Below are 108923 nucleotides of genomic sequence, written 5' to 3' on the forward strand. Positions count from 1 at the left end.
CACCCCTTCGACTTCACCACCGCCCACGGGGCCCACGACAGCGGGCAGAGGGCCGCCGACGAGGCGATGGATGCGCTTCACGGCAGGCAGCGCTTCGCTCGCCGAGGACATGTCGCCGCCAAGGGGATGCAATCCGTTCGGTAACGACCTCGTCCCCGACGGCGCGACGCCTTGACCGGCGAGGCAAGGACAATCGGGGGCTCGGGAAGCAATTTCCGTATGACCGCCTTCACGATGATGCCCAAGATTACGGGGATGCGGCCAACGCGGAGGATTCAGGATCAATGAACCCCATCGCACCCGGTATCCCGGAAGCCCCAGGCGTCTTACGGGGACAGTCGGGAAATTCAGTCTAGACCAACGCGCCGCATTGCCCGGGCCAACCTATTCCGTCTTCGGAGCGGTCGGTTGGGCAGGGGCGGGATGAACCGTCATGGCCGGCGGCTGGACCGAGAGCTGTTGGTTTGCCTCGGCGAGCCTAGCCTGGGCCGCCGCCAGTTCCTGCCGCGTCGTCCCAAGGTGGTCCTCCAGGGCGGCCATCTCCTTGTTGCGGGTGGCCAACGTCTCGGTGAGGGTGGCCAACTGCGCCTGGGCGTCGGCCTGCTTCCTCTGCAACGCCTCCACCGCCGAGGTCGCACCGTCACGGTCGGCCGCCAGCTTCCGCACCGCCTGTTCGGCCTGGCTTCGCTGAGAGATCACCCGGTCCCGCTCGGACTGCGCCGTGGCGAGCTCCTTCTGCGTCGCAGCCAACCCATCCTTGGCTTGCTGCACCTGCTGGCCAGCCTGCGAGACGTCGCTCGTGAGCTTGTCGCGGTTCGCCGTAAGGCCGGCAACCGCCTGCTCCAGGTCGGCCTTCCGCTTCGTCGCCTGCTCGGTCGCGGCGCGGGCATCGGCGAGATCCTTCTGCGCGGCCGCGGAGCCATCGCGCGCCTTCTGCTGGCTCTCCTCGGCCTTGGCCAGGTCCGCGGTCTTGGCGGTCGCCTCCTGGGACAGAGCGGCGATGTCGGCCCGCAGCTTCGCCTCCTGCTGGCGCGTCTCCTCCAGCCGGCGTCCGACTTCCGCCAGTTCCTTGGTCCTGGCGGTCGCCGCCTGCTCGGCCGCCGTGGTGGCCTCCTTCATCGGCGCGAGCTTCTGCTCCGCCTGCGCGACCTGGGCCTGCAGCCCGGCGAGCTTGGTCGCCTCGGCCTCGGCGGCGGCCTTGGCCTCGCCGGTCTTGCGCTCGGCCGCCTGCCGTTCCGTCGCCAGGCCGGCGGCCTTCGCCTTCGCCTCCTCCCCGGCGCGCGAGATGTCGCGCTCCTGCTGCTGGGCCGATGCGATCCTCACCTTGAGCCCGTCGAGGGTCCCTGCCGCCGCCCTTTGCTGATCGAGGTCCGATTGCAGGGAGACCTGCTGCGTCTCCAGGTCCTGGATGCGGTGGTCCCGCGCGGTCCGCTGCCGCGCACCGGCGATGGACGCGACGACCAGCCAGACCAGGAGGACCGCCGCCACGACGGCAAGGCTGAACGGGAGGGGCCTGCGGAGTTCGGAACGGTAGTCGATGGCCATGACATTCTCGCGGGCGTGGGATGGAACGGGTCAGGTTGGGGTAGCGGCCTCGCCGGGGGTCGGTTCGGCACCGGCCGCCCCCGGCTCGGGGGCGGGGACGCCCGACGCGAAGCCGGCACGATCCGTCCCGACCAGGGAGCCGATCATGCCCAGGAGGGCGCGGCGCTCGGGGGATCCGTTCGCCGAGGCGAGGAAAGCCCCGAGCTCGATGCGGGACGGCCTCCCGCCGGATGGCACGTTCGGCTCGTGGAAGACGTACACGTCGGCCGGGTCGTCGCCGCGACATAGGTACCAGCGGTCGTCGTTGGACCCGTCGTGGATCAGCGTGCGCATGGGTGGCATCGAGGGTCCCCCGGATGTATCGCCCCGGTCGGGGACCGGCCCCGTCGGGACCCTGGCCCCCGGCGGCGGCCGGTCAGCGACGACCGTGGACGACCATCGCGAGCAGGTATCCGATGGCTCCGGCCATGGCCGCCAGCACCAGCGGGGACTCCTTAGCGTAGTCCGTCACCGTATCGGCACCCCGACGGTAGGTCCGCTTGGCATCCGGGAAGGACCGACAGCCCTGCTCGATGGCGTCCTTGGCCACTCCACCGCCCTGGTCGGCGACGTCGCGCAACGCGTCCTTGGCCCGTCCGTACAGGTTCTCGACGGTACCCTTCGCCTCGTTCGCGATGCCGTTGGCCTGGGGCTCGCGGTCGCCCGTCACGTCGCCGACGGCGCCCCGGACCTTGCCGCCGAGTTCCTTGGCGGCGCCTCTGATGCGGTTCTCGTCCATGATCTCGCTCCGAATGGGTCGAGGAGGCTCAACGGCCCACGGCCTGCTTGGCCGTGGGCTTTCACACCGAACCGGTCGCCACTTGCCGGTTGGCAGGTAGCGAGCTGGGACCCGGCTCAGACCCGACGCTGACCGACCGGCGCGACGACGGTACGATCCGCGACGAGGCCCTTGGCCCCGCCACGGCCGGCGAGGAAGGCGGCGACCGCACCGAGGATCAGCGCCAGCGCGCCGTAGAGCGCCCCCTGGGAGCCGACGCGGGCCGCGGTATCGGCCGCCTGCTTGGCCTGCTCCTTGGCCTTCGCGACCGAGTCGTTGAACTGCTTGGTGTAGTCGGCGACCTGGGTCCGGGCCTGCTCGACCGGGATGCCCTGCGCCTTGGCGACGGCCTGGGCGGCCTTCTCCTGGGCATCCTTCTGCTGGGCGGCGTCACCGGTCACGGCGGCGCGCATCGCGCTGACGGCGGCGTTCTTCAGGGCCTCGGGGTCATTGCCGGTGCCGTTGCGGACCTGGCTCTCGATGTTCGAGAACGGGTTGTCCATGCCCGGGAGCGACGGCGCCGCGGCCTGGGCCGCGGTCTTCACCGAGCCGCCGATCAGGTTGCCGGCTCCGCCGAGCGTGCTGGTCACCGCGCTCGATGCGCCGCTGACCGCACCGCCGACCGCCGACGAGAGCAGGTAGACCACGACCAGGGTCGAGACCGCCCAGGCCACCAGGCCGTGCAGTCCGCCGGTGAGCAGGGCCGGCTTGCCCGAGAGGCGCCCGGCGAGCCAGCCGCCGGCTGCGGAGGCCAGGATGCCGGAAATCACGAACCAGATCCCGGCCCCGGACGAGAGCGACCCCGCGGTGGGGGTTCCGTTGCCGGCCGGATCGACGGTCGACAGCCCGACGCCGAGCCCGACCATGTTGAGGATGACCTGGGCGACAAGGGCGATGACCGCCCCGGCGAAGATCGCGCCCCAGGCGACCTTGTGGACCGCGACGGTGCGCAGGTCGTCGATGGGATGGACGCCCGCCGCCGGGGTGCGGTCGAGGTCGGCGCGCGTCGTGTCGGGCGTCAGGGCCATGCGTCGTTCCAGTGCTGATCGGAGTGCGTCGGCGACAACGCCCCGACCGAGGCGCGTCGACTTACCTAAGGGTCCGCGTCCGACGATGTTCCACGGATTAACATCCCGGAACGCGTGCCCAGGTCTGGCACGTCGACACGACACCCATGAGACGGGGCACCGGGGCGCACCTCATCCCGCATGGACGAATGCGGGGACATCGTGCGAATCGAGCGGATGGACGGTGATGCGTCGGTGGCGTGGCGAGGATCGCCTTCCACGAGACGCGGTCCTCCAGCAACGGGATCGGACCGGTGGAGGTCGCGTCGGCATGGTCGGACGTCACCCATAGGGTCGGCAGGGCGTGGTCCGCGAAGCCAGGCCGAGATGGATGTCGGCGCTCGGCGCCGCATCTCGGTGGAGGTCGGTAGCACCGCCCGCGCCCCCCCCAGTCGCTCGATTGATGACCCGAAGTCATATCCTCATGCCGATTTCCTCGTCTAATCGCGGGGTCGGGCCGGGGCTAGGTTGACGGGACGCACCACGGCGTCACCGACCGAACCCGGGAAGACAGGCATGGAGATCAGGCGCAGCGGCTCGCAGCCCTCGGGGAAGGGGCCGTCCGAATGGTTCACCGGCGTCGTACGGGTGGACCCCTTGTTCAGCCCCGACGAGCCCGCCCGCGCCGGCGCCGCCCAGGAGCGTCCATCCGTCGCGCCAAAGAGCATGCAGGCCATCGCGCCCGGGCTCGCGGACGACACCGACCGGGTGCTCTTCGGTGACGTCTGGCTCCGCCCGCAGCTGGCTCCCAGGGACCGGAGCCTCGTTACGCTGGCGGTGTTGATAGCCACCGGCAAGACCGCGCAGATGGGCGGTCACCTTGGCCGCGGCCTCGCGAACGGCCTCAAGCCGGTCGAGATCGCGGGGATGGTCACGCACCTTGCCTTCCACGCGGGTTGGCCGAACGCGGTCTCCGCGCTAGAGGTGATCGAGCGGACCTTCACCGAGCGTGGGATCGATGTCGCCGCGCTCCGCCGCGATGCCGGTACGCCGGGTAGGACGACGGCATCGAATCGGGTCGGTCCCGAAGCCGAGGTTCCGGGAGCGGGCGCCGACCCATTGGCTCCGAGGTTCGCCGAACTGACCCACGACGTCATTTTCGGTGATCTCTGGCATCGGTCCGACCTGACGCCACGAGACCGCAGCCTGGTCACCCTCTCCGCCCTGGCCGCCGCCGGCGACCTCGGCGGGTTCGGCGAGGAGGTCCGCCGCGGATCGGGGAACGGCTTGACGAAGGTCGAGATCGGGGAGGCGCTCACGCACCTGGCCTTCTATGCCGGCTGGCCCAAGGCGAGCGCGGCCATTTCCGTCGCCACGAAGGCGCTCGACGGGCCCGCGCCCGGACCGAAGGTGCAGGTCGTGCCGCCGGGCCGATCCCCGGTCGCCGTTCCCGCGGCGAACTTCACCGGCTCGGCCTTCCTGACTTCCTCCTTCAAGGGAACCGGTGGCGCGAGCCTCGGAGGCGGGACGGTCACCTTCCAGCCGGGCGCGCGCACCAACTGGCACACGCATCCGCTCGGCCAGTTGCTGGTCGTGACCGAAGGCCGGGGTTGGGTGCAGGCCGAAGGGGAGCCGGTCCGCGCGATCACGGCCGGGGACACGGTCTGGATCGGTCCCGGGGTGAGGCACTGGCACGGGGCGACGCGGACCGGTGCCATGACGCACGTGGCGGTGGCGGAGAGCGCCGATGGCCGAAGCGTGGTCTGGCTCGAACCCGTCACCGAGGGGCAGTATGCCGGACCGTGAGACCGGTGCTCCCTTCGCCCCGCGGTCGAAGTCCCCATGGCTGCGGAAGGGGTCGTACTCCAGGCCGAGCGTTCGGGATTCCATCCCACCGACGAGGACCGATGACCGCCATCGACGATGACCGACCCGACCCGGCTCCGGTCCGGAAAGGACCCGTGACGCCACCGACTCGGCGCGGCTTCGCCACCATGGCCATTGGGGCGGGCGTGGGCTTGACGCTTCCGCGCACCCGGGCGTTCGCCGCGACGGCGTCCGGGGAACCGGGCGTCGTCGATTTCGAGTGGACCGATGCGACCCGTGGCAGGGTGGTCCCGGCCCGGCTGTATTGGCCTGGCGGCTCCCCGCGAAAGGGGGCCGTGCCCCTCACCGTCTTCTCGCACGGGCTCGGCGGATCCCGGAAAAGCTACAGCTCCCTCGGAGAACGCTGGGCGGCCCGCGGCAGCGCCAGCCTGCATCTCCAGCACGTCGGCAGCGACCAATCGGTCTGGGGCGGCAACCCTCTCCTCCTGTTCGACCGGTTGGACGACGCCGCGCAGGAAGGCGAGGCCATCGAGCGGGCGCGCGACATGCGCTTCGGGCTCGACCGGCTGCTCGCCCGTGACAACCCCTATCACGCGCACGTCGACCGCGACCGCATCGTCGCCGCCGGCCATTCCTACGGGGCCAACACCACGCTGCTCGTCCTGGGCGCCCAGGTGATCCGGAAGGGCGAGCCGCTCGGGTTCCGGGACGGGCGCTTCAAGGCCGGCATCGTCATTTCCGCCCCGCCGTTCTACGGGGAAACGGACCTGGCAGCGGTGCTCGGCGGCATCGACGCGCCGACGCTGCACGTGACGACGACGGAGGATACCATCCGGATCCCGGGCCGCTATTCGCCGGTTCAGGACCGCGTCGACGTCTACGCGGCGATGCCCGGCTCCAGGAAGGCCCTCGCGGTCTTCAGGGGTGGGTCGCACAGCGTCTTCACCGACAGGACCCTCGGAAACGGGGATCCGCTGAACCCCTTGGTGAAGCGCGCGACCGCGGACGCCGCCCTGGCCTTCCGCGACCTCGTCTTCACGGGCGACCCGGTGCCGTTCGACGAGTGGGTCTCGACCTGGAACCCGTTGCTGGCGGCGGCGCCGGTGCCGTTTCCCGTCCCCCTACGGGGAAGGGAGCGTCGTCGCGCCTGATCCGGACGATGGATCTCGGAGTTGCCGGACCGAATGCAGGCGTGTCACGGTCCTGGCACGCCGCATGGCCGCGGTGTACGGACGCGAGCGCTTCAACCCTTGCGTCCGAAAGGTAGACCGGGTTTCCGCCCCACTCGGCCGCAGGATGATGTCAAAGCACGGCATCCGCGGGAAACGCGGCGTCGACATACGCGTGTTCCCCTTTCGTGCGCCTTACAAAAATCAGCGCCAGGCAGGGCCAATCTCACCAGGGATTGGGTGCCCGAAGGGTCTCATGTCTACCCATGGTACATCCGGCGCTGAAGATTTTGGGATGACGAAGAGGGTCTGGGGTTCGTCCACGCACATGAATGGATCAAGGTCGGCATGGCCTTCAATCCGTGGAGGGGCCTGGCCGCGCATCGGCCGTTCGGCTCGATCGTGCGCGCCCGCCGACCCGCCTAGGCTGCGGCGCGTGCGCGCCGTTCCGAAGGCGTTTGGGCGGCGATAAGCGAGCCCGACGGGATGCGAGACGTCCGAGGACGCACCACCCCATGGTGCCATGGCTTGCGCCACCCTTCTGGACCGCCGAACCTATTCCTATCGTTTCGGAGAGACGAACGGGCGCAAGAGGCCAGGCTGGTGATCGAGGCCGACCTGGCCCTTCCGAAGGAAACGGTCGGCCCGACCGGCCAAGCGTCGTCGGTCGTCCCCGTCGACATCCTTTGCCGTCAGCACCACGACCGGGATCGAACCCCGCTCTGGCTTGGCGCGGAGCGTCCTGAGGAACGCGAACCCGTCCATTTCCGGCATCAACGAGTCGCTCAGGATCAGGCCAGGACGCTCGGCCGCCACTGCCGCGCGCCCGACCTTGCCGTTCTCGGCCGTCGTTACCCGCCAGCCCTCCCGGACGAGCCGTGTCGACATGCGCTCGTGCGTATCGGCATCGTGGTCGATGACAGGTAGCGGACCCTCGTGCCCCCCGGGGTCGAAGGCGTTCCATCGCGGCGTGAAGTTCCCCCCGGTCGACCGGATTCTGCAGGTAGTCGGCGGCGCCCAACGAGAAGACCAGGTTCTGCTCGTTCAGCACGGTGGCCATGATCACGGTTGTATCGCCCAGATCCGGATCGTCCCTGAGGGCGCGCAGGACCGACCAACAGTCCATCTGGGGCATGGTCACGTCGAGAAGCATCACGCGCGACCGGATGGACCACGCCATGTCGTGCCCTTCGCGTCCTTTGACGGCGGCCATGACATCGACGCGGTCCCGTTCCGGGAAGCGAGCGAGGAGCCTGCGCGTCGCCGGATCGTCGTCGACGACGAGGACGACGCCCTCCCCGGAGGCGTCGTCCGGGTATGCCAGGCCAGCGCGTCCATCCGCACTGCGGGTCGACCTTCAGACGTCGGAGACCCGATGCCGACGGTCTTTGCCACCCGCACGGCGGCATGAAGCTACGGCCCCCGAACCGATTGCCATGGTCTTCCTCGCGTCGGTGGCGCGACACCTGGCACACGTCGCCTTTCCTCGCGAGCAGCGGCCCGGGATGGCGTTTTCAGACGGCCACCGCCGGGAAGACCAGACGCACCTCGGTCCCGGGTCCCCCGGACCATGCGAGTTCTCCGCCGAGCTGTTGCGCGAGGCCCTGCGCGATCCGAAATCCCAGGCTTCGGCTCGAAGCGGGGTCGAACCCGTCTGGGATGCCCTTGCCGTTGTCGGCCACCGTCAGCGAAAGGCGTGAGGCGTCGACCTGCTCAAGGCGAACGACGATGGTGCCGCGCGCGTCGTCCTCGAAGGCGTGCTTGAGGGCATTCGTGATGATTTCAACGACAAGGAGCGATAGGGTCGTCAGGCGCGTCAGGTCCAGCGTCACGACGGGCGCTTCGACGAGACAGACGACGTTGCGCGCTCCCGTCGCGTCGAGCATGTCTGAACAGAGTTCCTGGAGGTACTGCCCGACCGGCATGGCGATGCGTGACGGGTCGTAGAGCCTGCGGTGGAGCCGTGAGATGGTCTCAAGGCGCGCCCGCGCGTCGTCGATGACGTCCAGCGCCTGCGTGGGGTCGGCGACGACCTTCTTGCGCTGGAAGGTCAGCAGGGCCGCCACGAACTGCATGTTGTTGGCGACGCGGTGCTGCAGCTCCTGGAACATGGTCCGCTGCTGCTCGTACAGACCGGCGTTGACGGCGCGCTCGCGTCGAAGCTGGTCGCCGGCGACGTGCATGAAATGGATGAGCGCGATGTCGACCACGACGATGAAGGCGTAGAACGCGAGGGCGATGCCGGTTTGGGGGTTCAGGTCGAAGCTGTTTGCCGGCGCCAGGAAGAAGTACCAGGCACAGATGCCCGACAGGACGGCACAGACGATGCCCGGCCGCAGGCCGAACAGGAAGGTCGTGACCACGACGACCGGGAAGAAGGTCAGGTAGGGGAAGCCCGGCGGCAGAACGGGGTCCAGCCAGAGCCTGACCGCCAAGGCTGCGGCGGCGGCGGCGAACGCCGTGACGTCGCCGAGCCAGGGATGTGCCCGCAACCGAAGGATGACCTCCCCGAAGGGACTTGTCCCGGGATGGTCCGGTGGGGCGGCTGGCGGGCTATGCATGGAGGCCAGGGTAGGACGGCGGGATCGAGCCGTCGACAACAAACGCCCTGCACAAAACCGGGCCGGCCTTGCCCGGGAATTGGTTGAGGTCGGACCGTTTCTCGTGCCCTGCCGGGAAAAACGCGAGTCCTGCCCAGGGGATCGATGGTTTGGACGGAACGTTATGAGCGGTCGGCTCTAACCATCGAGCTACAGGCCCCACAGAGCGAAAACGCATAGGGAAGCAGTACCCGAGCCGCCCCGTTTCGTCACCCGGGATTCCCTTTCATTCCCGTCCATTCTCGCGCCCTAGAACGAAAGCGAACATCGTTGCTCCGGCCGCGGAGATCGACTCGACGCGTAGCGCGTAGCGGTTAGCGGTTAGCGCTACATCTTACCCGCTACGCGGCATGCCGGAGGTGTCCGCGGCCGAGAGGGCCGGTACGCCCGACGAGGTCGGGACGGTGGGCGCGCTCCTCATGGGATCCGACGGCGCCTTCATCACTGGAAGCGACTTCCTGGTGGATGGCGGCGTCACCGCCGCGTACTGGTTCGGCGACCTCGCGCCCGAACGCCGCGTCGAGGATGCCCCTGCATCCAGAGGATCACCCCGAGCCGGCATGGGAACCGACATGCCCACTTCCATGGCGAGCGACTACTCCGGGCGCGATGCCGCCATCGCGATCAGCACCTACACGACGGTGCTGCGCCGCCCTCGGGTTCCGCACGAGCTTTTCGCGACCTACTGGCGGGACGTGCATGGCGCCCTGCGCGCGCGCATTCCCGGTCTCGCGTGGTACCCTAGAGGCATTTCGACCGGGAGCAGGACGCTCACCTGTGGCCGGCGGTCGAGAGCATCCGCGCGTTCCCAGACCACGAGTTGGACGGGGGCGTCGAGATCGGGTTCGGCTCCGCGGCGGACCAGGCGGCCTTCGACGAGTCGTGACCGATCCTGTTCGCGGACGAGCAGAACATGTTCGCCGCCACGGTCGCATATGCACTCCCGCATGGGTTGACGACGTTGGTGGACCGCGTGGCCGAGGCGTCCCCAAACAGGGACGGCGGCCTCGACCGGATCGAGCTCCACCTCGGCGCCTCGCACGGGAACGCGGTGAGGTTCGGCGAGCGCGTCGCGAGGTTGGCACGCGCCCTAGCGGCGGAGGCCCCGGTCCTCAAGGTGCGGCTCCACCTGCCGGAACCCTATGACAACGCCAAGCCCGCGCCGCCCGCGTCTGACGTGGACCAATCGGCAGCGGACGAACGTCGGCTGATCGCGGTCCTGGAACTGGTGTTCCATTCACCGCTCGTGCGTCGGACCTTCCACGCCTCCGATGCATTCAAGGCCGCGACCGCGGGACTGACCGAGCATGTCGCCTACGCCACGGCGTTCGCAGTCAGCGGCGTCTACTCCTACGTCCGGGACGAGCAGCTGACGCTGGCGGGCCTGCGCGGAGGCCGGCCGGCCCAGCTCATCGGGCGGATCGGCGCGGTCGACCAGGCCGGCGCGGACGTGCGGCACCTGATCCACGCGGGAAAACCGTCCGCCGGTCGAGGCCTCGTCGGCCGGGGCATCGATCTGGCAAGTGGTGAGAGATCCGCGTCGAGGGTTGTGTCGACCCGCGGAACGTCTGGGCGTCGCTGAAGTGGTCGACAAGGACGAGAGGTGCCATCGGATTACCGAGTGAGGCCAGGGGCACAAAGGGATGCGCCCCTGGCTACTCTAGGTTTGTTCAGAGCGGAACTTTGGGGTCCAAAAGCGGATCTTTGGTTCGGCTATCATTACCCACCAACCACCACGACGAGTAGCAGTAAGGCGATGATGTTGGTGATCTTGATCGCCGGGTTCACGGCGAGCTTGGCGTTGCCATAAGCAAGGTAGCTTGACCGGCCGGAGAGGCGCCGTTTGCGTCTAACCGAACGCTCAAGGCCGCGGGGTCGAGGTCCGGTTACCTACCTCCTAAACTCTGAAGCAGCCATTCCGCTTACGGCCAAGTCCAGCCCCGCTGGCATGGCCTTCTGAATGACCAAGGTGGGTGGATTTCCGCCGGTCCGCTATGGGGAACGGATGCATCAAAGCGGACCTCGCCCTCCCGCCCCTTTCCGACCCTAAACAGGCATTCGGAAGGTCAGCTTACCGGCAATTGCAGACCGCCTGGCGGCGCGGCCATGCCTGGCGACCAGATCATGCCATTGAGGACGTGACGACGATCCTCGGCGGACTGGCCCACGCGCGCCTTCTGCCGAGCGCCGTCGTTAAGGAAAATGCAACCACGGCGCGAATCTCAGGATCCAAACCGCTGGGCTGAGGGTTTACGCGAGTGCAACTCGAGAAGCTCAAACCACCCTATTGAGATAATTGCCTTAACCGCTGAGGCGCTGGGGCGCTGTATCAGGATGACGGGGCATGTTTTGGAACAGGCGTATTGTCCGTATTCTTGTCGGGCTGGCGCTTGTAGCCACCGCCATTGTCGTGATGCTGCCAGGTCTCACCGGCTATACGAGTCTCGATGGCACCGTGAACGCGCGCTTCGCCGTGCTGTCGGCGCCGATCGAGGGTGTCGTCTCCGAAACACCACCTAAGGTCGGGACCGCATTACACCAGGACGCCGAACTTTTCCAGATCAGCAACGACCGCATCGCCCGCACAGCCGAAGCGCAACTGGATGCCGATCTCGGCGCGGCGCGCGAGCGCCTCAAGGCGCTCGACGCCCAGCTGGGACAGCTCACGGCCCTCAAGAAGGAACTCGCCGCGCGACTCGGGGACTACCAGAAGGCGAGCCTACAAAGCATCCAGCAGGAAATCATCATCCGCCAGCAGCGGATCAGTACAGCCCAGGCCAACCGTGTCTCGGCCGAGGCCGACCTCAGCCGCAAGCAGACCCTTGGCGCGACGGGTGTGGTTGCCAACAGCTCGGTCGAGGCGGCCAGGGCCACCGCTATCGCCTCCGGTAACGAGGGCACGATCGCAAGGGCCGAACTCGACAGGCTCAATCAGCAGCTTGATGCCCTGAAGCGTGGGACCTTCGTCGGCGAGGGGCGCAATGACGTGCCCTACTCGCAGCAGCGCGGCGACGAAGTGACGATCCAGCTTGCCAACGTGGAGGCGCAAGACAAGATCGAGCGGGCCCGTGTCCAACTTCTGGAACGACAGCTCATGATCGAGCGCGGCCGAAACGATCGGTTGTCGAAGGCTTCGATCCGCCTGCCCTTCCGCGGCGTGATCTGGCGCAACAACGTCGTGGGAGGCTCGAATGTCGTCGTCGGTCACGAGTTGACCCGCCTGCTCGACTGTCGGGACCTCTTCGTCGACATCCTGCTCGATGAGGTCGATTACGACCAGATCAAGCCTAGTGATCCCGCAGAGGTGCGCCTGCTCGGCACCTCGGAGCTGATTGCGGGACGGGTGACCTCCGTTCGGGGATCAAACGCGGCGGTGGAGGAGGTCACCCTCGCTGCCGTGCCGCCGAAGAGCAGGGGCAAGAACGCCCGCATCCGGCTCGCCCTCGAACAGAACCCGATGCAGACCGATTACGAGAATTTCTGCCATGTGGGCCGCACGGTGCAGGTTCGGTTCGCCAGATCAGCTGCGACGCTACCTCTCGTGAATTGGGTGAAGAGCCTGTGGTTCAGTATATCCTAGAGCAGGAGCTCTGGCCGATCGCCCCGACCCTGTTCGTCGCGGCCTTCTTCTTCGTCTTCATCTTGAACTGGCCACGGCAGCGAAGTTGGTCTCGCGCGATCGCCTGCACGTTCGTACTCGCGGTCGCCATCCGGTATCTCCACTGGCGCTTCCTCCACACGGTGCTGCCGCATCCGGTCGACGGGAGCTTTGCCTTCATCTGGACCTGGGCGGTCTTCTGTGTGGAACTCGGTGCCTTCGCCGAAATCCTGCTGTTCCTCGTCGTGATGAGCCGTTGTGTCGATCGGAGCTCGGAGGCGGACGGCCTGGAAAAACGCTTCTTCGCACAGTCGAAGGAAGAATTGCCGACTGTCGACGTCTTCATCCCGACCTACAACGAGCCACTCGACGTACTGGAGCGGACCATCATCGGCGCTCTCGCGCTTGATTACCCGCGAGACAAGTTCAAGGTCTACGTCCTCGACGACAAGCGGCGCGACTGGCTGAAGACCTATTGCGAGGAGAAGGGCGCCATCCACGTAACTCGGCCGGACAATTCGCACGCCAAGGCCGGCAACATGAATAACGGCCTCAAGGTATCATCGGGCGACTTCGTTGCGATCTTCGACGCCGACTTCGTGCCTTACCGCAATTTCCTGCGTCGGACGCTTCCCTTCTTCACGGACCCGACGGTCGGCATCGTTCAGACCCCGCAGCACTTCTTCAACAAGGATCCGGTTCAGTCGAATCTTTCGCTCGAGAAGGTCTGGCCTGACGAGCAAAGACTGTTTTTCGATGAGATGGCCGCGAGCCGCGATGCCTGGGACGTGAGCTTCTGCTGCGGCTCCTGCTCGGTCGCCCGCCGCGCGGCGCTCGATGTCATCGGGGGCTTCCCCCATGATTCGATCACTGAAGATCTGCTCACAACCCTCGCCATGCTCAACAAGGGATACAAGACCCGTTACCTGAACGAGCGTCTGTCGATGGGCCTCGCGGCAGAGAACCTCAAGGGATACTTCGTCCAGCGCGGCCGCTGGTGCCGCGGCGGCATCCAGACGATCTACCTGCATAACGGTCCGCTGCGCGGCCCGGGCCTGAGCCTGTTTCAGCGGGCGATGTTCCTGCCCCTATCGTGGCTGATGCAATACACGACGCGGTTCGTCATCCTCGTGGTGCCGGCGGTGTATCTCTGGACCGGCGCCGCACCGCTTTACTTCACCGGCACGCAGGACATCGTCTACTATCAATTGCCCGTGCTCGCGGCCTACTTCCTGCTGATGGGTTGGCTGACGCCGACGCGCTATCTGCCACTCGTGTCGAGCGCGGTGGGCACCTTCGCGACCTTCCGCATGCTGCCCGTGGTGATCTCCAGCGTGATCAAGCCGTTCGGAGTGCCGTTTCGCGTGACGCCAAAGGGCAGCGGCAACGAGGAGAACGCCTTCGATGCCTACACCTTCTTCTCGATCGCCTTTTGTATCGCCGTTACGGCGCTTGGCCTCGTCATCAACATCGTGCCGGAGTGGTCTCGCATCGGCGAGGGTGAGTTTTCGATCGTCTCGGCCTATTGGGCTGCGCTCAACATTCTGGTCCTTCTGGTCGCGGCGCTGATCTGTTTCGAGAGATCACGCCCGCTTCTCGATAGTTTCGCAACCGACGAGCCGGCCCGTGTTGTCGCCGCGGATCGATCCCTGAGCGCCCGGATCGTCAGCTTGTCGCTTGATCGGGGCGTTGCGTCGTTCCCGGCCGATCCTGGCATGAGCCCGGGCGATCGGATCTGGATCGAGATGGAGCGCTTTCCCCACCTCGAAGCCAAGGTCGAAGGCGCGGCGCCAGGCAAGCGCGGCAAGCCAGCCTGCGTCAGCTTTTCCTACAGCCTTGGGGGTGCCTGCCACGACGCGATGATCGTCCGGCTCTACACAGGCCAGTACTCGCAGGACATTCACGACATCGACAAGTCGGCGATTTTCGGGGGCCTTTGGAAACGCCTTTTCGGCCGCTCCCAGACCTATGATCCGGCTTGAGCCGAAAATCCTCTCCAGAGATACCGATGGCCGCTCGGTGGCAGAGATAAATGCGAAGATGAATGTCGGCTTTCGGACGCCGCCTCAATGACCGCTCACCACCCCGAGCCGAAGTTGCCGGGCTCCTGAAGAACGTCCGCTTCGCGGGAACGCCGACAGCGCTTCCGGCGGCTGAGTTGAGTCGCTACCGGAAGGGCCGCTCGGGGTGGATTTGTGACGTTCTGCTTCGGGACGGAAAAACGTGGAAGCGGACGTTGCCCACGCAGCTACTTTTGACCCTACAGGCAAGGCGCAAAGCACCGCTAGGAGGCTGATCAATCAGGAGGGTGATCCATTCCCTGAAACCATATGGCGGTCGCGCTCTTCAAGCAGGATTAGGACGGACGCCGGCGAGAAAAAGACTGACGGCAGCGCGCCGGCGCCTCTCCTGGGCTTCCGGGTTCACCTCGATGCCGTACAGCGCCTGCTTCGAGCTGCGCCCCATCACGAGGTTCAGGAAGAGGTCGGCGGCGATCTCGGGGTCGTCGACTGCGATCTGCCCCTGGTCGGCCATAACGCCGAGGAGACCACCAACCACCCTGATGCCGCGGAGCCACCCCTCCTCATAAGCAAGCTTGGCGAGGTTGGGGAACTGCATGGCCTGGGCGGCGATGCAGCGGGTAAGCGCGGCGGCGCCCGGTGCCTGGGAGCGGTCGAGGAGGTTGCGGCTCAACGCGTCCAGCACCGTCGCAGCATCCGCAGGGGTGGCGCGCAGCGCCTGCGTCTCGGCCGCCGCCGAGAGGGGTGCGAGCCATTCCCGGATGCGATCCTGCAGGACCGCCTCGAATAGCGCGCGCTTGTCCTGATAGCGCGAATAGAGCGTCGGCTTGCTGACGCCAGCAGCCTCCGCCACCGCGTCGATGGAGGTGCCGTCGAAGCCGCGTTCGATGAACAGCTGGGTCGCCACCTCCACGATGCGGGCCTCGCGCCGGGCGGCCTCCTCACGCGTCGGTCGACCGCCGGTCCCTCGCTTGGAGCCCGCCTCGGGCTCGGCCACCGTGATCGCTGCCATCATCAATCTCCTTGTCACGTTCCATGCCGCCCTGTATCAATACGTTACCGTATCGTATTGATGTTGGCCACCACCATGGACGCTCGACCGCGCGACCTTCCCCAGCCCGAAGCGCAAGCTGCAACCGCTACCATGGCAGCCAGCCCCGCGCTGACTGCCTCGGTTCAACCGGTCACCGCACCGGCCGCCAAACGCCGGAAGGCACGCCTGATCCTCCCGGTCATCCTCCTCGCCGCCCTCGGCGGCGGCGGCAGCTATGGCTGGCACTGGTGGACCGTCGGCCGCTTCCTGGAGACCACCGAGGACGCCTACCTGCAGGCCGACAAGGTCACGGTCGCACCCCGCATCGCTGGGTATGTGGCCAAGGTGCTGGTGGGTGACAACCAGCCGGTGAAGGCCGGCGACGTGATCGCGCGCCTCGACGACCGAGAGTACCGGGTCATGCTCAAGCAGGCCGAGGCCGAGGTCGGGAAGAACCGCGCTCAGCTTCTCGGGACGGCGGCCGCCATCCTGCAGCAGCAGGCGCAGGTCGCCTCGGCCAAGGCCGAGGTCGAGAACACCGACGCGGCCCTCGACTTCGCCGGAAAGGAGTACACCCGCTACCAGAACCTGCTGCAGACCGGCTCCGGCACGGCGCAGCGCCAGCAGCAGGCCGATGCCGACCTACGCCAGAAGCGAGCGGCGCACGACAAGTCCGTCGCCTCCCTCGACGCCGCCCGCAAGCAAGTCGACAGCTTGAGGGCGCTGGAAGGCAGCGCCCGGGCGAGTCTGGAAGTCGCGCAGGCGAAGGTGGAGCAGGCACAGCTCAACCTGACCTACACCACCGTCACGGCGCCCATCGACGGGACGGTCGGCGACCGCTCGCTGCGCGTCGGCCAGTTCGTCTCAGCGGGTACGGGCCTGCTCACGGTGGTGCCCATGGGCCGCGACATCTACCTTGTGGCGAACTTCAAGGAGACGCAGACCGGACAAATGGTCGAGGGTCAGCACGTCACCTTCACCGTCGACGCGCTGGGCGACCATGAGTTCGAGGGCCGGGTCGAAAGCTTCTCACCCGGAACGGGTGCCCGGTTCGCGCTGCTGCCGCCCGAGAACGCCACCGGCAACTTCACCAAGGTCGTGCAGCGCGTCCCCGTCCGGGTCGCCCTCGACGATGCCGATCCGATGCTCGCCCGCCTGCGCCCCGGCCTCTCGGTCGAGGCCACCGTCCACCTCCATGATGCCGTCGAGCCGGTGAAGCCGCACCAGCGTCGGCCGGCGACCGCCCTGGTCAGCGAGGCTTTGCCCCGATGAGCGCCGCGGCAGCGACGAGCGCGCCTGAGGTTCAGGCGAGCGCGCGCGACTGGCTCGCGGTGTTCGGAGCGATCCTCGGCGCGTTCACCGCCATCCTCGACATCCAGATCACCAACGCCTCGCTTTCCGACATCCAGGGTGCGCTCGGCGCCTCCACCGAGGAGGGCAGCTGGATCTCGACCGCCTACCTGATGGCCGAGATCATCGTGATCCCCCTCACCGGCTGGCTCTCCTCGGTGATCGGCCTGCGCCGCTACCTTTCGGTGAACACGATGCTGTTCACAGCCTTCTCACTCGCCTGTGCGCTCTCGACCTCCCTGTCGCAGATGATCCTGTTCCGCGCCGGCCAGGGCTTCACCGGCGGCGTGCTAATCCCGACCGCCATCGTCATCGTGCGCACGCGCCTGTCGAAGAGCCAGCAGCCGATCGGCATCGCGATGTTCGGGCTGACCGCCACCTTCGCGCCTGCCATCGGCCCGACGGTCGGCGGCTGGCTCACCGACAACCTGTCCTGGCACTACATCTTCTACCTGAACCTGATCTTCGGCCCGCTCGCCGCCGCGATCCAGCTCGGCGCCTTCGACAACGTGCCGGCGCGCTGGGCCGAGCTCCTGAAGGGCGACTGGATCGGCATTGGCCTGATGGCGACCGGCCTGCCGGCCCTGACCTACGTGCTGGAGGAAGGTCAGCGGAAGGACTGGTTCGGCTCCCCCATCATCGTCGAGGTCAGCCTGCTTGCCGTCATCGGCATCACCGGCTTCATCGTCCGCGAACTGATGGCCGAGCGCCCCTTCATCAACCTGCGGGTTCTCGGCAACCGCTCGGTCGGCGGATCGTGCGTGCTGATGACGGTGCTCGGGGCGGTCTCGTTCGGCTCGATCTACATCATCCCGGTCTACTGCGCGCAGATCCAGGGCTACAACGCCCAGCAGATCGGCTACGTCGTGATGTGGTCCGGGCTGCCGCAGCTGCTGCTGTTCCCGATGATGCCGCTGATCATGCGCACCTTCGACGCTCGGCTGCTGGTGGTGACCGGAACGCTGTTCTTCATCGCGAGCTGCTGGATCAACGTCGGGCTGACCCACGACGTTGGCGCGGACCAGCTGATCCTGCCGCAGCTCCTGCGAGCCATCGGCCAGCCGCTGTTCACGATCCCGCTCTCGCAGCTCTCGACGGCGGGCCTCGCCCCGCGCGACACGGCGGACGCCTCGGCGCTGTCGAACATGATGCGCAACCTTGGTGGCTCCATCGGCATTGCTATGCTCTCGACGATGATCGACCGGCGCGAGCACATGCACTTCTCGGTGCTGGCCGAGGCGATCACCGTGAACGCCACGCGGACGCAGGAGCGCCTCGCCGCCCTTGCTGCCGGCTTGCACGGGCACATCGCCGACCAGGCCGCCGCCAAGGGCGCCGCCATCGGGATGCTAGCCACCCAAGTGCGCCGCGAGGCCTACGTGATGGCCTATGCGGATGGGTTCTACATTGTCGGCGTCAGCCTCGTTCTCAGCCTGGGCGTCGTCGCCATCTTGAGGAAGCCGCAGCGGACGGCAGGCCCCATCGAGGCCCACTGACCCTGTGGCTCAATTGAATCGTGCCGCCACCTCGCGTGACGGTGCGATGCGTGTCCGGCGTGCGCATGCCCCCCCGCGCAGGTCGGACACGCCCCCCCAGGACACGTGCATATTCGAGATCGATAACAGCGGAACAAACGTCCGCTTTCGGTAGCCGCACGGCCGCGCGTGGAAGACTGAGTTGGGTCGGAAGCCGCGCGTCCGCTTTTGCAGCGTTCCTACTCCGAAGCAGCCCTTCTGCTTTCGGCCAGGTTTGGTCATTCACGGCCGCTCAACCTGCCGGCAAGCGGACCTTCCGACCTTCAGCAAAGGGTGCGCACGAGCTCGTGGCCGGCGATCCAGCGCTCAACGCGGATGGTGGTTCGGCGATCTCGTGGGGCGAGCGCCATCGGCAGCCAGGCGGGTTCGCCCATCACCATTCGGCTTCACCTGATTCTGCGTCGGGCTGGGGCCGCCGCTTTGGTTTGGGCGGTGGCTCGCGCTCGGCCTCGATGATGGCTGTCTTTAGACGAGCGCGAGCCTCGCGTGCATGGGCCGTGAGCCGTTGCAACGAGACGTAGCGCTCCTGCACCGTCCTGCAGGCGGCGATCAACTCGCTGATGACGGGGACGAACGTCGCCGTGCGGCGCAGTTCCTGGCACGCCGCTGCGACCACAGCTGGCTGGAACCCGAGCTCGACTAGATCGAAGCACAGTGCATTGAGGTAGGTGGCTGGGTTCGCGGGCTGCCGGGGCATGGTGTCAAACAGGACCGCGACCGCCGCCGCAGTGGGCGCTTTGTCCGGAAGTTGGCTCAGAGCCGCCTCGACCACAGCCGAAATCCGATCGAGCGTCGCCTCGGATGGTATCGCGGCCAGATCTCTGCGCGCGTCGTTCATTGCAGCGCGGTCGCTTCGAAGCACCGAGGCATACGGGTTCGAGAGCGCGACCGCGCACCAATCGATTGGACCGATCTCGGTCAACAGACGCTCGACTCGCAGATGGGTCTGCACGTCGAGTAGAGGGTTCCGACCGGCCCGCGCGATAGCGCGACCGGAGCTTGGCTCATTCGCCATAGTCGAGGTTCCTCATCAGGGCTTCGATGGCGCTAAACGACTGCCGGCCGTTCGGCCGTGACGGCGCATGCCGCAGTGCGGGCTCGTCAGCCCACCTGCCGGCGTTCAACCAAGTCTTTGCGTGAGCGGTGAAGGTCGGATCTTCGCCGGCCCGCTCAGCCGCGAAGCGCTCGGCGCCGGTGATCAACTCCTCCGGTGTCGCCTTTCGGTCGCGCGTGATGCGCTCGAACACGGGCTGCGCCGCGGCCTTGCCAACCTTGCGCGGGTAGGCCTCCCAGAACCTATCGAACGCTGATGCGTCGAGCGATTCAGACCTCGTTCCTTTCCCTTGTTCTTTCTTCCCTTGTTTGGGGGACCGTTTCGTCCCTACCCCCAGGGACCGTTTCGTCACCAGAAGAGGGACCGTTTCGTCCCTAGTGCTAGGGACAATTTCGTCCCCGCTAAGGGACGGCTCGGTCCCAGTCTCGACCGCATCCTTCGCTCGGTCGAAAGCCAAGATGAACGAGCCGGAACCGGCTGCTCGATCTGCAGCGACCCAGCCCGAGGCTCGCAGCTCGCGGACGGCGCGGACCGCTGTGCGCCTTGCCATGCCGGCGCCTCGTGCCAGTGTCTCGAAGGAGGGCGTGCACCGCCCGGTGGTTGCGTTGAGGTGAAACAGAAGGCGGCCAGCGACGGCCTTCGCGGCCGGTGATAGATCCGGATCTCGGAGTACGGCTTGGACCATGCGCCATTTGTCGAGCAGCGAGACCGGGCTACTCATTCGAGATCACGCATCATGCGATCAACGGTGAACACCTCGTCGGAAATCTCTAGGGCGCGCAAGACCTCCGCATCTGTGACACCTGGCCAGATCCGCCGCGCCCAGTGCAGATAGCCGTTGGTGCCCATCCCGCTCGGAGGGGGGTCGCACAGCACTCGCGCGATAAGCGGGGCATAGTCGACAGGTATTCGTCGCGTCGGTGTTTCACCCACGGTCGAGGCCTCCCTGATCCCGGCACCGCTCACGGATGCGGTCCAATTCCCGGCGCATGTCGCGCTCTCGCTGCTCGGCCTCATCCGCACAGGCCGCTTCTGCCGGGGCCGGTGCACGTTCTGGCTGGCAGAATGGAACTGCCGCTTCAGGAGTTCGAAAAGTGTAAGCTGTCCTGCGCTCAGGGCGACCCGGCTACTACTGCGGCACAAGAGCCAGATTAGCCTTTGCCTGCTTGATCGAGTTCACGAGATCGGCGGCAGTCGCCAGGGCCACCTTCCATCCGATAGGTGCCGGATGAAAGGTGGCCCGGCGTTGCTGGCCACGAACATGATAGCGACGTGGAGCCGCCGTCCGCTTCGATCGCGGGGTGCACGTGGAAGCCGGATACGACGATCCCTATGCGATCGCCGCTCATGACCGCGCCTCGCGAGCTTTGGCTTCGCACTCTGCTACCCACGCCGTAAGGCTGGACCGGCGAGCGCAAACGCGGCCTGCAACTCGGAAAGTGGGAAGGTCGCCCTTCTCGATCATGTGGTAGGCCTGGCCGTACCGCACCTCCAGATGCGCTGCGATTGCGCTAACCCCATACAACAAGTCGTTTTCTCGCGTTTCCTTGCGCATGGATCCCGTCTCGCGTCCGTCGAAAGAATTGCGCAACCGGCAAGCCCGAACGGCTGCCAAACGCGGCCGCTGCTACTGCGAACCAGCCCGCACCAGCCAAAACCTTGCTGCCCACAAAAAAGCCCGCGGAAAGCGGACTAAGTTTCTGTGATGATTTGTGATTTTAGACCAACGCTAGCACGTTGTCGTTTGCGTCCCAGTGCCCGACCACGTTGCCGGCCATCCACGAGGTCACTGGATTGCCGTCGTGCTGAAGCCGGGCCGGGTCGTCGTGGCGCGTCACCAGGTCGTCGGTCGACCGGGTGATGTGCGAGGCTGTCTTCGACACCGAGTAGACGGTGTGCCCGCGCTCCTCGATCGCGCCGGCCAGAAAGTCGGCCTGGAAGCGGTCGACCCCGAACGCCGCAACGTTGTGGCCCTCGATCATGGCCAGGACGTCGGCCAGGATGGTCGGGTGGTGGACGTGGCTGCCGCGCGTCGTCGTGAGGTGGCCGGCCCGTTCCCAGGCCATGAACTGATCCGCGTACCGGTCGTCCTTGAACCGCGGCGAGCGCTCCGGCAGCCAATACCGGAACACCGCGTACAGCACCTCGCCGACCTCGATCAGGAAGGAGGCCGCGTTCAGATCCGAGGCGCTCGCGAGATCGACCCCGACGTACATCGGGAAGCCCTTCAGTGCGTCGAGCGTCAGCTTCGGATCCCCGCAGGCGTCCCAGCGCTCGGTCGAGAACAGGTTGCCGGCGGCCCGGCTCCAGAGGTTGAGCCGGGTCCGCTTGTACTCCTGAAGCTTCGCCTCGCTCTTGCGCGCCTCGCGCTCCTCCGTCTCGATCGAGGTCGGATTCAGCGAGACACCGTAGAGCGGGTTCAGCTTCTCGATGACGGCCGGGTCGAAGCGGCGCTCCTCGTCCTCCTTGTCGCCCGCGTACATCGCGACGAACACCCGATCCGCCCGCAGCTTGCCTTCGAGCACCTGCTGGTCCGACCGCCAGCCGTCGTAGGCCGGGCCGGTGGCGTCGCGGCCGGCGGTGGAGATGCCGAGCCACAGCGGCTGCTGCCGGGCGCCCTGCGCGCTCTTCAGCACGCCGATCACGTCCTGGTTCTGGGCGTGGACCTCCTCGGCGAGCACCACGTGCGGGTTGAGGCCGTCGAGGTTGGGCGCCTTGCCCGCGAGGAGCTTCAGCTCGGCGCCGGTGCGGCGAAACCGGATCGTCTCCGTCGTGTCCTTGGCCATAAGCCAGGTCTTGAGCTCGGGCTCCTTCTCCAGGGTCTGCCGGATCGCGAGGTACGGGATATCGGCCTGCTTCTCCGAGCCGGCCGCCACACACCCCTCGGCGCCCGGCTCGTCCTCGTAGTTCAGGCAGTACAGGACGATCCCCACCGAGAGCGCGGTCTTCGCGTTCTTGCGGGGGACCCAGAACGCCACCTCTCGAACCCACCGCCGGCCGGTGTCGCGCTCGCGGGATCCGAAGGTCGCGGCGATCCACCAGCACTGCACCGGCTCCAGCGTGATCGTGCCGGCGAACCCCTTGATGTGCGGCAGCGTCTCGATGAACGCGCAGGGGTCGTTGGCCCGGTCCGCGTCGAAGATGAAGTCGCTGCTCGGCTTCTTCGCCTCCTGCAGCATGTTGAGGAAGCGGTGGCAGCCGAGCCGTTCCCAGCGGCAGGCCACCACCGCGCCCTGCACGACGGCCTGGGCGTACCATTCCGCCATCCCGACATAGTCCGGGATCTGCTCTCCCTTGAGATCGACCTGGGCGAACCGCTCGTCAGCGACGGCTCGGGAAACCGAAGCGCGCGAACCGGTTGATGGGCGCTTCCTTCGGCGCGCTGATCGGCTTGTCGATGTCATCGAGCTTCAGCCGGGCCTGCGCCTTCTGGAGGTTCGTGTACCAGGATGCCCGCGGGGTCAGCCCCTCGGCGGAGATGCGCTGGATTTGATCGAAGCAGCTCGCGTAGAGCGAGAGCGCGATGTGCATGTCCTTCGACAGGCGGCCCACATTCCAGATCAGCCGCCCGGTGCTGTCGTATTCCGCCCGGGCTGCATCGGTCTGGAGCGGCATCGCGCACGGCGGGAAGGCGCGGTAGCCGGGATGGGCGAGGACAGCCGGATCGCCCTGGCCTACCTGTGCGAGCGATGGCTTCGGCATGGCCCTGGTCCGCTCACTCTTTTCGACCCCGTCACAGAACTAGTGGTCGAAAGCTGAAGATTGGTAGCCCCTCCTGGGGTCCCCTATGGGTGGACTGCGGAACCTGACCCGTCGCCTGCAAGCGGACGTTCTGTGCGGCGAGCGCCGTCAGGATCGGCCCAAGCTGATCGACCATGATCTGGAAGTTCACTACACGTCCGTAAGGGCGCTCCGGCGCCCCCGTATCCCAGCGGCCATTACGCTGGCACAGCTTGGTCCGCGCCCCGTGCAGGGTGTCCAATTGGGTGCGGACAGGGGCTGGGACGCGGAGCGGATCACCCGCCACTTGCCGGCCATCAGCGGAGGCAGAGTCATGAAGACACGGCTGAAGGTTTGCTGCATTGCGTCAGTCGAGGAAGCAAGGACGGCCGCGATGGCGGGTGCCTCCGCTCTGGGCCTAGTCGCCCAGATGCCCAGCGGGCCGGGCGTCATCGCCGATGCGCTCATCGCGGAGATCGCCGCCTCCGTCCCGCCGCCCGTCTCGCGCTTCCTACTCACCAGTCGCACCGAGCCCAGGTCCGTGGTGGCCCATGTGACTGCGTGCCAGGTAGACACCGTACAGCTCGTGGACGCGGTGCCGGTAGAGACCTACGCCGTGCTCAGGGCGGAGCTGCCGCACGTGCGCGTCGTGCAGGTGCTGCATGTGGAGGGCACTGACGCCGTGGCGGAGGCGCGGCGGGTAGCACCCCATGTCCACGCCCTCCTGCTAGACTCTGGGCGCCCCTCGGCCGCGGTGCGCGAGCTGGGCGGCACTGGCCGAGTGCATGATTGGGAGGTCAGCCGCGAGCTGGTGCTGGCGGTGCCGGGCACGCCGGTTTTCCTGGCCGGCGGCATCGGCCCGGCTAACGTGGGCGAGGCGATCCGGCGGGTGCGGCCCTACGGCATCGACCTGTGCAGCGCCGTGCGCACCGAGGGTCGGCTCGATCCAGTGAAGCTCGCTGCCCTAGTCGCGGCAATGGAGGCGGAGGATGCGGCGCTGGCCCGGGGGGCTTGATATCTAGCCGGTAGCCGCATCCGCCGCTTACCGTACTGCCTGGAAGCGGACCTTCCAACCTTCTGCAACGGGTGGTTTTCTGCCAGTCCCCTTCCGGGCGGCGATGCACGGAAGCGGACGTCATCTCCGTGACTGCTCGCGACCCTTCTCAGACCTTCGAAAGGTCCGCTTGCTGGACGTCTGAGCGGCCCTGAACGACAGAGCATAGCTGGTAGCGGTCCGGCTGCTGCATTCATCTGAAACGAAGAAGCAGACTGCCCCTAGCACTTTGAAGGTAACGATCTCCCGAAGGGTGATCCGCGAGGGTGGCTAGGCCCATGCGGGCTTGCCCTTGGTCAGGTGAAGCGACTAAGCCCCGCCCGGCCGACTGGAATGCGGTGCCGCAATCAGGCCGGATTATTATGCTGACCGACTGCACAGGGCCCCAAGATGGAGAGCACGAAAGCACGATAGCAGGCAAACTACTCTCGCTATACAGGACCCATGGCATGCCGATATATGCACGGCAGGTCCAGGAATCCGTGTAGAAACAACACCGGAGCACTGCCCTTTATATAATAGACGGTGCAGCACCTCAAATCGTTCCGATAAATATCTGGAGCGGAATCCCAATGATAGGATGTCATTAAATGATGGAGCGTGCAATGTTCCCGTCATTTCCCGCCGATCTAGAGGAAGAATTTCAGTCTCACTATGCCAAAGCTTATTCTAATGCGTCGAAGTCGGCCTTGGCGCTAGGTTCGTCAATCTATTTATCATTCGCGATTTGGGACTACATAACAGCCCCGGAGATCGTAGCGCTTTCTTTGGCGGTCCGCTTTTCAGTGACCGCCTTATTATTGCTATCTATGACGTTTTTCGGCGGCGATCGGCTGCCCCAAGCAGTCCTTGCCTTAGACGTATTTCTTGCTGGAGCTAGCGTTGTCTTCATAATTTCGAACATGCAAAACGGTCTTACTGTGGGCATGAGCGGCATTGTATTATGTTTGATGTTCAATTTCGGCTTCTTCAGATTGCTATTTGTGCCCTCTCTATTTGGCGGACTCAGCCTGATGCTAGCCTACAATGCGGCCGTGTTGGCATCCGACCTGCGGGCAGATTTAGCGGCAGCGAACAACTTCTTTATCATTTCGGCCATCGCGGCAGGATCTATAGTTACGTTTCGCTACGAAAGTCTGCAGCGCACGAGCTTCCTTCAAGACAAGGCGATCGAAAGCGAGCGCGCGCGATCGGAGGCATTGATCGACAACATGCTACCTCGCCATATTGCGGCGCTCCTGAAACAAGGCGATCAAGTCATCGCCGAATCCCATGGCGAGGCGCATGTATTATTTGCTGATTTGGTAGGATTCACCACATTAACAAAGCAGCTCTCGCCCCACCACTTGGTCGAGGTTCTGAACGAGATATTCTCTATTGCTGACGGCCTTACCGAAATTCACGGCGTCGAGAAGGTTAAAACTATCGGCGACGGCTACATGGCTGTCTCTGGAATTTATGGTGAAACACGGAGCGCGGCCGAATCAATGGCCAATTTTGCCTTAGATTTAGTTTCTGAGGTTGAAAGCTTTGCTCAACGGAGCGGCTACCCCATAGCAGTTAGAGTAGGAATAGCTACGGGGCAGCTTATCAGCGGCGTTATTGGACTCCGAAAGCTCTCGTTCGACCTATGGGGGGATACGGTGAACCTCGCCAGCAGAATGGAGCACAGTTCTGAACAAGGTCAGATCCAGGTCACGGAGACAACTTATTGGCGCTTGAAAGAAAACTATCATTTAGAAGAGCGCGGTAAACTCTTTCTTAAAGGGTTCGGCGAGTTGAACGCTTACGTTCTAATTCGACGACAGGTATTTATGCATCGGAGCGAGGCCAGGATGGACTTTTAGAATTCGCACAATCCCGTTTTTCTGTTCCGATAGTCGATTTTTGTTGCCCAATAATCCGACGCTTATAAAATTCATTCGCTTGGCGTCGGTTCGAAAAATTTAGATCTATTTATCTGATGATGCCCATTTTCGTCGTAGATTGGTCGAGATAGATGCGCTTATGCGGATCTGCCGGGGCACTATGTCGAGGTCGACTAATGGGACAACGAAGCTATTCGCTTACGTGCGTCGATCCCATGACGGTTCGGCGCGCCGAGCCGACGTTGCCGGACGGCAGGCGAATGACTGCTATGGGGAAGTGCCGACGGCGGCACAAACGGCTGGGTTGGGTCGTTTTCTGCCCGTCCGCTTCCGGACGGCGGATGCATTGAAGCGGAAATATCAGGGGGACCGGCCACGACCGACTGCAGAAGCCCGTACAGTCCGCGTGAAGGCTGCATGAGGAAGGGGGCTGTCATGATCCGTGATGCTCTTCGAACGCTGGTGATCGCCGTTCTCGCTGGCGTGGTGTTCGCGGCAGGCTTTCTATATCTGGTCGTGACATCCGGCGTCGGTGAGAGAGGCTGGTGCTCGCCCGGTCCATTTCAGGCCCAGTGCGAGTAGCGCCTGCCGGAAGGCAGACGCATGGCCGCTTCGGAGAAGCTGCCATGGCGATCCGGGCGGCTGGGTTGGGTCGATAGCAGTCCCTCGCTATGGGCACCAAGTATCTGATTTGGAGACCAGAACGGGCTAGCCTACCGAAATTGCCGCGGCCGCTCCGCTTGATCATCACACCAGATCGGGAGCCGATCGAGCTGCTCGGTCCGGCGAGCGAACTCCTCCATCTCCCGCTTCACGCCGTGATGCGTCAGGCACAGGCTCCACCGGTTCTCCGGGTCGAACATCGGCCCGCCGTCCGAGACTGGGTATTTGTGATCCGCCAGCTTCGCGAAGGTCAGCTGGCCGTTCTGGTCACACCACACACAGAACGGATGCCGGCGCCGGTGCTCCGCTGAGACCTTCCGCCAGACGTGATCGTAACCCCGATCCGTCGCCGAGGTGCGCTCGTAGCGCTTCGACAGGATCTTGGTCGGCCTCGGAGCGCGGGCGCGCAGGGGCTGGGGCATTCAACGACCGCTCAGCGAATTTTTTTCCGATCGCGTCTCGGAAAATGGCTTCCCATTCGGTTGCTGCTCCCTTGCTCGCGATCCTTAATCCGACCCCCCTATCCCTTTGGGGGTTGTAAGCTTGTTGACTGCTCAAGCCTGCCGCCCCAGGCTCTGAATGCAAGTCAGGAGCATGTCTGAATGGCGACGTACATCATTGGCTACGATCTAAATCGGGAAGGTGCGAACTATTCCGCCCGCAATAAGGCTCTAACAGATCGCATCAAAGAACTATTCCCGACTTATTGGCATCACCTGGATTCGACATGGCTAGTAGTATCAAGCTACACTGCCGTTCAAATCAGAGACGATCTAGGAAGATTTCTAGACAATAACGACGAGTTATTTGTTGGAACAGTCGGAGCGCCAGCTGCTTGGAAAGGTTTCTCCCAGAGAGGCAGCAGCTGGCTAAAGAGCCACCTCTGACCGTCATCGCTGAGGCATAACCGTAGCAAAGAGGGGGGGGCCGAAACCTCCCTCCGGGCCGCGCTGCTCATCCTTCGACCCGCATAAGCGGGGAGTACAAGGGGCGGTCGATCCGACACCGCGAACGGTGCAGCACGCATAGATTCAGACCTTGTCGATCGAGTCAAGTAGGTCGGCATGAGCGCCAGACCTCCGGTCCGAATTCGCTCAGCCGAACCGCAAAATTTCTGCGTGCCAAAGTGCTATCACGACCCAAGCAAGCAAAGTCCAAATCAAAGAAGCTAATATCACCCATCCTGCTATATTTAGTGCAGGACTCGCCAGAACAGCATTCGTATCTATGTCGTATTTGTATCGCAATGAGATAGTTTTGACGCGCTTTTTGCAATTGTGACTATACATAGAAATCAGAACGGCCGCAGTTGAACCAAACACGACACACAGCGCCATGAATGCGCACAATGGAAATATCAGCTCCGGCCTAATCGGTTTGTCTGATACAGCGACATATGCCATTGCCGCAACATTGATGCCGAAGAACCAACTGAACCACGCGACAAATATGGCCCATGTCTTCATATAAGTGTCGGCAATTAACTTAATTTCATCCCACTTGGTCAGGTCTGTTGCATTAGCTTTTGTTGTACTTGTTTGCATGTCTTGCGAGCCAATGATGCCATCTTATTCTCTATCGCTATATCATCATCGTTTTTATATGAAACGTGTCATCGCGATGAATTAACATGTCACACCCGCTCGAACTGCTGGCGCTCGAGCTCGACGGGCGTGGCCCGGCCGAAGATGCTGACCGCGACCTTGTAGCGATCGCGGGCCACGTCGGCCTCCTCAATCACGCCGTCGAAGCTGGCGAAGGCGCCGTCGACGACTCGCACCGCCTCGCCGATCTCGATCCGGTCGAGGTCGTCGATGGATGGAGCCGAGCCGATCAGGACTTCCGCGAAGTCGCGCATCTCCTGGTCGGGTACGGTCACCGGATCGATCACCGGGTTGCCAGCCTCGTCGACCCCGGTCTGCCGTCGCTCGACGCGCTCGACGTCCCAAGCGAACGCCCGGTCGTGGCGCAGGCACGGCATCGTGCCGTAGACCCGCCGCTCCATCAGCCAGGGATGCTCGACGGCCAAGCGCTCCAGCTGGCCCCGGTGCTCCAGGCCGACGAAGACGGTGTGGTCGAACAGCGGCATGCGAATCCGCCGAATCCGTCCCGAGGCGAGCCGCTGCTCGATCTCGTCTCGGGGCCGGAAGAACGGGATGCCGGCGTTCCGGAGCTTCTCGCACAGCTCGCCGGTGTGGCCGACGCAGGCCTGCACCATGGCCCACTGCTTGCCGGCCGGCAGCTCGTGCTCGGCGCGACGTTCGGCGATGCGCTCGGCCTCCCGCTCTCGGCGCTCCCGTTCGTGCCGCTCCCGTGGGCTCTCCGTAGGCTCGTTCGCCTTCGCGGCGTCGGCCGCGTCGCGCTCGGCCCGTTCGTCCTGCAGGATCTCGCCGCGGCGCATGAACGCCTTGTGGGCCCGTTCCCGCTCCAACTTCAACCGCAGCCGCTGCTTCCGGGTCAGCCGTTGGCTCACGCTACACCCCTCACACACCTGACGAATCCTGGCCCCGTCGCGCGGCATGCGCGTTGGCCCGCAGCTCAAGTCCCTGATCTTGTTCCGATATCGGTACGCCGAGGACGGGCTCACCCGCGGCACCCTCCCTCGCAGCGGGGGGAGGGTTCAGCCCCGACGTTGCCCGGGTCGCCATGGCCTCCGCCGCCTGGGCGGCCAGCGCCTTCGCGGCATCCCGGTGCATGCGCTCCCAGCGCAGGGCGGAGCCGGAGATGCGGCGGTGGAGGACCATCACGCCGCCTCAAGCAGCAGCCGGGGCGGGATCCGGCATCCGGGCTGTCCCGGGGGCGGTCCGAACACGGCCTCCGACCAGCTGCCGGCGTCTTGGCGCAACCGCTCGATCCACTTCCGCAGCGTCGGCTCAGGCCACTGTCCCGAGACACCGAGGTCGACGAGGTCCTCGGCGGGCGTTGGGGCTGCCGGCACTGCGGCCAGACCCTGGGCGACACGGCTCTGCCGCTGCGCCGCTACCCGCTCGGCGACCCGGTCGGCGTAGACCGTCCAGGTCCGAATCGGGATCCGGGACGAGGCAGCGATGTCCAGCAGGGCCGGCACGATCTCGGCCTCCAGGTCGAGCCCGTCGGCCTCCAGCTTGGCGATCGGGCCGATCCGGAGATCCTGGGGGCCGCCGTCGAGGGCTGAGCGCACCCGGGCCTCGACCCGGTCGAAGTTGGCCCGGGTGTTCCAGCCTTCGGCCCGGCCTGGCCCCGCCGCCTCGGCGGTCGCGACGGCAGCCGACTCGGCCTGGTTCAGCGTCGGGCGCGCGGGGTGAGCCACGGCGGCGGGGGTTTTATCTCCCTTCCCTTCCATTCCATTCCCTTCCCTTCCTACGTCGATCGTTCGACGACCGTTCGGCGAATTGGGGTCGGGCGGATCGGGGATCTTGGACTTCTGAGGCCGGTCGATCTTCTGGTGGTGCCAGCCGGTCACCTGAAGATACTCTTTGCCATCAACGACATAGAGGAGGATCAGGCCATTCGACGATAATTCGTCGAGCATTCGGCGAACGTTTTCGGCCGTGAAGTCGTCGGACGGAAAGACGCTCGCCTTGATACGCTTCTCCGAGGCGACCATGCGGCCGGCGTCGTCGCAAAAATTCCAGAGGCCGATGAACAGGAGTCGAGCGTTCGTCGAACACTCCATCACCTGTTCGGAGGTCCAGAACTCGGGTTTGATCGTGCGGATTCGGGCCATCAGAAGCCCCCTCTCGATGTCTGAGCGATGGCGGAATGGGCAACGTCGCACCAAAGCGGCAGCGTGACGGGCGGCCCGGATCGGTTCTTGCCGAGGATCAGTTCGAGCCGGTGCTGGACCTGCATCATGCGGTCAGCGAGCTCCGGCGTGGGCGACGCCTTCATCTTGCGCTCGACGTAGACGGCCTCCCGGAAGAGCAGCAGGACCGCGTCGGCGTCCTGCTCCAGCTCGCCGGAATCCCGGAGGTCGGCCGGGGTCGGCCGGCGATCCTCGCGCTCCTGCTTCTCGACCCCGCGGTTCAGCTGGGCGAGCAGGACGACGCAGATATCCTCGGCCTTGGCCAGCTGCTTCAGGGCACCCGAGATCTCGCCGATCTCCAGCACGCGCTGGCCCTGATACCGGTCCGAGACCTTGATGAATTTCAGATAGTCGACGAACACGACGCCGAGGCGCACGCCGATCTTCGCGAGCCGCCGCTTCTCGGCCTTCACCCCGAACGCGATCTGGGCGACCGTGACGCCAGGCTCGCATTCCAGGCGCAGGTGGAGCTTGTCGAAGCTCGCTGCGGCCTGCTCGATCCTCCAGGCCTCCTCGTCGTCGATCTCGACGCCGGCCATGATCTTGCCGAAGGTCAGCGGCCGGTTGTGGACGTAGGACAGATCCGACAGATACCGGGCGATCTGCTGATCGCGGGTCACCTCGCACTGGTAGACGAGCACGCCGGCCTCGCGCGCGGCGAGCCGGGACAGGGTCGTCATCGCGACCGTCTTGCCCATGCCGGGCCGGCCCGCGAGCAGCCAGAGCTGACCGCGCTGAAAGCCGCCGTTCGTGACCCGGTCGAGCTCGGACAGTCCCGTCGAGATCGCGGTGGATTCCATCATGCCGGTCCTCAGCTGGTTGATGCGGTCGAGCATCCAGCGGCTGGCCTCGGGCGCGGACTGGCCTGCAAGGTGCGCCTGCGGGACGATGGCGCGGACATCGAGCAGCGCCTGCTCGGTCTCATCGATGATCGCCTGGGCGGCCGTGCCGGGCAGCGACGTGCGGACCATCTCGGTCAGCTTCTCGGCCACTGCGAGCAGTGAGCGCTTCGAGGCGAGGTCCCGCACGATCGCCGCATAGCCCGTGGCGTCGAGGCCCATCGTGTCGCCGGCACAGGCGGCGAGGTAGGCCAGCGCCGGGCGGTCGCCGATCTGCGGCCGCTGCAGGTAGCCCTTCACCGCGATTGGGGTGGGCGGGCAGCCGGCGGCCACCAGCGACTCGATACAGGCAAACACCTCCTGGTGGTCGGCGAAGTAGAAGTGCTCCGGGCGCACGATCTGCGCGATCGCCGGCACCACCTCGGGCCGCATCATCGCCAGGCCGAGCAGCGCCTGCTCCACCTCGATGTTGTGCGGCGGCGCGGCCTGGTCTGTCGGCGGGCGAAACGCCACGACGTTGTCGGGATCTCGGCTCATGCTGCGCGCCTCCGGAGCCGGGCCGGCAGCATCTCTTCCGGCAAGATCACGGCGTTCTGCATCAGTCGCGGCGGGATCTCGGCGCCGTCGTCGTAGAAGCCGCGCCCGGGCACCGGGGCCCGCACCTCTGGCACGACGTGGCACACGAGGCCGTAGCGCTCGGCGGCGGTCAGCACGTCTTCGCGGCTGCCGCGGTAGAGGACCGCTCCTGATCGGGCGAGAACCCAGCGCATGGGCGTCACTCCGCGGCCGCGATAGTTGCGGGCCCATCATCACCGCCGAAGCGACGAACGATGTCGGCCCGATAGGCCTCCTCGCGCTCGATGAGCTCGGCGCGGTAGCCTTCGGCGATAGCCGCCGCGGCGGTTGTTCCCGTCCCGGCGAATGGATCGAGGATCAAGCCGCCAGGCGGCGCTACGAGGCGGCAGAGCCACCGCATCAGCGCGATCGGCTTTACGGTCGGATGCTTCGAACCGGCCCGGTCCGCCTTGGTCGCCTTGGCGCAGTAGAAGAACCGAGCCGCCGAGCCGGAATCGCCACGGAACGTGCTTCCAGCCTCGTCGATGTTGTCTGCGAAGGAGCCGTACGTGGTCCGGAACTTGTCCGATCCGCGACGATGCACGGGCGCCTGCGCGCCAGCCTGCTTTGGGAATGCCGCGACTACCTCGTGCGAGCCATCGTGCACGATGTTCGCGGGCCAGCGGCCGGCCGTGGACGGCTCGAATCCGTTTCTCTCGACACCGGGCGCCGCCTTACCATCGCGGTAGTGGGACCGCAGAAGGCCAGCGCCACCGACCAGTGCCTCATCGGTAGCAACACGACAGGCATCGATGTTGATCGCTCCCGTGCCGTGCTCTCGCAGGCATTCTTGGACAGTGCCCGCAAGCGGCTTGCGCGCTAGGACGATCGGCTCGTAGGCCGGCTTCAACGCCGTGCCCCAGCCCGCCCACTTGTCGGATGCGGCAGCGGCGGCCTCGCGGAACAGGTCGCTATCCGTGACCTTGCCGAGCGCCTTCTCAGCGTCATGGCTCTTGGGGAAACCGGTTCCGAAGAGCCACATGAGCTGATCGCGAACCTCGAACCCGGCATCCTCAATGGCGCAGGTGAGGCGGTGGACGTTCTTCGGTGCGCCGAAGGCAACCAAGTGAGCGCCTGGCTTCAGCACGCGCAGGACGGCGGCCCAGGTCTCGGGTCGGAAGGCGATATCGCCTCCGTCCCAGGTCTGTCCCATGAAGCCACGCGAATGCCGGCCCATGGCGCCGGCGGAAGTCCGTGACGATGGATCGACGCCAGACCACCGTTTGATGATCGAGGCGAAATGGTAGGGCGGATCCGTCACGCATGCGTCGAAGCGGTCGGGCGGCAGCGTGGCGAGCACCTCGATGCAGTCGCCCGCATGCAGGCGCACGTTCCCATCGGCAAGAATGGAGCTCATGCCTCCCTCCGCTTCAGCAGGAGGGGGTGAACCGGCGGCGTCGCGTTGGGCGCCCAGAGATTGCTGGCGTACCACCACAGCGCGCCGGCATCGGCTGCGTCGAGGCTTGGTGGATTCCAGCCGAGCGCGCGGCACACGCGGCGCGCTTCACGCTTCGCGGCATCGCCGGGTAGGTCGCCTTTACCGAGGAATTGGGCGCGCACCGTGTTGACGCCGACACGTCTGACCATGACGCCACGCGCCCGCGCGAAGCCGGTGATGCAGGCCCAGAGGCATTTGGTGACGAGCTCGGACTTCGCGTTCTTGGCGTTGGTCTTTCCGGCGAAGATCGGCGCTTCGACGATGATGCGGAAATCACCGGCCTCGACCGCAGAGCGCTCCATATAGAGCCGGTCCGCGACCCAGCTGATCGCCCGGCTCCACGTGTCTTCCCAGTCGTCGCCCTCGCGGCGCAACTCGACGTCGTAGAGGCGAGGAACCTCGCCGGGCCGGCCCTCGCCAACGCCGGCGTTGCCGGCGAGGTCGAGGGACATGATGATGCCGGTATAGGCCACGGGCGTCCGATCAGTTCAGCTTGCTGAGGCCAGTAGCCAGCTTCTCAGCGCCGTTCCCGGTCGAGACGGCATCGAGCGCTGCGTCGCGTTCCTTCCGCGTCTGGCGGGTGCCCTTGCCGCCCTTGTCGGCATCAGAGTCCGAGATCGCGGCGGCACGGAGCGGGGTATCGGCCAGATCGCCGAGCGCATGCCGGATCTGATCGAAGCTCTCACGATCGACGAGGTCGAGATCGTTGCGCAGCTCCTCGAGTTTCCGCTCAGTCGAGCGCGCCTTGATGACGGTCCTGAGCGCCTTCTTCGGGATGTGCCAAGCATTCTTGGCCTCTTCGTACACATCGCCGATGTCTTCGTTGATGACCGCACATTCGGACATGTACGTCATGTGCAGGGACTGCTTCTTCGCAGCGAGCGCCTCGATGCGATCGACGCATTCCTTGGTGCGCTTCGGGTCGAAACCATTCCCGTGTTGTGCTGCTGCCATCACGCTCTCCATCTGCCCGGTCGCGCCCCGGATTGGCGCCCGGCCCAGGAGCGGGCCGGGATCAGGTCAGGATTGAATCAGGCGACCGCGGCGAGCGGCTTCCGGGCGGCCTGGCCGCCGACGACACCGAGCCCGAGGTTCTTGGCGAGCACGGAGCGCTGGGCGCTGTAGCTGGCGCAGACCATCGGGTAGTCGGCGGGCAGGCCGAAGCGCTGGCGGTAGGTGTGCGGGTCAAGCCCGTGCCGAGTGAGGTGGCGCTTCAGAGTCTTGTAGGACCGGCCGTCGATGAAGCTGACCAGGCCATCGGGCCGGATCGACTTGCGGATCTCGGACTGGCTGGGCCGGGTCGCATCGACCTCAGCCGGTATCGCGGTCTGGCCGAGGCCGGTGATCGCCGCGTGCACGGACGCGATCAGCGCTGGCAGCTCGGACGCTGCGACGTGGTTGCCGCGGACGTAGCTGGCGACGACCTGCACCGTGAAGTCGACGGCGATACCGGTTTCGGGCTGCTGTTCGGACATTGTGTGCTCCAGTCGCGCGGGAGCGCCCCGCGTGGGCGGGCCTTTCAGCCGGGGAAGCGGAGATCGAGGAGCGTCATGGCCGGCGCTCCCGGGTGTCGGTGCGGGGATCCTGGTCGCGCTCCCAGAGCCGCGGATTCCATTCGGCCGGCGGGCAGATCGCGTCCGCGGCGGCGCCGTAGCGCTTGGCGTCGGCGGCACGCCGGTTCCGGAAAGCGACGATCGAGCGGATGCGGGCGTTGGCCCGGGCCTCGTCCAGCTGGGCGACCCACTCGAGCAGGCGCAGGACATGAAAGCGGATCGGCCTCATCGCGACGCCCTCCGGAAGTCCTCGGCCAGCATCTCGTCGATGGCCCGCCGCTCAGCCAGGAGCTTCAGCTTCCGCTCTTCGCGGGCGAGGTCGTCGAGCCAGGGCACCGGGTTCGCCATGGCGCCGACGACGAAGGCCAGGCCGTAGCGGTTCAGGATCGGGCCGACGTAATCCAGCGAGGGCTTGGCCTCTCCGCTGAACCACTTTTCGACCGTGCGCGCGGGCGCGTTGATCGCCTCGGCGACGCACTGAGCCGCCTTCACCGGATGGATCTGGCGCCACTGCGCCACCCATCTTTGGGGCTCGATTACCCATCCTTGGGTATCGCTGGACCCAGACTTCCGCATGTCATTCCCCGATGCTGTGAACATCGGGGATGAGGACGGGCCGGAGATGCAGGAGGCGGCCGACATCAGCGATCTCCCAGGGTGTGGAGAACCTGTGCAGACACACGAAAAGCACCCCGGCCAGCAGCTGGCAGGCACGACGGCAGAGGTGCGGAAAGGGCGGACCCCGCGGCGGGTCCGAGTCTCAATCGAAGGCCGCGGGGCGCCTCAGCTCCGGCGAGGAACGCAACAGAGCGAGGGGAAAAACGAATGGTTGACCGAGCCCGTAGACGCCATGACGGCGCAACGATCCGGGCGGTATCCTGCGCGCGGGCACGAGGCCCGACCGGTGAGATCATGGGCGCGCAGATCGTCATATCAGGCAGCCCGCCGGAATACGGGCAGGCGCTGGACCGCACGGCCCAGGCGCTGAACGAGCGTCACCGCTTCCGGGGCACGCTCATCCCGCGCAACGATGACTGGCCGCGCAGCGACCAGGATCACCGAGCCACCGGCCGCACGATGGGCAAGCCAGGACAGCAGCTCGGCGTCCTGCGCCTCGGCCTGAAGGTGCTGGGCCGCGCGCTCCATATCGAAGGCGTGCTGCGCGGCCTCGATGGCCTCCTGCGGCTCGATACGACCGGCAGAGCGCGCTGCCCGGCCCAGAGCGGCGGACTGCACAGCGAACGCCATCGCGGCCCGGCGGCACGCTAGGCCGAGCGTCAGGAGAGAGTGAGCATCGATCACGGTGGGCTCCACGCTGGAGACCGCCACCGAGGCCGCGGCCTCGACGCTGGCGACGGCGATGGCACGCGATGAAGAGATGCCGGGGCTTTCTCGGCCCGTGCCCGGCGTACGGGGTCCGCACAGGGCAGTCCTGCGGAGGCCCTGGTCGAGGTCGGACGCGCCGAAGCGCGAAGGGGATGAGACGCTCATACGACGAGCGCCCAGACGAGGCCGGCGCCGAGCGTCGTGACGACCAACGGGAACAGGCCGCGGCACCAGAGGAGCGCGGCGCCTAGAACGGCGGCGGATACGATGAACGGGGCGGTTAGTAGCGCTCCGGCGGCCGACATCAGGCAGCCGCTTCTTCGACGGACGTCAGCTGCGTCCGCCGATCATTCGGCAGATGCACGTGCACAAGGACGTCGTTGTCGATCGCCAATCCCCTCGCGCGGGCCGCGTCGACGATCAGAGGCCAGTAGATGACCGGAATTGAACTGCGCTGGCGCATGTCGCTGCCGCGCGCGCCAGGGTTCTTTGAGAACCCGCAGATCACGCCAAAGGCAGTGGGCTCCCCGAGTGCAGCGATGATTTCGGCGACGGATTCCCTGGCGACGAGAACGCTACGCCTGATGCGTAGCGGTTGTCAACGCACATTGCGTAACGCTTTGTGCGAAGCGCGGGTCATGGATACGATCGCTGAGCGCCTCCAGTATCTCCGCAAGAAGGCCGGCTTCGAAACGGCAACCGACGCAGCACGTGCGTTTGGCTGGAAGGTGCCGACCTATCTCGGCCATGAGAACGGCGACAGGAACCCGAGCCGCGACACCGCCAAGCGCTATGGCGCGGCTTACAAGGAGCGTTGGGAGTGGATCCTTGAGGGCGGCCCGCGATTGGAGGCGCCAAAGGATGACACGGTGCCGATCGTTGGCGATGTCGGCGCGGGCGCTCGCATAGTCTTCAACGGTGAGCCACAGGGTGGCTATGACCGCGCAGCAAGGCCACCAGGATCATCGCCGAATACGGTGGCTGCTCGCGTCCGAGGCGACTCCATGCCCGGCCTCGCCGAGGATGACTGGCTAATCTACTATGACGATCGTGTTCGCGGCTTGCCCGATGAGTGGATTGGACAGCTATGCGTTGTGTGGATCTCGGAGGACGAGGTCTACGTGAAGAAGGTCTTCCGTGGGCGGGACAACGGCCCCTATTTTCTCGTCTCAACCGGCGGTTTACCGCCGATTGAGGTGGATGGGATTGAGTGGTCCGCCAAGGTCGCCTGGATCAAGCCGCGCTAATATTCGTCAGTTTCCGGCACCTCGCCGATGCGTGCCAAGAACGTGGGCTCTGCGTATTCATCTGCGCTGCTGGACCCAGGACGTGAATAGGCTAGCGCGCCGACGGCCTTCTTATAACCGACGAGACGTTCGGCCAGCCGCTTTGCAGCTTCAGCGCTAGGGCACTGCCTGACAGCGGCCGCAGCTATTCCTCCACGACCGCCGCGAACAAATGGTTGTACTGCGTGATACTGCGTATGGGCCATCGCTTGACCTTGTTCGCGTTCTGACGATCAGAACTTGAGCCTGAAATTAGAACGCAACAAGAACAAATCTACGGGTTTCGCGCACAATCTGAAATCGCATGACGCCACCGTGGGTTGGGCTGTGCGCGGTTGTGGACAACGCATCCGGTAGAGCGCCAAAGCGTCAATTCCCAACCGCTACGCAATATGCGTTGACAGCCGTTACGCACGATGCGTAGTATCGGCTCCATCGCCGCTCACCGAGCCGATGGAGCCCCCGATGCTCACCGCCCTCGACCTCTACCTCTCAACCGCCCCGCTCCCCGAGGTGATGACCTACGTCGGTCTCGCCATGCTGACGATCGGCCTCAGCCCGTTCGTGCCGGGCGTCATCGTCGATCACGTGGCTGCCTACCGGGCCGCTCACTGATGGCCGGCTCAACCGCCCGCGCCGTCGAGCGCAAGTTCTTCCAGGCCGTGCTCAGCCACGAGGTCGCACGCGGCCGCGCTGAGGTCGTCGCCCTGGAATGGTCGGCGCAGATCCGCTGCGAGGCCGGCACAAGCGAGCCGGGCTGCCCGCATTGTGGCAACCCGCAGCGCATGGGCCACGACGCCGGCTGCCGGCTCGGCGCCATCATCCGGCAGGTGGCGTGATGGCCGCCCGCCCGCGCTTCGCCACCACCGCCCAGGCCATGCGCGCCTCGGCCGCCATGCGCCGGGCCGTCAACGTAGCCGGTGGCGCCGCTCGTCTGGCGCAACAGCTCGGCCTGCACGTCTCGACCGTGACCGGCTGGGTTTTCTGCCCGACCGGTCATGTGGACACGGTCGCCGCCGTCACTGGGGTGTCCCGCAATGACCTGCGGCCTGACCTCTTCCCGCGTGCCGACACCGCCCAGCCGATGACGGCCGAGCAGGCTGTGGCCGCACACCTGGCTGCCGGCGAGTATTTCGCTCGCTTCGGTCGCTGCCTCTCGCTCGAGGAGGCGCACTGATGGCCGCCCAGCGCACCTTCCGCTTCGCTGTCGATGGCGACAGCTGCATCAATCTCGCGGGCGATCGACGCCTCGCGCTGCTGGCCGTGTGCGTGGCCTCGCAGCAGGGCGCCGGCTTCGGCGACTACCTCGATCTGCGGCAGGTCGAATGCCCGTCCTGTCGAGCGCCGGGCTTCAACACCGGCTGGGGCGCATGGCGCTTCACCTGCGGCGCCGAGGTGCTCGGCGGCGAGGATGTCGATTTTACCGAGCCCTGCGGCGCCAAGACGGAGGCCGCGTGATGGCCGTCATCGACCTCCTGCCCCGCGAGGAACTGATGCTGTCCGAGGCCGGACGGAGGAGCACACGCGCGATCCCGATGACGGCGTGGCGCGGCGCTTCGGGCCGGCGCTACGTCGCCCGCATTCACAAGCCGCACGAGCTCGAACCCGACGAGGCCACGCGCATCGTCGTGATCGGCATCGCCCGGGACGAGGGCGGTAACGCCCACCGGCGCGGCGTCGCGTCCGGGCTCGATCGTGCCAGCGCCGAATCCTGGCTGCTCCGCATGCGCCACTCCGGCTGCACCGAGATCCACGTCCACCGCACGACGGCGGACGCTGCCGAATGCCGGGCCATCGCCCGCGACCTCAGCCCTTTCGCCAACGGAGCACATAGGTGATTTCGCAGCCCGCCATCATCGTGACCCAGCACGAGCTCGATCAGCTGCACACCTTCGCCGAGCGCGCGGTGCGGTCCGATCGCATCCATCGCCTGGAGATCCAGCGCCTCGCGCTGGCGCATGCCGTGGCCGTCCAGGAGCTGGCGGTCATCCGCATGGCCCTGAGCCGCAAGGACACGGCGGGCGCGCTCACCGTGGTCGAGGCGCTCATGCTCCACAGCGGGGCGCACGCGATCAACATGGATGCCGAGCCGCTGCCGGCCGGCGTCGTGGATCTCGACGAGGTGCGGGCCGCACGCAGCATGGCCGCGGTCGACGGGGGCACGCTGTGAGCGCCGCGGCCGATCGCATCGAACGCCTCTGCATCAGCGAGGCGGCCCAGGCTTGCGGTGACACCGAGGCCAGCACCGAGCTGACGCTAGGCGTTGCGTCCGCGCTCGCGGCCGTCATCGCGGTGTCCCTGGGTGGTTCGCCAGACGCCAGCGCTCGGTTAGCGCGCGTCATCGCCGCCGGCTTGCCGGAGATGGTCGAGAAACGGGCAGCAGTCGTCCGGGTTCAGGTGCGGGAAGCCGTGGGGGGCTTCCAATGAGCGCGACCGCCACCACCCGGCGCGAGCCCGCGCTGCCAGCCGAGCACCGCCGCGCCGTCGGCGCCATGGTCCGCGCCGCCCGGGTTGCTCGCGGGCTCTCCATGGGCGCGGTCGGCGATCACATCGGCACCTCGTCGGTGATGATCCATCACGTCGAGAGCGGCCGCAGCCGCATGCCGCGCGCCCGGATCCCGGTGATCGCCGAGCTGCTCGGACTGGAGCCGCAGGCCTTCGAGCGGCCGTCGCTGGCCGCCCAGGACGATGACGAGGCGGACTTGCTCGCCGCCTTCCGCCACCTGCGCGAGGACGAGCGCCGCGCGCTGCTCGAGCTGGTGCGGCCATGACGGCGAGCATCACGCTCTGCACCGCCGGCGTGATCTGCGAGCCGGCTCCGGCGGTCACCATCACGGACGTCGCGCCGACCGCGCTGCTGCTGCTTGGCCTCGCCGTCCTGCTCCTCCTCCTCATCCGCAGCCCGGAGGGACGCCTGTGATCTTCCCGCCCTTCTCATCCCCGGAGGTCGTCATGACCCGCGCCGTCATGCCGGCGGACCATCTGCCCCGCCCAGAGCAGATGACGCCCGAGCGCGCCGCGCAGGCGCTCTACACAAAGGGGCATCGGGCCCTGACGGCGAGCGGCTCGGACCGCCAGCTCGCCGTCGAGATCGTTCGCGCGTTCGGCCCGGACGTCCGGTTCGGCGATGCGCTGAACAGCGGCGCCGCCATGCAGGCGGTTCGCTACCACCTGCAGCGCCTCTGCGCCGAGGCGATCGCCGCGCCCTTCGATCCCGAGCACCAGGTCGCGGCCCAAGCGGAATCCGATCGCTGTGCTCGGCAGATGGGGCGCGGCCTGAAGACGGAAGCGGCGGAGTGATGGCCATGAAGATCAAGCCACACCTCGCCGGCTACGTCGGCGGCCCGGGCCTCTATCAGATGCCGGCTGATGTCTACCACGCCGACTGCGCACCCGAGCCGTCGCTGTCCTCGTCGATCGCCCGCACGCTCTTGGAGTCGAGCCCGCAGCACGCCTGGATCGCGCACCCGCGACTGGGCTGCCAGATCGAGGCGGAGCGCGACCCGAGCCGGCCAAAGGAGATCGGCACCGTCGCCCATAAGCTGATCCTCGGGCAGGGGGCGGACGTCGTGCTGATCGACGCCGACGACTATCGCTCAGCCGCAGCGAAAGCGCAGCGCACGCAGGCCTACGCGGATGGCCACTGCCCCATCCTGCGGCCCGATGGTGAGAAGGCCGACGCGCTCGCTGACCAGGTCGCTGAGAAGCTCGCGCTCATCCCGGGCTGTGAGGGCTTCAACAAAGCGCCGGCCGAGGTGGTCGCGGTCGCCCAGGACCGGTCCGGCGCCTGGCTCCGGATCATGATGGACCGGGTCGAGATCCACCCGACCCACGCCATCATCTGGGACGTGAAGACCGGCGATCAGTCCGCCGCTCCGCAACTGCTCGGCCGTCGCGTCGAGAGCATGCAGATGGAGGTCCAGGCCGCCCTCTACGTGCACGTCCTCGCGATCCTGCTGCCGCATCTCGCCGGCCGCATCCGCTTCCGCTGGATCTTCGTCGAGAACGAGTTCCCGCACGCGCTCAGCGTCGCCGAGGCCGACGGCGCCGGCATGGAGATCGGCGCCCGGAAAATGGCCGCCGCGATCCATGTCTGGAATCGCTGCCGAGCCACCGGCGAGTGGCCGGGCTACCCCGCCCAGATCGTCCGGTTCGACTACCCCGAATGGGCCGCCCGCCGCTGGTCCGAGCGCGAGGAGCTCGACCCGCAGCTCTCCGGCGTCTCGTACGACATCGCGCAGAGCCCGTTCCGCCCCCTCGATATGGAGAGCGCAGCGTGAGCTTCAGCTTCGCCCCCGCCGTTCGCGAGCAGGTCTCGCTCCTCATCGCGCTCGCCGGCGCCTCCGGATCCGGCAAGACGAAGTCTGCCCTGCGCCTGGCCGAGGGCATCTCGCCTTCGGGCAAGATCGCCTTCATCGACACCGAGGCTCGGCGCGGTCTGCACTACGCCGAGCAGCACCGCTTCCTGCACGCTGACATGCGGCCACCCTTCAAGCCGGGGCGCTTCGTCGAGGCGATCGCTGCGGCCGAGGCTACCGGCGCCGAGGTCGTGATCCTCGACAGCTTCAGCCACGAATACGACGGCGAGGGCGGCATCATCGATTGGGCCGACGCGCTGGCGGAATCTGGCACCAAGGCTCCGGGCAACTGGAAGGAGCCCAAGCTCGCGCACAAGCGGATGATGAACGCGCTGCTTCAATGCCGCGCCACGCTGATCTTCTGCCTGCGCGCCGACGAGAAGATCGAGATCGTCCGGGAAGGCGGCCGCACGCAGGTCCGTCCGCTCGGTTGGATGCCGATCTGCGAGAAGCGGTTCATGTACGAGATGACGGCGAGCTTCACGCTCTCGCCGGACTCCCCCGGGATCCCGCGGTTCGACCTGCCGCACAAGGTGCAAGAGCAGCATCGCGGCTTCTTCCCGGAGCGCATCGCGATCGACGAGGACGCGGGCCGCAAGCTTGCCGCCTGGGCGCGCGGTGGGGCTGTTCCCGCTGCCGACAAGCGCTCCGATGGGCCGCGCCGCGGCAAGGAGGCCCTGTTCGCCGATGCCCGCACCCGGGCCGAGGACGGCTCGTTCGCCCTGGCTGAATGGCGCGGTGAGCTGCCCGAGCGCGCGCAGAAGGTCCTGGAGGAGATCGCCGACGAGCTGGATGAGATCGCCGCCGCGGCCGATGCACGGGACTCCGGCCCGGCCGACGACAGCGACGACGGCTTCCCGGGCGACACGCCGGCCAGCGTGGGCATACCGGCGGGCGAGGTGGTCGCGTGATGCGCGTGCTCGTCTGCGGAGGCCGCGAACTCAACCCGTCGCTCGTCTGGCACTGGCTGGAGTCGCACGCGACCGAGGAATGCGCAGATGCGCTCGGCCGCGCCCAGCATGTACTGATTACGCACGTGATGCAGGGCGGGGCCACCGGCGCAGATGCGGGCGCAGAGCAATGGGCCCTGTCCAGCGGGATTCCGGTGTCGAGCTTCCGGGCGGACTGGGAGCAGTACGGCCGGCAAGTGGGCCCACTGCGGAACACACGGATGCTGGCCGAGGGCCGGCCCGACGCGGTGATCGCGTTCCCAGGCGGCGCGGGCACGGCCGACATGGTGCGCAAGGCGCGCGCGGCCGGGCTGCCGGTGGTGGAGGCGCGGATATGAAGCCGCTCACCCCACGTCAGATCGCGGTGCTGGCAATGATACGCCAGGCGGGCGTGTGCCGGATCGCTGTGCGTAAGACCCAGCGCCGCCCCGACTCTCATGGCCGGTGGCGGATGGTGCGGCCTCAGCTCAGCGACGAGCCTACTGCCTATCGCGCGGAATGCGGTGGCCGCCGCCTGCCGATCCGGACTGTCGAGGCGCTGCTGTGCCGCGGTGAGCTCGTCCCGCTGCGCCGCGGCTGGAGCCTGTGCGTCAGGCTTCGGGCGCGAGACCCGCAGCCCCTCGCGGCGAGCGGCGAAGGGGTGGCGGCATGAGACGGCGCGGGACGCGACTACTCAGCTGCTCGCCGAGTTGCACGTCTTTCAGCTGCGAGCCGCAATCGCTCGGGTTCAGTGAAGAGGCGCGTGAGCAGAGCCTCTGTGAAGTCGAGCAGATCGAGAGCATCTGCTTTCGTCAGCGTGCCTTGATGGGCTCCGTCGTTGCCATCTTGATGGATAGCGGCGGACAACTCTCGCAGGGCCTCAGGCAACTTTCCGTGGTCGAACAACCAAGGAAGTCGCATGCCAAGATCCCGTCGGGTCCGACGATTGATACCTGTCGTCCCTTCTGGAGGCAGCAAAGGACGGGTAGCCAGATCCAGTGCCATGCGAAACATGGTGGCCGCCGCGTTCCAGCATCCTGCGGAGATACACTTTGCCCCTTCGTCGAAGGCGCTTCGTATAGGAGGAGGCAAAAACTCAGGCGGCTTCACGCAGCCCACATTCTTCAAACTTACATAGCCTTTCATATCGAAAAGTTCGGTTATGTCATAAGAAATTCTACTTATATTCTCATTAACGTCTTCCGTTCTCCTGTCAGCCTTATTTTTTATGGCAAAAATAGTTCCGCTGTTGCATTTTCTGCAAATGGAATAAGCTTCGTAGTGATGTTGCCACCGGTGTTCTACGAAGATGAGGTGGAAAGCCGCGATATCGAACGTCATGCGCTCCACGCTGCATCTCGGGCAACCCGCAACAATGGTGGCCATTCAAGCTATTTCCGCGACTGTCATTCAGGAGCCCGACGGGTATCGCACGTCTTTGACGTGCAGGCAGCCCGCCAGATCGCGAGCACATTAGCGTTCGAGCCTGCAAGCAGCATCAGCACCATCCAGGTGCTGGCATGATCCACTACCACGGCACCCCGATCACGCCCGTCTCGGCGCTCTACCAGCTCGCCGGCCGGCACTTCTGCGTCAGCCACGCGCGGCCGGAGCAGGTCGCGCGGGTCCACGAGATCGGCCAGAGCGTGATGCTCGACAACGGCGCCTTCTCGAAGTGGAAGCGCGGCGCCGAGACCAACTGGCCAAACTTCTACGCTTGGTGCGATCGCTGGCTCGGATTCCCGACCACCTGGGCGGTGATCCCGGACGTGATCGATGGCGGCTCGCAGCTGCAGGATGCGCTCGTTCGGGAATGGCCGTTCGGCCACCGCGGCGCGCCGGTCTGGCACATGGACGAGCCGCTGCACCGGCTGCTGCGACTGTGCTCGGAATGGCCGCGGGTCTGCATAGGCTCGACCGCCGAATACCGGAAGGTCATGTCCGACCTCTGGCGCCGCCGGATGGACGAGTGCTGGAACGCGCTCGCCCGCGAGCACCGGCACCTGCCGTGGGTCCACATGCTCCGCGGCATGCAGTGCAGCGGCGAGGTCTGGCCGTTCGCATCGGTCGACAGCACCGACATCGCGCAGAACCACTGGCGCCCGCAGAACACGCCGCGCGGCATGGCCGATCGGTGGGACGCCATGCAGACGCCTGGTGCGTGGATGCTCCGGCCCGAGCAGCTGGAGCTCGTGGCATGACCAAACGCCTCCCCAACCTCGACCAGATCAGCCTCGACCTGATGATCGCCGGCACGAAGGCCGCCGGCGTCCGGCGCACCAACGCCAACAGGTCCGCCTGCGCCGACTTACAGATCGCGATCCGCGAAGCCCTGCGCGCCGTCCTGCCGGAGCACGATCCCCGGCGGGATCCCGCCTACCCGTTCAATCAGGAGTGAGCCGTCATGGTTAGAGGGATCGGCCGCATGAGCCCGCTGCTGGGCTTGGCTCTTGCCGGAGCGCTCGTCGGCGGCGCCGACGTACTCCGATCTGCGCCACCGGTAGACTCCGAGCGAGAGCGGCATCGCGAGCAGGAGCGCAGCCGGCGCGAGAAGCGGGCGCACCAGGATCGCGCGTGGGAACGCCGGCAGCGCCGCCAGCGCGAGGACGAGATGCGTGAGCGCCTGCTGCGCCAGAGCATCGCCGCGGGCCGGGACGACCGGGCCGACAAGTACCTGCACAGCGCCGCCCGCCGCCGTCGCGACGCTGAGCGTGCCAGCCGTCCCCTCATCGCGGAGTAGCCCCATGGCCGAGTCCAGCACCATCACGCGCGAGATGATCGAGGCGGCCGCTGCGGCGATCGCCAATGCCCGGGGCGGCCGACGGGGCGCACCCGAGATCGTCAACGTCCTCGAGATCCTGCCGCAGAAGCTGAAGGACGAGGTCCTTGAGGACGCCGAGGCCGCGCTGACCGCCGCTCAGGGTGACGCGCTGACGGTCGGCATCAAGGCCGGGATTGACGCTGCGATCAGGGGCATCGACGCGACGATCCTGAACGTCGGCTCGGAGTGTGACCGCCGGGGAATCCAGGATCCCCAGACGGGCGAGGTGCCCTGCGACGGCGAGGAAGACAGGGGCTGCGCCTGCTCGGAAGCCCTGGAGCTTGGCGTCCGGCTCATCAAGAACTTGCGCTCGGCCGACGTCGCCAAGATCGCCGCCCTCGCGACGGGAGGCGCCCGATGAGCCTCGACCTGAACAAACTCAAGCGGCTCAGCGCCCTGATCGAGGATCTGCTCGACGAGGTCGAGGACAGCGAAGAGGGCGACGCCATGGCCGAGGCTCTGTTCGAGCCGCTCAGCCAGGCCAGCGCCGCCGTGCACGGTGTGCTGACGAAGGAGGCCGCCCGTGGCTGAGACCTTATCCATCGAATGGACCGCCGCGACTTGGCAGATCGTGACCGGGTGCACCATCGACACCCCGGGTTGCACGAACTGCTATGCGATGAAGCTCGCCGGGACCCGCCTGCGGAATCACCCGTCCCGCGTGGGCCTCACGCGAGAGACGAAGGCCGGCCCGGTCTGGACGGGCGAGGTCCGGTTCAATGAGCAGTGGCTTCTCCAGCCGCTGCTGTGGGCCCGCGGGCGCAACATCTTCGTGGCCGCCCATGGCGACCTGTTTCACCCGGGCGTACCGGATGAGGTGCTGGATCGGATCTTCGCTGTCATGGCGGCTTCGTCCCAGCACACCTTTCAGGTGCTGACGAAGCGCTCCGGCCGAATGCGGGCGTACCTGTCGGCGCCCGACCTGGTGGCGCGGATCATTGCCGTGCTGGAGGCGATGTCCCGGGAGATCGGTCCGGGCAGGAACAGCCGCGACCCGCGGGGCGGCGCGGGCTGGAATTGCTTCGCAGCGGCCGAGAACCTGAAGCTGGGAAACGAGCGCAGTTCGTGGCCGCTCTGGCCGCTGAAGAACGTCTGGCTCGGCGTCTCAGCCGAGGATCAGCGCCGGGCCGACGAGCGCGTGCCGGACCTGCTGGCGACGCCGGCCGCGGTGCGGTTCGTGTCGGCCGAGCCGCTGCTGGGGCCGATCGACTTCACGAGCATCTCGACCATGCGCTTCCGCGGCGCAGAGGTCCTGAACAGCCTGACCGGCGAGCTGCAGGGGATGTTCGGCGATCCGTGCCGCACGACGCTCCCGCCACTCTCTTGGATCATCGTCGGCGGCGAGAGCGGCCCCGGTGCTCGACCCATGCACCCGGACTGGGCGCGCCAAATTCGCGACGCCTGCGCAGCCGCAGGAACAGCGTACCTATTCAAGCAGTGGGGTGCATGGGGGCCTGGGTCGCTCTTCCCCGACGCGATCCCGGGTAGCCGCTCGTACGACTTCGGCGACTCATCGCTCGGTGACGATCAATCGGTCTGGCTCGTCGGCAAGAAGGTCGCCGGCCGCCTCTTGGATGGCGTCGAGCACAACGGCTTCCCGGAGGTGCGTCATGGGTGAGCGTCCGCCTTTCCGCACCGGCGACAGCATCCTGCACAAGCCGTCCGGCGAGACTTGGGTCTGTGCATGGGCCGACCCGGCGACTGGCTACCTGTCCTGGCTGGGCTGGCCGCCCGGCGAGGCAAAGATCTCCGACTTCGATCTGGCGAAGGCCGCGACGGATGAGGAGCACCGGAAGTGGCTGCGCGACCTGAAACGGTCGGAACGCCGCGACGCTGCGAGAGCGCTCCGGCTCTACGGCGACCCTGATGCCGGCCAGATCGCCGAGGTGACCCATGGGTGAGCAGAAGCGCAGGGCTGCGGCCGGCCACGTCCCGCCGGAAGGCATGGCCAACGTCTCAGGCCGGCACGTCACCGAGCTCGCCCGCGGGATCATGGACCTGCTGGAGAAGCCCTTGAACGAGGGCATGCAGGCCGACATCGCCGCCCACGTGATGGTCGTGACCGCCGTGGATCTGTGGCGGGCGAACTACGGCGACGATCTCGCCGCCGACGCCCTGAAGCGCGCGATCGACCGGCGGCTGGAGAAGCCGACGGAATACTGGGGCGGGAAGCGGGGAACCTGACCATGCACATCGGACGTGTGGCGGGCGCGACCCGCAACCTCGGAGCCCCGAAGGACTGGGATGAGGCGAAGGACGGCATCTGCGGCGGCTTGCCGATCCGCGACGAGCCGCACAGCCCGGGCGTGAACCGCATGGTCTCGGCCTGGCTGCCGACCATGGAGGAGATCGCGCTCTTGGTGGCGGGCGCGCCGATCTACCTATCGGTGGTCGGCACCTCGCATCCGCCTGTCTGGGTCTTCGTCGGCGAGCCGCCGGCGGAGGATGCGGTCGAGGAGGTGGCCCGTGGCTGACCGTCCCATCCTGTTCAGCGCGCCTATGGTCCAGGCGCTACTCGCCGGCCGGAAGACGCAGACGCGCCGGATCCTGAAGCTGCCCAAGTGGGCGAGCACCGACCCGAGCCACATCGAGTTCGGAGCATCGGGGGCGCCGGAAGTGATCTGCCGGGACACCGGCTGCCTCGTGACGCTTCCGCTACCCTACGCCGGCGGCGACCGGCTGTGGGTGAAAGAGACGTGGCGCGCATCCTACGGGCTCGACTGGCATGATGAAGCGCTGGGTCGAGCGCCGAAGCCAAGCGATATCCCGGTAGGGAGCGTGCTGGAGTATCTCGCTGATGGCGAGCGGGAGTTGGGCGGCAAGATCCGCCCGAGCCTCTTCATGCCGCGCTGGGCCAGCCGCCTGACGCTCCTGGTGACGGAGGTCCGGCTCGAGCGGCTGAACGCCATGTCAGCCGCCGACGCGATCGCCGAGGGCATCCAGGACCTGCGCACGCCCGAGCACAGCGACTTCGGCATTCCTGGTCTGGTCAACGCGCAGCACCCGGTCCGTGCATTCTGGCTGCTCTGGGACTTCATCAACGGCGAGGGCGCCTGGCTCGCGAACCCGTGGGTCGTCGCGATCAGCTTCGAGGTCCTGCGCCTCAACATTGACGACGTGCCTGTGCAGTTCGCCCCGGCCGACGCGCTCAACATCGCGGGGGCGGCATGAGCGCGAAGCCCCAGTTCGACATCAAGCCGACGATGCGGCGCGGGCCGCCCGAATGCCCGTCGAACCCCGCCTATCCGGAGGGCGTCGATGTCCAGCAGGCAGCGCCTGGCGTCCCATCCTGTCGAGTTGATCTCCCGTACCCGGCGCCCGAGCGCCTGGTCTGGCGGGTTCGCTGCCGGCGGTGCGGCTACACGCTGGCGATCACTGCGGCCGGACGCGCCGACGACCCGCGCTCTGCCACCGTGCCCTACCGGAGGAAGCTGCAATGAGCACGGCCGCCCTCGCCACTCGCGACCTCTTCGGCGTGCCCTTCGCCGACACGATCGCCCGCTCGGCCAACCTGTCTCGCTGCGGCGCCTACCGCTTCACGCTGACCCGCACGTGGTCGAGCGAGGGCGGCCACGTCTGCTTCATCGGGCTGAACCCGAGCACCGCCGACCACCGGCAGGACGACCCGACCGTGCGCCGCTGGATCCACTTTGCCCGGTCGTGGGGCTACGGCGGGTTCACAGCGGTCAACCTCTATCCGCTGCGCACCCCGTCGCCGGCCGAGTGCCGCGCCTGGGCGCAGTTCATGGACAACGGCCCGGACTGGCACGCTCGCGACGTGATCCACTTTAGCAACCTGCCGCAGCTCGTGCGCGAGGCGAAGGCGGCCGCGCTGGTCGTGGCCTGCTGGGGCGCCGGCGCATGGGATCCTGAGTTCGTCGACGAGGTGCTTGAGGAGATCACCACCGGCGAGGCGCCGTGGCCGGCCGTGCACTGCTTCGGCCTGACCGCCGACGGCGCGCCGATGCACCCGATGGCACGGGGCCGGTCGCGGATTCCGGATCACGCGCGGCCGATGCTCTGGAAGGCGAAGGAGGGCTAACGATGCGAGGTCGCCAGGATGACATCGCGTTCGCGCCCCGGATTGAGGTGAGCCCGCGCCGCGGTCTGCGTCGGGAGGAGTCGGCACGGTACGTCGGCGTCAGCGCATCGAAGTTCGACGAGATGGTCCGTGACGGCCGGATGCCGAAGCCAAAGCGCATCGACGGCTGTGTGGTCTGGGACCTCCGGCGCCTGGACTTGGCATGGGACGCCCTCGGCGGCGATGATGGGGGCTCGAATCCGTGGGACTGAGCTCTGTGGTCAGCATCGACCTGCCCTTCGTCATCGCCGACACAGACCGGCACGGCAACGTCCGGTATTACTTTCGGCGGCGACCGGAGAAGAAGGTGCGCCTGCGGGGCAAGCCGGGCTCTGCCGAGTTCGGGGCGGCCTATGCGGCGGCTCGCGACCGGCAGATCCAGCCCGAGCCGGAGCGGCGCGTCCGGCCGTCCAAGGGCTCGTTTATCGACGTCTCGCAGCGCTACTACGCGGCCCACGCCTATACGAAGCTCGATGCCTCGACGCAGGGCTGGCAGAAGCGAGCGCTTGACGAGATTGCCGCCAGCGACAAGGGCGCGGCCCCGCTCGCGATGATGCAGCCGCGGCACGTCCGGCGCATGCGGGACGCGAAGGCCGAGACGCCGGCCGCCGCGAACACCATGCTCAAGGCGCTTCGAGCACTCTTCCATTGGGCGATGGAGGAGGAGATCGTCGAGGCGGACCCGACGCGCGACGTGAAGCGGGTCCAGTACGTCACCAAGGGGCACCACACATGGACCCTGGACGAGGTCGATCAGTTCGAGCGCCGGCACCCGGTCGGGACGAAGCCACGCCTAGCCTTCGCGCTGCTGCTTTACACCGCTTCCCGGCGGGAAGATGCGCCGCGCCTGGGCCCGCAACACATCAGCGTCGGCCGGCTCCGATACGTCCAGGCGAAGAACGAGCACCGCAAGCCGATCTCGATGGACGTGCCGGTGTTCCCAGATCTCGCAGAGGCCATCGCGGCGGCGCCGAGTGCGCACCTGACCTTCCTCGTCACCGAGTACGGCAAACCGTTCTCGACGGCGGGCTTCGGCAACCGGTTCCGCGAGTGGTGCAACCAGGCAGGCTTACCGCACTGCTCGGCCCACGGGCTGCGCAAGGCGACCGCGGCGCGGCTGGCCGAGCGGGGCTGCACGCCGCACGAAATCATGGCCGTGACGGGCCACCAGACACTCGAGGAGGTGGAGCGATACACCCGGGAGGCTCAACGCGCAGGGCTCGCCGACAGCGCTTGGAGGCGTTACGCGAACGGGCAGCGTGGTCCCACCGCAGATAGGGGTTCGGGTCCCACTTCCGCTAAGTCACTGTCAGAACTTGCTAAAAATGCGCCGGTGGCGCTCCCAAGGGGAATCGAACCCCTGTTTTCGCCGTGAGAGGGCGACGTCCTAGACCGCTAGACGATGGGAGCTTTCCGGCGGCGCCCGGGTGCTATAGCCACGCCCCGTCGGGGGAGCAAGGGGCTTCTTTCGAGATTCCGTATGGATCGGTGCGGATGGGGCACGGATAGAGGTCGTGGTGGACGCATTGGACGAGGCGCGGGTCGGGATCGTCGCGGATGGAGGGATCAGGCTCGACCGGGCGCTGGTGGCCTTGTTTCCGGACCTGTCCCGGGCTCGGCTTCAGGATCTGGTGCGCGACGGGCGCGTGACCCGGGACGGGACCCCGGTCCGCGATCCCTCCGCAAAGGTCGCGGCCGGCGCGCAGATCGTGCTGGCGGTGCCGCCGCCGGCGGATGCGGAACCCGCGGCCGAAGCCGTCGACCTGGCGATCGCCTATGAGGACGACGACCTCGTAGTCATCGACAAGCCGGCGGGCCTCGTGGTCCATCCGGCGCCGGGCCACGAGAGCGGGACGCTGGTCAACGCTCTGATCGCCCATTGCGGCGCGAGCCTCTCGGGGATCGGCGGCGTGCGCCGGCCCGGCATCGTCCACCGGCTCGACAAGGATACGAGCGGCCTGATCGTCGTCGCGAAGAACGACCCGGCTCATCAGGGCCTGACCGCGCAATTCGCCGATCACGGGCGGACGGGGCCGTTGGAGCGGGCCTACGCGGCCCTGGTCTGGGGTATCCCGCAGCCGCGCACGGGGACGATTCAGGCCAGCCTCGCCCGCTCGCGACACAATCGGGAGAAGATCGCCGTGGTGTCGGACGAGTCCGGGCGGCACGCGGTGACCCATTACACGGTCGCCGAGACCTATCCCGAGGTCTCGCTGGTGCGCTGCCGCCTGGAGACCGGGCGGACCCATCAGATCCGCGTGCACCTCGCCCATCGCGGCCACCCGCTCCTCGGGGATCCGGTCTATGGCGGCGCGTTCCGCACCAAGGCGGCGCGGCTGTCGGCGCCAGCGCGGGACGCGCTCACGGCTCTGGGGCGGCAGGCCCTGCACGCGGAACTGCTGGGCTTCAGCCATCCGCGCACCGGGGAGACCCTGCGGTTCGAGAGCCCGATCCCGCCCGACATCGCCGCGCTCATGGACACTCTCGCGAAAGCTTGAGCGACGATGGGCGGACAGGAAACTGAATCCGCGCCACGTGCGAAAGATCACGCCGGGCCGCGTCACATCGTGACATGGTACGACCATTCGGCCGGTCGCGCGTTGATGGCGACGTGGGTGTCCCCAACCGCTACCGGTCCGTCCGACTTACCCGTATGACATGGGTGGCCGGGAGGGTCGGCTCAAGAGCGGCCCCAGTGGACGGCACTGTTGCCCGTCGCGTCCGCCCGTCAAGGGGGACCAGAGTCCAGGAGAATGCCATGGCCGGTACGCTACCCGTGCTCGCCAATGAAGGTGGCCTCTCGCGCTACCTCGACGAGATCCGCAAGTTCCCGATGCTGGAGCCGACGGAGGAGTTCACGCTGGCCAAAAGCTGGCGGGATGCCGGCGACCGTGAGGCCGCGCATCGGCTCGTGACATCGCACCTGCGCCTCGTGGCCAAGATCGCCATGGGCTATCGCGGCTACGGCCTCCCGATCGGCGAGGTCGTGTCCGAGGGCAATGTCGGCCTGATGCAGGCGGTCAAGCGCTTCGATCCCGACAAGGGCTTCCGCCTGGCGACCTACGCCATGTGGTGGATCAAGGCGGCGATCCAGGAATACATCCTGCGCTCGTGGTCGCTCGTGAAGATGGGCACCACGGCGAACCAGAAGAAGCTGTTCTTCAACCTGCGCAAGGCGAAGGGGAAGATCTCGGCGCTCGACGAGGGCGACCTGCGCCCCGATCAGGTCAAGCAGATCGCCACCCGTCTCGGCGTGCCCGAGCAGGACGTGATCGACATGAACCGGCGCCTGTCCGGCGACACGTCGCTTAACGCGCCCCTTCGCGAGGAGGGCGAGGGCGAGTGGCAGGACTGGCTCGTCGACAATGCCCCGAGCCAGGAGACCGTGCTCGCCCGCGAGCAGGAGGGGCAGAACCGCCTCTCGGCCCTGCGCGACGCGCTGGGCGTGCTCAACCCGCGCGAGCGACGCATCTTCGAGGCGCGGCGTCTGGCCGAGGATCCGATCACGCTGGAGGACCTGTCCGGCGAGTTCGGCGTCTCCCGCGAGCGCGTCCGGCAGATCGAGGTTCGTGCCTTCGAGAAGGTGCAGGAAGCGGTCAAGCGCAACATCGCCAACCGCGAGCTGCCGCGCACGGGCATCGAGGCTCACTGATCGACCGATCCGACGCGTCGGGATGCGCGCCGGATCCGGTCACCTGCGGCGCCTACTGCCAGGCGTCGAAGGCGTTCTGCATGACCTGCGCACCGGCGCTGCCTTTCTCGAAGGTCAACACGGCCCGCTTGCCGGAGGTGTAGCGCACCGCCAGGTCGAACCAGTTGCGGTGGAGCAGCAGGTCGGTGTTGCGGTCGACGTCGTTCTGAAGCGACGACAAGCCGATCAGGAACAGGTTGTCCCGGACCCGGACCGGAAGGCCGGAGACTGGGGAGCCGCGGCCATTCTCGTCGTCCTTGGCTTGAAGCAGGCCGACATCCTGCACCGTCCGGGCGGCATCGCCCGTCTGGCTGAAGGCGAGACTGACCGTGTGCGACGCCGGGAGCGTGGCGTCGAGGTTGCGCTGGATGGTCATCACCAGCGTCAGCCCGGCATCCGGGATCGTCACGGTCGCGACGACGGCATTCTGGAGGGGCTGGCCCTGATCGCCGTTCACGGTATCCAGCCGCCACGTCACCCGACCGGTGGTCTTGGTCGGCTGCGCGTTGTCGGTCCCGGCACCCTCCTCGATCAACTCGGCCCGCTGCGCGATGGACAGGTTCGGCTGGGCCGGCGTCGGAGCGACCTTCGCGGGAGCCGTGCCGTCCTGGCGAGCCGCAGAGCGCGGCGCCGGTGCCGCCTCGCCACCGACCCGATCGCCGAACTTGCTCTCGCTTTCCGTCGGCTGAGAATCCGCCGTCTCGGTGCCGTTCGTCGGCAGGGTCTGGGGCCGGTCGCGGAGCATGAAGGCGGCCACGGCGATCAATCCGATCACCACCGCCAGCACGGAGCCCACGAAGACGTTGCGCAGGATGTGCGAGCGGCCCGAACGCGGCGGGACCACCTCGATGCGCGGTCGCTGGCGACCATTGCCGGCGTCGCCCGCGGACGCGCCGACGTCCGGATCCTCGTGGTCGGGGGCCGGATCGGGACTGGCCGGCGCCTCTTCGGGCGCGGAAGCCTGGGTCGCTCCGGGTCGCGGCGACGAGATCGCGATCGGCGCTTCGCGCGGCTCGGGCTCCGAAGCCACGCGCGCGAAGGGCGGCTGGGCGGCGGGAAGGACCGGCTCCGGGGCCGGACGGAGCGGCGGTTCTGCAGCCAGGGGTTTCGGCGGCGACGGCTCCGGGATCTCCGGCGGTGCAGCCGGGTGCGGCGGCTCGGGGGCCACGGCCGCGTCGTTGGCCGGGGCCGGAAAGCCGCCGTGATCGACCTCCAGCCGTTCGATCGCCGTGTCGAGGGCCCGGCGCTCGAGGTCGATATCGGCTTCCGAGAGCGGGGGATCCAGCGAGCGCAGCTGGCTGATCAGGGCGTTCCGCGCACGGTCGTAGACCGCCTTGCGCAAAGCGGGCGATCGGTCGGGCAGCGCATCGAGGGCGCGTGCCAGAAGCGGGTAATAATCGGCCATGTTGCCCTGGTCCGCCCCTTCGGCCGCCGCCCGGCAGGACCGGTCAAAGGCCGCGGGCCGACGGCCCTGTCCGCCCCCGAGGTCGGTCCGGGCCGTCGGCCGATGTGTCGTGTGCCCGCCGCGCGGATCGGCACCCGCGAGCCGGTTCCTCCAAAATCGCGCGGGGCGGTCGATCCCAGGGACCGCCGTCCCGCCATAGGCTGGTTCTAGATCAAGCGGACGCGGGCTGGATACAGGCCGAACAGCAGAAAAGATGCGTCATCAACGGGATAGGATGCCCGCCCTCAATCCTCGAAGGGATTGTGCATCAGAATGGTGTCGTCGCGCTCCGGCGAGGTCGAGAGCAGCGCCACCGGCGCTCCGATCAGTTCCTCGATCCGGCGGACATACTTGATCGCCTGCGCCGGCAGGTCCGCCCAGGACCGGGCGCCCGCCGTCGTCTCGGACCAGCCCGGGATGGTCTCGTAGATCGGGTCGACCCGGGCCTGAGCCGCCTGGCTCGCCGGCAGATGGTCGATCGTCTGACCGTCGAGCTTGTAGCCGGTGCAGACGCGGATCTCCTCGAACCCGTCCAGGATGTCGAGCTTGGTCAGCGCGATGCCGTGGATGCCGGAAGTCCGCACGGTCTGGCGCACCAGCACGGCGTCGAACCAGCCGCAGCGCCGCTTGCGGCCCGTGTTGACGCCGAATTCACGCCCGCGGGCGCCGATGGTCTCGCCGATCTCGTCATGCAGCTCGGTGGGGAACGGCCCCTCGCCGACCCGGGTCGTATAGGCCTTGGCGATGCCCAGCACGTAGCCGATCGCGCCCGGACCGAGGCCGGAGCCCGTCGCCGCCTGGGCGGCCACGATGTTCGAGGACGTCACGAACGGATAGGTGCCGTGGTCGACGTCGAGCAGCGCGCCCTGCGCGCCCTCGAACAGGATGCGCTTGCCGGCCCGACGCTGATCGTCGAGCAGCGACCAGACCGTGTCGGCAAAGGGCAGGATCTTGGGCGCGATCGCGGTCAGCTCGGCGAGAAGCGCCTCGGCATTCACTTCCTCGATGCCGAGACCGCGCCGGAGCGCGTTGTGATGCGTCAGCACCCGCTCTATCTTCGCGGGGAGCGCGTCGATATCGGCGAGATCGACCACGCGGATGGCGCGGCGGCCGACCTTGTCCTCGTAGGCCGGCCCGATCCCGCGCTTGGTGGTGCCGATCTTGAGGCCCGCATTGGCGGTCTCGCGGAAATGATCGAGCTCGCGGTGCAGCGGCAGGATCAGCGTCGCGTTGTCGGCGATCCGTAGGGAGGCCGGCGAGACCTCGACGCCCTGCGCCTTGATCCGCTCGATCTCGTCGACGAGGTGCCAGGGATCGACCACGACCCCGTTGCCGATCACCGAGAGCTTGCCGCCGCGCACGACGCCGGACGGCAACAGCGCCAGCTTGTACGTCACCCCGTCGATGACCAGCGTGTGGCCGGCATTGTGGCCGCCCTGAAAGCGGACGACGATGTCGGCTTGCTCGGAGAGCCAGTCGACGATCTTGCCCTTGCCCTCGTCGCCCCATTGGGCGCCTACAACGACGACGTTGGCCATGCCTGCCTACTCACCCGCGACGGGAACCGGGACGGAGCCGCCCGCGGGCGCGGGCTGCGTACGTCGTGTGCCGTTTCCGCGATCCGGGCCACGAAATCAAGCAAGGCTGCCGCATTGCGGCCTGCTCGATCGCGGGGTCCAGTTATTTCGCCTCGGTGCCGGGGTCGCGGCCGGGCAGTTCCTGCGGCTTGATCACCGGCGTGGAGCCGGTCTCGTCCGGCTTCATGACGGTGCCGGTGGTGCCGGTCTCCGGCGGCTTGATCACGCCGTCGTTCTTCTGGAGCTTGTCGCTGAGCGACTGGTCCTTCGGCGGCGCGTCGGCGCTCGGACGGACGCGATCCGGCGGCGTCTGGGTCGACGGCGGCAGGGCCGGGTCGGTATCGCGCCCTTTCAGCGGCGCGTCCGGGTTCTGGGCATAGGCGGGGACAGCAAACAGGGCCGCCGCGAAAGCAGCGAGCAGGATCTTCCTCGACAAGACTGGTCTCCCCTCTTGGAACACGTGTTCCGAGAGCAACAGCCAGGTGCCGGATCCGTTCCTGTTCGCAGTGGGCGAGGGCTTAGCTCTGACGGGCCGCCTCGATGTAGAGTTCGCGCAGGCGCCGGGTCAGCGGACCGGGGCGCCCTTCGCCGATCGACCGACCGTCGATCTCCACCACCGGCATCACGAAGGCGGAGGCGCTGGTGTAGAACGCCTCCTGGGCCTCGTAGGCCTCGGCCACCGGGATCAGCCGCTCCTCCACCCGCAGATCGGCCTCGGCGGCGAGCTTCAGCACGGAGGCCCGGGTGATGCCGGGCAACAGGGCGGTGGAGAGCGGCCGGGTCACGAGCACGCGCTCGCGGCTGACGATGAAGGCGGTGGACGAGGAGCCTTCTGTCACCGCTCCGTCCTCGACCATCCAGGCCTCGGCGACCCCGGCCTCGGCGGCCTGCTGCTTGGCGAGAACCTGCGCCAGCAGCGCCACCGACTTGATGTCCCGGCGCTTCCAGCGGAGATCCTCGACGGTGATCACCCGGGCACCGGATTCCGCGAGCGGGTTGGCCAGAACGGTCTTGGCCTGCGTGAACATCATCACGGTGGGCTCGGTCCCGGCCTTCGGAAAGGCGAAGTCCCGCTCGGCCACACCGCGCGTGACCTGCATGTAGACCAGCCCTTCGCGGACGCCGTTGCGGGCGACGAGCTCGGTCTGCAGCTTCTCCCACCCGGCCGCATCGTGCGGGTTGCGGATGCCGATCTCGCCGAGCGAGCGATCCAGGCGGGCCAGATGCGCGGCGTTGTCGACGAGCTTGCCGTCGACGATCGCCGAGACCTCGTAGATCCCGTCGGCGAACAGGAAGCCGCGATCCATGATCGGCACGCGCGCCTCCTCGAAGGGGAGGAATGCGCCGTTGAGGTAGACGATGCGGGATGCGGTCACGGATTGCCTTCCTGTGTTCGTCACGGGTCTAAGCAGGATTCGTGCTGCGTGCTCAGGCCGTGCCGAACACCCGCGCGAAGATCGTGTCGACGTGCTTGAAGTGATAGCCGAGGTCGAAGCATTCCTCGATCTGCTCCGGGGTGAGCGCCGCGGTCACCTCGGGATCGGCCTTCAGCAGGGCGAGGAAATCGCCCTCCCCGCGCCAGACCGGCATCGCGTTGCGCTGAACCAGCCGGTACGAATCCTCGCGGGACACGCCGGCCTGGGTGAGCGCCAGCAACACCCGCTGCGAATGGACCAGGCCGCCGAGACGGTCGAGGTTCTTCTGCATGTTGGCCGGGTAGATCAGCAGCTTCTCGATCACGCCGGTCATGCGGGCCAGCGCGAAGTCGAGGGTGACGGTCGCATCGGGGCCGATCATCCGCTCCACGGAGGAATGGGAGATGTCGCGCTCATGCCAGAGCGCCACGTTCTCCATCGCCGGCACGACATAGCCGCGGACCATCCGGGCGAGCCCGGTGATGTTCTCGGTGAGCACCGGGTTGCGCTTGTGCGGCATGGCCGAGGAGCCCTTCTGGCCCTCGGAGAAGAACTCCTCCGCCTCGAGCACCTCGGTGCGCTGGAGGTGGCGGATCTCGATCGCCAGGCGCTCGAGCGACGAGGCGACGACCCCGAGCGTCGCGAAGAACGCGGCGTGGCGATCGCGCGGGATCACCTGAGTCGAGACCGGCTCCGCGGTCAGGCCCATCTTCTCGGCGACGTACTGCTCCACCCGCGGATCGATGTTGGCGAAGGTGCCGACCGCGCCGGAGATCGCGCAGGTGGCAACCTCCTCGCGCGCCGCGACGAGGCGGCGGCGGTTGCGCTCGAATTCGGCATAGGCCTGCGCCAGCTTGAGCCCGAAGGTCACCGGCTCGGCGTGGATGCCGTGCGAGCGGCCGATGGTCGGCGTGAGCTTATGCTCAAGCGCCCGGCTCTTCAGAGCCGCCAGCAGGGCGTCGACATCGGCGATCAGGATGTCGGCCGCGCGCACGAGCTGCACGTTGAGGCAGGTGTCGAGCACGTCCGACGAGGTCATGCCCTGGTGGACGAAGCGCGCCTCGGGGCCGACGATCTCCGCGAGATGGGTGAGGAAGGCGATGACGTCGTGCTTCGTCACCGCCTCGATCTCGTCGATGCGGGCGACGTCGAACACCGCGTCCCTGCCCTTGGCCCAGATCGTCTCGGCCGCCGCCTTGGGGACGACGCCGATCTCGGCCAGCGCCGTGGTGGCGTGCGCCTCGATCTCGAACCAGATCTTGAAGCGGCTCTCGGGCGACCAGATCGCCGTCATCGTCGGGCGGCTGTAACGGGGGATCATGAGGGCCTCGGCACGGTCCGGAACTCGTGCGTGGCCGGTAGCATGCGCCGCCCCGGCCGCTCAATGCGGTTCGCGCAGGCCCGGGCGACACGGATGGGGACGCTCCCCGTCAGCCGACCCGCACCCAGCCCTGCCCCATCAGCCGCTCCTGCGGGCGGAAGCGGGATTTGTAGTCCATCTTGCGCGAGCCCTCGACCCAGTAGCCGAGATAAAGATACGGCAATCCGAGCCGGCGGGCCCGGCGGATATGGTCGAGGATCATGAAGGTGCCCGGCGAGCGCCCGGCTTCCTCGGGATCGTAGAACGAGTAGACCATCGACAGCCCGTCCGCGAGCACGTCGGTCAGGCAGAAGGCGAGCGGCGGGCCGAAGCCGCGCCCGGTGATCGCCGTATCCGGACCGCGCCGCCGGTACGCCACGAGATGCGTGTCGACGTGGCTGTCCTCGATCATCATGGCGTAGTCGAGCACCGTCATGTCGACCATGCCGCCATCGCCGTGGCGGGCGTCGAGATAGCGGCGGAACAGGGCGTATTGCTCGGAGGCCGGCCGGTTCGGCTCCGCGGTGCCGATCCAGTCGTCATTGCGCGCCAGGATCCGCTTCTGGCTGGCGCTCGGCTCGAAATCGTCCACCACGACCCGCACCGAGATGCAGGCCCGGCAGGTCTCGCAAGCAGGACGATACGCGATGGTCTGCGAGCGCCGGAATCCGCCTTGCGTCAGGATCTCGTTGAGATCCCGCGCGCGGCGCCCGACGAGGTGCGTGAAGACCTTCCGTTCCTCCTGGCCCGGAAGGTACGGGCACGGTGAGGGCGCGGTGAGATAGAATTGCGGAGTATCGCGCGGATGGCTCGTCACGCTCGGTCTTGACCCTGCACCGGTTGGTCCTCGCAGCGCCGGCACATCAGTGTACAGGCGGCACGGCCGGGCTCAATGCCCCCGGTCGCTCGGCGCGCGAGAATTTCGCCGCAGGTCGGACGTGTCAGCGCGCGTGAACGACCGCCAGGCCAAGCAACAGGTCGTGACCCAGGCGGCGATCCGAGCGCATCAGCCCGAAGGCGAGATCGAGGCACCACAGCAGGAAGGTCGAGACCGCGACGTAGAACAACAGGGCGTGGACGGCGGCCGTGATGACGTCGACCGACCCGCCACGCTCCGGGGCCACGACCCGCAGCCCCATCAGGCGCTGCCCGATCGTGCTCTGCTTGGAGCCGCCCACCGTGATGGCGCTGTAGATAACGCCGCTCGCCGGCAGAATCGCGAACAAGGTCCAGCCCAGGCCGAACGTCATGACGCCGATCACCGTGATCAGCAGCGTCAGCAACGCGGTGAACCCGAAGATGAACAGGATGTCGAGGAGATACGCGACCGTGCGCGCGCCCAGGCTCGCGCGGACGAACGGGATCGGCAGCGAGGCCACGTAATGGGGGGCCTCGAAGCGTTCGGCGTAGCCGGGTTGGGGATTCTGCATGGTGTCGCGTCCTGCAAGCAAGGCGGCGGAGAAAAAGGTGGGTGCCCCGCCCGGCGGACGCAAGAGCCACCCGGATCGCGTTCAATGCGACGCGGGATCGTCGGCCTCGGCATCGGGCGTGTCGAGGTAAAAGCGTTTCAGCAAGTAGAGTGACGAGCCCGACAGATTACTGCCCTCGGTGGTCAGCGCGATAATGGTCGCGCCGGCGTCGAAGCGGCAGGTCAGCCAGTGCTGGCGGTTCCCCTCGGCGTAATCCACACGGACCGTGTCCGTCGAAGGTCCCGGTGCCGCCCGCAGCAGCCGGATTCCGGGTTGGGGCGCTACCGCCGGCAGAGCCCGGCGGCAGGTCGCGACCCGCTCCCGACGCAGCGTATCCTGGCAAGCAGCGAGCCCCCCGAGGAAACCCGCGGCCGCCGCCGCCCCGAGGAGCCAGCGGCGCCCCCGCCTCACGGGGCTTGGCGCAGGCGCTCGGCGACCCGCGGGGCGTGATAGGTCAGCACTCCGTCGGCACCGGCACGCTTGAAGGCGAGCAGCGCCTCCACCATCGCGCGATCCCCGTCGAGCCAGCCATTGCGGGCGGCCGCCTCGATCATCGCGTACTCGCCGGACACCTGATAGGCGAAGGTCGGAACCTGGAATTCGTCCCGCACCCGCCGGATGATATCCAGATAGGGCAGACCCGGCTTGACCATCACCGAATCCGCGCCTTCCTCCAGGTCGAGGCGGACTTCGCGCAGGGCCTCTGCCGAATTGCCCGGGTCCATCTGGTAGGTGCGCTTGTCGCCCACCAGCGCAGCCTTGGTTCCGATCGCGTCGCGGAACGGCCCGTAGAACGCACTGGCATACTTGGCCGCGTAGGCCATGATCTGAACGTCGAGGAAGCCGGCCTTGTCGAGCCCGGCCCGGATCGCGCCGACGCGCCCATCCATCATGTCCGAGGGTGCGATGATGTCGGTGCCGGCCTCGGCCTGGATCAGGCTCTGCTCCACCAGGATCGCCACGGTCTCATCGTTGAGGATCGCGCCGTCCTTCATCAGGCCGTCGTGACCGTGGCTGGTGTAGGGATCGAGCGCCACGTCGGTCATGATGCCCACTTCCGGCACGGCCTGCTTCACGGCCCGCACCGCCCGGCAAACCAGGTTCTTGGCGTTAAGCGCCTCCGAGCCGGTCGGATCGCGCAGCTCGACCTCGGTGTAGGGGAAGAACGACACCGCCGGGATGCCCAGCCGCGCCGCGCGCTCGGCATCGCGCACGATCTCGTCGACGGAGAGCCGCTCGACTCCCGGCATGGAGGCGATCGGCTCGCGCCGGCGCTCGCCGTCGATCACGAACATCGGCCAGATCAGGTCGTCGACGGTCAGCGTGTTCTCGCGGACCAGGCGTCGCGACCAGTCCGCCTTGCGGTTGCGGCGCGGACGCTGGGTGATCTTCAGCCCTTCCGGGCGACCGCTCGCGCGGGCGGCCTGCAGGGCGATGGGGCGCGGCTCGGGCAAGGTGTCTGACATGCGGCTTCGGTATCGTGCGCGCGGAAGAGCTGACGATCGCGCGGCGCATCGGCGCTGGAGGCGCCGGACTAGCACACCCGCCCGGCCCGGCGAAATCAGGCCGTTGACGCAGGGCGCCGGAACGGCTTCAACCCGGCGCATCCCCCCACATGAATCCCGGCCTCCCGACGATGAATCGGCTTTTCTCACCCGCGAGCGCAGCGTAGTGCCCGGCTCCTTCCCGATCCGGCGCAAGGGTGCCCGGCCCGGTGACCCGCCGACCGACCGGATCGAACGCGCCCAGGGCCCCGCGCCTGGGACCTGGGATACGGTGCTCGTATGGTTCATGCGGGTGACGGCGCTGTTCTGGCTGGTCAAGAGCATCTCGTCCTGGGCGACGATCCTCGACGTGCTTCCCGGATCCCGCCCCTTCGAGATCGAGCCGTTCGGGCGCCAGGCGGCGATCGTCTACTTCGCCGTGGTGGACGCGTCGGCGGCCATCGGCCTGTGGCTGACCAGCGCCTGGGGCGGCGTGATCTGGTTGCTGGCGGTGACATCCGCGATGACGTTGGCGGTGTTGACCCCGCAACTCGTGCCGCTGCCGGTGCCGCTGCTCGTATTCGGCCTCACGGTCGTGATGATGTACTTCCTGCTGTCCTGGCTGGCCGCGCAGGAAGCACGGTGAACGAACCGTTCTGATCTTCGCTTCAGTTTGTCTTTACCGCAAAGAGTAAATCGGGAATTCATCCTGTCGCTTAAATCGCCTTTCATTCCCGGTACGTAGCTTAGCCATCATCAGCGGCACCGCATCGAACGGGAGCCGCAGCATCAGACGGTGAGGCAGACGATGAAGACCCAGAGCGCCCGAGTCGCGACGAGCGAGACCCCGGAAGAAGCCCCGTCCGCCAAGGGCTCCTACCTGGAGGCTCTCCACTTGGTCGAGCGTCTGCATCGCCGGCTGCTCGACGTGATCAAGGACGAGTTCGAGCGGCGCGGCCGGGAAGACGTCAACAGCGTCCAGGCCCTGCTGCTGTACAACATCGGCGACAAGGAGCTGACCGCGAGCGAGCTCCGGACGAAGGGCTACTATCTCGGCTCCAACGTCTCCTACAACGTCAAGAAGCTCGTCGAGGCCGGCTACCTCCACCACGCCCGCTCGAAGACCGATCGCCGCTCGGTCCGGATCAGCCTGACCGACAAGGGCCGGCAGGTCCACGAGATCATCCAGGGGCTCTACGACAAGCACGCCCGCACGATCGCGCCGATCGGGGGCATCTCGGACGACGATTTCGGCCGGCTGAACCAGGCCCTCGGCCGGCTCGAGCGCTTCTGGACCGATCAGATCCGTTACCGGCTCTGATCCGCCTCCATCAGAGGTTCAGGAGACCCACGATCCCGGCGATGACCGCGTAGGCGAAGCCGGCATTGATGGCGACGCCGAACAGGCCGATTATCAACCCGCCCATGACGACGATGCCGTCGCGCTCGACGAGGCCCAGGCCCACGAGACAGACGGCGAGCCCGAGAGGGATCTGTCCGACGATCGGCGCGGCGACGATCAGCGCCAGTGCCAGCGCCAACAGGGCGATCCCCATGCCGCGCATGCCCAGCGCGGTCTCAAACACGCTGACCCGCGGGCGCGACCAGCGTTCCAGGCGCCGCAGGATCGGAACAGCCCGGGTGACGGCGCGCCGCACATCGGCGAGCGCGATCGATCGGCCGAGCAGCATGCGGGGCAGCCATGGCGACGACATGCCCGCCGCGATTTGAACGGCCACGAGCAGCAGCAGCAGGCCGCAGATCAGCGGGATCGGCGGCGGCATCGGCAGGCAGTTCGGCAAGCCGAGAAGCACCACGAGCAGCGCGAAGGCGCGGTCCCGTAGGACCGCGACGATGTCGCCCACGGTGAGGCGCTCCCCCTCCTGGCTCGCCAGCACAGTGAGGACGTCCGACGTTCGTGCACCGGCAGTCAAGGATCCGCCAACCTTCGCTGTCCTGCGGCGGGCTCTAGCCGAGATCACCCGGCAGGCCAAGCGCGCGGCGCTCGCGTGCACCCAAAGCGGGGCCGGATCCGGAGTTCCACACCTGAGGTCAGCGCGACATCGAACGAAGTAAATTTCAGGTTATAAAAAACATAGTTCGTGGGTAAGCCTAGATTTTTGGGCAAGCAGCTCCCGCAAGCCCAAAGAAATTTCCAGTGGACCTCCGGTCAACTTCGGCGCACTCTACGCAGGTTGACATTAGGTTTACGGCCTCACCATCGAGGCTCAGTTCGTGCGCAGGCGTGGGGACTTACCGAACATTCGCAGCCGGACGCCCGGATCCGTCCTGGCCGCCTCGCTGTTCCTTGCGCAGGCCCATGCGGCATACGGCGGCGAGATCGATGCGCTCCTGTTCGGGAGCCTCGATGCGGGGGCCGCGACATTTCTGACCGTCGGCGCGAAGCTCGGGCTCGGCCCCCTCGATCAGGATGGCTTCGTCATGCTGGCGAGCGTGGGGAGCGGCCGGCGCCGGGAACGCGGCGACTTCGGACTCCCGCTCACACGCTACACGTTCAGCGCGGCTACAGTGCTCGGTTACCAATGGTTCTTCGACTGGGGAACTGCGGCCATCTTCGCGGGGCCCGAGGGCGCGATCGAGATGCTGGCCGACCGTCGCGCCCTGGCCGTCTTCCCCGCGACCTACGGTGCGCGCCTGCACGCCGAGATCTGGGCACGCCCGACTGAAGACACGCTCCTGCAGGCGACCGCCATCGCGGGCTCGACGCGCGGGAGCCTCTGGTCGCGGCTGGCCTGGGGTTTTCGTGCCTGGGGCGCCTATCTCGGCCCGGAGCTCAGCGTCTACCGAGACGAGACGGGCTACCGGAAGTGGAATCTCGGCCTGCACGCCACTGATTTCGCCATCGCCAGCTACAGCTTCCGCGTCTCCGCGGGCCTCCAGTCCGAGACGGGCCGGCGAAGCGCCGTTCCCTATGTGGCGTTGGCGGTCTGGTCCCCCTGGTGAGCGCGCTCGGGCTCGGCCCTGAGGGAGCCGAGGAACCCGGCAGCGTCTCGCCGGATCTCGGCGCGGCGCTGGTCCCCCATGCCCCGCAGGGTCCGATACGGCATCGCCATCCGCTGATTGCCGATCAACCTGTCCTCGTTCTCGATCAAAAAATTCCAGTACAGGTAGTTGAACGGGCAGGCATTCGGCCCCGCCTTGACCTTCACATCGTACGCGCAGCTCGCGCAGTAATCCGACATCCGGTCGATATAGGCGCCCGATGCCGCGTAGGGCTTCGAGCCCATCACGCCCCCATCGGCCCATAGGACCATGCCGTGCACGTTGGGCAACTCGACCCATTCGTAGGCGTCGGCGAACACGATCAGGTACCATTCCTCGACCTGCGCCGGATCGAGCCCGGCGATCAGCGCGAAATTGCCGGTCACCATCAGTCGCTGGATGTGATGGGCGTAGGCGTGAGCCCGCGTATCCGCCACGACATTCGCGATGCAGTTGAGCTCGGTCTCGCCCGACCAGTAGAACCACGGCAGGTCACGGCTCGCCCTGAGGGCGTTGCTGTCGCGGTACTCAGGCATCCGCGCCCAGTAGACGCCGCGAACGTACTCCCGCCATCCGAGGATCTGCCGGATGAAGCCCTCGACGCAGTTCAGGGGCGCGGCCCCATCCCGATAGGCCCGCTCGGCAGCCCAGCAGACCTCCTCGGCGGTCAGCAACCCCGCGTTGAGGGGAGGCGAGAGCAACGCGTGGTAGAGGTACGGCGCGCCGGCCTTCATCGCGTCCTGGTAATCGCCGAAGGTCGGCAGGCACCGGTCGATGAAGTGCTTCAGCGCGGCCAGCGCATCCGCCCGGGTCACCGGCCAGGAGAAGGTCGCGAGATCACCGAAATGGCCGGCGAACTCGCGCTCGACCAGTGCAATGGTCTCCCGCGTGATCGCGTCCGGCTGGAAGCCGATCCGGTCCGGCAGCCGGTGCCCCCTGGGTAGGCGCTTGCGGTTGTCGGGATCGAAGTTCCAGCGGCCGCCGACCGGTTCACCACCCTCCATCAGCAGACCGGTTCGACGGCGCATGCCGCGATAGAACGTCTCCATCCGCAGATGATGACGCCCCTCGGCCCAGCGCGCGAAATCCTCGCGTGGGCACAGGAAACGGTTGTCAGCGCGGATCTCCACCGGCACCGCCAGGGTTTCGCGCCAATCCTGCATCATCTCCCAGACCCGCCACTCGCCGGGCTCGGTGACGACGACGCGCGCGGGTGCATGACGGGCCACCGCCCGCTCCAGCTCGCCGGTGAAGCTGCCGGTGTTGCCGGGCTCGGTCAGGCGGACGTAGTCGACCGCGATGCCTTCGGCTTCCAGTTCGGCCGCGAAATGGCGCATCGCGGCGAACAGGAACGCGATCTTCTGCTTGTGGTGGCGCACATAGGTCGCCTCGTCCCGCACTTCGACGAGCAGGACGACATCGCGCTCGGGGTCGAGGTCGATGAGGCTCGAGACCCGCTGGTTCAGTTGATCGCCGAGCACGAAGCGGAGGGTGCCGCCCTGCGGTCTGGCCTGCGGTCTGAATTGTGCCGGCACGCCTCAGCCCTTGGTGCGCAGGGTAGCACGACCGCCATCGACACCGATTACCTGGCCGGTGATCCAGGCTGCCTCGTCGGAGACCAGGAACGCCGCGAGGGCTCCGATATCCTCGGGACGTCCGAGCCGCTGCAGCGCGTGCATCGCGGCGATTCCCTGGGCCAGGGTCTCGTTGCCGGTGATGGCGGCGGCGAGCGGCGTGCGGGTCAGGGAGGGCGCGACCACGTTGACGCGGATCTGTGGAGCGAGTTCGGCCGCCAGCGATAAGCCAAGCCCCTCGACGGCGCCCTTCGCCATCGCCACGGAGGCGTGCGCGGGGAATCCCTGCGCGGCCGCCACCGTCGAGAACAGCACGATCCCGGCCCCCGCCTCCCCGGCGCCGGCTTTAAGAGCGGCGGCCGCGGCCTGGACGGCCGAGAAGGCACCGAGCGCGTTGATGCGAAAATCATTCTCCGCATCGGCCCGGGTCAGACGCCCGAGCGGCCGCAGGTTGATCGTGCCGACCGCGTAGACCAGGCCCGCCAACGCGGAACCGGCCGCCGCGCTCGCCGCCGCGAAGAAGTCCGGATCGCCGACATCGCCCACCGTGAACGTGGTCTCGCCGAGTTCCTCGGCCGCGCGGGCCAAGCGGTCGGCGTCCCGTGCCGCGAGATGGAGCGCGTAGCCGCGGGACCGCAGAGCCCGCGCGGTCGCCAAGCCGATGCCGCCCGTGCCGCCGTAGATCAGAACCTGTCGCACGTGCGGACCTCTTGCTACCCAACCGGCCTCGGACAAAGTAAGGCCGGTGGCGCCCCCGGGCAGGCGGCAGACCCCGCCCTCTCCACGTGCACAAGGTCGCAGGCGCCAAGCATGAAGTTCGCGTTTGCCGGCATCGACTTCCTGGGCGGCGTGTTCGAGGGCCTGGTCGAGGCCGGCTGGAAGCCCGTGAAGCTGTTCACCCGGCCCTGCGACGGGGTCTACGACCACAACGACGTTCTGGTCGCCCGCGCCCGCTCGCTCCGCCTGCCGATCCAGCTGTCGCGGATTCGCGAGCGCGACATCGAGGCCCTGCAGGCGGAGCACGGCAAGGACTGGGCGCTCGTGGTGGCGGGCTATCCCTGGCTGGTGAAGGGCTGGCGCGGCCGGGCGGCCTACGGGTTGAACATCCACCCCTCGCCGCTGCCGACCGGGCGAGGCCCCTACCCGCTGTTCCGGGCGGTGCTCGACCGCTACGAGACCTGGGGGGTGACCGCTCACGTCCTCGCCGACGGCTTCGACACCGGCGATATCCTGGCGCAGGACATCTTCAGCCTCGAACCGGTAGAATCCCACGAGACCGTCCTGACCAAGTGCCAGATGGCGGCTCGGCGCCTCGCCGTCGGTCCGCTTGGGAAAGAGCTTCCCGCTCGCTGGCGCCGCGCCGAACCGCAGGGCGACGGGTCCTACTGGCGCCGGGCGACCGACACCGACCGGACCCTCGATTTCCGCCAGGAGGTCGAGCCGATTCTGCGCCGCGTCCGGGCCTTCGGCGCTGTCGAGACGATCGCCCGGATCGGCGACGCGCGCGTCTACGTTGCTGAAGCGCAGGGCTGGCGCGAGCGCCACCCCCACACGCCCGGCACCGTGGTGCACCGCCATCGCCGGCACGTCGTGATCGCTGCGCTTGACGGCTACGTGCAGATCACCCGCTGGTCGCCGGTGCCCTTGGCCGAGGCCGCCCAGGTCGGGCGCTGAGGTTGCGCTGAGGCGCCGGGAACACAATCGTGACGGGCGGTGTTTCCGCCGGCCCTGGACGTCACGGAGTCTCACATGTCGACACGCGCAAGCCTCGCCGCCGCCCTCGGGCTTGCCGCGGCGTTCACCGGAAGCGCCTTCGCACAGGGCGTGATCGTCGAGCAGGACGATTTCGGCCCGGACGACGAGGTCGTGGTGCGCGACTACATCGTGCGCCGTCCGGTCGGCCCAGGCCCGATCGTCGGCTCGATCCCGCTCCGGCCCGGCACGATCGTACCGTCCGATGTCGAACTCGCCCCCTTCACGGAGACCCAGAACCCGCGCCTGCGCCGGTACGGCTACTTCGTGGCCCCCGGCGACAAGGTCGTGGTCGTGGATCCCGCGACCCGCACGGTCGTGCGCATCTTCGACCGCTAGGGCCCGGTTCGCCTTCGGGGCGCCGATCCGCTAACACCCCGGTACGCGCGGGACAAAACGCGCCCGGGGGAACGACCATGAAGGCCAAATCGTCTGCCGTCTCGAGCGAGACGCTTCTCGTCTCGGTTCTGGTGCTGCTCTCGGCGGCGATGCTGTTCGAGTGGATGGTGATCTCGCCCGACAATCCGGGCTACGCCCTCCTGCGCGTGATCGGCGCTGCGGTCGCGGCCTTCGTGGCGATCATGCCGTTCCGCCGCGCCTGAGGGCGGCGCTCACCAATCGCTGAGCGCCGCGCGCTTCCAGCGATTGGGGGCGACACAGCGATACTCGAAGGCCGCGTCCCAGGCATGATCGCCGGGTGTGCAAGCCTCCCGGCTGCTCCGCGGCGGCTGGGGGGACGCTTCCCGGACCGAGGCGGCCTGGATCTGTCCCTCGTCGCTCACCCGCAGGACCGACCCGTTGCCGGTCCCGTAGACGAGGTCGCGCCCGTCGAAGCCGAGCGTGCGCGCGAAGCGCCCGTCCCGGTTTCCGTCCAGCGCGATCGACTGGCCCGATCCCAGCAAGATGGGCGCGCCGGTGAATCGGGCGGCCGCCGTATCGATGCCGATCCCGTAGGTCCCCTCCCCCTGGAACGAGAAGCCCCGGTCGGTCACCGAACCCGCGAGGTTGCCCAGCAGGATACCGTAGCCGGTATGGGCACCCGGTACCCCGCCGGTGGAGATCTGCAGACCGACCCGTTGGCGGTTTCGGTCCGTCGTCGGCGATTGCGCGGACACGTCGATCTCGGCGCCTATGCAGGAGGCGACGGGATCGGCCTCCTGGGTCATGTCCACGCAGTTGAAGTTCCCGGCCCAAGACGGCCCCACCGGGCCGATCCCGTTGGGCTCCTTGAAGATCGTGCCGTTGACGGCGACGTTCTGCGCCCCGGTGCTGGCGAGGCTGCGATTGTGCAGCTCGCCGGTGATCGTCCATTCGTAGCCGGCATTGTGGGGGCCTGAGGATCCGAGTGCCCAGAGCGCCTTGTAGGTGTGGCCGGGCTCCCCGGACCCTTCTGGGATGTGACGATCGACCCGCAGGGTCGAGGCCGGGTCGAAGCCCGGAGGCTGGTTCCACAGGAAGGCGTGGCCTCCGTCGAGGCCCGGCACACCGGTGCCCTGCACATTTCGCGAGAACCCGGGCGGCCACGCCAGCGGCGGCGCGGGCGGCGGCACCCGGCCGGGCGCCTCCGCGTGGACCGCGACCGATAGGAGGGCCGGGAGGAAACCGAACACGGCCGCGAGGCCGGGGCGGATGCACATGGATCGTCTCCGGATGTCCCGTACGGTTCTGGGCGAGTCGAGGCTGCGCGCGGAACCTGACGGGTCGAAGCCGGAAAAGCCATGACCTGATCGATCAGAGCGAACGCCCTGGGCAGGCCGCGCGTTTGGCTCCCGCGACGCGCCACGGTCCGATGCGCCGCCGATCAATGAAACGGAGGGCGAGCCATGTCGAAGCCGCTGCGATTCTTGCGGAACTGGTTCCTGCTGTCGATCCCGGTCGGCTTGTTCGTCGGACGGTTCATCAAGGCCGGCAAGGGACCGCCGCTGCGCGACGACAAGCGGTAGCAAGGCGCGGACGGCAGGCCGGGTCGCGGTCGCCCAGCGTCCGGCCGGTGCGCGTTCCGCTCTTGGCTCAGATGTCCTCGCCGATACCTTTATTCTCCTATCAGGAGAGCTTTGATCAATCGATCGTTAGTATGTTGGGCGCATTTTTACTGACATCGCGCCAGATCGGCCGATACCGTCAGGGTCATTCGGCCATGCCCCGCACCGCCCGGCCCCCGACCATCTTCGTCGAGCGACGCGCCAGCGAGCGCAAGGCGACGGCGCTGCTCGCTTTCGCCCAGCACCCGGATGGGTCGCGCTTCCCGTGCCGGATCCAGAACCTGTCCGACGGCGGCGCGATGCTGGAATTTTTCGGGCCGAACGCAGCCGTGCTGGAGACGGCGTTCGACCTCGTCCTGGCCAATTCGGATACGCGCTACGCCGTGACGCTGGTCTGGCGGAAGGACCGGACCGCCGGGGTGCTGTTCTGCGGGTGACGGCCGCCTGGGTTGCCCATGCAGCCTGGTCGGCCGGTGAACCTTGAGCGCTTATCGGAAAGCGTATCCCGACCGCCCGTCACGGTCCAGACCTCGACCGTGTAGGACACGCTCGGCGGGACTGGGATGGTTGGGCGCATGGGCGGCGGCAGCGTGATCGCGGCCAGGCACAGGTGCTCGTATTTCCAGGCCGGCGGCGAGCCGGGCGGGCGCTGGTAGCGGCACGAGGCCGTAAGGGTACGCAGCACGTCGAGCGTCGACATGTCGGGGCCGAACCGCTCGCGGAGGCTGGCGACGGTGTACCGGCCGGACCGCTTGCAGGATGAGCAGTCCACATAGACCCGGCCCGGCTGAATATCACGAAGGAGCCCCGCCACTACCGCCTCCGTTCTGGAACGAAAACGGAACATGCCAGATCCGGCGATGTGGTTCAGCGGGTGGCGGAGCGGCCCTTTTACATACTGGTGGAGCGCTGTGGATCGTTCCGGAGAACGCCAGCGCTGTCAGGTGGTTCGAGCGACCTTTGCCGCGAACTCTCAGGTCGGGGGCCCGTACCGGCAGGGCGAGGCATGGCGGACTATTTAATCGACTGCCCAATACCGGATCAAGACAGACATCAAAGACAAAGTAGTTACCGCACGATAATCTGTAGTTGATTTACGTGAATTTGTACTTGGACAGCATGCAGCCTCGAGATCGTCTCAACGTTTGGGTTGGCTGGCCACTTGTGGCCGCCGCAGCGGAAATCAGCGGTCAGTTCACAATTTCGTGCACGTCGTGCTGCAAGCGCTTACAAATGGCCAATCAAACCTAGAGTCTATGAGTTCAATATTGATATCAAAAGCACCATTAGATAACGCAGGGACCAGTTTCAACCGTTATGTCAACTTAGATACAAACTGTGCAAATTATATTTTCGACCGAGGGGATTAATCCTCCCGATCGCTTTAAACTCTGGCGTGAGACATTGTCCGAGCGGCTCATCCCTTTGGAGGGGGAGCCCCTCGATAGTCGGCCGTTCGATGGTTGCATGGAGGGTGCAGTCGTCGGTTCGCTGCTGATGAACCGCATCTCGCATGGAGCCATACGCGTCGAGACGACACCCAGCGCCGCGCGCTCCCAAAATAGAGCTAGCATGGCCGCTGTGGTGTTCAATCTGGCCGGAACAGCGACCTATTGTCAGGACGAAAGGGAGGCGGTCCAGAGGCCGGGCGACCTCGTCGTGCTCGATCACCGGCCATCCGTGTGGACGACGAGCGCGGGCAGCCAGGCCATGTTCGTCGAGGTGCCGCGGGAGCACCTGGAAAACGCTCTCGGCTCAATACGGTTCTATACGGCGCTGTCGATAGGTGCGGAGCAATCTTCGACGGTGCTAGTCTCGTCCTTCTTTCGCGAGTTGGTTCAAGTGCGCCGCCAGCTTGATGCCGTCGCGGCCGAACGGATGTCTTCAATCGGCGTCGACCTGATTGTGGCCTGCATCGCCGAGCGGATGACCAAGGCGGTGCCGCAGCCGCTGCACGGGACTGTCGTAGTCCAGCGCGCCAAGGCGTATATCGAGACCCATCTCGGCGATCCGACCCTGGACCCGCCGCATCTGGCGGCCGCGGTCGGCGTTTCGTTGCGCCGGCTTCAGGAACTGTTCCACGAGCGTGGCCAGCACATTTCCGATTGGATATGGCGGCGTCGCCTGGAAACGGCGGCCAAGCGCCTGACCGATCTGAGCTGCGCCCATCTGTCCATCGGTGTCCTGGCTTATGGCTGCGGCTTCGCAAGCCAGGCCCATTTCGCTCGGCGGTTTAAGGAACACCACGGCATGACGCCCCGCGAATTTCGGCGGGCCTCGCTGCTGGGCACCCTGTAGGCTGCCGAGCTAACGCACCACCGCCTAATCCTAGGCCGGCGGCCCCCGCACCTTGCCCGGCGTATCCCGGTAAGCGGTCGTCCGCTTGAAGGCCACCCGGTCCGCTTGGACACCCGTGGCCTGCTTCCCGACGACCATCAGCGCGCCGCGGTAGTTGACCCGGAGCGTGCCGTGCTCGGGATGGACACCGAAAAGCTCCCGGTCCGTCCAGCCTAAAGGCGAGGGCGTCAGCGCCGAACCGATCACAAAAGTCGGTCGCCGATTCCCGGAACGTCGCCCACTGCGTCGGCGTCAGGTAGCGGCAGGGCGTGGCGCGCTCGGAGATGCTCTCAATGGCGCCGTGCCACACGGCAACGGTGTTCGGGAGCAGCGTGGGTGCGAGACCGGATGACATCCGGCCGAGCTACGCGAGGTGCTGCCGGCAGGCCATGCGGCCAGAAGCGGGATTGCCTGATCTGGATTGAGAACAGGCTCGGCCCAGCCGCCCGATCTGATGACGGGTTGGTTGAGCGTTCGTAGCTCAAGCCCGCTCGGCTTCCGCCTGCATGAGAGCCAGAAGGCGACGCCGCATTTCCGGGTCACGTATGCACCTGTAGGCGAGCAAGACGGCCACGCACTCGCTCTCGAGGGCGCTATCGACGGCGATGGTATTGACCTCGGATGGAGATCCAGCACCGACCGCATTGGGTAGGCTGCACAGCGCAGCCGGCGGCACCTGAAGGGCGCCAGCGATGCGATGGAGAAGCGAGTTCGCGGCCGATCCGTTAGATGGGTCGGGACGCCTGACGAGATTGTCTTCTGCATGAGCCTCCGGAGAGGGCCAGCCCAAGGGCGGCGTCTTCGATCCCATCGCCTGATCCTGCCGAGAGCGCGAGCCATCTCTTGGTTGCATTCATAATACCGGACACTCGTACAAGCAGTGTCTAGCACGCAACAGTAGTGTTTATTCCTATTAACTCGCATTGAGGTTGCATCGAGCGGTTGTGTAAAATGGAGGCACTTCAAGTACGAATGCAGGTGTCGCGGTGCCGAAGCTTAAGGTCCTTGGCGGGCAGACCACCCCTGAGGCGTTCCAGCACGCGCTCGATGCGCTCGATGTGATTGGCGGATGGGAGTGGGATGCGACGACCGATCTGGCACGCGTCGATGCCTTCGTGGCGTTGCTGTTCGATGTCGATCCTGAAGAGGCCGGGGAAGGCTTGCCGCTGTCGTTCTTCGTGGACGGTATGCACGCCGACGATCGAGAGCGTGTCCTTGCCCTTATCCGGCACAGCGCCCAGGAGGGCAGCGCCTATCTGACTGAGTACCGAGTGATCTCAGTCGATGGCCGGACCCGCTGGGTGCTGGCACGCGGCCGCTTCATCCACGATCACACCGGCAGGCCGCTGAGCGGGGGTGGCATCCTCGTGGACATCACCCGGATGCGGATGTTCGAAGGTACGTTCGAAGAGGCCGGGACCTGCGCAGGCGAGGCACCGCTGGATCGAGCCGCTGACCACGCGATCGCCGCGCAGGAAGCTATCGTGGAGTTGCAGGACCCGAAGCTGAAGGCTCTCGCGGACGCGCTCTTGATGGAGCTGGGGCGCAAGCTCGCTCAGCGAGAGGTTCACGAGAGGCGTAGGCACATGAACTGCGCGCCGTCGCGCTCAGCCCCGCTGCCCGGTCTGATCACGGGCTGGCCGGGGAGGTCGACGATCTAACCGGCGTCCGCATGGGAAGCCGGGATCTGGTTAGCGTGACGTGACCTGCACCGGCTTGGCACTGTGTCGGCTCAGGCCGCGCAGCGCACGTAACGGCAGCAGAAGCAGCTTAAGAACGGCGTTGGCAACCATGACGGTGGCAACGGCCAGAAGGGCCAGCAGGGTGTTCCGCATACGGGGTACTCCTAGCGGCCTGATACTCGGCGGACCGCCTTCCGCCATTGCCTTCAGGAGGCGCGCCGATCGCGGCGGGACTGTGATGAAGCGCTAAGCGGCGTCACTAACCTGCATCGTTGGCTCGCCCATCCCAGCGAGCGCCACGGCTGAAGCCCGATCGCGCATTCGCGTTCTGAGAAGTGTTCGGTACCGCGCGCTTCTTCTTGCCTCGGCGCTGACCAGGAACGTTGGATCATCAGCCTGGTTGATCAGAAGACACGCAACTTATGAGCGACACATGACCGCCAAGCCACCGCCCGTCCCGCCTGCCAACCAGTCCCACAAGGGGCCCGGCAGCGCCACCGCAGCGCCGATCTCTCAAGGTCATGGCGGGTCCCAGACCCAGAACCCGGACAAGGTCGGGCAATCCGGTAACTCGAAGGTCAACACAACCAACCAGGGATACCAGCAGGATCGATGAGCACGTCGAAGAAGACGCCCGCCGCCAACCGCCATCACGGTGGCCCCGGAAGCAGCCATCAGGATGCGACGAAGCCGCAGCCAGAAGAGCATGGGAAGTCAGCCACGGGGGGTTCGACCAACCCCGATACCTCAACCGTCTCCGGCGGCGGTGGTGAGCGGGATGCCCATCACCGCCACAGCAACATGAAGGGGCTGGCCCCGGACCGCTCCGATCGCTCACACTGAGGAGACCAGATGGCAAACGCCAGCAAGAACCACATGGGCGCGGCCTCGCAGGGGAAGCGCGACGGCTCCGGCGCGATGACCGACCTGCCCGAGGGCATCCTCCCCGACAATCTGGTCCTGAGCAACCGGGATAAATCCCGACATAGCGACGAGCGCGGCTTGGACAGTAAGACTGTTCAAACCGAACAGTACCAGGATCACGCCGCCAACCGGGAAGTTGACATTGATCTTAAGGGCGACGGCAACACCAGCGGTCTGGCCAATCCGATGACCGATGAGTCGGGCGATCAGAGCAGCCTAAGAAAATAGAGTTCATAGCAGCTCATCGCTTCCAGCCCGGCATAGTGGCGGCGACGACCTGTTCGCTCCGCGGCAATGCATCAGTCGCCGCCATCATCGGTCAGTGCGTCGTCGTTGGTGTCGAACAGCCAGGCCAGAAGGTTGGTGCCCACGTCGTCGCCAAGCTCGCATATGGGCTTGCTTAACGGCTTCTGGGGGTACTGAGACCGCACCTCGGCAAGCAGTCTGCAAGCCAGCCGATCCAGCGCGTCGCCGGACAGCATCTGGTCGCGCTCGACAGGCATAGTTGCACCCTCACGCGCGTATGCCAAGCGCTCGGCCCCGCCTCAATCTGATAACGAGACGGAGCAGCGTCCGATTTCACCAGCGGTAGGCGGATACGCAACGCAGCCCGGTGATCACCATGCTGCAGCGGGCCTAATCGGCAGTCAGACGTCCCAGAGATGCGCCGTACCGAGATAGGCCGCACCACGAGCGTGCTACCCCGGTGAAACCCAACCGTTCCTGGGGTAGCACCGAATTTGTAATGCAGGTTAAGTTATTGTCCTGGTAGGATTTTTGGTGAGCGCGCTGGGACTCGAACCCAGGACCTACAGATTAAAAGTCCGTTGCTCTACCAGCTGAGCTACGCGCTCGCGTCCGGGAACCGCCCTGGAGCGGCCGCGCGGGGACGGCGCGTTCGCAATAGGTGAGCGGGGCCGGGGGGTCAACACGGGGTTGTGGGTGACGGGTGACGTCTAGTCCCCGTCGCCGCGGGCGCGCTCGACGATGCCCCGGGCCTCGTCGAAGGCGGCGTCCGGGTCGAGGGCCGTCGTGTCGAGCCGGACCGCGTCGTCGGCCATGCGCAGCGGCGCGGCGGCGCGCGAGGCGTCGCGGGCGTCGCGGGCCTCGATGTCGGAGAGGATCGCCGCGAAGGTCGCCGCCTCGCCGCGCCCGGAGAGCTCCCGGTGACGGCGGCGCGCCCGCTCCTCGGAGGAGGCCGTGATGAACAGCTTCACGTCGGCGTCCGGACACACCACCGTGCCGATGTCGCGCCCGTCCAGCACGGCGCCCTGGGGGTCGGCCGCGAAGCGCCGCTGCCAGGCCAGCAGCGCGGCGCGGACCTCGGGGACCGCCGAGATCCGCGAGGCCGCCTCACCCATCGCGCGGTCGCGCAGGCGCGGATCGTCCAGCCTGTCGGCGTCGAGGGCGTGGGCGGCCCGGGACGCGGCCTCCGGATCGTCCAGGGACAGGCCGGCATCGATCAGGGCCAGCGCCACCGCGCGGTAGAGGAGGCCCGTGTCGAGATGCGGCAGCCGATAATGGTCGGCCAGGCGCTTGGCCAGCGTACCCTTGCCCGAGGCGGCCGGGCCGTCGATCGCGATGACGAGCGGCATGATGGTCAAGCCCCGATCCGGCCGCCGAGGGCCTGCATGGACGGCAGGAAGCTGGGGAAGCTCGTGGCAATCATCGCACCATCGTCCACCGTGACCGGCGCCTCCGTGGCGAGCCCCATCACCAGGAACGCCATGGCGATCCGGTGATCGAGATGGGTCGCCACCGTGCCGCCGCCGGGCGCCGCCGTGCCGTCGCCTTCGATCACGAGGTCGTCGCCCTCCACGCTGTGGCGAACGCCATTGGCGGCAAGGCCCGCCGCCACGGCCGCGAGGCGGTCGGATTCCTTGACCCGCAGCTCGTGCAGGCCGTTCATTCGGGTCCGGCCCTGGGCGAAGCTCGCGGCAACCGCGAGCACCGGGTACTCGTCGATCATCGCGGGCGCCCGCTCGGGCGGGACGTCGAGGCCAGTGAGGCGGCTGGCGCGCACCCGCAGGTCGGCGACGGTCTCACCGCCCTCCTCCCGCTCGGCCACGCGCTCGATCTGCGCGCCCATCTCCAGAAGGGTGGTGATCAGCCCGGTCCGCAGGGGGTTCATCATCACGCCCTCGATCACCACGTCGGATCCGGGCACGATCAGCGCCGCCACCAGGGGGAAGGCCGCCGAGGACGGATCGGCCGGGACCACCACGTCGGTCCCGCGCAGGGTCGGCTGCCCGGTAAGCGAGATCTTGCGGCCGTGGCCGCCGGGCCCGTGCGGTTCGACGCGGACCTCGGCGCCGAACAGGCGCAGCATCCGCTCGGTGTGGTCGCGGGTGGCAGCCGCCTCGATTACGGTGGTGGTGCCGGGCGCGTTGAGGCCGGCGAGCAGCACCGCCGACTTGATCTGCGCGGAGGCGGCGGGCGTCTCGTAGGTGATCGGGATCGCCTCGTTCAGACCGCGCAGGGTCAGGGGCACGCGCCCGCCCTCGGCCTCGGACAGGACCTGCGCACCCATGCGGGTGAGCGGGTCGAGGATCCGGCGCATCGGGCGCGAGCGCAGCGACGCGTCGCCATCGAAGGTCGCGGTGACCGGCTGGCCGCCGACCACGCCCATCATCAGCCGCGAGCCGGTTCCGGCATTGCCGAAATCCAGCACCTCGGTCGGGTCGGTGAGGCCGCCGATGCCGACTCCGCGCACCACCCAACGTCCCTCGCCGAGGCGCTCGACCCCGGCACCCAGCGCCTTCGCGGCGGCGGCGGTCCGCAGCACGTCGTCACCCTCGAGCAGGCCCTCGACCCGGGTCTCGCCCTGGCTCAGCAGCCCCAGGATCATGGCCCGGTGCGAGATCGACTTATCGCCCGGCGGACGCAGGCGCCCGGTGAGCGGCGCGCCGGGGGCAGCGGTGAGGGGTTGGGGAGGCGAATCGTGCGACACGGGGCGTCCGTTCGGGAATCTCAGGTGGGCCGGGATCCGGCGCCTCGCGCGGGGGCGCCGCGGAGCTACAATCGGACCGTGAACTGGCGGCGCGGTTAACACGCGCATCGGCCCGCGTCATCCATCGCACCCGCCCGGCGCCGCTCCGAAAACGGGGTCCTGCGGCTCGATTGACAGGGGCTGGGGCCGCGACTAACGGGCCCGTCTTCCGAAGACAGCAGAGACGACGAGGTGTCCGCCCGTGGCCCGACCCGAACTTGGCATGAAGCGCCAATGCATGAGTTGCGGCGCAAAGTTCTACGACCTCGCCCGCGATCCCGCCACCTGTCCGAAATGCGGCGCGGTCTACCAGGCGGCGAGCCGCGTGGCGGCGCCCGCTTTGGCGCGGGGGCCTGAGGCCGACGACGACGATGAGACGGACGAGAAAGGTCCGGAGCTGGTCTCGCTCGACGAGGTCGAGGCCGCCGAGGACGAGGCGGATCCCACGCCCGAGGACGAGGCCGCCGACGAGGACGGCGCATCCGCCGAGGACGACACCTTCCTCGAGGAGGAGGATTCCGGCGACGACGTCTCCGACCTGATCGACGGCGATATCGAAACCGACGAAGAGAGCTGACCCTCGTCTGCGCCGTCTCTTCGAAGAGCCTGCGAAGAGACGGAGAGGGGCCGGCGTCCCGGCGAAGAATCTCGAAAAAAAGGGGTTGAGTCCGCGTCACGAGCCGCCTATAGAACCGGCGTCGCCGGACGCAACCCGGACGACGAGCCCCCGCGGGACCCAAACCGCGGCGGACAAGTGGGGCCTTAGCTCAGCTGGGAGAGCGCTTCCATGGCATGGAAGAGGTCATCGGTTCGATCCCGTTAGGCTCCACCATTCTTCCTTCAGCGTGATGCGGCCGATCCAGTCCGGCGCCGCTGGGAAACTCTGAAACTCCTTATCCAGTGAACGACCGGGTCACCGGGTCAGGTGCCCGAGCGGCAGCGCCGTCGTGTACTTCACTTGGCCGAGCGCGAAGCTGGACCGGATATTGGCCACCCCCGGGATGCGGGTGAGGTGGTCGAGCACCAGCCGCTGGTACTGGCCGAGATCCTCCACCACCACCCGCAGCATGTAGTCGGCCTCGCCGCTCATGAGGTAGCATTCCATCACCTCCGGGCGGCTGCGCACAGCCTCGTCGAAGGCCTGGAGGGCGGCCTGGGTCTGCTTCTCCAGGGAGACGTGGACGAAGACGTTCACCGCGAGCCCGAGGCTCATCGGATCCACAACCGCGACGCAGCCCCGGATGATCCCGGCCTCCTTCAGATCGTTGACCCGGCGCCAGCACGGCGAGGTGGACAGCCCGACCTGCTCGGCGAGGTCGGCGATGCTGATCTCGCTGTCCTGCTGCAGACGTTCGAGGATGCGCAGGCTGGCGGCGTCGAGGTGAGCCGGTCGGGAGACCATCGTTTCGCGCTCCGGTATGAGGTCGGCATAGCATGCCGCCAATCGCGAGTTGGCAGGAAAGTTTTGGCGGCAGCAACCGATCGGCGCGACTTTCGGCCATGTGCTTACGGTCATTGAGAGCGCAGCGAAGCAATCGAGGGAACCGTCAGGGTTCGAGATCGTGCACCGCCCTGGTTTGCTTCGCTGCGCTCGCGATGAGGGCGAGGGGCGATCTGACCGGAGGGCGCGTCCGTATCGGCAAAGGCATCGGTACGATCGACCGACTTCAGTCGTGAAAGCGGCAAAACATGCCAATTTCCGCGCGCGAATAACAAAACTTCGGCATGTCGCCCCGCGCGGCAAACCGTATGCTCCGATCAAAAGCTGGGAGCTGCGCCGATGAACGCCATACCGCCGAGGACGACGATCGCGCGGTCCGCCGAGGTCGATCACGATCCGGCGGAGACACAGGATTGGCTGGCGGCGCTCGAATCGCTGTTCCGCACCGAGGGGGCGGCCCGGGCGCGGTTCATTCTCGATCGACTGGAGCGGCGCTCGAAAGAGATCGGCATCCTCGACGAGGCGCTGCCCTACTCGCCCTACCGGAACACGGTTCCCCTAGAGAAGCAGCCGCGCTACCCCGGCGACCTCGACATCGAGGAGCGGCTCACCTCGATCATGCGCTGGAACGCGCTCGCCATGGTGGTGCGCGCCAACATGGCCTACGGCGAGCTCGGCGGGCACGTGGCGAGCTACGCCTCAGCGGCGGAGCTGTTCGAGGTCGGGTTCAACCACTTCTTCAAGGGCGGCCCGGACGGCGACCTCGTCTACTTCCAGCCGCATTCGGCGCCGGGCGTCTACGCCCGCGCCTTCCTGGAGGGGCGCCTCTCCGAGGAGCAGCTGAAGCATTACCGCCAGGAGATCGCCGGCGACGGCCTCTGCTCCTATCCCCATCCCTGGCTGATGCCGGATTTCTGGCAGGTGCCCACCGGCTCGATGGGCATCGGCCCGATCCACGCGGTCTACCAGGCGCGGTTCATGCGCTATCTCGGCCATCGCGGCCTCGCCGATACCTCGGCCCGGCACGTCTGGGGCGTCTTCGGCGACGGCGAGATGGACGAGCCGGAATCGATCGGCGGCCTCGCGCTTGCCGCGCGGGAGAAGCTCGACAACCTCACCTTCGTGATTAACTGCAACCTGCAGCGGCTGGACGGCCCGGTGCGCGGCAACGGCCAGATCATCCAGGAGCTGGAAAGCCTGTTCCGCGGGGCGGGCTGGAACGTCATCAAGGTGCTGTGGGGCTCCGAGTGGGACGGGATCTTCGCCCGCGACACCAACCACGCCCTGCTGCGCCGCTTCGCCGACACCGTGGACGGCAAGTACCAGACGCTCGGCGCCAAGGACGGCGCCTACAACCTCGCGCATTTCTTCGGTGAGGACGAGGAGGTCCGCGAGCTGGTCGCGCACATGTCGGATGCCGACGTGGACCGGCTCAAGCGCGGCGGCCACGATTTCCGCAAGCTTTACGCCGCCTTCGCCGCCGCCAAGGCCACCAAGGGTCGGCCGACCGTGATCCTGGCCAAGACCAAGAAGGGCTACGGCATGGGCGGCGCGGGCGAGTCGCGCATGACCGCCCACCAGGCCAAGAAGCTCGACGTGGATGCGCTCCGCGCCTTCCGCGACCGCTTCGCCCTGCCGCTCTCCGACGCGCAGGTGGAGGGCCTGGCCTTCTACAAGCCGGCCGAGGACGGCGCCGAGATGCGCTATCTGCGCGAGCGACGCGAGATGCTGGGCGGCGTGCTGCCGGCCCGCCGCCGCACCGCGCCGACCGTGACCGTGCCGCCGCTCTCGACCTATGCGGGCTTCGCCCTGGAGGCGGCCGGCAAGGAGATGTCGACCACCACCGCGGTGGTCCGGCTGTTCGGCAACCTGCTCAAGCACAAGGATCTCGGGCCGCGCGTCGTCCCGATCGTCGCCGACGAGGCGCGCACCTTCGGCATGGCCAACCTGTTCCGGCAAGTCGGGATCTACGCCCCCGAGGGGCAGCTCTACGAGCCGGAGGATGCCGGCTCGATGCTCTATTACCGCGAGGCCCGGGACGGGCAGCTGCTGGAGGAAGGCATCACCGAGGCCGGGGCGATCTCGTCCTGGACTGCGGCGGCGACGTCCTACAGCGTCCACGGCCTGTCGATGCTGCCGTTCTACATCTACTACTCGATGTTCGGCTTCCAGCGGGTCGGCGACCTGATCTGGGCAGCGGCCGACCAGCGGGCCCGCGGCTTCCTGATCGGCGCCACGGCCGGGCGGACCACGCTCGGCGGCGAGGGCCTGCAGCACCAGGACGGCTCGAGCCACCTCGCCGCCGCCGGGATCCCGAACTGCCGGGCCTACGACCCGGCCTTTGCCTACGAGATGGCGGTGATCGTCGATCGCGGCGCCCGGGCGATGATGGAAGAGGGCGAGGACGCCTTCTACTACCTCACCGCCATGAACGAGAACTACGCCCAGCCCTCCATGCCGGAGGGGTCTGAGGCTGGCATCCTCAAGGGGATGTACCGTCTGTCGGGGCCGGATTCGGGACCCGCGGCGGTGCGCCTGCTGGGCTCGGGCGCGATCCTGCCCGAGGTGATCGCGGCGGCCGGCCTGCTGGCGCAGGATTGGGGGATCGCCGCCGAGCTGTTCAGCGTCACCAGCTTCAGCGAGCTGGCCCGCGACGCCCGCGAGGCCGAGCGCGGGGCGATGCTCCACCCGGAGGCCGAGGCCCCGTCGAGCCACGTGGCCGCCCTGCTGCCGGGCACGGCGCCGGTCGTGGCGGCGACCGACTACGTCCGAGCCTATCCGCAACTGATCGCCTCCTATGTCGGCGCGCGGTTCGTGACGCTCGGCACCGATGGGTTCGGCCGCAGCGACACCCGCAACGCGCTCCGCCGCTTCTTCGAGGTGGATCGCCAGCACGTGGTAGTCGCCGCCCTGCACGCGCTCGCCGAGGCCGGCACGGTGCCCCGCGCCACGGTCGCCGAGGCGATCCGGCGCTACGGCATCGACGCGGACACGCCGGCACCCTGGACGATCTGAGACATCCAGCCCGCACCCTCATCCTGAGGTGGCGCAGCGAAGCGGAGCCCTCGAAGGAGCCCTCCGGCCGCGCAACCCCTGGAGCCCTCCTTCGCGGCTGCTGCGCAGCACCTCAGGATGAGGGGTGTGGGTGGGAACGAGCCGGATAGCGAACGACCTGCGCGAGGTCCGATGCCGGACCTCGCCCCGAAGAAACCCGTCCGTCCCAGACAAGCCACGGAAACCCGTCCGCATGAGCGCCGCGCTGCAGATCGCCCTCCCGGATATCGGCGACTACCGGGACGTGCCGGTGATCGAACTCCTGGTGAAGCCGGGTGACCGCCTCGCCGTGGACGACCTGATCCTCAGCATCGAATCCGACAAGGCGACCATGGAGGTCCCCTCCCCGGTGGCCGGCACCGTGCGGGAATTGCTGGTCGCGGTGGGCTCGAAGGTCTCTGAAGGGACGCCGATCCTCGTGGTCGAGCCGGCAGAGGGCGGCGAGCCCACACCGGCGCCGGAAGCCCCACCCGCCGTGTCGTCACCGGGCCCGGCTACCGGTGCCGAACCGGGCGTGGGTCCCCTCTCCCGTGCGGGAGGGGGACAGGGTGAGGGACCGGCCCCCTCCGGAAACGGCGCATCCCTCACCCCAACCCTGTCCCGCACGGGAGAGGGGGACCGTCGCGCCCCGGCCCAGCCATCGAACGACGAGCAGCGGCCCGTCACGTCGGGCGACGTACATGCCAGCCCTTCGGTGCGCCAGCTCGCCCGCGAGCTGGGGATCACCCTCGACCGGGTGCCCGCCACCGGCCCCAAGGGGCGGATCCTGCGGGAGGACCTGCACGCCTTCGTCAAGGTGGCGCTCCAAGCCCCGGCCCAGCAGGCACCTGCCGCGCCCTCGGGCATCGGCGCCGGCCTGCCGCCCTGGCCGGAAGTCGATTACGAGAAATTCGGCCCGGTGCGGCGGGAGCCGCTGTCGCGGATCCAGAGCATCTCCGGGGCCAATCTCAGCCGCAACTGGCTGACGATCCCGCACGTGACCAATTTCGACCGGGCCGACGTCACCGAGATCGAGGCGTTCCGGGTCGGGCTCAACAAGGAGACGCGCACGCCGCCGGCGCGGGTCACCATGGTAGCCTTCCTGATCAAGGCCGCTGCCCTGGCCCTGAAGGCCTATCCGCGCTTCAACACCTCCCTGGAGGGCTCCGACCTCGTCCTGAAGGACTACGTCCATATCGGTTTCGCCGTAGACACCCCGAAGGGCCTGATGGTGCCGGTGGTGCGCGATTGCGACCGCAAGGGGTTGATCGAGATCGCCACCGAGATGGCGGCGCTCGCCGACAAGGCGCGGGCGGGCAGCCTCTCAGGCGTGGACATGCAGGGCGGGTGCTTCTCGGTGTCGTCGCTCGGCGGCATCGGCGGCGACGGCTTCACCCCGATCATCAACGCCCCCGAGGTCGCGATCCTGGGCGCGGCGCGCTCGCGGACGGAGGCGGTCTGGGACGGCCAGGCGTTCCAGCCACGGCTGATCCTGCCGCTCAGCCTGTCATGGGATCACCGGGTCGTGGACGGCGTCGCGGCCGCCCGCTTCCTCGGCCACATCGCGTCGGTCCTGTCGGACCTGCGCCGGGCGCTGCTGTGACGGCGACGATCGGTGCGCGATGCGCCTTCCCGTGCGGGCTCGCGCATCGCCTCATCGCCGGACCTAGCGCGGGTCCCCTCTCCCGCACGGGTGAGGGGCACGTCCCGCCTTCGGAAAAACGAGATTGAACCATCTCGGCCTCTGTCGGGGCGAACTAGCCCTGCCAGCCTCGATGCCTGCCGCCCATCCCCCTCGACTGTGATCGCCGCCATGCCCGAGACCCGCGAGATCCGCGTCCCCGATATCGGGGATTTTTCCGGCGTGCCGGTGATCGAGATCCCGGTGGCGCCGGGGGACGCCATCGCCCGCGACCAGACCCTGCTCGTCGTCGAATCCGACAAGGCGACCCTCGACATCCCCTCGCCGGTCGCAGGCCGCCTGGTGGAAATGCTGGTCGGCCTCGGCGACACCGTCTCGGCCGCGACGCTGATCGCCCGGGTCACCGTGGAGACGGAGACGGCGGCCCCCGTCGCGGCCCCAACTGACGCGCCGACGGAGGAATCCTGCGACGTGCTGGTGATCGGCGGCGGCCCCGGCGGCTACGCGGCTGCGTTCCGGGCCGCCGATCTCGGGCAGCGCGTGATCCTGGTGGAGCGCGAGGCGACGCTGGGCGGCGTCTGCCTGAATGTCGGCTGCATTCCGTCGAAAGCGCTGCTGCACGTCGCCGCCGTCACCGAAGAGGCCGTGCGGCTAGGCGCCCACGGGATCAGCTTCGGCGCGCCGACCGTCGATCTCGACAAGCTCCGGGCGTTCAAGGCCGGCACCGTGCGGCGCCTGACCGACGGGCTCACCCACATGGCGCGCCAGCGCAAGGTCGAGGTCGTGCGCGGCACCGCGCGCTTTACCGGGGCGAACGCGGTGTCGGTGGCCTTGCAAGCGGGCGGAAACCGCGCCGTCGGGTTCCAAAGTGCCATCGTGGCGGCGGGCTCGTCGCCGGTCCGCCTGCCGATGCTGCCCGACGATGCGCGGATCGTGAATTCCACGGGGGCGCTGGAACTGCCCTTCGTGCCCCGCCGCCTGCTGGTGATCGGCGGCGGCATCATCGGCCTCGAAATGGCGACGGTCTACAGCGCGCTCGGCGCCCGGGTCGACGTGGTCGAGCGCCTGCCGAACCTGCTGGAGGGGGTGGACCGGGATCTCGTAACGGTCTGGACCAAGCGCAACGGCCACCGGTTCGACCGGATCTGCACCGGCGCGGAGGTCATCTCGGCAAGTGCCACCCCGGACGGCATCGCCGTGACGCTCGCGGGCGAGGCGGAGCCGCAAGTCTACGACCTCGTGCTCCAGGCAGCGGGCCGGCGCCCGAACGGCGACGCGCTGGGCCTCGACGCGGCGGGTGTCGCGGTGGAGCGCGGTTTCGTGCCGGTGGACGCGCAGATGCGCACCAATGTGCCCCACATCCTGGCGGTGGGCGACCTCGTCGGGCAGCCGATGCTCGCCCACAAGGCGGTGCACCAGGGCCACGTCGCCGCCGAGATGGCCGCCGGCCACAAGGCGGGGTTCGACGCGGCGGTGATTCCCTCGGTCGCCTATACCGATCCTGAGATCGCCTGGGCCGGCCTCACCGAGACCGCCGCCAAGGCGGCCGGGCGGGCGGTCGAGGTGGCGCGCTTCCCCTGGGCGGCCTCGGGCCGGGCCATCGCCAACGGCGCCGATTACGGCCTGACGAAGCTGCTGTTCGACGCGAAGACCAAGCGCATCGTGGGCGGCGCCATCGTCGGCCCGAGCGCGGGCGACATGCTCGGCGAGATCGTGCTCGCCATCGAGATGGGCGCGGACGCCACCGATATCGGCCGCACGATCCACCCGCATCCGACGCTCGGCGAGACCATTGGCCTCGCCGCCGAGGCCGCGCTCGGCCTCTGCACCGACCTGCCGCCGGTGCGGCGCTGAAGGGGATGCCGCTTCGACGCAAGCGAGCGCGTCGGATCAGGCGCTCCTATCGGACCCGGCACGGATGACGCTCTCGACCCCGCGACGCGGTTTGGATAAACCGTCCGGCGTGAGGCCGGGGACGGCTCGGCTGCGCCGGCCCGTCTTCAGAAGAACAGGACGCCTCTCCACCCCGGGGGGATTCGGGCCGAGACGATGCGGTGTGCCGAATTAGCCGTTCCGGGACGTTCCGATGCCAAAGCTCACCTTCACGGCGCTTGATCCGCGGGCGGTCAAACGCTGCGTCGCCTTCCTGGTCCGGCGCGACTGGGCACTCCATCTCGGCCTCGCGGCGGCGCTGGCGGGGATCCCGATGAGTCCGTCGGCCGTCGCGGCCGAGGCGCCGGCCGCCGCCCAGCCGCAGGCCGCCCTCATCGCCTCCCTGCAGAGCCGTGTGCTGGCGGCCCACAGCGCGACCCTCGCCCTGGAAAGCTGGTGTGCCGACCACAAGCTCGCGGGCGATCCCCATCTCGTCGCCCGGCGCATGGACGTGGCCGACAAGCCGCTCAGTGCCGCGCAGCGGGCCCGCCTGGCGATCGGCCCTGACGAGCCGGTGCGCTACCGCCGGGTCCGCCTCGCCTGCGGCGACCGGGTCCTGTCGGAGGCCGACAATTGGTACGTCCCGGCGCGCCTGACGCCCGAGATGAACGCCACCCTGGACGGCACCCGCACCCCGTTCGGGCGGGTCGTGCGCCCGCTGGAGCCGACCCGGCGGACGATCGAGGTCCGCCCGTTCCCGCGGGCCGCGGCGCCCGGCCCCGACGACCCGCTGTTCGAGATCGACGCGGTGCTCTCCACCGGGGCCGGCCAGCCGTTCTGCGAGGTCGCCGAGACCTATCTGGGCGGTGCGCTGCCGGAAGCTTCGCGGTAAGAGAGCGGCGAGGATTGGTCTTGAGAGGATTGCGGATGGGATCGACGCTGCGTCGGACGGTCTTGGCTGTGCTGGTGACGGTGCCGTTCGGCGGCCCGGCCCTCGCGGCCGACCCGGCCGGACTCTGGCTGACCGAGACCGGCAGCTCCCGGGTGAAGATCACCCCCTGCGGCGGCGGCTATTGCGGCACCATCGTGAGCGCCCCCGGCAAGGCGCTCGACGCCAAGAATCCGGACCCGGCGCTGCGCAACCGCAGTGTCGTGGGCGTGCAGATCCTCAACGCCCAGCAGGCGGACGGGTCGAGCTACACCGGGTCGCTCTACAACCCGAACGACGGGAAGACCTATTCGGGCTCGCTGCGGCTGACCGGCCCGAACGCGCTCGAGGTCTCGGGCTGCGTGATGAGCGTGTTCTGCAAGCGCCAGACCTGGACCCGGGTGAACTGAGCGGATGCGCGGCGGCGCGCGGCCCGCAGCGAGAACCAGGGCCACCCCCCAAGCGCGCCTCCGAGAGACTTCTCCTGCTGCCGAGAACCATCCGAATCGCGTTCTGTGAATCCGCTAGCCCGCATGGGAGAAGGGACCCGCGCTTCGACCGGATCGATGCAGATCCGCGCGGTGAGGGTTAGGGCGGGGCAGGTCTGGGGCATCCCGCCGGGCGTATCCGAAGGGCCGCGTCGGTAACGGCGCGGCCCTTGGTGAACGCGTCAGGCCGCCGCGGTCAGCGCTTGCTCGATCGCGTCGAGCGCCGCCTCGGCGCCGGCGCCGTTGGGGCCGCCGGCCTGGGCCATGTCGCGGCGGCCGCCGCCGCCCTTGCCGCCGAGCGCGCCGGCCCCCGCGCGGACCAGCCCGACCGCGTCGTAGCGGCCGGTCAGGTCCTCGGTGACGCCGACCACCAGGCCGGCCTTGCCGTCGGCCGAGACCCCGACGATCGCCACGATGCCGGAGCCGAGCCGCTTCTTCTCCTCGTCGATGATCGGCTTGAGATCGCGCATGTCGAGCCCCTCGACCACCGAGCGCCGGAACGCCACGCCGCCGATCTCGCTCTGGCGGGCGTTCGAGCCCGATCCGGTCTCGCCGCCCATGGCGAGCTTGCGGCGGGTGTCGGCGAGTTCCCGCTCGAGCCGACGCTTCTCCTCCATCAGGGCCGTCAGGCGGTCGGGCGCCTCCGAGACCGGGGCCTTCAGGATCCCGGCCAGCGCGGCCAGGGTGTGGGCCTCCTCGGCCCGGTGGTGGCGCGCCGCGTCGGCGGTCAGCGCCTCGATCCGGCGCACGCCGGCCCCGACCGCGCTCTCGCCGACGATGCTGATCGTCCCGATATCGCCGGTTCGGGCGGCATGGGTGCCGCCGCAGAGCTCGATGGAGAAGTTCTTCAGCCGACCCCGATCGGTCTCGGCGCCGTCCACATCGACCGGCAGGCCCATGGAGACGACGCGGACCTCGTCGCCGTACTTCTCGCCGAACAAAGCCCGGGCTCCGGACGCGATGGCATCGTCCACGGCCATCAGCTTGGTCACCACCGGGGCGTTCTGGAGCAGCACCGCGTTGGCGATGTCCTCGACCCGGGCGAGCTCGTCCGCCTCGATCGGCTTCGGGTGGCTGATATCGAAGCGCAGCCGGTCGGGGCTCACCAGCGAGCCCTTCTGGGCGACGTGGTCGCCCAGCACCTGCCGCAGGGCTTCGTGCAGGAGGTGGGTGGCCGAGTGGTTGGCCCGGATCGCCTTGCGGCGGGCATGGTCGACCTTCAGCTCCACCGGCTGGTCGAGGCTGAGCGTCCCCTCCTCCACGCTGACATGGTGGACGAACAGGTCGCCGAGCTTCTTCTCGGTGTCGGTGACGCGGGCGCGCAGGCCGGCACCCAGGATCAGGCCGGTATCACCGACCTGGCCGCCGGATTCCGCGTAGAACGGCGTCTGATTGACCAGGACGAGGCCGGTCTGGCCGGCCTCCAGGCTCTTTACCTCGGCGCCGTCGCGCAGCAGCGCGGTGACGATGCCCTCGGCGGCCTCCGCCTCGTAGCCCAGGAACTCGGTTGCGCCGACGCGCTCGCGGATGCCGAACCAGACCGTCTCGGTGGCAGCCTCGCCGGAGCCCTTCCAGGCCTCGCGCGCCGCCTGCTTCTGACGCTGCATCGCGGCCGTGAACGCCTCCGTATCGACCCCGATGCCCCGGGCCTTGAGGGCGTCCTGGGTGAGATCGAGGGGGAAGCCGTAGGTGTCGTAGAGGGTGAAGGCGGTCTCGCCCGAGAGCTTGTCGCCGGATTTCAGCTCGCGGCTCTCCGAATCGAGGATCGACAGGCCCCGCTCCAGGGTGCGGCGGAAGCGGGTCTCCTCCAGCTTCAAGGTCTCGCCGATCAGTGCCTCCGCGCGCATCAGCTCGGGGTAGGCCTGGCCCATCTCGCGCACCAGGGTCGGGACGAGGCGGTACATGGTTGGCTCGCGGGCGCCGAGGATCTCGGCATGCCGCATGGCGCGGCGCATGATCCGGCGCAGCACGTAGCCGCGGCCCTCGTTGCCCGGCAGCACGCCGTCGGCGACCAGGAAAGACGAGGCGCGCAGGTGGTCGGCGATCACCCGGTAGGAGGCCATGGTGGCGGGCTCGGGCGCCCGCGAGACGGCGTGGGCCACGGCGTCGATCAGCGCCTTGAACAGGTCGGTGTCGTAGTTGGAATGGACGCCCTGAAGAATCGCGGCCATGCGCTCCAGGCCCATGCCGGTATCGATCGAGGGCCGGGGCAGCGGATTGCGCACGCCGGGCTCCAGCTGCTCGTATTGCATGAACACGAGGTTCCAGAACTCGAGGAAGCGGTCGCCATCCTCGTCCGGGGAACCGGGCGGGCCGCCCTGGAGGGCCGGGCCCTGGTCGATGAAGATCTCAGAGCACGGGCCGCAGGGGCCGGTATCGCCCATCTGCCAAAAGTTGTCGGAGGTCCCGATCCGGATGATCTTGTCATCGGAGAAGCCAGCGATCTTTTTCCACAGGTTCGCGGCCTCGTCGTCGTCGGCATAGACGGTCACGAGCAGCCGGTCGGGCTTGAGGCCGAATTCCTTGGTGATCAGCGTCCAGGCCAGCTCGATCGCGCGGTCCTTGAAGTAGTCGCCGAACGAGAAGTTGCCGAGCATCTCGAAGAACGTGTGGTGGCGCGCGGTGTAGCCGACATTGTCGAGGTCGTTGTGCTTGCCGCCGGCGCGCACGCATTTCTGCGCTGTGGTCGCCCGATCGTAGGCGCGCTTCTCGACACCGGTGAAGACGTTCTTGAACTGCACCATGCCGGCGTTCGTGAACATCAGCGTGGGATCGTTCTTCGGAACGAGGCTCGAGGAGGGCACGGCCTCGTGTCCCGCACGCGCGAAGTAGTCGAGGAAGGTCGACCGGATCTCGTTGACGCCGCTCATCGGGGCAGAACTCTAAGCAGGGCTCAAGGGACTGGACCGTCACCCGTTTCAGGCGGGGCCCGCATGGCGCCCTCTTAGAGCCGTTCCCGATCGCGTAGCAATCGCGAAGGGCGGCAAGGCCTTGCAAGGCCTTGGATGAGACGCGCTCCGGATCCGCGGCGCACGCTCGCAGAAGGCGATCCAGCCAGGAGTGCCAACACGCCTGCCGCGAAATCTCCCCAGCCCGCCCCACGGTCGCCACAAGCACGGCCGTGTTGTCGCCACATCTGTCAAGCGATGGTGAGTCCGTGGCGCCATCAAGGGCGCGTGAGGAATCGGGTACACGATGCAGGGCCGCACGGTCGGATCGCCGAGGAGCGTCACGGGTCAGCAGGGCCGGTTCGGGTCCGGCCGCGCCGATGCCATCACCGCACAGCCGATGGTTGGCCGCGCTCACGGGAGCGTCCCGGCGCTGGCCCGCTCGCTGCTCACCGTCTCGCTGATCGCCGGCGGCCTCAGCGCCGCCCTGATCGGGTCGGGGGTCGATCTCGGCAAGGTCGGGCTGAACCAGGCGGTCTCGTCGGCACAGGCCGCCACCGAATTGCCGATGCCGCGCCCGCGGATTCACACTGTGGCGCTGAGCGAAGAGGTCGAGCGTACGCCGCTGCGCGCCTCGGCGAGCTTCGCGGCCGTCCACGACCTCGACACCGCCGTCGGCTCGAACGGCGTCGACCGCGTCTCCTACGATTTCCTGCTCTCCGAGAGCGCCGGCGGCGACCCGAACGACATCCTTGAATTCGGCCCGATGAAGATTCGGCGCCACTTGGTGCAGACGATCGTGCGGGCGGCCCAGGCGGTCCAGACCGACCCGGTCCTGCTGATGGCGGTGGCCGACAAGGAATCGAGCTTCGTCACCGCGGTCCAGGCCAAGACCTCCTCGGCCACCGGCCTCTACCAGTTCATCGAGCGCACCTGGCTCGGCGTGGTGCGCGACTTCGGCCCGAAATACGGGCTTGAGAAGGAGGCCGCCCTGGTCTCCTCGGATGCCAACGACCGACCGGTGATCACCGACGCCGCCGAGCGCATCCGGGTGCTCGAGCTGCGCCGCGACCCCTATCTCTCGGCCCTGATGGCCGGCGAGATGCTGAAGCGCGATGCCGGTCGCATCGCCCAGCGCATCGGCCGCGACCTCACCCTCGGCGAAGTCTACCTCGCCCACTTCCTGGGCGTGGACGATGCCGGCGAGTTCCTGGCCAACGTCGTGAACAAGCCGGCCGCCGCCGCGGCCGCGCTGCTGCCCGGCCCGGCCCGGGCCAACCGCTCGATCTTCTTCGCGGCCGGGCGGTTCGTAGGCCGCGGCCGGCACCGCAAGCCGGCGAGCCTCTCGGTGGCCCAGGTCCACGAGAAGTTCGAAGCGATGATGAGCACCCGCGGCACCCGCTACCAGAACGTCCGGGCGGTGTCCGGCATCATGGCCTACGCGGATGCCGAGAGCGGCTTCGCCACGCAGTAACGCCTGAGTGAGCGGGCCGCCAATTCGCGGCTCCGCGCGCAACCCCCCACGACCTGCCGACGTTCGTCCACAAGCGCCGCGTCCGCGTGGCCTGATACGGAGATTTCGGGGGACGTTCTTGAGAAAGCCTCTGTCGAGCGCAGGTACGCCGCTCACCGAAACGCTCTCGCCGAGCATCCCGCTCGACCAGATCGGGCAGACGCTCGCCTCGATCTACGACGATCTCGTGTCCGAAGGCGTGCCGGAGCATCTCGCCGCCCTGGTGCGCCGGGTCCGGCAGAGCGAGGCGGAGCCCGCCGCACCGCACCCGGCCCAGCCCGCGGCGACCGAGGCCGTCGCGCAGCGCCTCGCCCTGGTGGTCGAGGACGACCCGCAGATCCGCGCTCTGGCCGAAACCCTGCTCGAGGAGACCGAGCTCGACGTGGTCGGCTGCGACAGCGCCGAGGCAGCGCTCGCCGTCCTGCAAGCGCGCGGCGGCGACGTGGCCCTGGTCTTCGCCGATGTCCGGCTCGCCGGCGAGATGGACGGGCTCCAGCTCGCCCGGGCGGTGGCGACCCTGTGGCCCCGGGCGCGGCTGGTGGTGACCTCCGGTCACGGGATCCGCCGCCCGGACCTGCCGAGCGAGGCCGTGTTCATCGCCAAGCCCTGGCGGCCCTTCGACGTGCTGGTCGAGGCCGAACGGGCGACCACCGATCCGGCACCGCCCGTCATCTGATGCCGCAGCCGCGGCGTCGGGCCCGGCCCTTGCATTGACGGTCGGGACATCGGCGCGAGCCCGGAGCCCCTGAGTTTGCCGATCCTGTCCGTCCGTCACCGCACGGTCTACCGGTACCGGCGTCCGGTCGCCTTCGGCGAGCACCGGATCATGTTCCGGCCCCGGGACAGCTACGACCAGCGGCTGATCGAGGCCTCGCTGGAGATCACGCCCGAGCCCGCCGCCTTGCGGTGGATGTTCGACGTGTTCGGCAATTGCATCGCGGTGGCGACCTTCGGGGTCCGGGCCGAGACACTCACTTTCACGTGCGGCATCACCCTCGACCACACGCCCGAACACGCGCCGGTCTTCCCGCTGGCGCCGCACGCCACGCATTACCCGTTCGGCTACGGGGCCGAGGACATGCCCGACCTGTCCCGGTCGATCGAGCGGCAATGGCCCGACCCACGCCACGAGGTCGATGCCTGGGCGCGCAGCTTCATCCCCAGCGAGGGCCGGATCCCGACCCAGGACCTGCTGGCCGACATGACCCGCAGCGTGCGGGCGAACTTCACCTATCTGGCCCGCTCCGAGAAGGGCGTGCAGGAGCCGCTGACGACGCTGCGCAGCAAGCGCGGCTCATGCCGCGACTTCGCGGTGCTGATGATGGAGGCGGTGCGGGCACTCGGCATGGCCGCCCGGTTCGTATCCGGATACTTGTACAACCCGCGCAACGACCGGGCCCGCCATGTCGGCGGCGGCTCGACCCATGCCTGGCTGCAGGTCTACCTGCCGGGCGCCGGCTGGATCGAGTTCGACCCGACCAACGGGATCGTCGGCAACCGCGACCTGATCCGTGTGGCGGTGGCCCGGGATCCGGCCCAGGCGGTGCCCCTGCACGGCTCATTCTTCGGCCTGGCCAGCGACGACCTCGGCATGCGGGTGGACGTCGACGTGGTCGAATTGCCTGACGAGCGGGCAAAAACACGCGGAATTGAGGCTCATCCGCCAATAGTGGCGCGTTGAGACCCCAAAATCGGACTGAGCTGCGGGGCGACCCGCCGGGGCGAGAGGATACAGGTGGCCGCGATGAAGATCAGGACCGGATACGACATCGCCTTCAGCCTGACGCAGCCGACGCCGATGATCCTGATGCTGAGCGTCCACCCGTCGCGGATGGCCGACCTGCTGACCCCGCAGGTCATCAACTTCGACCCGTGGATCCCGGCGCACGCGTACCGGGACGTGTACGACAATGTCTGCCACCGCATCGTCGCGCCGCCGGGCCTGCTGACGATCTCGGCCGATTTCACGATCCAGGATTCCGGCCTGCTCGACGATTACGCCCCCGACGCCCGACAGATCCCGGTGCAGGACCTGCCGGACGACGTGATGGTCTACCTGCTGGGCTCCCGCTACTGCGACACCGACAAGCTCTCGCAGACCGCTTGGTCCCTGTTCGGCGGCACGCCGGAGGGCTGGGCGCGGGTCCAGGCGATCGTCGCTTACACGCACGAGCGCATCCGGTTCGACTACCAGCGCGCCGACGCCACCCGCACCGCCCATGACGGCTTCATGCAGCGCGAGGGCGTCTGCCGGGACTTCGCGCATCTCGCGGTGGCGTTCTGCCGGTGCATGAATATCCCGGCGCGCTACGCCACCGGCTATCTCGGCGATATCGGCGTGCCGAAGGACCCGGCGCCGATGGATTTCTCGGCCTGGTTCGAGGTCTACCTGGAGGGGCCGGACGGCCCGCGCTGGTACACGTTCGACGCCCGGCACAACCGCCAGCGGATCGGCCGCATCGTCATGGCCCGCGGCCGCGACGCCACCGATTGCGCGATCTCGACGAATTTCGGCTACGCCCACTTGGCGCGCTTCGATGTCCATACCGACGAAGTCGCCTGACGGCGCGGATTGGATCGCGCAGGATGGTTACCAGCATTCGCGCCGGACGGATGCAACACCGGGGGTCCGGCGCCGGGCACGCGCAAACCCGCTTACGTATTCCAGCGCCAGCCAAAATCTTCTTCGCGGCGTGGAACTGCCAACCTATGCTCACGCTTGTAATAGCAAAGGTTATTGCACAGGCAGGCTCACCATGAAGACCTCGGCCACCGCGCTCGCGGCGCTCCTCGCCGCAACTGTTCTTGCCGCTGCGCCGGCGCTGGCAGCTCCCGCCTACGACCCGTTCGGCGAGAACGGCGCCGAGGAGTATTACTCGGATCCGGGCCAGTACGGCTATCAGGGCACCCCGGGTTACGGCCAGGGCGTGCAGGACGCGCCGCAGGCGCAGGTCCAGCCGATCCCGCGCGAGATCGTGGCGTTCAACGGCCCCTACGCGCCGGGCACGATCGTGGTCTCCACCGCCGAGCGCCGCCTGTACTTCGTGCTCGGCAACGGCGAGGCGATCCGCTACGGCGTCGGCGTCGGCCGCCCGGGTTTCAGCTGGAGCGGCAGCAACAAAATCACCGCCAAGCGCGAATGGCCGTCCTGGACGCCGCCGAAGGCCATGATCGCCCGCCGCCCCGACCTGCCGCGCTACATGGCCGGCGGCATCGAGAACCCGCTCGGCGCCCGCGCCATGTATATCGGCAGCACCGAGTACCGCATCCACGGCTCCAACGAGCCGGACACGATCGGCCAGGCGGTGTCCTCGGGCTGCATCCGCATGACCAACGACGACGTCACCGATCTGTACGAGCGCGTGAAGGTCGGCGCCAAGGTTGTCGTGCTGAACTGAGCTGACATGGAATCTGGATCTCCGGAATTTGCCTCAACTTGAGGTGGAGGGTGAGATGATCCGGGCGCACTAAGCCCTTCGAGCAAGAGGCCGGCCTGTCACGAAATTGACCGGCCGGCTTCTTTGTCGTGGCGCACCTGGCAGCGCCGCATCGTCGCCGGAGCAATCACCCCGTCGTTCCGGGGCACCGGAGGTGGGCCCGGAAACCGGAGACACCGGTGGGGCAAGGCTTTCCAGTGTCGGCGGCTAAGGATTCTGGGCTTCGCTGCGGGGCCCCGGAATAACGCGGTGTTGTCTGAACGAACGCCCGCATCACGGTAAGTCGTTGCACCTCGACCTCGGCCAACCACAATCCCTCGACCCCAACCGTCGAGAATGACGGATGGAGCGAGGCTCAGCGTGCTCCGTCGGCGTCTAGGATCGGTTTCCGCACGGGAACATCGAAATAGGTCCGGTCGAGGTCGATCTCGAAATCGACCGCGTCGAACCTCAGGAGATCTTCTGGCGCGGTCAAAACATCGAGGCGCCACCCCTCGCCCGTCCGCTCGTAGTGTTCGACGCGCATCTGGTCCTGGTAGATCAGATCGATGGAGCGCAGCGTCGGCAGGGACTTGTAGAACTTGAGCTTACCGCCCCTGTCATAGTCCATTGTCGAGGGCGACAGCACTTCGACCACGACGAGCGGATCGGCCAGGTCAGTCTGGTTCTGCCGCGGACCGCAGCGGACGACAATATCGGGTTTTGTCTTGTCCTTGCCCCGGCTGTCGCTTGAACGCTGGACACGCATGCCGCCCTGATAGCTCCGGCATCCGGCGGCATCCATCGCGAGTTTGAGCGGCGCGCCGACGTTTCCGGCGATCTGCTCATGGTTCTCGGTCGGATTGCTCATCATCACGAGCTCACCCTCCACGAGTTCCCATTCGCGGTCGTCGTGCTGCGCCTCCACGAACCGGTCGTAGTCGGCGATCGTCAGAGGATCAGGCTGGTGGGCAGCGTCGGGCATGAAGCCCTCCGTCTCCACGGGACTCCATCATCGGCGTGAAAGCCCATAGAGCCTCGGCGTCGGACTGCGCCTACCGCGGCCCGCCGCCTCGCCGCATCGCGACCTCCTGGCCCTGGCTGTCGAGCGCGCCGGACGGGGCGAGGTTCTCGTTCGGCACCGGGTTCATCCCGGCATTGGCGGTGCGCGAGGCCGGGCGCCTGGCGGTGCGGTCGCCGGCCGCCTGTTTCAGCGCCAAGGCCCTGCGCGACATCGCAACCAGGCTTCCGCGGGCCTGCGCGTTCCGGCGCCGCTCGCTCTCCTTGCTGGCGCGCTTCACCGCGGCCGCGATCAGGGCCGCCTTCTGGTGGGTGCCGGTATTGTCGGTGGCCGGGCGCACGCCGGAGGGGGCCGCCTTGCCGCGCAGCTCCCGGCGCTGACGACGGGAGACGTCCCGGGCGCGGTCCCGGCGCTCGCGGAGCCGGGCGATCAGCTCGGCCAGGCCGGTATCATCGGCCTCGCGCAACCTCGGGTGATGGGAGCGGGCGACGAGGTCGGCCTCGTCGGCGCTGAGCAGGCGGGCTTCCTGGCGGCTCGATACGGACATGGGAACTCCGGGCTGGGGGATGGAAGGGGGAAGCGGTCAGTCGGCGGCAGCGAATTCCGGGACCCGGCGCAGCGCCGTCTCGCGCAGGGAGCAATCGGCGTAGGTGCCCTGCACTGCGGCGCGGCCGCCATGCTGGAACAGGTCGAGCATCAGGGCGCTGTGGATGAAGCCGAGATGGCTGAAGGCTTGCGGGAAATTGCCCACGAAGGTGCCGTCCTCGGCCGCCTCTTCGGCGTAGAGCCCGACATCGTTCTGCAGGGCGCGCAGGGCGTTGAAGCGAGTCCGCGCCTCCTCCTCGCGACCGAGCCAGAGCAGGGCATCCACCAGCCAGAAGGCGCAGAGCAGGAACGTGCCCTCGTGGCCGGGCAGGCCGTCGTCGTTCCGGTAGCGGTAGACGAGGTGGCCGCGGCCGAGGCGCTCGATCACGACATCCACGGTGCGGGCGAAGGCGGCCTCGTCCACGGGGAAGCCGACCATCGGGGCCATCAGCAGCGCGGCGTCCACGTCGTCGCCGCCGAGATATTGCGGGTAGTAGCCGTCCCGGTGGATGCCCTCGAGATTGACGCAAGCCACGATCCGGTCGCGCTCACGACACCAAGTGTTCCGGGGGCCGAACAGGCGGATCGCCCGGTCGAGCGCGACCCAGTTCATGATCGCGGCGTGCAGGTAGCGCTGCTCCGGCTTGCGCGGCTCCCACAGGCCGGCATCCGGCTTGTGCCAATGCGCCGCCGAGATGTCGGCGAGCCGGGCGCCGTGGCCCTGCATCGCCTCCGGCAGCGTGCCGCCGAGCCGGGTGTAGAGATAGAGCAGGTCGAGCACCTGCCCGTAGGCGTCGGCCTGGTGCTGCTCGGCGGCCTCGTTGCCGGCCCGCACCGGCGCGCTGCCGCGCCAGCCCTCGAAATGCGCGATGGTGGTCTCAGTGAGGTCGCCCTCCCCCGCGACGCTGTAGAGCGGCCGCAGCCGGCCCTCGGCCCGCTCGCACAGGTCGGTCACGAAGCCGAAGAACGCCTCGGCCTCGCGCAGCATCCCGAACTTCTTCAGGACGTAGAAGGACAGGCAGGCGTCACGGATCCAGCAGAACCTGTAATCCCAGTTGCGGATGCCGCCGATCTCCTCCGGCAGCGAGGTCGTGGCGGCCGCGACGATCGCCCCGGTCGGCGCGTAGGTCAGCGCCTTCAGGACCAGGGCCGAGCGGATCAGCTCGTCGGCGAGCGGTCCAGTATAGGCCGCATCCTGCGTCCACAGCACCCAAGCCTTGCGGGTCCGCTCCATCAGGGTGCGGGTGTCCGGCGGCGCCTTCGGCAGCGTGTCGGTGTAGAGGCTGAAGCTGCGCTCCTGGCCGGACGCCAGGGTAAAGCGGACGGACGCGCCGTCCCCGTCCGGGGCCAGGGCGACGTCGGCAAGGAGGCCCGGGCATCCCGGCGTCACGACCCGGCCACCGTCGATCGCCGGCGGGGCGAAGCGCTCGGCGAAGCCCGCGAGCGGCCGGTACGCGACCACCATCGTGACCTGGCCGGAGACCCCGCTGACCCGCCGCACCAGGCGCGGCCGGTTCGGCCCGCCCTCCGGCCCGACCATGAAATCGTGCAGGGTGACGAAGCCGTCCTGGGTGGTGAAGGTGGTCTCCAGGATGTTGCTGCGGCTCAGATATTGCCGCGTCGTCTCGTATCGGCCCGCCGGGCGGATGGTGAAGTGGCCGCCGCGCCGCCGATCGAGCAGCCGCGAGAAGGTCGGTTCGGCATCGAAGCGTTCGAGACAGGCCCAGTCGATCGCCCCGTCCCGGGCCACCAGGGCACAGCCCTCGCAATTGCCGATGAGGGCGTAGGCCTCGATCGGCTGGTAGGGGCGCTCGCCCGGATCTGACATCGATTCTCCTGTGTTCAGGCGCCGAGCCGGAAGGCCGGCTCCAGAAGGCCGCGGGCGCCGACATCGACCAGGAAGGTCCGCCCGTGCTCGGGATCGGCGGCGCGCGCGGCCGCATCCATGCCCTCGTAGGCGGAGGTGACCAGCAGCCGGTCGAGATCGCGGCCCGCAAAGGTCGGGCAGGTCGGCTGCCGTACCGGGACCGGTACGGTGCGGACCCGCTCGCCGTCGGGATTGTAGGCGTCGAGGCAGGCGGCGCCGAACCGGGCGGTCCAGATCAGACCCTCGGCGTCCACCGCAGCGCCGTCGATGCCGCCCTCGCCGCCGCGATGGTCGAAATGGGTCGCGGGCGGGCCATTCGGCAGGCCGGTCTTCGGATCGAGCGGGACGCGGCGCAGCACGCCCTCGTCGGTGTCGACGAAGTAGCCGGTGGCGCCGTCCGGGGAGAAGCTGATCCCGTTCGGGACGGTCAGGCCGCCGAACAGGCGCCGCACCCGGGTGCCGGCGACGTGGTAGATCGAGCCGTGCCCCTTGGCAGCGTCCCGGTCCATGGTGCCGATCCAGAGGGCCCCGCTCGGATGGACGCGGCCGTCGTTGGAGCGATTGCCCTTCAGCTCCTCCTCGAGCGGGCACAGCACCCGGATGTCGCCATCGCGGATCGCTCGGACATAGAGGCCGTCCTCGGCCGCCAGCAACTGGTGGAAGCCGTCCATCGCGGCCACGTCGCTGACCTGGAACGGCAGGACGTGGACCAGCGCCTTGCGGGATCCGGCGACCGGCTTCTCGAACAGGCGCGCTTCCAGGATATCGACCCACCACGCCGTGTCCGTGCGCGGATCGTAGCTCGGTCCCTCACCGAGATGGCAGCGGACCTGGCTCAGAACACAGGCGTCGTACGAACAATCCAAATGACCAATCCCGTTGGTGTTGATCAGACGTCAGGGTAGCTCTGCGGCCGGTTCAGCAGGCGTCGCAGATGCTGCCGAGGACGGGATCGAGATCCTTCTGCCGCTTCGTCCGCTCGTGCGGATCATGCAGCGGTGCGGCCGCGCGTCCCGGCGGGACCGTCTGGCCCACCGAGGACCGATAAGGCGCGTTCACCGTCGTCTCTGGACCGCCGCCCGTGCCCGTATAGGGGTCGGCCTGCGCCGCATTCAGGCACGCCGGCGACGCGATCAGGCCGAGGATCAGTCCGGCTCGCTTCAGGGTCGTGCATGTCATGGCGTGGCGTCTCCTCAGGGCATGGGGTGCGATGTCCGGTTGTCGCGCGGCGCGGTGCCCTCGCTCTTACAAGCCTCGACCTGCCCGCTCTCCCGCTCGGGAGAGGGGGCGGCCCTCCACACGGCTAAGGATATGCGCCCGCAACCGATCGGAACGCCTGCGCCGCTTGATTAGCCGGGCGTTCGAGGGAGCGATCAGCAGCGGTTTCCGCCCGCGGTCTGGCCGTACTGCTTCACGGGGCGCGTCTGCTGATTGGCGTTGCCCTCGGCCGCCGAGCTCATCGGGCAGCCCTCGTAGTAGGGGTTGTCGTGGACACCGAGCCCGAGGGAATGGGTGGCCTCGACGTCGTAGGGCGCGAAACCGGTCCAGCGGGCGCCGTTGGCGGCCATGGCAGACGAGATCGGGGCAACGCCAAGGACAAGCGCGGTGACGACAGCGGCGATACGGGTCTTCATGTTTATACTCACGCTCTTACAAGTACGGTCCGATCGTTCGGACCCGTTTCCTCTTGCTTGAGACGAAGATGGGAAGTCTTGTCCCGCCGTGACGTGCCGGCACGCACGCACCGGAGCGGATTAAAAGCCGGGCGCCGTCGCAGGCAGCCGCCAGCTCGCGCCCCATCTTCGGGCGCGCGTTGCGAGTTGCGGGATCGATGGAGAGGGACGGCGCGGTCCTACAGGACCTTCGCGCGCACCGTGGTGACGACGATCTCGGCCAGGATGACCACCGCGAAGATCGCGGCCAGCACGACGGCGACCTGATCCCAGTAGAGGAGGTTCAGGGCGGTATCGAGCGCGACACCGATGCCGCCGGCCCCGACAAGGCCCAGCACGGCGGATTCCCGGATGTTGATGTCCCAGCGGAACAGCGCGATCGACCAGAAGGCCGGCTTCACCTGCGGCCAGTAGCCGAGCAGCAGCGTCGCGCGCCGCCCGGCGCCGGCGGCCTGCAGCGCCTCGATCGAGCCGCGGTTCGATTCCTCGAGTGCCTCGGCCAGGAGCTTGCCGGTGAAGCCAACCGAGCGCAGGGCGATCGCCAGGGTGCCGGCGAGCGGGCCCGGGCCGAACACCGCCACGAACAGCAGCGCCCAGACCAGGGAATTCACAGACCGGGAGGTCACGAACACGAACTTGGCGAACAGGTTCAGGGGCAGGCTGGGGGTGACGTTGCGGGCGGCGAGCAGCCCGATCGGCACCGCGATCGCGATGGCGATCAGCGTTCCGAGCGTCGCGATATGCAGGGTCTCCACCAGCGCGCGCAGGGTCGGCCCGATATAGCCGGCATCCATCGGCCACATCCGGCCGAACAGGTCGGCCATCTGGTCGGGGGCGTCGTAGAGGAATTCCGGGATCACCTCGATCGTGCGCAGGCTCGCCACGAAGGCGGCCACAGCGAACAGGGTGAAGGCGAGGCGCGCCAGGCGCTTCCAGGGCGAGAAGCGCTGCCAGCGACGCGGCGGGGTCGCGAGGGCAAGTCCGGCGCTCACTGGAACACTTTCCGGGCCCAGCCCGAGACGATCTCGGCCACCATGATCAGCGCGACGATGACGATCAGGATCGCCAGCACGACGTCGTAATCGAAGCGCTGATAGGCGGTGAACAGAGTCGCCCCGATGCCGCCGCCGCCGACGATCCCGACCATGGTCGAGTTCCGCAGGTTGGAATCGAGCTGGTAGGTGGCGAAGCCGATGAAGCGCGGCAGCACCTGCGGCTGCACGCCCATGATCAGCGTCGACAGGAAGCCGGCGCCGGTTGCCCGCACCGCCTCGACCTGCTTCAGCGAGATCTCCTCGATCGCCTCGGCGAACAGCTTGGCGATGAACCCCACCGAGGCGACGATCAGCGCCATCACGCCGGCCAAAGCCCCGAAGCCGATCGCCTTGACGAACAGGATCGCCACGATGATCGGGTGGAAGGACCGGCACAAGGCGATCAGCGCCCGGGTCGGCCAGGTCACCCAGGCCGGCATCAGGTTCCGGGCGGCCAGGAAGCCGATCGGCAGGGCGATCACGATCCCGATCACCGTGGCGATCACGGCGATCTGCACGCTCTCGACGATGCCGGACTGGATCAGCTCCCACCGGGAGAAGTTCGGTGGAAACATCCGGGCCAGGAACTGGCGGCCGTGGCTGAGCCCGGTGGCGAAGCGCTCGGGCGCGAAGCCGAGCTGGCTCGCGGCGTAGACCGCGTAGAGCGCGAGCAGCAGCCAGCCGGCCCGGGCGGTCCAGTTGGGGCGGAAGGCGATGCGGGCGGCCGCGCTACGGTCGGCCGGTTGGGGGACGGCGCTCATTCGAGCCAATTCTCGCCGCCGTAGATGCCGCGCAGGTCGCGCTCGCTCAGCTGGTCGGGCGGTCCGTCATAGACCACGTGCCCCCCGGACATGCCGACGATCCGCGTCGCGAAGCGCTGGGCCAGCGCCACGTTGTGGATGTTGACAACCACCGGCACCCCGCGCTCGGCTGCGAGCCGCGACAGGATCTCCATGATCTCCACCGAGCTCTTCGGATCGAGGGATGAGGTCGGCTCGTCCGCCAGCACGATCTCCGGCTCCTGCATGATCGCCCGGGCGATGCCGACCCGTTGGCGCTGGCCGCCCGACAGGGCATCGGCCCGGCGCGTGGCGAAGCCCGAGAGCCCGACCGCGTCGAGCAGGTCGAAGGCGCGCTGGATATCGGCCTCGGGGAACCGGCGCAGCCAGGCCCGCCAGACCGGCACGTAGCCGAGGCGCCCACAGAGCAGGTTCTCCATCACGGAGAGCCGCTCAACCAGGTTGTATTCCTGAAACACCATGCCGATCCGCCGGCGTGCCCGGCGCAGAGGCCGGCCAGAGAGCTTGGCGAGGTCCTCGCCGCGGAACAGGATCTCGCCGGCGGTGGGCTGGACCAGCCGGTTGATGCACCGGATCAGCGTGCTCTTGCCGGTGCCGGACGGCCCGATGATCGCGGTGAGGCCGGTGCCCGGCACCACGAGGTCGATGCCTCGCAGGACCGGCTGGCCAGCCCGGTATTCCTTGACGAGGCCGCGGATCACCAGGGCGCGCGGATCCTCCGCCCGTGCCTCGGTGCCGGGCGCGCGCAGCGCGGCGGACGCGGTCACGGCTCGCGTCACGGCTTGGCTTGGCCTTCGGCCTTCTTGCGCGCGGCCTCGGCCTCCCGGGCCGCCTCGCGCTCGTAGGCGGCCTTGTTGTAGGGCGTGCCCGAATCCTCCGCGACCTTGCGCACGATCGCCCAGTCCTTGAGGTAGGTGATCGGCGCGAACCGGTCGTCGCCCTCGAAATCCTTCACCATGTCGGGCGGGAAGCGGAAGTCGTAGAAGCACTGCTTCAGCTTCTCAGCGAGTTCCGGCTTGAGATCGTGCGCGTAGGCGAAGCCCGAGCTCGGGAATTTCTCGCTTGTGTAGATGATCCGGTAGTCGTCGCCCTTAATCGTGCCGCGGGCGACCATGCGGTTGAACACGTCGGAGGCTACCGGGGCGGCGTCGTAATCGCCGGTGCCGACGCCGAGCGCCGACTTGTCGTGGCCGCCTGAGTAGACGACCTTGTAATCCTCACCGGGTTTCAGGCCCTGCTCGGGAAACAGCGCCTTCGGGGCCAGGTTTCCGGAATTCGACGACGGCGCGGTGTGGGCGACGCGCTTGCCCTTGAGGTCGGCCAGGGTCTTGTACGGGCTGCTCGCCTTCACGACGACGATCAGGTTGTAGCCTTCGGGCCCCTTCTCGGTGCCCTTGGCGGCGAACGGCACCGCCCCGGCCATGTTCACGGCAAAGCCCAGCGGACCGGTCGAGAAGCCCGCCACCGTGAGCCGCCCCGAACGCATCGCCTCGATCTCGGCGGAGTTCGACTGGACCGGATAGTAGACGACGCGCTTGCCGGTGCATTGCGCGAGGTGCGCGGTGAACGGCTTGAACGCGTTCTCATAGACGGCCGGATCCTCGACCGGCGTATAGGCGAACACGATGACGCTCGGGTCGCGGGTCTTCGCCGGGGTGTCGGCGACGAGGTCCTGGTTCGCGTCGCAATAGGCGTCGTCGAGCTGGCCGCGATTGGCGCATTCGGCGGCCCGGGCGGGCGACAGGAGGCCGAATCCGCAGAGCAGCGCCAAGGCCGCGCCGTACCGAGCGAGTGTCACGCGTCTCTCTCCCTGCGGTGCGGTGCCGTGCGGCCCGCGCCGTCCCGTCGTCACCCGATTGCGGCGACGCTTCCCTTGCCCAAATTGTAAGTGGCGGGCTTCGGATTACGCAAGGTGGGATATGCGTGGGGACTATAAGGAAGCCGGCTTATGATTCTGCCGGCGACGATCTTTTGTGGCGGCCGGAGGACTGTTTCCCAATCCCACAATGATGTCCGCATGTTGGGGTATGCAGGCCGCGACGCGCCGCTCCCGTGCGGGAGAGGGGCGCGTCGTCGGAAGACGTGCGGCGCCACAGGCACCAAGCGACAAACCGGCCGCCGAAACCCCGCGCCCGTCAGGGCACCACGCGGCCGACGGCCGTCTGGGGTGGGCTAAACGAGGCGATCGGGAGATCGCAGAAGCAGCGCACGCCGAGCGGGCGCGGGCCCGGCAGCGGGCAGGCGAACGGCTTCGGCCCGGTCAGGCCCTGCTGGATGGCATCGCAATTGTAGCCGACGGGCTGGCGCTCGCGCCGGCGCGGCACCGGGCGATAGCCGCCCTCGTCGGCCGGGTCGTCGTAGCCCGGGGGCGGGCCGCCGTAACCACCGCCATACTGCGCGAGCGCCGCCGAGCCCGGAAGCGTGGCCGCGAGCACAAGAGTGGCGAGGGTCAGTCGGAACGGGGCCCGCAGCCCGGATCGGCCCTGTACGTGGAGGCGCATTCCTGATCCTTTCGCGCGACGCGGGCTCGTCACCCGGCGCTTGCGACTTCGACGGCAATACCGGCGAAAACGAGACGGCCCGCCCCCGGAAACCGGAAGCGGGCCGCTGGTAGGGTCGGCTGTGCCGAGGCGTCAGTGCGTCGAGCGGTCGGCCGCGTCCTGAGCGTTCTGGGCGGACTGCCGGGCAGCATCCTGGCCCTGCTCCATGGCCTTGCGGGCCTCCTCGGCGCTCTGCTGCATGGCCGTCTTCGCGCGCTCGGCGCCCTGCTGCATCGCGCTCTGGGCGATGCCGCTGAACTCCTTCGCCTGCGCCTGGATGGCGGCGAACTGGCTGCGCACGAACTCGGCCTGGTGCTGCATGGCCTCCTGCATGTCGCGCGACCGGACGAGCTTCTGCGCGAGGTCGAACGCGGCGTTCACGTTCTGCTCGGCATACTCGAATCCGCGGGAGGAGACGTCCTGCGCGTTGGTGCGGGCGACCTCGGCCGAACCCTGGACGGTGTCGGCGGTGCGGCGGGCGGCGCCGATGAAGCTGTCGAACGCCTTCCGGGCCTGCTCGACGCTCTTCTCGGCGAAGTCACGCATCTCGGTCGGAACTTCGTAGTTCGGGGGGGTGCTCATCGTCGTCTCCTCACATATTCGGCTGTTGATGGCGCCTTGTGCACCGCACAATATCTGATTCGCCGCCATATGCCACCCGCGCCGCCTTCATTAAGGTTGACATGACGTAAACGTGTGACGGTGGGCGCAAGAGTCCAGCGTCGCAACGCAGGTGGCTTTACAATAGGGGTACGGTTGCGCGTGTTTCTCGGGCAAAGCGGGCCGGAGGACGAGGGATCAGGCGTGGGTTCGAGGTCGCGGGCTGTGCAGACGACACTGACATCGACCGCCGGAGCAGATGAGGCCGGGCTGGCCGCCGCATTCGCGGCCTGGGCACGTCTGCCCAGCCTCGCGGCCGCCCTGGCCGAGTCGGAGGCGGTCTATCTCGTGATCGATCCCGCGGACGGGCGGATCCTGCTCGCCTCCCCGGCGGGGCAGGCCCTGGGCGCGGCCCTGGCGAGCGCCGACAGGACGATTCTGGCCCGGCAAGTCGCCGGGTCGAATCCCCGGGATGGCGCCCCCCGTCTCGCCCGGCTCGCCCTCGACGGCCGCCGGATCGCCCCGCCGACGATCTGCCAGGTGGTCGGCGGAACACGCGACGACGGCCATCCGGTCGTCCTGGTGATCCCGACGGCGCCGGTGCGCTTGCCGCGCCCTCGGCAGCCCACCCCGGCGGCGCCCGAGGCCGAAGGGCCGACGCGCGCGCCCGTACCGGTAGCCGCGCCCGCCGCGATGGCCGCCCTGAACACCGGCGACCGCTTCCTGTGGCGCAGCGATGCCTCCGGCGCGCTGACGACGCTCACCGGATCCGAGGGGCTCGCCACCCTCGTCGGCCAGCGCTGGCAGGAGTTGGCCGAAACCGGCCGGATCACCGGCGCCAACGGGATGTTCGCGGCCTTGCGCGACCGCATCACCTTCCGGGGTGAGCCGGCCTGCCTGGATCTTGGCAATGGCCCGTTCCAGGTGGAATTGTCCGGCGCTCCCCTGGGGCGCGGGGACGCGGCCTTCTCCGGATTCGGCGGGTTCGGGCTGGTGCGCAGCGTGCCGGCCGCACGGGTACCGGCCGCGATCGAGCTGGTGCCGACCGAGCCCGAGCCGACGGCCTCAGAGCCGTCCGAGCCGCAGCCGCCCCCCCCGACCGGGGTGCCTGCCCCCGTCTGGGTGGAGCCGGCGCCGGCGCCGGCGGCTTCCAACATCGAGCCGGAACCGGTCGAACTGTCACTGCCGGCCGAGGCGCCTCTCACGGCAGCCCCGGCGCCTGCCGCCGCGGCGCCGCCGTCAGCCATCGTCGAGCAGCCGTCGCTGTCGACCGACGAGCACGCCGCCTTCCGGGAGATCGCCCGGGCGCTCGGCGCCCGCTACGCCGGCGACGAGGCTTCCGCCGAGACACCGGTGCTGCGCGAGGGCGGCGCGGTCATGCCGTTCCCCGGCCCGAATCCCGGCGCCGCGGAGACCCGCGACGCCCCGGCCGCCCGGGACGCCGAACTCCTCGCCGGGCTGCCCCTGCCGACGCTCGTGCATCGCGACGGCGCAATCCTGGCGGCGAATCGAGCGCTCCTCGACCTGGCCGGCTTTACCGATGTCGCGACCCTGACCAAGGCCGGGCTCGACCGGCTATTCCGGGGCGTGCCCCAGCCGGACGCGCCCGATCCGGCCGCGCGGCGCACCGTGATCGAGACCGCCGACGGCAGCGCCCGTGCGGTCGAAATCCTCGGCGGCGCCTGCACCTGGGCAGGCCAGACCGCGGCCTGCCTGGTCCTGCGCCCCCTCGACGAGGCGGATCCGGCCGGCGCGCTCGATGCCGAGCGCCTGGCCCGCGAAGCGCAGGCCGAGCGGACGGCCGCGGCCGAAGCGGCCCTCGACGCCCTGGAGGCCGGGGTCCTGACCCTCGACGCCGCCGGGCGGATCGTGGCGCTGAACCGGGCGGCCGCCGAGCTGTTCGGCTGCGATCCCCGGGAGATCGTCGGCGCCAGCCTCGTCGCCCTGTTCGACCGGCAGAGCGTGCTCGCGGTGGCCGATGCCCTGCGCGGAGCGGCCAAGGCCCCCTCCCCGGTCTCGGTGGGCGGCCGGGCGCTGACGATCGGCGTCTCGCCGGCCCGGGAGGACGGGCGGCGCGTCGCCGTGCTGAGCGCCGCGCAGGCCGAAATCGCGCCGGCCGCCGAGCCGCCGCATCCGGCCTCCGGTGCCGGCCTCGACGCGGCGCTGGCACGCCTGGACCGGGCCTTCCGCGGGCCGCTTACCGGGATGATCGAGCTCGCCGACGCGATGCTGCGGGAGCCGTTCGGCCCCCTGGGCGACGCGCGCTATCGCGGGTGCCTCACCCAGATCAAGACGTCGGGCGGGCTGATGCTGGAGCGCGTCAGCGAACTCCTCGACCTCGCCACCGTGGAGGCCGGCGCCCTGCGACTCGACCCGCGCCCGATCGCGCTCAACGACGTGGTGGCGAGTTGCGTTGCCCGGCTTCAGGCCGAGGCCGCCCGCGGCCGGATCGTGGTGCGCACCAGCTTCTCCACCGATCTCGCCGACCTTGAGGCTGACGAGCGCTCGGTCAGCCGCGCCGCGAGCCTGGTCATTGAGCACGCGATCCGGCGCTCGGCGGCCGGCGGCCAGGTCATCGTCTCGACCGGCTCGACCGAGAGCGAGGGCGTCGCGCTGCGCGTGCGGGATACCGGCGCCGGGACGGCGCAGCCGGCGGCCGAGCCGTCGGATGAGGTCGAGGACGGCCTTGCCCTGCCCCGCGCGCTGGTGGAGGCCAATGGCGGGCGGCTCCAGCTGTCGGCGCGCCCAGAGGACGGCACCCTGGTAGAGATCATCATGCCGACGCGCCGCGCCGCCAACGGCTGAGCGCGCGGCAGGGATCGTACGGGCGGGCAAGACTTCGAAACACCAGCTCGCGGCTGACGTTCAGGCCGCCAAGCTCGGCTTGACAGAGCACCGGACGGGCTTCAATCAAGCCTTACATTGCGCCCAATTGAATTCCGGGTCTTCGGATCCGGCTCAGGCGGGCCGGCGACGATATCGTCCCCGCAAGATGTAGGCTACGTTAC

124 protein-coding genes, 3 tRNA genes and 2 pseudogenes (1 of these 129 only partly in view) are annotated in these 108923 nt (G+C 67.9%); 67 read left to right on the top strand and 62 right to left on the bottom strand.

The genetic code is table 11. The features are described 5' to 3' along the window. Positions 1–144, top strand: partial view of an FAD-dependent oxidoreductase gene (locus AKJ13_RS15690; RefSeq protein WP_050734187.1) — the final stretch only. Its footprint begins 1149 nt before the window's first position; 144 of the gene's 1293 nt are visible here — the last part of the coding sequence; its start codon lies beyond the left edge, outside the window; it ends in the stop codon at positions 142–144. Between the two features lie 240 nt (positions 145–384). Here the strand turns inward: AKJ13_RS15690 and AKJ13_RS15695 are convergent, their stop codons facing one another. The 4 genes from AKJ13_RS15695 to AKJ13_RS15710 all read right to left on the bottom strand — a co-directional run bounded on the left by AKJ13_RS15695 (position 385) and on the right by AKJ13_RS15710 (position 3390). Then, positions 385–1545 carry a hypothetical protein gene (locus tag AKJ13_RS15695; RefSeq protein ID WP_050734188.1) on the bottom strand — a complete coding sequence of 387 codons (1161 nt, stop codon included), beginning with the start codon at positions 1543–1545 and terminating at the stop codon, positions 385–387. 30 nt (positions 1546–1575) lie between these two features. Then, a complete protein-coding gene (locus AKJ13_RS15700) occupies positions 1576–1878 on the bottom strand; it encodes a hypothetical protein (protein ID WP_244471615.1) in 303 nt (100 codons plus the stop codon). Positions 1879–1960: 82 nt separating this feature from the next. Next, complete coding sequence (locus tag AKJ13_RS15705) at positions 1961–2323, bottom strand: CsbD family protein (RefSeq protein WP_050734190.1); 363 nt, start codon at positions 2321–2323, stop codon at positions 1961–1963. A gap of 116 nt (positions 2324–2439) precedes the next feature. After that, positions 2440–3390 (bottom strand): PhnA-like protein, encoded by a 951-nt coding sequence (locus AKJ13_RS15710; RefSeq protein ID WP_244471616.1) that lies wholly within the window; start codon positions 3388–3390, stop codon positions 2440–2442. Positions 3391–3897: 507 nt separating this feature from the next. On the opposite strand from AKJ13_RS15710, the gene AKJ13_RS15715 reads away from it, so the two are divergent. Beyond that, positions 3898–5175: a carboxymuconolactone decarboxylase family protein gene (locus AKJ13_RS15715; protein ID WP_244471617.1), complete on the top strand. Its 1278-nt coding sequence runs from the start codon at positions 3898–3900 to the stop codon at positions 5173–5175. Positions 5176–5330: 155 nt separating this feature from the next. Then, positions 5331–6347: an acetylhydrolase gene (locus tag AKJ13_RS15720; RefSeq protein WP_082316986.1), complete on the top strand. Its 1017-nt coding sequence runs from the start codon at positions 5331–5333 to the stop codon at positions 6345–6347. Between the two features lie 579 nt (positions 6348–6926). Here the strand turns inward: AKJ13_RS15720 and AKJ13_RS32655 are convergent. The 3 genes and pseudogenes from AKJ13_RS32655 to AKJ13_RS15735 all read right to left on the bottom strand — a co-directional run bounded on the left by AKJ13_RS32655 (position 6927) and on the right by AKJ13_RS15735 (position 8857). Continuing rightward, on the bottom strand, positions 6927–7253 hold the full coding sequence (locus tag AKJ13_RS32655; RefSeq protein WP_050734192.1) for a response regulator: 327 nt from the start codon (positions 7251–7253) through the stop codon (positions 6927–6929). Positions 7254–7386: 133 nt separating this feature from the next. Further along, positions 7387–7689 (bottom strand): annotated as a pseudogene (locus tag AKJ13_RS32660) (response regulator); the annotation flags it as partial. A gap of 190 nt (positions 7690–7879) precedes the next feature. Next, positions 7880–8857, bottom strand: a complete 978-nt coding sequence (locus tag AKJ13_RS15735) for a DUF4118 domain-containing protein (protein WP_244471618.1) — start codon at positions 8855–8857, stop codon at positions 7880–7882. Between the two features lie 1021 nt (positions 8858–9878). Here AKJ13_RS15735 and AKJ13_RS32285 point away from each other — a divergent pair. From AKJ13_RS32285 to AKJ13_RS15750, 3 genes are all read left to right on the top strand, one after another. Further along, the gene (locus AKJ13_RS32285; protein ID WP_064774631.1) at positions 9879–10547 is read left to right on the top strand and encodes a hypothetical protein; all 669 of its coding nucleotides are present in this window, start codon (positions 9879–9881) and stop codon (positions 10545–10547) included. Positions 10548–11309: 762 nt separating this feature from the next. After that, a complete protein-coding gene (locus AKJ13_RS15745) occupies positions 11310–12545 on the top strand; it encodes an HlyD family efflux transporter periplasmic adaptor subunit (RefSeq protein ID WP_050734194.1) in 1236 nt (411 codons plus the stop codon). Next, on the top strand, positions 12527–14545 hold the full coding sequence (locus AKJ13_RS15750; RefSeq protein WP_050734195.1) for a glycosyltransferase: 2019 nt from the start codon (positions 12527–12529) through the stop codon (positions 14543–14545). Before AKJ13_RS15745 ends, AKJ13_RS15750 begins: the two co-directional genes overlap by 19 nt. A 364-nt stretch (positions 14546–14909) precedes the next feature. Here AKJ13_RS15750 and AKJ13_RS15755 read toward each other — a convergent pair whose 3' ends face one another. After that, positions 14910–15599: a TetR/AcrR family transcriptional regulator gene (locus tag AKJ13_RS15755; RefSeq protein ID WP_050734196.1), complete on the bottom strand. Its 690-nt coding sequence runs from the start codon at positions 15597–15599 to the stop codon at positions 14910–14912. Positions 15600–15728: 129 nt separating this feature from the next. Between AKJ13_RS15755 and AKJ13_RS15760 the strand changes: the two genes are divergently transcribed. Next, complete coding sequence (locus tag AKJ13_RS15760; RefSeq protein WP_050734197.1) at positions 15729–16889, top strand: HlyD family secretion protein; 1161 nt, start codon at positions 15729–15731, stop codon at positions 16887–16889. Continuing rightward, positions 16886–18463 (top strand): DHA2 family efflux MFS transporter permease subunit, encoded by a 1578-nt coding sequence (locus AKJ13_RS15765; RefSeq protein ID WP_050734198.1) that lies wholly within the window; start codon positions 16886–16888, stop codon positions 18461–18463. Before AKJ13_RS15760 ends, AKJ13_RS15765 begins: the two co-directional genes overlap by 4 nt. Positions 18464–18875: 412 nt before the next feature. Here the strand turns inward: AKJ13_RS15765 and AKJ13_RS15770 are convergent, their stop codons facing one another. The 5 genes from AKJ13_RS15770 to AKJ13_RS15785 form a co-directional block, all read right to left on the bottom strand. Further along, complete coding sequence (locus AKJ13_RS15770; protein WP_144426269.1) at positions 18876–19424, bottom strand: hypothetical protein; 549 nt, start codon at positions 19422–19424, stop codon at positions 18876–18878. Between the two features lie 82 nt (positions 19425–19506). Then, a complete protein-coding gene (locus tag AKJ13_RS32665) occupies positions 19507–19749 on the bottom strand; it encodes a hypothetical protein (protein WP_244471619.1) in 243 nt (80 codons plus the stop codon). 524 nt (positions 19750–20273) lie between these two features. Further along, positions 20274–20405, bottom strand: a complete 132-nt coding sequence (locus tag AKJ13_RS33110; protein WP_280137114.1) for a hypothetical protein — start codon at positions 20403–20405, stop codon at positions 20274–20276. Positions 20406–21274: 869 nt separating this feature from the next. Then, entirely contained in the window at positions 21275–22822 is a 1548-nt protein-coding gene (locus AKJ13_RS15780) for a terminase TerL endonuclease subunit (protein WP_050734201.1), read from the bottom strand. Between the two features lie 55 nt (positions 22823–22877). Further along, entirely contained in the window at positions 22878–23258 is a 381-nt protein-coding gene (locus AKJ13_RS15785) for a hypothetical protein (protein WP_050734202.1), read from the bottom strand. A 352-nt stretch (positions 23259–23610) separates the two neighbouring features. On the opposite strand from AKJ13_RS15785, the gene AKJ13_RS15790 reads away from it, so the two are divergent. Further along, on the top strand, positions 23611–24291 hold the full coding sequence (locus tag AKJ13_RS15790) for a phosphoribosylanthranilate isomerase (RefSeq protein WP_050734299.1): 681 nt from the start codon (positions 23611–23613) through the stop codon (positions 24289–24291). A gap of 629 nt (positions 24292–24920) precedes the next feature. Next, positions 24921–26177 (top strand): adenylate/guanylate cyclase domain-containing protein, encoded by a 1257-nt coding sequence (locus AKJ13_RS15795; RefSeq protein WP_082316977.1) that lies wholly within the window; start codon positions 24921–24923, stop codon positions 26175–26177. 734 nt (positions 26178–26911) lie between these two features. On the opposite strand, the gene AKJ13_RS15800 is transcribed toward AKJ13_RS15795, so the two are convergent. From AKJ13_RS15800 to AKJ13_RS15855, 12 genes and pseudogenes are all read right to left on the bottom strand, one after another. Then, entirely contained in the window at positions 26912–27283 is a 372-nt protein-coding gene (locus tag AKJ13_RS15800; RefSeq protein ID WP_050734204.1) for a hypothetical protein, read from the bottom strand. Between the two features lie 672 nt (positions 27284–27955). Then, the gene (locus AKJ13_RS31395) at positions 27956–28405 is read right to left on the bottom strand and encodes a hypothetical protein (RefSeq protein WP_144426271.1); all 450 of its coding nucleotides are present in this window, start codon (positions 28403–28405) and stop codon (positions 27956–27958) included. 89 nt (positions 28406–28494) lie between these two features. Beyond that, positions 28495–28656 (bottom strand): annotated as a pseudogene (locus AKJ13_RS30495) (transcription termination/antitermination protein NusG); the annotation flags it as partial. Between the two features lie 948 nt (positions 28657–29604). Continuing rightward, on the bottom strand, positions 29605–30567 hold the full coding sequence (locus tag AKJ13_RS15815) for a hypothetical protein (RefSeq protein WP_050734207.1): 963 nt from the start codon (positions 30565–30567) through the stop codon (positions 29605–29607). Further along, positions 30567–32021 (bottom strand): DnaB-like helicase C-terminal domain-containing protein, encoded by a 1455-nt coding sequence (locus AKJ13_RS15820; RefSeq protein WP_050734208.1) that lies wholly within the window; start codon positions 32019–32021, stop codon positions 30567–30569. The genes AKJ13_RS15815 and AKJ13_RS15820 overlap by 1 nt, the downstream gene beginning before the upstream one ends. Further along, on the bottom strand, positions 32018–32254 hold the full coding sequence (locus AKJ13_RS15825) for a hypothetical protein (RefSeq protein WP_050734209.1): 237 nt from the start codon (positions 32252–32254) through the stop codon (positions 32018–32020). Before AKJ13_RS15825 ends, AKJ13_RS15820 begins: the two co-directional genes overlap by 4 nt. Before the next feature lie 5 nt (positions 32255–32259). Continuing rightward, a complete protein-coding gene (locus AKJ13_RS15830) occupies positions 32260–33456 on the bottom strand; it encodes a DNA methyltransferase (protein ID WP_050734210.1) in 1197 nt (398 codons plus the stop codon). Continuing rightward, on the bottom strand, positions 33453–34010 hold the full coding sequence (locus AKJ13_RS15835) for a hypothetical protein (RefSeq protein WP_050734211.1): 558 nt from the start codon (positions 34008–34010) through the stop codon (positions 33453–33455). The genes AKJ13_RS15830 and AKJ13_RS15835 overlap by 4 nt, the downstream gene beginning before the upstream one ends. A gap of 10 nt (positions 34011–34020) precedes the next feature. Next, positions 34021–34491 carry a DUF2312 domain-containing protein gene (locus tag AKJ13_RS15840; RefSeq protein WP_144426272.1) on the bottom strand — a complete coding sequence of 157 codons (471 nt, stop codon included), beginning with the start codon at positions 34489–34491 and terminating at the stop codon, positions 34021–34023. A 77-nt stretch (positions 34492–34568) separates the two neighbouring features. Continuing rightward, positions 34569–35012: a MucR family transcriptional regulator gene (locus tag AKJ13_RS15845; RefSeq protein WP_050734213.1), complete on the bottom strand. Its 444-nt coding sequence runs from the start codon at positions 35010–35012 to the stop codon at positions 34569–34571. A 73-nt stretch (positions 35013–35085) separates the two neighbouring features. Continuing rightward, positions 35086–35319: a hypothetical protein gene (locus tag AKJ13_RS15850; RefSeq protein WP_050734214.1), complete on the bottom strand. Its 234-nt coding sequence runs from the start codon at positions 35317–35319 to the stop codon at positions 35086–35088. Beyond that, on the bottom strand, positions 35316–35609 hold the full coding sequence (locus AKJ13_RS15855) for a hypothetical protein (RefSeq protein ID WP_244471621.1): 294 nt from the start codon (positions 35607–35609) through the stop codon (positions 35316–35318). Before AKJ13_RS15855 ends, AKJ13_RS15850 begins: the two co-directional genes overlap by 4 nt. Positions 35610–36002: 393 nt before the next feature. Here AKJ13_RS15855 and AKJ13_RS15860 point away from each other — a divergent pair, with 393 nt between their 5' ends. Continuing rightward, the gene (locus tag AKJ13_RS15860; RefSeq protein ID WP_050734216.1) at positions 36003–36359 is read left to right on the top strand and encodes a hypothetical protein; all 357 of its coding nucleotides are present in this window, start codon (positions 36003–36005) and stop codon (positions 36357–36359) included. 218 nt (positions 36360–36577) lie between these two features. On the opposite strand, the gene AKJ13_RS31890 is transcribed toward AKJ13_RS15860, so the two are convergent. Next, the gene (locus AKJ13_RS31890; protein ID WP_160320607.1) at positions 36578–36721 is read right to left on the bottom strand and encodes a hypothetical protein; all 144 of its coding nucleotides are present in this window, start codon (positions 36719–36721) and stop codon (positions 36578–36580) included. Between the two features lie 129 nt (positions 36722–36850). Here AKJ13_RS31890 and AKJ13_RS15870 point away from each other — a divergent pair, with 129 nt between their 5' ends. The 15 genes from AKJ13_RS15870 (at position 36851) to AKJ13_RS15930 (ending at position 43662) form a co-directional block, all read left to right on the top strand. Continuing rightward, on the top strand, positions 36851–37663 hold the full coding sequence (locus AKJ13_RS15870; protein WP_244471622.1) for a S24 family peptidase: 813 nt from the start codon (positions 36851–36853) through the stop codon (positions 37661–37663). Between the two features lie 504 nt (positions 37664–38167). Further along, positions 38168–38317 carry a hypothetical protein gene (locus AKJ13_RS31895; protein ID WP_160320608.1) on the top strand — a complete coding sequence of 50 codons (150 nt, stop codon included), beginning with the start codon at positions 38168–38170 and terminating at the stop codon, positions 38315–38317. Further along, positions 38317–38541 carry a hypothetical protein gene (locus AKJ13_RS15875; RefSeq protein WP_050734219.1) on the top strand — a complete coding sequence of 75 codons (225 nt, stop codon included), beginning with the start codon at positions 38317–38319 and terminating at the stop codon, positions 38539–38541. Before AKJ13_RS31895 ends, AKJ13_RS15875 begins: the two co-directional genes overlap by 1 nt. Then, positions 38541–38879: a YdaS family helix-turn-helix protein gene (locus AKJ13_RS15880; RefSeq protein ID WP_050734220.1), complete on the top strand. Its 339-nt coding sequence runs from the start codon at positions 38541–38543 to the stop codon at positions 38877–38879. The genes AKJ13_RS15875 and AKJ13_RS15880 overlap by 1 nt, the downstream gene beginning before the upstream one ends. Then, entirely contained in the window at positions 38879–39160 is a 282-nt protein-coding gene (locus AKJ13_RS15885) for a hypothetical protein (RefSeq protein WP_050734221.1), read from the top strand. The genes AKJ13_RS15880 and AKJ13_RS15885 overlap by 1 nt, the downstream gene beginning before the upstream one ends. Further along, positions 39160–39540 carry a hypothetical protein gene (locus AKJ13_RS15890; RefSeq protein ID WP_050734222.1) on the top strand — a complete coding sequence of 127 codons (381 nt, stop codon included), beginning with the start codon at positions 39160–39162 and terminating at the stop codon, positions 39538–39540. The genes AKJ13_RS15885 and AKJ13_RS15890 overlap by 1 nt, the downstream gene beginning before the upstream one ends. Then, positions 39537–39872 (top strand): hypothetical protein, encoded by a 336-nt coding sequence (locus AKJ13_RS15895; RefSeq protein WP_050734223.1) that lies wholly within the window; start codon positions 39537–39539, stop codon positions 39870–39872. The genes AKJ13_RS15890 and AKJ13_RS15895 overlap by 4 nt, the downstream gene beginning before the upstream one ends. After that, positions 39869–40129, top strand: a complete 261-nt coding sequence (locus tag AKJ13_RS15900; RefSeq protein ID WP_050734224.1) for a hypothetical protein — start codon at positions 39869–39871, stop codon at positions 40127–40129. Before AKJ13_RS15895 ends, AKJ13_RS15900 begins: the two co-directional genes overlap by 4 nt. Continuing rightward, on the top strand, positions 40126–40473 hold the full coding sequence (locus AKJ13_RS15905; RefSeq protein ID WP_050734225.1) for a helix-turn-helix transcriptional regulator: 348 nt from the start codon (positions 40126–40128) through the stop codon (positions 40471–40473). The genes AKJ13_RS15900 and AKJ13_RS15905 overlap by 4 nt, the downstream gene beginning before the upstream one ends. Continuing rightward, positions 40470–40622, top strand: a complete 153-nt coding sequence (locus tag AKJ13_RS31900; RefSeq protein ID WP_160320609.1) for a hypothetical protein — start codon at positions 40470–40472, stop codon at positions 40620–40622. Before AKJ13_RS15905 ends, AKJ13_RS31900 begins: the two co-directional genes overlap by 4 nt. 32 nt (positions 40623–40654) lie before the next feature. Beyond that, positions 40655–41002 carry a hypothetical protein gene (locus AKJ13_RS15910; protein ID WP_244471623.1) on the top strand — a complete coding sequence of 116 codons (348 nt, stop codon included), beginning with the start codon at positions 40655–40657 and terminating at the stop codon, positions 41000–41002. 5 nt (positions 41003–41007) lie between these two features. Further along, the gene (locus tag AKJ13_RS15915) at positions 41008–41982 is read left to right on the top strand and encodes a PD-(D/E)XK nuclease-like domain-containing protein (RefSeq protein ID WP_050734300.1); all 975 of its coding nucleotides are present in this window, start codon (positions 41008–41010) and stop codon (positions 41980–41982) included. Beyond that, the gene (locus tag AKJ13_RS15920; protein ID WP_050734227.1) at positions 41979–42971 is read left to right on the top strand and encodes an AAA family ATPase; all 993 of its coding nucleotides are present in this window, start codon (positions 41979–41981) and stop codon (positions 42969–42971) included. Before AKJ13_RS15915 ends, AKJ13_RS15920 begins: the two co-directional genes overlap by 4 nt. Continuing rightward, a complete protein-coding gene (locus AKJ13_RS15925; RefSeq protein WP_050734228.1) occupies positions 42971–43348 on the top strand; it encodes an SLOG family protein in 378 nt (125 codons plus the stop codon). The genes AKJ13_RS15920 and AKJ13_RS15925 overlap by 1 nt, the downstream gene beginning before the upstream one ends. Beyond that, positions 43345–43662 (top strand): hypothetical protein, encoded by a 318-nt coding sequence (locus AKJ13_RS15930; RefSeq protein ID WP_050734229.1) that lies wholly within the window; start codon positions 43345–43347, stop codon positions 43660–43662. Before AKJ13_RS15925 ends, AKJ13_RS15930 begins: the two co-directional genes overlap by 4 nt. A 17-nt stretch (positions 43663–43679) precedes the next feature. Here AKJ13_RS15930 and AKJ13_RS30500 read toward each other — a convergent pair whose 3' ends face one another. Next, complete coding sequence (locus tag AKJ13_RS30500; RefSeq protein WP_200905643.1) at positions 43680–44330, bottom strand: DUF4145 domain-containing protein; 651 nt, start codon at positions 44328–44330, stop codon at positions 43680–43682. 179 nt (positions 44331–44509) lie between these two features. On the opposite strand from AKJ13_RS30500, the gene AKJ13_RS15935 reads away from it, so the two are divergent. From AKJ13_RS15935 to AKJ13_RS32670, 14 genes are all read left to right on the top strand, one after another. Then, positions 44510–45190, top strand: coding sequence for a hypothetical protein (locus tag AKJ13_RS15935; protein ID WP_050734230.1), 681 nt, complete (start codon positions 44510–44512; stop codon positions 45188–45190). Next, on the top strand, positions 45187–45387 hold the full coding sequence (locus AKJ13_RS15940; RefSeq protein ID WP_050734231.1) for a hypothetical protein: 201 nt from the start codon (positions 45187–45189) through the stop codon (positions 45385–45387). The genes AKJ13_RS15935 and AKJ13_RS15940 overlap by 4 nt, the downstream gene beginning before the upstream one ends. Positions 45388–45414: 27 nt before the next feature. Further along, a complete protein-coding gene (locus tag AKJ13_RS15945) occupies positions 45415–45729 on the top strand; it encodes a hypothetical protein (protein ID WP_050734232.1) in 315 nt (104 codons plus the stop codon). Between the two features lie 4 nt (positions 45730–45733). After that, positions 45734–46171 (top strand): hypothetical protein, encoded by a 438-nt coding sequence (locus AKJ13_RS15950; protein WP_050734233.1) that lies wholly within the window; start codon positions 45734–45736, stop codon positions 46169–46171. Continuing rightward, positions 46168–46341 carry a hypothetical protein gene (locus AKJ13_RS31905; protein WP_160320610.1) on the top strand — a complete coding sequence of 58 codons (174 nt, stop codon included), beginning with the start codon at positions 46168–46170 and terminating at the stop codon, positions 46339–46341. The genes AKJ13_RS15950 and AKJ13_RS31905 overlap by 4 nt, the downstream gene beginning before the upstream one ends. Next, positions 46334–47428 carry a phage Gp37/Gp68 family protein gene (locus AKJ13_RS15955; RefSeq protein WP_050734234.1) on the top strand — a complete coding sequence of 365 codons (1095 nt, stop codon included), beginning with the start codon at positions 46334–46336 and terminating at the stop codon, positions 47426–47428. The genes AKJ13_RS31905 and AKJ13_RS15955 overlap by 8 nt, the downstream gene beginning before the upstream one ends. Then, positions 47421–47711 carry a hypothetical protein gene (locus AKJ13_RS15960; protein ID WP_050734235.1) on the top strand — a complete coding sequence of 97 codons (291 nt, stop codon included), beginning with the start codon at positions 47421–47423 and terminating at the stop codon, positions 47709–47711. The genes AKJ13_RS15955 and AKJ13_RS15960 overlap by 8 nt, the downstream gene beginning before the upstream one ends. Next, a complete protein-coding gene (locus AKJ13_RS15965; protein ID WP_144426273.1) occupies positions 47704–47994 on the top strand; it encodes a hypothetical protein in 291 nt (96 codons plus the stop codon). Before AKJ13_RS15960 ends, AKJ13_RS15965 begins: the two co-directional genes overlap by 8 nt. Positions 47995–47996: 2 nt before the next feature. Continuing rightward, positions 47997–48284 carry a hypothetical protein gene (locus AKJ13_RS15970; RefSeq protein WP_050734237.1) on the top strand — a complete coding sequence of 96 codons (288 nt, stop codon included), beginning with the start codon at positions 47997–47999 and terminating at the stop codon, positions 48282–48284. Further along, positions 48277–48981: a hypothetical protein gene (locus tag AKJ13_RS15975; RefSeq protein ID WP_064774632.1), complete on the top strand. Its 705-nt coding sequence runs from the start codon at positions 48277–48279 to the stop codon at positions 48979–48981. The genes AKJ13_RS15970 and AKJ13_RS15975 overlap by 8 nt, the downstream gene beginning before the upstream one ends. Beyond that, positions 48978–49250, top strand: a complete 273-nt coding sequence (locus tag AKJ13_RS31400) for a hypothetical protein (RefSeq protein WP_144426274.1) — start codon at positions 48978–48980, stop codon at positions 49248–49250. Before AKJ13_RS15975 ends, AKJ13_RS31400 begins: the two co-directional genes overlap by 4 nt. Next, positions 49247–49852 carry a DUF1643 domain-containing protein gene (locus AKJ13_RS15980; protein WP_050734239.1) on the top strand — a complete coding sequence of 202 codons (606 nt, stop codon included), beginning with the start codon at positions 49247–49249 and terminating at the stop codon, positions 49850–49852. The genes AKJ13_RS31400 and AKJ13_RS15980 overlap by 4 nt, the downstream gene beginning before the upstream one ends. A gap of 2 nt (positions 49853–49854) precedes the next feature. Next, positions 49855–50103: a hypothetical protein gene (locus tag AKJ13_RS15985; RefSeq protein WP_050734240.1), complete on the top strand. Its 249-nt coding sequence runs from the start codon at positions 49855–49857 to the stop codon at positions 50101–50103. Between the two features lie 443 nt (positions 50104–50546). Continuing rightward, on the top strand, positions 50547–51266 hold the full coding sequence (locus AKJ13_RS32670; protein ID WP_244471628.1) for a tyrosine-type recombinase/integrase: 720 nt from the start codon (positions 50547–50549) through the stop codon (positions 51264–51266). Here the strand turns inward: AKJ13_RS32670 and AKJ13_RS16000 are convergent. Beyond that, positions 51226–51301 (bottom strand) — tRNA-Glu (locus AKJ13_RS16000). The two genes, AKJ13_RS32670 and AKJ13_RS16000, sit on opposite strands and share 41 nt — an antisense overlap. 104 nt (positions 51302–51405) lie before the next feature. Between AKJ13_RS16000 and AKJ13_RS16005 the strand changes: the two genes are divergently transcribed. Beyond that, complete coding sequence (locus AKJ13_RS16005; RefSeq protein ID WP_050734243.1) at positions 51406–52389, top strand: RluA family pseudouridine synthase; 984 nt, start codon at positions 51406–51408, stop codon at positions 52387–52389. A gap of 260 nt (positions 52390–52649) precedes the next feature. Beyond that, complete coding sequence (rpoH, locus tag AKJ13_RS16010; protein WP_007565114.1) at positions 52650–53543, top strand: RNA polymerase sigma factor RpoH; 894 nt, start codon at positions 52650–52652, stop codon at positions 53541–53543. Between the two features lie 52 nt (positions 53544–53595). Here the strand turns inward: rpoH and AKJ13_RS16015 are convergent, their stop codons facing one another. The 9 genes from AKJ13_RS16015 to hemB form a co-directional block, all read right to left on the bottom strand. Beyond that, positions 53596–54987 (bottom strand): histidine kinase, encoded by a 1392-nt coding sequence (locus tag AKJ13_RS16015; protein WP_050734244.1) that lies wholly within the window; start codon positions 54985–54987, stop codon positions 53596–53598. A 284-nt stretch (positions 54988–55271) separates the two neighbouring features. Beyond that, positions 55272–56564 (bottom strand): adenylosuccinate synthase, encoded by a 1293-nt coding sequence (locus tag AKJ13_RS16020; protein WP_050734245.1) that lies wholly within the window; start codon positions 56562–56564, stop codon positions 55272–55274. A gap of 142 nt (positions 56565–56706) precedes the next feature. Then, positions 56707–57039: a hypothetical protein gene (locus tag AKJ13_RS16025; RefSeq protein ID WP_007565107.1), complete on the bottom strand. Its 333-nt coding sequence runs from the start codon at positions 57037–57039 to the stop codon at positions 56707–56709. Positions 57040–57121: 82 nt separating this feature from the next. Then, a complete protein-coding gene (locus AKJ13_RS16030; protein WP_050734246.1) occupies positions 57122–57979 on the bottom strand; it encodes a D-amino-acid transaminase in 858 nt (285 codons plus the stop codon). A gap of 52 nt (positions 57980–58031) precedes the next feature. Next, positions 58032–59339 (bottom strand): adenylosuccinate lyase, encoded by a 1308-nt coding sequence (gene purB / locus AKJ13_RS16035; protein ID WP_050734247.1) that lies wholly within the window; start codon positions 59337–59339, stop codon positions 58032–58034. Positions 59340–59448: 109 nt separating this feature from the next. Beyond that, complete coding sequence (locus AKJ13_RS16040) at positions 59449–60195, bottom strand: arginyltransferase (RefSeq protein WP_050734248.1); 747 nt, start codon at positions 60193–60195, stop codon at positions 59449–59451. Positions 60196–60319: 124 nt separating this feature from the next. Further along, the gene (locus AKJ13_RS16045) at positions 60320–60808 is read right to left on the bottom strand and encodes an RDD family protein (RefSeq protein WP_050734249.1); all 489 of its coding nucleotides are present in this window, start codon (positions 60806–60808) and stop codon (positions 60320–60322) included. Between the two features lie 81 nt (positions 60809–60889). Then, positions 60890–61066 (bottom strand): hypothetical protein, encoded by a 177-nt coding sequence (locus tag AKJ13_RS32675; protein WP_244471624.1) that lies wholly within the window; start codon positions 61064–61066, stop codon positions 60890–60892. Between the two features lie 188 nt (positions 61067–61254). After that, a complete protein-coding gene (gene hemB, locus AKJ13_RS16055) occupies positions 61255–62313 on the bottom strand; it encodes a porphobilinogen synthase (RefSeq protein ID WP_050734251.1) in 1059 nt (352 codons plus the stop codon). A 205-nt stretch (positions 62314–62518) separates the two neighbouring features. Between hemB and AKJ13_RS16060 the strand changes: the two genes are divergently transcribed. Both AKJ13_RS16060 and AKJ13_RS16065 read left to right on the top strand, forming a co-directional pair. Continuing rightward, positions 62519–62977 carry a DUF6163 family protein gene (locus AKJ13_RS16060; protein WP_050734252.1) on the top strand — a complete coding sequence of 153 codons (459 nt, stop codon included), beginning with the start codon at positions 62519–62521 and terminating at the stop codon, positions 62975–62977. Between the two features lie 162 nt (positions 62978–63139). After that, a complete protein-coding gene (locus AKJ13_RS16065; protein WP_050734253.1) occupies positions 63140–63652 on the top strand; it encodes a winged helix DNA-binding protein in 513 nt (170 codons plus the stop codon). Between the two features lie 10 nt (positions 63653–63662). Here AKJ13_RS16065 and AKJ13_RS16070 read toward each other — a convergent pair whose 3' ends face one another. Further along, positions 63663–64265, bottom strand: coding sequence for an exopolysaccharide biosynthesis protein (locus tag AKJ13_RS16070; RefSeq protein WP_280137115.1), 603 nt, complete (start codon positions 64263–64265; stop codon positions 63663–63665). A 301-nt stretch (positions 64266–64566) separates the two neighbouring features. Here AKJ13_RS16070 and bcsS point away from each other — a divergent pair, with 301 nt between their 5' ends. Next, complete coding sequence (bcsS, locus tag AKJ13_RS16075) at positions 64567–65295, top strand: cellulose biosynthesis protein BcsS (RefSeq protein ID WP_050734255.1); 729 nt, start codon at positions 64567–64569, stop codon at positions 65293–65295. Here bcsS and AKJ13_RS16080 read toward each other — a convergent pair. Together AKJ13_RS16080 and AKJ13_RS16085 are read right to left on the bottom strand one after the other, a co-directional pair. After that, positions 65262–66869: a cryptochrome/photolyase family protein gene (locus tag AKJ13_RS16080; RefSeq protein ID WP_050734256.1), complete on the bottom strand. Its 1608-nt coding sequence runs from the start codon at positions 66867–66869 to the stop codon at positions 65262–65264. The two genes, bcsS and AKJ13_RS16080, sit on opposite strands and share 34 nt — an antisense overlap. A gap of 3 nt (positions 66870–66872) precedes the next feature. Then, a complete protein-coding gene (locus AKJ13_RS16085; RefSeq protein ID WP_050734257.1) occupies positions 66873–67607 on the bottom strand; it encodes an SDR family oxidoreductase in 735 nt (244 codons plus the stop codon). A gap of 111 nt (positions 67608–67718) precedes the next feature. Between AKJ13_RS16085 and AKJ13_RS16090 the strand changes: the two genes are divergently transcribed. The 3 genes from AKJ13_RS16090 to AKJ13_RS16100 all read left to right on the top strand — a co-directional run bounded on the left by AKJ13_RS16090 (position 67719) and on the right by AKJ13_RS16100 (position 69262). After that, on the top strand, positions 67719–68582 hold the full coding sequence (locus tag AKJ13_RS16090; RefSeq protein ID WP_050734258.1) for a formyltransferase family protein: 864 nt from the start codon (positions 67719–67721) through the stop codon (positions 68580–68582). A gap of 75 nt (positions 68583–68657) precedes the next feature. Beyond that, positions 68658–68999 carry a DUF1236 domain-containing protein gene (locus AKJ13_RS16095; RefSeq protein WP_007565078.1) on the top strand — a complete coding sequence of 114 codons (342 nt, stop codon included), beginning with the start codon at positions 68658–68660 and terminating at the stop codon, positions 68997–68999. Between the two features lie 77 nt (positions 69000–69076). Further along, entirely contained in the window at positions 69077–69262 is a 186-nt protein-coding gene (locus AKJ13_RS16100; protein ID WP_050734259.1) for a hypothetical protein, read from the top strand. A 9-nt stretch (positions 69263–69271) separates the two neighbouring features. On the opposite strand, the gene AKJ13_RS16105 is transcribed toward AKJ13_RS16100, so the two are convergent. Beyond that, a complete protein-coding gene (locus AKJ13_RS16105; RefSeq protein ID WP_050734260.1) occupies positions 69272–70297 on the bottom strand; it encodes a hypothetical protein in 1026 nt (341 codons plus the stop codon). Positions 70298–70797: 500 nt separating this feature from the next. Here AKJ13_RS16105 and AKJ13_RS16110 point away from each other — a divergent pair, with 500 nt between their 5' ends. Further along, entirely contained in the window at positions 70798–71079 is a 282-nt protein-coding gene (locus AKJ13_RS16110) for a PilZ domain-containing protein (RefSeq protein ID WP_050734261.1), read from the top strand. Here AKJ13_RS16110 and AKJ13_RS31405 read toward each other — a convergent pair. Next, positions 71019–71456, bottom strand: coding sequence for a hypothetical protein (locus tag AKJ13_RS31405; protein WP_200905644.1), 438 nt, complete (start codon positions 71454–71456; stop codon positions 71019–71021). The two genes, AKJ13_RS16110 and AKJ13_RS31405, sit on opposite strands and share 61 nt — an antisense overlap. A 524-nt stretch (positions 71457–71980) precedes the next feature. Here AKJ13_RS31405 and AKJ13_RS16115 point away from each other — a divergent pair. Continuing rightward, positions 71981–72940 (top strand): helix-turn-helix domain-containing protein, encoded by a 960-nt coding sequence (locus tag AKJ13_RS16115; protein ID WP_050734262.1) that lies wholly within the window; start codon positions 71981–71983, stop codon positions 72938–72940. Between the two features lie 30 nt (positions 72941–72970). Here AKJ13_RS16115 and AKJ13_RS32680 read toward each other — a convergent pair whose 3' ends face one another. Continuing rightward, positions 72971–73186 (bottom strand): hypothetical protein, encoded by a 216-nt coding sequence (locus tag AKJ13_RS32680; RefSeq protein WP_244471625.1) that lies wholly within the window; start codon positions 73184–73186, stop codon positions 72971–72973. Between the two features lie 779 nt (positions 73187–73965). Here AKJ13_RS32680 and AKJ13_RS16125 point away from each other — a divergent pair. After that, positions 73966–74640 carry a PAS domain-containing protein gene (locus AKJ13_RS16125; RefSeq protein ID WP_082316981.1) on the top strand — a complete coding sequence of 225 codons (675 nt, stop codon included), beginning with the start codon at positions 73966–73968 and terminating at the stop codon, positions 74638–74640. A 30-nt stretch (positions 74641–74670) separates the two neighbouring features. Here the strand turns inward: AKJ13_RS16125 and AKJ13_RS32290 are convergent, their stop codons facing one another. Further along, positions 74671–74814: a hypothetical protein gene (locus tag AKJ13_RS32290; RefSeq protein ID WP_200905645.1), complete on the bottom strand. Its 144-nt coding sequence runs from the start codon at positions 74812–74814 to the stop codon at positions 74671–74673. A gap of 280 nt (positions 74815–75094) precedes the next feature. Between AKJ13_RS32290 and AKJ13_RS32685 the strand changes: the two genes are divergently transcribed. Genes AKJ13_RS32685 through AKJ13_RS16130 form a run of 3 tightly spaced genes read left to right on the top strand, consistent with a single transcriptional unit; the run spans position 75095 to position 75813 of the window. Next, entirely contained in the window at positions 75095–75277 is a 183-nt protein-coding gene (locus AKJ13_RS32685) for a hypothetical protein (RefSeq protein WP_082316982.1), read from the top strand. Beyond that, positions 75274–75504 carry a hypothetical protein gene (locus AKJ13_RS32690; protein WP_082316983.1) on the top strand — a complete coding sequence of 77 codons (231 nt, stop codon included), beginning with the start codon at positions 75274–75276 and terminating at the stop codon, positions 75502–75504. Before AKJ13_RS32685 ends, AKJ13_RS32690 begins: the two co-directional genes overlap by 4 nt. 9 nt (positions 75505–75513) lie before the next feature. Next, positions 75514–75813, top strand: a complete 300-nt coding sequence (locus tag AKJ13_RS16130) for a hypothetical protein (protein WP_050734263.1) — start codon at positions 75514–75516, stop codon at positions 75811–75813. Between the two features lie 71 nt (positions 75814–75884). Here the strand turns inward: AKJ13_RS16130 and AKJ13_RS16135 are convergent, their stop codons facing one another. The 4 genes from AKJ13_RS16135 to aroA all read right to left on the bottom strand — a co-directional run bounded on the left by AKJ13_RS16135 (position 75885) and on the right by aroA (position 78535). Beyond that, complete coding sequence (locus tag AKJ13_RS16135) at positions 75885–76088, bottom strand: hypothetical protein (protein ID WP_050734264.1); 204 nt, start codon at positions 76086–76088, stop codon at positions 75885–75887. A 275-nt stretch (positions 76089–76363) separates the two neighbouring features. Further along, positions 76364–76439, bottom strand: a tRNA-Lys gene (locus AKJ13_RS16140). Between the two features lie 102 nt (positions 76440–76541). After that, the gene (gene cmk / locus AKJ13_RS16145) at positions 76542–77180 is read right to left on the bottom strand and encodes a (d)CMP kinase (RefSeq protein ID WP_007564918.1); all 639 of its coding nucleotides are present in this window, start codon (positions 77178–77180) and stop codon (positions 76542–76544) included. A 5-nt stretch (positions 77181–77185) separates the two neighbouring features. Then, positions 77186–78535: a 3-phosphoshikimate 1-carboxyvinyltransferase gene (aroA, locus tag AKJ13_RS16150; RefSeq protein ID WP_050734265.1), complete on the bottom strand. Its 1350-nt coding sequence runs from the start codon at positions 78533–78535 to the stop codon at positions 77186–77188. Between the two features lie 241 nt (positions 78536–78776). Between aroA and AKJ13_RS16155 the strand changes: the two genes are divergently transcribed. Together AKJ13_RS16155 and AKJ13_RS16160 are read left to right on the top strand one after the other, a co-directional pair. Next, complete coding sequence (locus tag AKJ13_RS16155) at positions 78777–79151, top strand: TIGR02300 family protein (RefSeq protein ID WP_050734266.1); 375 nt, start codon at positions 78777–78779, stop codon at positions 79149–79151. A gap of 179 nt (positions 79152–79330) precedes the next feature. Next, positions 79331–79406, top strand: a tRNA-Ala gene (locus tag AKJ13_RS16160). 81 nt (positions 79407–79487) lie between these two features. Here the strand turns inward: AKJ13_RS16160 and AKJ13_RS16165 are convergent. Continuing rightward, positions 79488–79976 (bottom strand): Lrp/AsnC family transcriptional regulator, encoded by a 489-nt coding sequence (locus AKJ13_RS16165; protein ID WP_007564896.1) that lies wholly within the window; start codon positions 79974–79976, stop codon positions 79488–79490. Between the two features lie 378 nt (positions 79977–80354). On the opposite strand from AKJ13_RS16165, the gene mdeB reads away from it, so the two are divergent. From mdeB to AKJ13_RS16190, 5 genes are all read left to right on the top strand, one after another. After that, on the top strand, positions 80355–83030 hold the full coding sequence (gene mdeB, locus AKJ13_RS16170) for an alpha-ketoglutarate dehydrogenase (RefSeq protein ID WP_050734267.1): 2676 nt from the start codon (positions 80355–80357) through the stop codon (positions 83028–83030). A gap of 232 nt (positions 83031–83262) precedes the next feature. After that, a complete protein-coding gene (locus AKJ13_RS16175; RefSeq protein WP_050734268.1) occupies positions 83263–84651 on the top strand; it encodes a 2-oxo acid dehydrogenase subunit E2 in 1389 nt (462 codons plus the stop codon). A gap of 210 nt (positions 84652–84861) precedes the next feature. Next, on the top strand, positions 84862–86544 hold the full coding sequence (gene lpdA, locus AKJ13_RS16180; RefSeq protein WP_050734269.1) for a dihydrolipoyl dehydrogenase: 1683 nt from the start codon (positions 84862–84864) through the stop codon (positions 86542–86544). Between the two features lie 352 nt (positions 86545–86896). Continuing rightward, entirely contained in the window at positions 86897–87454 is a 558-nt protein-coding gene (locus AKJ13_RS16185) for a hypothetical protein (protein ID WP_050734301.1), read from the top strand. A 35-nt stretch (positions 87455–87489) separates the two neighbouring features. Then, positions 87490–87900 (top strand): DUF2147 domain-containing protein, encoded by a 411-nt coding sequence (locus AKJ13_RS16190; RefSeq protein ID WP_050734270.1) that lies wholly within the window; start codon positions 87490–87492, stop codon positions 87898–87900. A 260-nt stretch (positions 87901–88160) separates the two neighbouring features. Here the strand turns inward: AKJ13_RS16190 and alaS are convergent, their stop codons facing one another. Then, positions 88161–90848 (bottom strand): alanine--tRNA ligase, encoded by a 2688-nt coding sequence (alaS, locus tag AKJ13_RS16195; protein ID WP_050734271.1) that lies wholly within the window; start codon positions 90846–90848, stop codon positions 88161–88163. Positions 90849–91173: 325 nt separating this feature from the next. Here alaS and AKJ13_RS16200 point away from each other — a divergent pair, with 325 nt between their 5' ends. The 5 genes from AKJ13_RS16200 (at position 91174) to AKJ13_RS16220 (ending at position 95777) form a co-directional block, all read left to right on the top strand. Next, positions 91174–92340, top strand: a complete 1167-nt coding sequence (locus AKJ13_RS16200) for a transglycosylase SLT domain-containing protein (RefSeq protein WP_050734272.1) — start codon at positions 91174–91176, stop codon at positions 92338–92340. 118 nt (positions 92341–92458) lie between these two features. Beyond that, entirely contained in the window at positions 92459–93055 is a 597-nt protein-coding gene (locus AKJ13_RS16205) for a response regulator (protein ID WP_200905647.1), read from the top strand. A gap of 75 nt (positions 93056–93130) precedes the next feature. Next, a complete protein-coding gene (locus AKJ13_RS16210) occupies positions 93131–94060 on the top strand; it encodes a transglutaminase family protein (protein WP_050734273.1) in 930 nt (309 codons plus the stop codon). Between the two features lie 63 nt (positions 94061–94123). Continuing rightward, positions 94124–94942 (top strand): transglutaminase family protein, encoded by an 819-nt coding sequence (locus AKJ13_RS16215; protein ID WP_050734303.1) that lies wholly within the window; start codon positions 94124–94126, stop codon positions 94940–94942. Between the two features lie 193 nt (positions 94943–95135). Next, a complete protein-coding gene (locus tag AKJ13_RS16220; RefSeq protein WP_050734274.1) occupies positions 95136–95777 on the top strand; it encodes a L,D-transpeptidase in 642 nt (213 codons plus the stop codon). A gap of 394 nt (positions 95778–96171) precedes the next feature. Here AKJ13_RS16220 and AKJ13_RS16225 read toward each other — a convergent pair whose 3' ends face one another. The 12 genes from AKJ13_RS16225 to AKJ13_RS16280 all read right to left on the bottom strand — a co-directional run bounded on the left by AKJ13_RS16225 (position 96172) and on the right by AKJ13_RS16280 (position 105897). After that, the gene (locus AKJ13_RS16225) at positions 96172–96780 is read right to left on the bottom strand and encodes a Uma2 family endonuclease (RefSeq protein WP_050734304.1); all 609 of its coding nucleotides are present in this window, start codon (positions 96778–96780) and stop codon (positions 96172–96174) included. 70 nt (positions 96781–96850) lie between these two features. Further along, positions 96851–97363: a hypothetical protein gene (locus tag AKJ13_RS16230; protein WP_050734275.1), complete on the bottom strand. Its 513-nt coding sequence runs from the start codon at positions 97361–97363 to the stop codon at positions 96851–96853. 36 nt (positions 97364–97399) lie between these two features. After that, positions 97400–99229 (bottom strand): glycoside hydrolase family 15 protein, encoded by a 1830-nt coding sequence (locus AKJ13_RS16235; protein ID WP_050734276.1) that lies wholly within the window; start codon positions 99227–99229, stop codon positions 97400–97402. A 14-nt stretch (positions 99230–99243) separates the two neighbouring features. Beyond that, a complete protein-coding gene (locus tag AKJ13_RS16240; RefSeq protein WP_050734277.1) occupies positions 99244–100134 on the bottom strand; it encodes an SMP-30/gluconolactonase/LRE family protein in 891 nt (296 codons plus the stop codon). 52 nt (positions 100135–100186) lie between these two features. Then, positions 100187–100447: a hypothetical protein gene (locus AKJ13_RS16245; protein WP_050734278.1), complete on the bottom strand. Its 261-nt coding sequence runs from the start codon at positions 100445–100447 to the stop codon at positions 100187–100189. Between the two features lie 194 nt (positions 100448–100641). Continuing rightward, on the bottom strand, positions 100642–100902 hold the full coding sequence (locus AKJ13_RS16250) for a hypothetical protein (RefSeq protein ID WP_050734279.1): 261 nt from the start codon (positions 100900–100902) through the stop codon (positions 100642–100644). Between the two features lie 218 nt (positions 100903–101120). Then, on the bottom strand, positions 101121–101933 hold the full coding sequence (gene phnE, locus AKJ13_RS16255) for a phosphonate ABC transporter, permease protein PhnE (protein ID WP_050734280.1): 813 nt from the start codon (positions 101931–101933) through the stop codon (positions 101121–101123). After that, a complete protein-coding gene (gene phnE, locus AKJ13_RS16260; RefSeq protein ID WP_050734281.1) occupies positions 101930–102736 on the bottom strand; it encodes a phosphonate ABC transporter, permease protein PhnE in 807 nt (268 codons plus the stop codon). Before phnE (AKJ13_RS16260) ends, phnE (AKJ13_RS16255) begins: the two co-directional genes overlap by 4 nt. Then, the gene (phnC, locus tag AKJ13_RS16265) at positions 102733–103542 is read right to left on the bottom strand and encodes a phosphonate ABC transporter ATP-binding protein (RefSeq protein WP_244471626.1); all 810 of its coding nucleotides are present in this window, start codon (positions 103540–103542) and stop codon (positions 102733–102735) included. Before phnC ends, phnE (AKJ13_RS16260) begins: the two co-directional genes overlap by 4 nt. 8 nt (positions 103543–103550) lie before the next feature. After that, entirely contained in the window at positions 103551–104573 is a 1023-nt protein-coding gene (gene phnD, locus AKJ13_RS16270) for a phosphate/phosphite/phosphonate ABC transporter substrate-binding protein (RefSeq protein WP_050734282.1), read from the bottom strand. Between the two features lie 337 nt (positions 104574–104910). Beyond that, entirely contained in the window at positions 104911–105276 is a 366-nt protein-coding gene (locus tag AKJ13_RS16275; protein ID WP_050734283.1) for a hypothetical protein, read from the bottom strand. A 132-nt stretch (positions 105277–105408) separates the two neighbouring features. After that, positions 105409–105897 carry a phasin gene (locus tag AKJ13_RS16280; protein WP_050734284.1) on the bottom strand — a complete coding sequence of 163 codons (489 nt, stop codon included), beginning with the start codon at positions 105895–105897 and terminating at the stop codon, positions 105409–105411. A 243-nt stretch (positions 105898–106140) separates the two neighbouring features. Here AKJ13_RS16280 and AKJ13_RS16285 point away from each other — a divergent pair, with 243 nt between their 5' ends. Next, positions 106141–108720: a PAS domain-containing protein gene (locus tag AKJ13_RS16285; RefSeq protein WP_050734285.1), complete on the top strand. Its 2580-nt coding sequence runs from the start codon at positions 106141–106143 to the stop codon at positions 108718–108720. Positions 108721–108923: the final 203 nt, after the last annotated feature.

This window comes from Methylobacterium sp. ARG-1 (genome assembly GCF_001262595.1).
Taxonomy (GTDB): Bacteria; Pseudomonadota; Alphaproteobacteria; order Rhizobiales; family Beijerinckiaceae; genus Methylobacterium; species Methylobacterium brachiatum.

Coding starts and splice junctions, on each gene's coding strand:
- AKJ13_RS15695 (WP_050734188.1), bottom strand. CDS start 1,545: ATGGCCATCGACTACCGTTCCGAACTCCGCAGGCCCCTCCCGTTCAGC.
- AKJ13_RS15700 (WP_244471615.1), bottom strand. CDS start 1,878: ATGCGCACGCTGATCCACGACGGGTCCAACGACGACCGCTGGTACCTA.
- AKJ13_RS15705 (WP_050734190.1), bottom strand. CDS start 2,323: ATGGACGAGAACCGCATCAGAGGCGCCGCCAAGGAACTCGGCGGCAAG.
- AKJ13_RS15710 (WP_244471616.1), bottom strand. CDS start 3,390: ATGGCCCTGACGCCCGACACGACGCGCGCCGACCTCGACCGCACCCCG.
- AKJ13_RS32655 (WP_050734192.1), bottom strand. CDS start 7,253: ATGTCGACACGGCTCGTCCGGGAGGGCTGGCGGGTAACGACGGCCGAG.
- AKJ13_RS32285 (WP_064774631.1), top strand. CDS start 9,879: ATGTTCGCCGCCACGGTCGCATATGCACTCCCGCATGGGTTGACGACG.
- AKJ13_RS15745 (WP_050734194.1), top strand. CDS start 11,310: ATGTTTTGGAACAGGCGTATTGTCCGTATTCTTGTCGGGCTGGCGCTT.
- AKJ13_RS15755 (WP_050734196.1), bottom strand. CDS start 15,599: ATGATGGCAGCGATCACGGTGGCCGAGCCCGAGGCGGGCTCCAAGCGA.
- AKJ13_RS15760 (WP_050734197.1), top strand. CDS start 15,729: ATGGCAGCCAGCCCCGCGCTGACTGCCTCGGTTCAACCGGTCACCGCA.
- AKJ13_RS15765 (WP_050734198.1), top strand. CDS start 16,886: ATGAGCGCCGCGGCAGCGACGAGCGCGCCTGAGGTTCAGGCGAGCGCG.
- AKJ13_RS33110 (WP_280137114.1), bottom strand. CDS start 20,405: ATGGGCACCAACGGCTATCTGCACTGGGCGCGGCGGATCTGGCCAGGT.
- AKJ13_RS15780 (WP_050734201.1), bottom strand. CDS start 22,822: ATGGCGGAATGGTACGCCCAGGCCGTCGTGCAGGGCGCGGTGGTGGCC.
- AKJ13_RS15785 (WP_050734202.1), bottom strand. CDS start 23,258: ATGCCGAAGCCATCGCTCGCACAGGTAGGCCAGGGCGATCCGGCTGTC.
- AKJ13_RS15790 (WP_050734299.1), top strand. CDS start 23,611: ATGAAGACACGGCTGAAGGTTTGCTGCATTGCGTCAGTCGAGGAAGCA.
- AKJ13_RS15795 (WP_082316977.1), top strand. CDS start 24,921: ATGATGGAGCGTGCAATGTTCCCGTCATTTCCCGCCGATCTAGAGGAA.
- AKJ13_RS15800 (WP_050734204.1), bottom strand. CDS start 27,283: ATGCCCCAGCCCCTGCGCGCCCGCGCTCCGAGGCCGACCAAGATCCTG.
- AKJ13_RS31395 (WP_144426271.1), bottom strand. CDS start 28,405: ATGCAAACAAGTACAACAAAAGCTAATGCAACAGACCTGACCAAGTGG.
- AKJ13_RS15815 (WP_050734207.1), bottom strand. CDS start 30,567: ATGGCCCGAATCCGCACGATCAAACCCGAGTTCTGGACCTCCGAACAG.
- AKJ13_RS15820 (WP_050734208.1), bottom strand. CDS start 32,021: ATGAGCCGAGATCCCGACAACGTCGTGGCGTTTCGCCCGCCGACAGAC.
- AKJ13_RS15825 (WP_050734209.1), bottom strand. CDS start 32,254: ATGCGCTGGGTTCTCGCCCGATCAGGAGCGGTCCTCTACCGCGGCAGC.
- AKJ13_RS15830 (WP_050734210.1), bottom strand. CDS start 33,456: ATGAGCTCCATTCTTGCCGATGGGAACGTGCGCCTGCATGCGGGCGAC.
- AKJ13_RS15840 (WP_144426272.1), bottom strand. CDS start 34,491: ATGGCAGCAGCACAACACGGGAATGGTTTCGACCCGAAGCGCACCAAG.
- AKJ13_RS15845 (WP_050734213.1), bottom strand. CDS start 35,012: ATGTCCGAACAGCAGCCCGAAACCGGTATCGCCGTCGACTTCACGGTG.
- AKJ13_RS15850 (WP_050734214.1), bottom strand. CDS start 35,319: ATGAGGCCGATCCGCTTTCATGTCCTGCGCCTGCTCGAGTGGGTCGCC.
- AKJ13_RS15860 (WP_050734216.1), top strand. CDS start 36,003: ATGGGCGCGCAGATCGTCATATCAGGCAGCCCGCCGGAATACGGGCAG.
- AKJ13_RS31890 (WP_160320607.1), bottom strand. CDS start 36,721: ATGTCGGCCGCCGGAGCGCTACTAACCGCCCCGTTCATCGTATCCGCC.
- AKJ13_RS15870 (WP_244471622.1), top strand. CDS start 36,851: ATGACCGGAATTGAACTGCGCTGGCGCATGTCGCTGCCGCGCGCGCCA.
- AKJ13_RS31895 (WP_160320608.1), top strand. CDS start 38,168: ATGCTCACCGCCCTCGACCTCTACCTCTCAACCGCCCCGCTCCCCGAG.
- AKJ13_RS15875 (WP_050734219.1), top strand. CDS start 38,317: ATGGCCGGCTCAACCGCCCGCGCCGTCGAGCGCAAGTTCTTCCAGGCC.
- AKJ13_RS15880 (WP_050734220.1), top strand. CDS start 38,541: ATGGCCGCCCGCCCGCGCTTCGCCACCACCGCCCAGGCCATGCGCGCC.
- AKJ13_RS15885 (WP_050734221.1), top strand. CDS start 38,879: ATGGCCGCCCAGCGCACCTTCCGCTTCGCTGTCGATGGCGACAGCTGC.
- AKJ13_RS15890 (WP_050734222.1), top strand. CDS start 39,160: ATGGCCGTCATCGACCTCCTGCCCCGCGAGGAACTGATGCTGTCCGAG.
- AKJ13_RS15905 (WP_050734225.1), top strand. CDS start 40,126: ATGAGCGCGACCGCCACCACCCGGCGCGAGCCCGCGCTGCCAGCCGAG.
- AKJ13_RS31900 (WP_160320609.1), top strand. CDS start 40,470: ATGACGGCGAGCATCACGCTCTGCACCGCCGGCGTGATCTGCGAGCCG.
- AKJ13_RS15910 (WP_244471623.1), top strand. CDS start 40,655: ATGACCCGCGCCGTCATGCCGGCGGACCATCTGCCCCGCCCAGAGCAG.
- AKJ13_RS15915 (WP_050734300.1), top strand. CDS start 41,008: ATGAAGATCAAGCCACACCTCGCCGGCTACGTCGGCGGCCCGGGCCTC.
- AKJ13_RS15925 (WP_050734228.1), top strand. CDS start 42,971: ATGCGCGTGCTCGTCTGCGGAGGCCGCGAACTCAACCCGTCGCTCGTC.
- AKJ13_RS15930 (WP_050734229.1), top strand. CDS start 43,345: ATGAAGCCGCTCACCCCACGTCAGATCGCGGTGCTGGCAATGATACGC.
- AKJ13_RS30500 (WP_200905643.1), bottom strand. CDS start 44,330: ATGACGTTCGATATCGCGGCTTTCCACCTCATCTTCGTAGAACACCGG.
- AKJ13_RS15935 (WP_050734230.1), top strand. CDS start 44,510: ATGATCCACTACCACGGCACCCCGATCACGCCCGTCTCGGCGCTCTAC.
- AKJ13_RS15940 (WP_050734231.1), top strand. CDS start 45,187: ATGACCAAACGCCTCCCCAACCTCGACCAGATCAGCCTCGACCTGATG.
- AKJ13_RS15945 (WP_050734232.1), top strand. CDS start 45,415: ATGAGCCCGCTGCTGGGCTTGGCTCTTGCCGGAGCGCTCGTCGGCGGC.
- AKJ13_RS15950 (WP_050734233.1), top strand. CDS start 45,734: ATGGCCGAGTCCAGCACCATCACGCGCGAGATGATCGAGGCGGCCGCT.
- AKJ13_RS31905 (WP_160320610.1), top strand. CDS start 46,168: ATGAGCCTCGACCTGAACAAACTCAAGCGGCTCAGCGCCCTGATCGAG.
- AKJ13_RS15960 (WP_050734235.1), top strand. CDS start 47,421: ATGGGTGAGCGTCCGCCTTTCCGCACCGGCGACAGCATCCTGCACAAG.
- AKJ13_RS15965 (WP_144426273.1), top strand. CDS start 47,704: ATGGGTGAGCAGAAGCGCAGGGCTGCGGCCGGCCACGTCCCGCCGGAA.
- AKJ13_RS15970 (WP_050734237.1), top strand. CDS start 47,997: ATGCACATCGGACGTGTGGCGGGCGCGACCCGCAACCTCGGAGCCCCG.
- AKJ13_RS31400 (WP_144426274.1), top strand. CDS start 48,978: ATGAGCGCGAAGCCCCAGTTCGACATCAAGCCGACGATGCGGCGCGGG.
- AKJ13_RS15980 (WP_050734239.1), top strand. CDS start 49,247: ATGAGCACGGCCGCCCTCGCCACTCGCGACCTCTTCGGCGTGCCCTTC.
- AKJ13_RS15985 (WP_050734240.1), top strand. CDS start 49,855: ATGCGAGGTCGCCAGGATGACATCGCGTTCGCGCCCCGGATTGAGGTG.
- AKJ13_RS32670 (WP_244471628.1), top strand. CDS start 50,547: ATGGAGGAGGAGATCGTCGAGGCGGACCCGACGCGCGACGTGAAGCGG.
- rpoH (WP_007565114.1), top strand. CDS start 52,650: ATGGCCGGTACGCTACCCGTGCTCGCCAATGAAGGTGGCCTCTCGCGC.
- AKJ13_RS16015 (WP_050734244.1), bottom strand. CDS start 54,987: ATGGCCGATTATTACCCGCTTCTGGCACGCGCCCTCGATGCGCTGCCC.
- AKJ13_RS16020 (WP_050734245.1), bottom strand. CDS start 56,564: ATGGCCAACGTCGTCGTTGTAGGCGCCCAATGGGGCGACGAGGGCAAG.
- purB (WP_050734247.1), bottom strand. CDS start 59,339: ATGATCCCCCGTTACAGCCGCCCGACGATGACGGCGATCTGGTCGCCC.
- AKJ13_RS16045 (WP_050734249.1), bottom strand. CDS start 60,808: ATGCAGAATCCCCAACCCGGCTACGCCGAACGCTTCGAGGCCCCCCAT.
- hemB (WP_050734251.1), bottom strand. CDS start 62,313: ATGTCAGACACCTTGCCCGAGCCGCGCCCCATCGCCCTGCAGGCCGCC.
- AKJ13_RS16065 (WP_050734253.1), top strand. CDS start 63,140: ATGAAGACCCAGAGCGCCCGAGTCGCGACGAGCGAGACCCCGGAAGAA.
- AKJ13_RS16090 (WP_050734258.1), top strand. CDS start 67,719: ATGAAGTTCGCGTTTGCCGGCATCGACTTCCTGGGCGGCGTGTTCGAG.
- AKJ13_RS16095 (WP_007565078.1), top strand. CDS start 68,658: ATGTCGACACGCGCAAGCCTCGCCGCCGCCCTCGGGCTTGCCGCGGCG.
- AKJ13_RS16100 (WP_050734259.1), top strand. CDS start 69,077: ATGAAGGCCAAATCGTCTGCCGTCTCGAGCGAGACGCTTCTCGTCTCG.
- AKJ13_RS16105 (WP_050734260.1), bottom strand. CDS start 70,297: ATGTGCATCCGCCCCGGCCTCGCGGCCGTGTTCGGTTTCCTCCCGGCC.
- AKJ13_RS16110 (WP_050734261.1), top strand. CDS start 70,798: ATGCCCCGCACCGCCCGGCCCCCGACCATCTTCGTCGAGCGACGCGCC.
- AKJ13_RS32290 (WP_200905645.1), bottom strand. CDS start 74,814: ATGCGGAACACCCTGCTGGCCCTTCTGGCCGTTGCCACCGTCATGGTT.
- AKJ13_RS32685 (WP_082316982.1), top strand. CDS start 75,095: ATGACCGCCAAGCCACCGCCCGTCCCGCCTGCCAACCAGTCCCACAAG.
- AKJ13_RS32690 (WP_082316983.1), top strand. CDS start 75,274: ATGAGCACGTCGAAGAAGACGCCCGCCGCCAACCGCCATCACGGTGGC.
- AKJ13_RS16130 (WP_050734263.1), top strand. CDS start 75,514: ATGGCAAACGCCAGCAAGAACCACATGGGCGCGGCCTCGCAGGGGAAG.
- AKJ13_RS16135 (WP_050734264.1), bottom strand. CDS start 76,088: ATGCCTGTCGAGCGCGACCAGATGCTGTCCGGCGACGCGCTGGATCGG.
- cmk (WP_007564918.1), bottom strand. CDS start 77,180: ATGCCGCTCGTCATCGCGATCGACGGCCCGGCCGCCTCGGGCAAGGGT.
- AKJ13_RS16165 (WP_007564896.1), bottom strand. CDS start 79,976: ATGGTCTCCCGACCGGCTCACCTCGACGCCGCCAGCCTGCGCATCCTC.
- mdeB (WP_050734267.1), top strand. CDS start 80,355: ATGAACGCCATACCGCCGAGGACGACGATCGCGCGGTCCGCCGAGGTC.
- AKJ13_RS16175 (WP_050734268.1), top strand. CDS start 83,263: ATGAGCGCCGCGCTGCAGATCGCCCTCCCGGATATCGGCGACTACCGG.
- lpdA (WP_050734269.1), top strand. CDS start 84,862: ATGCCCGAGACCCGCGAGATCCGCGTCCCCGATATCGGGGATTTTTCC.
- AKJ13_RS16185 (WP_050734301.1), top strand. CDS start 86,897: ATGAGTCCGTCGGCCGTCGCGGCCGAGGCGCCGGCCGCCGCCCAGCCG.
- AKJ13_RS16190 (WP_050734270.1), top strand. CDS start 87,490: ATGGGATCGACGCTGCGTCGGACGGTCTTGGCTGTGCTGGTGACGGTG.
- alaS (WP_050734271.1), bottom strand. CDS start 90,848: ATGAGCGGCGTCAACGAGATCCGGTCGACCTTCCTCGACTACTTCGCG.
- AKJ13_RS16200 (WP_050734272.1), top strand. CDS start 91,174: ATGCAGGGCCGCACGGTCGGATCGCCGAGGAGCGTCACGGGTCAGCAG.
- AKJ13_RS16215 (WP_050734303.1), top strand. CDS start 94,124: ATGAAGATCAGGACCGGATACGACATCGCCTTCAGCCTGACGCAGCCG.
- AKJ13_RS16220 (WP_050734274.1), top strand. CDS start 95,136: ATGAAGACCTCGGCCACCGCGCTCGCGGCGCTCCTCGCCGCAACTGTT.
- AKJ13_RS16225 (WP_050734304.1), bottom strand. CDS start 96,780: ATGCCCGACGCTGCCCACCAGCCTGATCCTCTGACGATCGCCGACTAC.
- AKJ13_RS16230 (WP_050734275.1), bottom strand. CDS start 97,363: ATGTCCGTATCGAGCCGCCAGGAAGCCCGCCTGCTCAGCGCCGACGAG.
- AKJ13_RS16235 (WP_050734276.1), bottom strand. CDS start 99,229: ATGTCAGATCCGGGCGAGCGCCCCTACCAGCCGATCGAGGCCTACGCC.
- AKJ13_RS16245 (WP_050734278.1), bottom strand. CDS start 100,447: ATGACATGCACGACCCTGAAGCGAGCCGGACTGATCCTCGGCCTGATC.
- AKJ13_RS16250 (WP_050734279.1), bottom strand. CDS start 100,902: ATGAAGACCCGTATCGCCGCTGTCGTCACCGCGCTTGTCCTTGGCGTT.
- phnE (WP_050734281.1), bottom strand. CDS start 102,736: ATGAGCGCCGTCCCCCAACCGGCCGACCGTAGCGCGGCCGCCCGCATC.
- AKJ13_RS16275 (WP_050734283.1), bottom strand. CDS start 105,276: ATGCGCCTCCACGTACAGGGCCGATCCGGGCTGCGGGCCCCGTTCCGA.
- AKJ13_RS16280 (WP_050734284.1), bottom strand. CDS start 105,897: ATGAGCACCCCCCCGAACTACGAAGTTCCGACCGAGATGCGTGACTTC.